This window comes from Siminovitchia fordii DSM 16014 = CIP 108821 (assembly GCF_000374565.1).
Taxonomy (GTDB): Bacteria; Bacillota; Bacilli; order Bacillales; family Bacillaceae_C; genus Siminovitchia; species Siminovitchia fordii.
In genome coordinates, this window is record NZ_KB894688.1 from 57,672 (window position 1) to 173,014 (window position 115,343).

Consider the following 115,343-nt stretch of genomic DNA (forward strand, 5'->3'; position numbering starts at 1 on the left):
ATAAATCCTCAACGGAATATGGAGTATTTTGGGGCAACTTACATTCAGACATTTTTCTTGCCAAGTCAATATATCGGGCGCCCTCAATAGAATCCACAATGAAAAATTTTGATTTATGATATACCTCTGTTTCAGGAGGGGTTTTTACATCCGTTTGCTTGGCATCACCTTTTGTCCACCAACTTAAAACGAAGATTGTACAAACACATGCAGCAACCGACATGACTTTTTTCAAGTTAAGCCCCTCTCTTTTCGGAAATTATCTTAATTCTTTAACCATTATATTGAAAGGTTAACTAAAAAAGAATTGAGAAATCCTTGTAACATTATCTTTGCTTTTTACCCCAAAATCTGTCGCTTTATATTAGATGCATTAGGCAGATATCATGAACTCATTGTTTAAATCTCTAGCAGCTCAACTACCATTTTTATTAACTTTTTAATCGGCTTAACCAATTTAACGATCGTTACTTTTTTACAAGTCCTCATCCCTTCAATTCGACCTTCTCTTCAGCTGCTATGAAAAATGCTTGAAGAAGACTAATACAACCAGAAGAGAGTAAAGGCATGACTACGGCAAAACCAAGCGGATCTGCCGTTGTCATGCCAACTCAATCATTTTTTCATCCTCGGATCTAACGCATCCCGCAATCCGTCCCCCATTAGATTGAATCCCAATACCGTGAGCATAATGGCAATCCCCGGAAAGAATACAGTCCATGGTGCCTGGATAATAAAGTCCTTTGAATCAGCGAGCATTTTTCCCCATTCAGGCGTTGGCGGTTGTGCACCCAATCCCAGGAAACCCAAGGCAGCAGCTTCAATGATGGCTGTTGCAATGGAAAGCGATCCCTGAACGATGATCGGCGCCAAACTATTTGGCAGGACATGATGAAAGAGGATTCTACCATCAGTCATTCCAATCGCTTTTGCTGCAGTAATATATTCTTCCTCCTTAACGCTTAGCACCCTTGAGCGCAGCAGACGGCCAAATGTCGGCACGTTGATAATCGCAATGGCAATCATTGCATTTTGTAAGGACGGGCCAAGAATGGCAACAATTGCAATGGCTAGCAATATACTTGGAAAAGCTAGTAGAATATCAAATATTCTCGAAATTATACCGTCTACCCACCTGCCATAATAGCCAGCAACTATGCCCAACAAAGAACCAACAATCACAGATCCACTGACCGCCAGAAATCCGACACGCAGCGAGATCCGTGCCCCATAAATGACACGGCTTAAAATATCACGACCAAACTCGTCTGTTCCAAACCAATGACTTCTTGAAGGAGGAAGATGCTTATTCGCCAATTCTGTTTCTCTGAATCCATATGGAGCAATCAAGTCTGCGAAAATGGCCAGAAAAATAAAAAATAAGACAATACCAAGACCCAATAAAGCTGCTTTATTTTTTCTAAAGCTCCGCCATGCTTCCTTCCAAGGGGAAATGATTTGTTCCTCTTCATCTATATTTATATTCGTATGGTTTGGAGGTAACTTCGCTGCTGGTTCAATCATGTTTTTCCCCCTATCGGTATTTGATTCGCGGATCGATTGCCGCGTACAATAAATCCACTGTCAAATTGATTAATACGAAAATAGTGGCAACGACTAATATTCCTGATTGAATGACCGGATAATCGCGGAATTGGATTGCATCATAAATATAGCTTCCAATTCCCGGCCATCCAAAAATTGTTTCTGTCAAGATCGCGCCGCCCAATAGCAAGCCTGTCTGCAAACCGATGACCGTCAGTACAGGGATGAATGCGTTTTTTAAAGAATGCTTATAAACAACCCAAAACATGCTCATCCCTTTAGCACGGGCAGTACGGATATAATCGGAACGCATCACTTCCAGCATGCTTGATCTTGTAATCCGGGCGATAATCGCCATTGGAATCGTAGCAAGTGCGATGCTCGGCAAAACAAGATGTTTGATGACTTCAACAAACTGGTCAAATCTTCCCTGCATTAATGTATCGATTAAATATAAATAAGTAATCGGTTCGACCGGATCCCGAATATTATCACGCCCTGTTGTAGGAAGTAAGTCAAGCTGAATCGAGAACACATATTGTTCCATCAGGCCAAGCCAAAAGATCGGCATCGAAACGCCAATCAGAGCAAGCAGCATAGCAATATAGTCGAACCATGAATTTTGAAACCATGCAGAAATAATACCGGCATTGATGCCGAATACAATTGCAATCAGCATGGCGGCAAAAGCAAGCTCCATAGTTGCTGCCAAATACGGCCAAACCTCCTGGCTGATCGGACTTTGGGTCCGGATCGACATTCCTAAATCTCCGGTCAATAGATTTTTGACATAATCAAAAAACTGTATATATAAGGGCTGATCAAGACCCAATTGCTTATTTAATGCCTCAACGGCTTCCTCTGTTGCCTGCTGGCCCAAAATGATCTGTGCAGGATTGCCAGGTATCGCATGAATGAGGGAAAATACAATCAGCACCATCCCCAGCAGGACAGGGATTAACAATGTCAGCCGTCTTATTGTGTATACGAGCATTCGATCACCTTTTTTGTAAGATTTACGTGTGATTGCAGGTCTTTTCACTAGTTTAAGAAAAATGCAAGGCGCGCAACATTAGTTAGGCGACCAGCACAAGACGAATTTGGATGAAGGTGCTGTTAAACCACCGTAGTAAAGCGATTCATTTCAGTTTTATCAAGAGGAAAACCTTGAACTCATGCAGTTTTTTCATGGTTTTCCACCGGTTTAATCGATAAGCTATGGCGCAGGAGCACATGCATCTTGAATAAGCTTCCTTCCAACCTGACACATCTCCTGGCTGACATAGATTCTCGGCAACACCTTGTTTGTTTCGCTTACACTAGCACTTCGCCGTACCAAGACCTCCAGTCCATCAGAATTGGCATATAATGTTACCATTTGGATACAATTTTCATCCAATTTTATACTTTCTTATTCCTCGAAAAAGGGGAGTACGTTCACTCCCCTCGGATATCTCTATTACATTGAAACATCCTCAAACACTTGAACCCCTGTCGGATGCGGAAAGAACCCTTCAATCGTATTTTTTCCAGCTAGTTGCGGAACTGTGTGAGCAAGAGGCACCCATGGTGCATCATCATGAATAATTTCCAATGCCTCTTTATATAGTTCGCTGCGTTTTTCTTCATCTGTTTCCGTTTGTGCTTCAATTAGCAGCTTGTGAACATCTTCATTTGCATACCTTGAATAGTTATTGGATCCGATACTGTCTTTATCCAACAGGGCATATAGGAAGTTGTCTGCATCTCCGTTGTCACCTGTCCATCCGAGCATGAACATAGGAGATTCTCCGTCCCGCACTTTTTCCAAGTATGTTCCCCATTCCATTGTGACAATATTTACTTCAACACCAATCTTTTCAAGGTCGGCTTGGATCGCTTCGGCCACCTTTTGGCCGTTTGGCATATATGGGCGTGGAACAGGCATTGCCCATAAATCCATTTTGAACCCATCTTTGAATCCTGCTTCATCAAGCAGTTCCTTCGCTTTATCTAAATCAAACTCATAATCTTCGATTTCATCGTTATATCCATCGATAGAAGGCGGAATCGGGTTTTTTGCTGGTTCAGCCGTCCCCTCATAGAAATTATCGATGATGGCTTGCTTGTTTATGGCATGGCTAATGGCCTGCCGGACTTTCTTGTTATCGAAAGGCTCTTTTTCAACATTGAACCCTAAATAACCAACGTTCATTGACGGACGCTCAAAAATTTGCAGATTGCTGTCCGCCTTTACTTTTTCGACATCACTTGGATTTAAACCATCTATTAAGTCTACTTCGCCTTTGACAAGCGCATTCAAACGGGCTGAGTTGTCTGTGATGACTTTAAAGATGACTTTATCTAACTTTGGTAGGCCTTCTCTCCAATAGTCTTCATTTTTAACGACTGTGATTGTATCATTCCGTTTCCAGCTTTCAAACTTGAATGGTCCTGTTCCAACAGGGTTTTCGATATATTTTGCGCCAAATTTTTCAATGGCAGCCGGACTGGAAATGGCAAACGGCGTCATGGCCAAGTTTTTTAGAAATGGCGCTTGCGGCCTGAATAGAGTGATCTCTACTTTATGATCATCAACTGCTTTTACTTCTTTAATAACTGCCGCTTCATCACCTTTAAAACCACCAAACTGTGACACAAAATAAGGAAATTCCGCCTCATCTTTCCCATTCATCCACCGTTCGAAGTTTTTAACGACTGCATCTGCATTGAAATCAGTGCCGTCATGGAATTTAATCCCTTCCTCCAATTCGAACGTGTACGTTTTTCCGTCATCAGAAACTTCCCAGTCCTTGGCAAGGCCAGGGAGAATATCCGGAGTCTCTTTTTCATATTTGACAAGTGTCTCAAGGATCTGTTCAGATACAATTAAGGACTCACCATCTGTAATTGTCGCCGGATCCAGCTTGACAGCATCTCCTCCGCGAGCATAGACCATTGTGCCGCCTTCAGCTGCTTCCTCCTTCTTTTCCCCGCTCTCTTCTTTTCCCGTCTCTTGAGATCCAGAACAGCCCAAAAGAGTTAAAGACAGGACGAGCAATAGTGAAAAAACGATGGAAAAACCCTTTTTCATGTTTTTGCCCCCATTCATCATTTTTGCCTATAATATATTTCACGCGAAAAGTCACTCATATAAGTGGCAAGACGCGTAATGGCCTTTTTCAACTTCTTTGAACAATGGCCTTTTGTGCGCACATTGCTTCATTGCCGCCGGACAGCGTGTATGAAATGCACAGCCCGCAGGCGGATTCGCCGGGTTTGGCACATCTCCACGTAAAATGACACGCTCCTTGTGAAAGTCAACATCCGGAACTGGTACGGCTGATAAAAGCGCTTCAGTGTATGGATGCTTTGGATTTTCATATAGTTGCTCGCTGTCTGCCAGTTCCACAATCCTTCCCAAATACATCACTCCGACCCGGTCGCTGATGTGACGGACAACCCCTAAATCATGAGCAATAAATAAATAAGTTAAATCAAACTCTTCTTGTAGGTCTTTCAGCAAATTCAGTACCTGTGATTGGATTGACACGTCTAGGGCGGAGACAGGCTCATCTGCAACAATAAGCTTGGGACGGACAGCCAAAGCTCTTGCAATACCAATCCTTTGGCGTTGACCACCGCTAAATTGATGTGGATACCTCTTTGCGTGATAATCATTGAGACCAACGATTTCCAGGAGCTCACGCACCCTTTTTTTCCGTTCTTTTGAATCCGACATCCCGTGGACGATCAATGGCTCTTCCAATATCTTTTCCACCTTATGTCTGGGATTTAGTGAAGCAAACGGGTCCTGGAAAACCATTTGCATTTCTCTGCGAAGATGGCGCATTTCATTTTTTGAAAGGCTTGTAATGTCTTTTCCTTCAAAGTATATTTTTCCTTCTGTCGGTTCCAAGAGACGGAGCAACGTTTTGCCTGTCGTTGATTTTCCGCATCCGCTCTCGCCGACAAGCCCCAATGTCTCACCTTTCTTAATGAAGAAGGAGACATCATCAACAGCTTTCACCGATCCGATTTGTTTTCCGAATATCCCGCCATGTATAGGGAAGCTTTTCTTTAAACCCTCAACTTCCAATAATCGTTCTGTCATCCGCTGACTTCTCCTTTATTGCTTTCGTACAACCAACATTTCACTTTATGTACATCTGAAAGATTTAATAGATTAGGTGTTTCGGCAAAGCAGCGTTCATCCGCATGGTCACACCGAGGGGCAAAATGGCAGCCAGTTTGGATGGAGCCTGGCTTTGGTACATTGCCTTTAATAGAATAAAGCCGTTCCCTCTTCTGGCGCAAATCCGGTACAGACTGAAGCAATCCAACCGTATAGGGGTGTTTCGGATTTTTAAAAATCGTTTTTATGTCTGATTCTTCCACGATATGACCGGCATACATAACAATGACACGGCTGCACATTTCGGCCACGATACCCAAGTCGTGCGTAATCATAATAATGGCGGTATCCGTGTCTTTATTAAGCGCTTTCATTAAATCCAAAATCTGCGCCTGGATGGTAACATCAAGTGCAGTTGTCGGTTCATCCGCGATGAGTAATTCCGGATTGCAGATCATCGCCATCGCAATCATGACACGTTGCCTCATCCCGCCGGAAAGCTGGTGGGGATAATCATTGATCAACTGCTCCGCACGCGGCAGTCCAACTAACTTCAACATTTCAACAGCCCGCTCTTTAGCTTTCTTCTTCGGTAATTTTCGATGGATCTGAATAGCTTCGAGCAACTGGTCTCCGATTGTAAAAACCGGATTCAGGCTCGTCATCGGCTCTTGAAAAATCATGGCGATTTCATTGCCCCGAATTTCCCGCATTCGTTTTTCCGTCGCCAAAGTGAGGTTTTCCCCTTTAAAAAGGATCTGGCCATCCACATTCCCTGTCTGTGACGGAATAAGGCCCATAATGGACAAGGAAGTGACACTTTTTCCGCATCCTGATTCCCCGACGATGCCTAGGATCTCACCGGATCGAACATGAAAATCGATGCTGTTTACAATCGGTATTTCTCCATCATCTGTAAAAAAAGAGGTTCTCAGCCCTTCAACTTTTAATAATGCATTCTCCACTTCCTCGCTCCCTTCTGATGATGATTTACTATATTTCAAAAATATTATTACATTAATACGGAAAATTGGCAATATATAAAATAAATTGATATATGGATCATTTACTGTAATAGTACTTATTAGAGTATTCGATATTTATTCCATAAGTCCTTTTTATATGGAATTTTTAATGGAAAAATGTGAACATTGTCATACGGGTTTCGTTTTAATACAAGTCTTGATTTTTTTTTCTCACAAAATCACAAAGTAAAAAAAAACGGACAGCCCCATGATTATCACCCTCTTAGTAAACAGGTAAAAAATTAAAACCTGAACGCTTAAAGAAGGCATATCAATGAACTGATCCGTTATTTTAATGAACTTTATCTCCTTGGTTATTAAACAAGAGAAACTGCTTTATTTTTATTATAAAAAGCTAGGAAATTTTGAACGACTTGATCCAAGAAAGCAACTGTGCCTTCGTCAATGAGTTCTCCGGCTTCATTTATTTTTTCATGAACTGATCCGATATATACTTCATTACCTGGCAATAAAGCAGGTGATAAAGATGGATTTGAAAGGATTTCCCTTAAGTGGATCTGGGCACGTACACTACCCAACACTCCCATGGAAGAGCCAATGATAAATGCTGGCTTATCTTTGATCGTGAAATCCCCACCGCGTGATAACCAATCAATTGCATTTTTCAAAGCGCCGGGAATGGAAAAATTATATTCAGGAACTGCAAATAATACAGCATCCGAATCTTTTACATTGTCTTTAAACTCCTTGACATTAGCTGGTACATTACTTTCCAAATCTACTGAAAACATCTCAAGTTCATTAATGAATACAGGTGTGATATCCAGTTGCCCCGCATAACGTTTTTTCATGAATTCAACCAGCTTCAAGTTGAATGAAGTGGAGCTTGTGCTCCCAATAATTGCTTTTACTTTAACTGTCATGATGTCCAGCTCCTTATGTGAATGGTAATGATTATTTTTAAATGCTCAATTTATTATAGAATATATAAATTTAATTTTATAGTACGCACTTTCAAGAGACATAGTATAGAAAAAGATACTATTAGGAGTTGAATAGGATTTCTCACTCAAATTTCCCTTCACTTTCCAATGTTGATATGCTTGGGAATTTCTTCTGAGTATTCGTTACCAATGTTACGAGCTATAAATTTCCCCTAATCGTTACCGGTTGTTGTTTTTCTTCATACTGAACTTTCGCTTTACAAGAGTAAGTAGCATATCCGCGTCCAAACCATAATCCTGCTAAATATCCCTCTTCTTTTTATCAATAACGTCATTTAGGTAGGCCACCTAGAAATTTTTCAAGTTGATATGAAAGAGGATATAGGCTATTAGGTAATAAAATTAGATCTAATAGAAGTACACCCTTTAAAGTGCTATAGTATATATAAAGATACTTAAGAAGGGGATGCAAAAAGGTGGAAACAGAGTTGTGTAAAGTTGACGAGGCTTTAAGCATTTTAGTGGGAAAGTGGAAACCGATTATTTTACTGCACCTGTTCAATAGAGGCACCTTGCGATTCAGTGAATTGAAGAGGTTAATGCCCGACATTACCCAAAAAATGCTGACAAAACAGTTAAGGGAATTGGAAGAAGAAGATATTATCAACAGGGTTGTGTATCCACAAGTACCGCCAAAAGTGGAATATTCAATTTCTGATTATGGCAGAAGCCTTCAGCCTGTTTTGGATGTTATGCATGAATGGGGAAGCACCCACACCCAACATATGCAAGAAAAAAAGAGTTAAAAAAACCCTGGAACAGTCCAATTGGAGCCTTTGTTCCAGGTTTTTTTTCAATATTTGATTACATCGCTCTGCCTTGTTCAGGTTTAGAGCGCTTCTCTACAAAAAGAATACCGAGTTCGTGATGGTCACCTTCATAAAGCGCACATTGTTCAAACCGAATTTCCCCCTTCACGTCAAGCACCTCAAGCTTGCAATAAGCACGGTTTTTCAATAGCGCTTTATACAATTCATCCTTATTGGAAACCATCATATTGTTGCAAGACTTGATAATTTCTCCCGTCTTCAGTTCCAATTTGCTTGCCGGGGTTCCCGGGATGATGCCCAATATCATGATGCCTCTGTTGCGAGGTGTAAAATAATAGCTTGTATGGTTTTCCCTGAAGCGGTGTCTGTACGAAATCAGAAGTCGCCCGAGAATGGCGATGCCCGCAATAATCGGAGGAACAATCACTGGATAAAAGAAACCTGCTGCCGATCCGGCAAGAACGATCACAGCCAAAAGGATGACTTGTTTTCCCAGCCTTTCAACCGCTTGGCTTGGCAAGCTGCTCTGGACCTGGTTTTGGAAGCCGAGTGCAAAAGGGACAAGCATAAGTGAATACGACTCTGTTCCCCAGTGAATCACCGGCCACCAGTCAAACGGAGCCGTCAAAGGACCAGCAGGCAGAAAAAAGAATATTGGAAGCAGCCACACCCGTTTAATTTGAAGTGCTCCTATCGTCAGCCCTCTTTGACTTGTCCGAAGTTTAGGAGAAACATCCTTTAACCCGTTCTTTAACATAAGGATGCCTTCCAGTAAAAGTAGCATCCCTAGTAAAATGGGGATCCCGATTAAAAATTGACTGTTCTCTAATAAAGCATCTGTGTAAGGACTATGTAATTTGAAAAATGTGATAGTAAAAGCAATAAATATCGGAAGACCTACGGTGAACGCAGGTGAAAGCAGCCTGGCATTGCCGATCACACCCATTAGAATGGTAGTCATGGCAATCAATACAAACATTTCGAGGGGAATCGTAAATCCGGATATCAACGTTAAGATAGATAAGATCATCCCTGCCAAAAGTCCGGAAGGCAGCAGATGCCTTAATTCATGGAATTGGTCGTGGACTCTGACGTTAAAATCTGTCCTCTCCCTTTTTATTCTTATAAAACCGGCAAAAAGTACCAGGAGGATAGAAAAATATAAAACAGGATTCAGAAAAAGCCTGCCTACTCCCTTGGCTAATTCCATCAGCCATAATTGAACCATCTTGCAGCCTCCCTCTGGGATAAAATGATTACCTTTTATTCTATCAAAGATTTCACCAAGGAGGAATGTAAAATTACAAAATGCAAGTTTGTCATTCGTACCCGTACAAGGTCTCCCCGATAAAACGACAAGCTAAGTCATTATTCATGTTCGACAGTTCTATACTTTGGGATAAGAAAAACGGCAGGCTTAGCGTGCGTAAGCCTACCGAAGAATCAACTGCTGCAGAAACACAGGCACAAAACGCGCAAATTTGTGACCAACAATCAGCCTGACCAGTCTAATGGATACATATTTTCATTATTCGTAACATAGTGTACGAATCAAAATAACTAAGTTATACCTTACTTCATGGATTTTAATGCCACCTGGAGTTGAAGGTCATTTCGTTCATCCTGAATTTCCTTGATGACTGCCGCTTCCAGTTTTTCGGCGGTTCTCTGGTCAATTTTTCCTGTTACCGGCACTTTTTCAATCAATTGAAATGCCCGGACCGCGCGTTCCGTCTGGCCGTCGAAATACCCGTCCGTCCGTCCGGGACCATAACCGAGCCCTTTCAATAATTCTTGGGCAATTTTTACATTTTCATTATTCATATCACGGGTCAGGTCCTTTTCAAGTGTTAAAGAATGGGCATGGAAAAATGACGGCTGCTCAACCTCTATCGTTGGTTTGATTCCTTTTTCATGAATCCAGTTGCCGTCAGGCGTCAACCATTTGAACATCGTCAGCTTTATATTGCTGCCGTCTTCGAGCGGGATGGCCTGTTGGACCGTTCCTTTGCCAAAAGACTTGGTTCCCACCAAATCGTAACCTTCAACTTCCTTTAACGCACCAGCCAAAATCTCAGATGCAGAAGCACTTCCTTCATCAATCAGTACAGTAATCGGATAAACTTTTTTCTCTTCAAGGTTTGAGAAATAAGGATTCTTTTTCCCGCTTCTCTCTTCAATCTGAACGTATGGTTTTTTATCAGTAACCAATTGCTGTAAAATATCCTCAACACTGGAGAGCATGCCCCCTGGGTTGCCGCGGACATCGATAATGAGGCCTTCCATTCCCTCTTTCTCCAATTTGTTCAGTTCGCCTGAAAACTCACGTGCTGTTCCTTCTGCAAAAGAGGTGATCTCTATATAACCAACTTTTTTGTCTCCATTTTCTTTCATATCGGAAAATACGGTCACAACCGGTACTTCTTCACGGGTGATTTGCACTTCAAACGCCTTGTTTGCCCCTTTGCGCAAAATTTCCAATTTGACAATCGTTCCCTTTTCCCCGCGAATTTTTGTGGTAGCTTCATATAAATCAAGCCCTTCTACCGATTCCCCGTCAATCTTTAAAATTTGATCCCGCGGTTTGAGACCCGCTTTTTCAGCTGGTGTATTTTTAATTGGTGCTACAATGACCAGCTTGCCTTCTTCAATAGTGACCTGGGCTCCTATTCCATCAAATGATGAATCGAGACTATCATTGAAGCGTTCCGCTGTAGCTGCATCCATGTAGACGGAGTACGGATCCTTCAAAGTCCCGATCATCCCCTGGATGGCACCCTGAACAAGCTGCTCGTGATCCACTTTTTTAACATATGATTTTTGAATCAGTTGATAAGCCTGCTCTATTTTTTCAAGATTGTCCGAAACCACAGAGGAATTTTTTGTGCTTTGCTTTTCTTCAATTGGATTATTTTTTTCATTGGATTCTTTCCATTTCATTCCTGCATATGTCCCGCCCGCCCCTAAAAACAAAGAGCAGGCGACAATCATAGCCAGCCATTTTTTGTTCATCGTCTTCCTCCTCAACCGGTTCACCTTACTTCAAAATCTATGCTGAGAAAGGACAAGTTATGAGAGTTTTTCAAGTCGTGCTATGATGGAAAAAACATGTAGAGGCGGTTTGCATCATGATTATCAGAGAACGGGCGAAGGAATTTGTCATGATTGAACAGCATCACCACGCAGAGATTTCGGGTCAATTGATGAGTTGCTGGAAAAGGGATTTGCTTAAAACGCAAGCAGCGTTGAAATCGGTGTTATTTGCCATTTACCAGCATGACTGTGGATGGAAGCTCGCAGACAAGGAGCCGTTATGGGATGACGGAAAGTTATCCCCATACTCGTTCACCAATTTTCCCATACCATTAAAGATACTCATTTATCAGTATGGAATCGACGAGGTCGCCAAGATAGATCCCTACTCCGGATTATTATGCAGCGAGCATTACACTAGGTTCATGTTGCACGATGAAACAGAAGAGGCCAAGACTTTCGTTCAAAGAGAAAAGGAGCGCCAAGAACAGCTGATTGAATCCCTGCCTCGATTCGACCCCGCTTTATTCGAATTCCATTACGGATTGCTACAACTTTTCGATAATCTTTCGTTGTTTATGTGTTTAAATGAACCCGGAATGAACGAACATTCTTTTTTTAGGAACGGCCTCCCACTAGCTCCTGCACTTAATCTAAAAAGGAAGATGAATATCCGGTGGACCAATCAGAGGGCGATTCAAATTGAGGATTTCCCGTTTGCGAAGGCGATCACAGTGACGATAAAGCAAAAAATCGTTCCAAAAGAGGATATTTTTATAAAAGGATTGAATGAGAGCTACAAGAAAGCTCATTTAGATCGATTTTCAATCCAAATAATACCATGATATAAAATGATTTTTTGGATTCTTTCAACGTGGGAATAGCATTTTCTTTATCGAAACCGTGGCTTTCCCCCTAAATCATCTCCTATATATACAATCAGATACAAAAAAAGCCGACGTGCATCGCACGACCGGCTTTTTTAATTACGATAAGAAGCTTATTTTGCTTGGCCTACCGCTTCAACTGCTTTTTCAATCGCTTGGGCAAGATCTGCAGTGATATCTTCAACAGATTCCAACCCTACCGCCAATCTAATTAGTTCTTCTGTTACACCTGTATCTTTTAATTCTTCTGCACTTAACTGTTGATGAGTTGTTGATGCAGGATGAATAATCAAAGATTTCGCGTCACCAACGTTCGCTACGTGTGACCATAGTTGGACATTGTCAATGGTTTTTCTGCCAGCTTCTCTTCCGCCTTTAATCCCGAAATTCACGATTGCTCCAGGTCCTTTTGGAAGATATTTTTTCGCCAATTCATGTGCAGGGTGGTCCTCCAATCCCGGATAGGAAACCCACTCAACCGCATCGTGTTTCTTCAGGAATTCTGCGACAGCTTTAGCATTTTCAATATGCTTTTCAATCCTTACATGCAAAGTCTCAAGTCCTTGCAGGAAAATGAAGGCATTATCAGGGCTCAAGCATGGACCAAAATCACGGAGAAGTTGTACACGAAGTTTTGTTGCAAAAGCTGCACCAGGTACATCGATTCCGTAGCGAATACCATGATAGCTTCTGTCTGGCTCCACAAAATCAGGGTACTTCTCGTTGTTCCAGTCAAATTTTCCGCTATCTACTACGACTCCCCCAATGGCTGTCCCATGTCCACCAATCCATTTCGTTGCAGAATGTACAACAATATCAGCACCATATTCAATCGGTTTGCATAAATATGGTGTGGCAAAAGTATTGTCGACAATCAATGGGATATTATTGTCATGTGCCACTTTGGCGACCGCTTCAACATCCAATACGTGAAGGCTCGGATTTCCAATGATTTCTCCGTAGATTGCTTTTGTTTTTGGAGTGATCGCTTTGCGGAAATTTTCCGGGTCTGTAGGGTCAACAAACTTTACATTGATGCCGTACTTTGGAAGCGAAATGGAGAACAGGTTGTACGTTCCTCCATATAGATCCGTAGCAGCTAAAATTTCGTCACCGGCACGGGCAATGTTCAAAATGGCAAACGCGATGGCGGCCATTCCTGAAGAAAGGGCAACAGCAGCTGTTCCTCCTTCAAGCTCGGCAACCCTTTTTTCAAACACGTCAACTGTCGGATTCATAATTCTTGTATAAATATTTCCCGTCTCTTCCAAGGCAAATAATTTTTGGGCATGTTCAGTATCATTGAATACATAGGATGTTGTTCTGTAAACAGGAACAGCACGTGATCCTGTAGCATCAGGCTCCTGTCCACCATGCAATAAAATTGTTTCCGGCTGATAATTTTTTTCTTGAGTCATTTTTTCTTCCTCCTTAATGATTTTTTAATTCGATCGGAAAAGTTGGTAATAAAACGACGCAAATTCTGTGCCGTTCAGGAAGGGGGAAGAGAAAACTAAAAGCCCTCTTCCGTATAAGAAGAGGGCCGATATGACGATTCCTCCCCTTATCTTCCAAGTCAATATGACTTGTAGGAATTAGCACCTTTTCAGAAAACTGAAGGTTGCCGGGCATCACAGGGCCTAATCCCTCCGCCGCTCTTGATAAGAGTATTACTTGTTGATTCATTTAATTTTATCAGCTCTGTCGAGCTCTTGGATATTACTATATACCACTGCTCTATGAACTGTCAATACAAAAATGAATTATTTTACAATTGTTTGGTTATCTCATTTCAGAAACGATATTTCCAATGGTTTCCTCATCCATCGGACCGATGATTTTGGTATGAATCTTACCATTCGTATCGATCATATAAGTCGTTGGAATGGTAATTACATTATATGTTTTACCAACTTCACCGCTTTCGTCCAAAGGCACCGGAAAAGTGAGACCGTATTCCTCAATGAAATTCTCGACCTTTTTCCTAACATTACCTCCTCTTTCGGCACTGGTTAAATTCACGGCTAAGATTTCCACATTGTGCTGCTCAGCCTTTGTTTTATAGTAATTTTCCATATGGGGCATCTCCGCTTTGCACGGCGGACACCAGGACGCCCAGAAATTCAAAATTACTTTTTTACCTTTATGATCAGATAGCTTTACAGTAGTGCCGTCAAGAGTTTCCAGTTCAAAATCCGGGGGCACGTCTCCTTTTTTCAGGCCGCTATTTTCTGTGACCAAGGTTTCCGATTCCGTTAAAAATTCCTCTTGGGCCACTTCCATTTCCTTCTTCTCTTGTACATCCTGAAAGATATTTACAACCACGATCCCCACAAGAAATACAAGGAGTGACAAACCGAATAATTTTTTGTTCATTGTTTTTTTCGACTTCCTTTCCATGCAGCCCAGCCAAGAATCAATGTACCGAACGTGTAAGTCGCCATTGGCACGGAAAGAATGTTTCCTGCCAATGAGTAAATCAGACCTTGAAAACAGGTGAATAACACAAGGATTTGAATGCTCCAAACTTTATCGGAAAAGTTTCTTCTCAACAACATTAAAAAGACGACACTTCCGATTAATTGGAATCCTGACAGCAGTATATGCCATTTATTTAATAAATAGTAGACAAGCTCATATACTGTAATGATCACTATCCACACTTCCATTAGGAGGTCCTTTTCCTGACTATCGAGTTTTTTTTCGGCAAAAAACAAATAAAGGAAAGCGATTGTGATTCCGAGCCAATACCCCTTGATCCCACCGTTAAAATAAACAACAGCAAACGGGTTACTATAGACAGTTTTAAATTGGAACAGGATAACACTAAGCTTCCATGTCAACAGAAAGATAAAAAAAGCGTTGCTGAAAATATCAGCCGCCATATTTTTCCGCTGCAGCCTTGTATACACATAAGCACAAATAAGAGCGGCAGAAATGGCCGCCCATGAAGCAGGAAAAGACAGTGAACCGATCGAGTACCATTTCATTATGATCCCCCGCTCTTTAATATATTTTATAGAATGGGAGAAAGCAGGCGGGAGATCGACTCTTTGAAACGGATGATTTTCGGTCTCCTCAAATATTGTCCGTAAGTTAACTCGCGGGATAATGAAGCATCTTTATCAAAAATATTGACAAGCTCCTGTACAAGTTCCTGATCATATAAAAAGGCATTCACTTCAAAATTCAGGCGGAAGCTTCGGACATCGATATTTGCCGTTCCTACACTTGCAATTTTCCCATCAGCAATCATCGTTTTAGCATGTATAAAGCCATTTTCATAAATAAATACTTTTGCTCCAGTCTTAAGCAGTTCCCCGACATACGAATACGTCGCCCAATAAACGAAGGCATGGTCGGGTTTATTGGGGATCATCAGCCTGACATCTACACCGGATAGAACGGCAATTTTCAAAGCATCCAGAACACTTGAATCGGGTATGAAGTAAGGAGTTTGTATAAAAATATAGTCTTTTGCAGAGTTAATTAACTTGATATACCCGTATTTGATCTGTTCCCATTCTGAGTCGGGGCCGCTCGAAACGATTTGTACATCTGTATCGCCGATCGGTCCGATTTCCGGGAACAGTCTGTCTTCATAACTGATTTTGTTCGATGAAGCTTGGTTCCAATCAAGGATGAATCTTGTTTGCATCGCAAAAACAGCTTTTCCGCAAATTTTTAAATGGGTGTCCCGCCAATAGCCAAATTTTTTGTTCAAACCGAGATATTCGTCACCAATATTGAATCCACCAATATATCCGACAGCCCCATCAATGATTGCAAGCTTTCTGTGATTACGGTAATTTACCTGTAAGTTTAAGTGAGGAAGGACAGCTGGAAAAAAAGCACTGACCCTCCCTCCCGCAGCAATCAATGGGCGGAAAAATTGCCTGGGAAGCCGTCTCGACCCCATTGCATCATAAAGGACCCGTACCTCCACACCCTGCTTGGCCTTTTCAACTAGGAGCGATAGCAGCTCGTTGCCGAGCCTGTCGTTGCGCATAATGTAATAAACGAGATGTACATGATCTTTCGCATCGCGGATATCGTCCATTAGCGAGTGGAATTTTTCATTTCCATCTGTAAAAATATCCACTTTATTATCCTGTGTCAGGACGGCGCTGTCATTGACAAGGAGCATGTAGATCAAATCCTTGTACTGCGCCGTTTTATTGTCATGGAAAGGAAAGTCTCCGCTTCTCAGCATTGTTATTTGGGTATCGGTAATTTCCATGATCCCTATTTTCTTTTTATCTTTCCATTCAAATATTTTTTTCCTGCTCAAATTCTGGCCGAAGATCAAATAAAGTACAAAACCTACTACCGGAATAAAAAATAAGACAAGAAGCCATGCCCATGTTGCACCGGCGTCCCTTCTTTCCAAAAAGACAACAAAGCCGGCAAGCACAATATTTAAAATGAGAAAAATACTTAATAAAGCCGTACTGATTGCAGCAATTGTCATCGTTTCGTTTCAACCTCTCAGCTCATTTAGATACACAGACAAAAACTCTCATCCATTTTACCATATAACTCCAACTGAACATATAAACTGTCATTCAATTCATTTTGTGTTCATTTTTTAGTATATCTTCAGATCCTTCAAAATTACAAGATACTGAATTTTTTACATTTGGATATATGAAACCAAAACCGAAATGTTTCGTACAACAATTATAAGAGTTTTTAATGAGCCGGCTTATAAGATCATAAACTCGTATGTATTTACATATTTGACCTTTAATGATTTTTTTGCTCTTCTATTTATTTATGTTGAGGGTGAGTATATGAAGAGAATATGTGTTTGTTTATTTATAGTACTTCTTTGTTCGGGATGTCTTGAGGAAAACCGTCAAAAGCAGCAGCCTGTTGAGGACGAAACGGCTGCTGAGCAGCCCCCGGAAAAAGAACCTGATCCGGTCATGCAGGAAGCGATCGACAGCTATAAAGGGATTGAAGATCCTGTTTTACGGAAACGAGTCCTGGAAGAATTGGGACTTGAAAAATACGCAGCTGACAAAACAAGACCGACAGCCGAAGACATGGAAAAGCTGGTCGTTTTCAGAGCTGACAACAGATGGAACATCACCTCCCTGAAGGGGCTTGAAGTTGCTTTCAATCTGAAAATGCTGAGTCTTGATGGCACGGGCATCAGCGATTTACAGCCAATCTCTCAACTGCCTTCCCTGGAAAAACTGTACCTGTCCGGAAATGAGATCAAAGATATCAGCCATTTATCAGGCTTGACATCGCTGCAGGCACTGACTTTATGCGGAAATGACATCGTAGACTTTTCTCCATTAAAAGAACTGGAAGGACTGCGAATATTGGGATTGGGCGCCAGCGGTTTAAATGATATTTCTTTTTTGTCCCATTTAAAAGCACTGGAAACCTTAAATTTAAGAGAAAATCATATTGCTGATATTTCTCCTCTATCCAAATTGACAGCTTTATCTAAATTAGATCTGTCCCATAATAAAATTGAAACAGTCGATGCCTTGGCAAATCACAAGTCTTTGACAACTCTCATTTTATCCAACAATGCCATTAGAGAAATCGATCCATTAGCGAATATAACTTCCCTGCTTCATCTGGACCTTTCCAATAATCCCATTGATGATTTCAGCCCAGTGGAGGACCTGGAACTACTTGAACTGATAAGATAGAGATTCCCTTGTGCCAATAATAAAAGTGAATACGATAATGGAATGATTGGTATAATTTTTGAAAATCATTCGATGTCAAAAGTAGAATCCCCAAAAAAACGGGAGAACACATAGCCTGAACTGGTCGCTTTACTTATATTGCTCTTACCTTTACCCCTGAAATGGAACGACAAAGGCGCATTCTCGGGCATGCCCATGATATGGAGTGCCATAGAAAGAAGAGCCCCATCCAGTTGGATGCGGCTCTATTTATTTCTAGAGATTTATAGGTTTATATAACCTGCCGGATTTACACGGCTTCCATTCTTAAAGATTTCAAAATGAAGGTGTGTTCCATCTCCGCCTTTTCCTGCTACAACATCTCCTGTGTTACCCATAGCTCCAATTACCTGACCCTTGGATACTTTGGTGCCAACTCCAACAGAGCGGCTGCTCATATGTCCGTAAAGTGTTTTATAGCCATTACCATGGTTAATGATAATAACATTTCCATAGCCACCCCAATTTCCAGGTGAACCAAATGTTGAAACCTCTACAGTTCCACTTGCTGCCGCTACAATCGGCGTACCTTTTCCTGCTGCAATATCGACCCCATTATGCATTGTACCCCAACGGTGACCAAATCCGGATGTAAATATTCCAGAAGCAGGACGTGTAAACATTCCTGAGCTTACTTCAGGCGTTTTACCTACAGGAGCGGAAGGCTTGTGGTATGTAGTAGTTACTTTACTTTTTCCTGGTGAAGACGATTTTGATGCTGTCTTCGTTCCAGATGAAGTAGATCCTGATGAAGTAGTCTCTGATGAATTGGAAGCTTCGTGTACACGTGCTGCCGCTTTAGCTTTCTCTGCTTCTTCTGCCTTTCTGGCTTCTTCTGCAATACGGGACTCCTCAGTACTAATCGCCCCTTGGATTTCTAACTGCTTGGCGTTAAGCTTTGCAATTTCTTTTTCCAGAGATTTCTTTTCATCTGAGATGCTTGCTTGTTCAGCCTTCACATTTTTCATTGCTTCATTTTTTTGTGCTTTTTGAGAATTAAGATCGGCTTTCAGGTCTTCCAACTCTTTAAGCATACCATTCAATTTTTCCAGATTCTTTTCGACCTTTGCCTGCTTTTCCTCTAGTGCATCTTTATCGCGCTGCTGCTCTTCCATGATTTCTTTGTCTGCACTGACAATAGTTGTTACTGCAGAAACTCGGTCAACAAAATCGCTAAAACTTTCAGCCCCCAGCAAAACATCGATGTAATCGACTGATCCGCCATTTTGTTGAATGCTCCTTGCTCTTTCTTTAAGAAGTTCACTTCTTTTTTCTATCTTTTGTTTCAATACTTCTATTTCTTTTTCAAGCTTTGCAATTTCTGCTTTTGTTTTTTCTATTTCCTGCTCTTTTCCTTTTATTTTTGTATTAGTAGTATCTATTTCCGTTTCCAGCTTCTTTACTTCAGCTTGCATATTATTAAGCTGGTTTGTCAAATCAGCCAGTGCACTTTCTTTCTGAGCTAAAGAATTGTTAATATCGGACAGTTCAGAAGCAACCTGAGACTGTTGGTCTTTTAAGTCAGATAGTGATGTAGCGGATGCCCCGCCGGCTAATGAGAATGTTCCTCCAAAACCTATGACGCCTGCTATAGTAATTGATAGTAATGAACGTTTCTTCAAGAACTAGTTCCCCTTTCTCCCTGGCACGAAATTTCTATTTACGTTTCAGATTTTACCGTTTAGGTAAAATGAATTATATACTCATATTTTTAAGAAGCGTTTGACAGATATAAAGCTACCCCATGCACCGATAATGACACCGATCAACAGCATCAGTCCAATTAATTGGTATACAAATGGACTATACGAAAGCGGTTGAATGACCTGATTCGGAATACGCGAAGCCAAAAAGTCGTAGGCATAATAGTAACCTGCCGCCACAACTGCAATCGGAATAATCGCACCGATCAATCCGAGCCACATGCCTTCAAAGAGAAACGGCCAGCGTATGAACCAGTTCGTAGCTCCTACCAGTTTCATAATCTCAATTTCTCTGCGTCTTGCAAAAATAGTGATCTTAATAGTATTTGAGATTAAGAACATTGCTGTAAACAGCAATCCGACAATCAGAACAAGACCGATGTTACGGCTTGTCTTTAGGGTGTTGAATAATTTTTCGACTTTTTTCTCCCCATAGAGCGCTGAGTCAACAAAATCAAAAGAGCTGATTTTTTTTGCAACAATAGGCGTGTCCGTCGGCCTTTTCGTTTTAACAATAAAGACATCATGCAACGGATTTTCCTGCTCATACAGCTTCCAGTCTTTTCCCATTGTTTTGATCAAATGGTCCAGTTCCTGCTCTTTGGATGAAAAAGTAACTGATTCCACCTGATCGATTTCTTCAATTTTTTTCTTGAGTGCATCTTGGTCGTGCTTTTTCGCTGTCAATTCAATATGCGTACGAATTTCGACATCATTCTCAATATCTGTGGCAAATTTATTCATATTCAGCATGATGACGAAAAAAACACCAACGAGCAGCAATGTAACTGTAACTGCGCTTGCAGAGGCAAAGGTCATCCATCCATTGCGGCGCAGACTTTTGAAGCTTTCTCCCAGATGGCGCCGAAACGTCCTAGCTTTCATAACCATATTCCCCCTGCTGTTCATCGCGGACAATGATTCCATTTTCAATGGCAACAACCCGGTGCTTGATCGTATTTACGATTTCGCGGTTATGGGTTGCCATAATGACAGTAGTGCCTTGTGCATTGATTTCTTCCAATAAATTCATAATCTCCCAAGAAGTTTCAGGATCCAAATTCCCTGTGGGCTCATCCGCTATGACGACCTGTGGATTGTTGACAATTGATCTTGCAATCGAAACCCGCTGCTGTTCGCCGCCGGATAGCTCGGATGGGAGCATTCGGACTTTATGTTTCAAGCCGACCAGTGCCAAAACTTCCATGACTCTTCTTTTAATCTCCTTGGGTGGATGTTCTGTAACTTCCATTGCAAATGCAACATTTTCAAAGACTGTAAGAGTAGGAAGCAGTTTAAAATCCTGAAAAACTACTCCGATGTTACGTCGTAAATGTGGTACTTCTCTATTCTTAAGTTTTGACAAGTCCACTCCATTGACAATGATTTTCCCTGAAGTAGGTCCTTCTTCCCGGTACACCATTTTAATAAAGGTTGTCTTCCCAGCACCGCTGGGACCTACTACGTATACAAATTCACCTTGGTTAATCAGGATGTCCAAACCGTTTACAGCAATAATACCGTTCGGATATTTTTTGCTTACATCCTGCATTTCAATCATACAAACCACCTTACTCCTTCTAAATCAATCATTCGCTATGTATTTGCGCAACATTGTAATAAGGTGAAATTCCTCATGACAAGCAAAAGAAAATATATTTCCAATCAAAGCGCGGATTATCCAGATTCCGCAGATTATGAAAAACTCGTCAAATTATATCGAAATTTAAACCCAGACCTATTATAACACTTGGGGCTCATAATTTAAGGTACATTTATATTACATTTGTGTTTCAAAATGTCATATTACGGTAATATTCGAGATGAATACCCATAGTGTGAAAAAACTTCCTTCCCTGTAAAAAATCTCCGAAACAAACAATATTATTAACAAGCAGTTTTTCGAGAAATACGATCAATAAATTTACAGCAGACTGCCAATTTTTTAAAAAACGACAGTTGGGTATAAAGACCCACAAAATAACAACTCACTCTCTTTTCTATTGGCGATTATTATATTATGTGTCTTAATACCTACTTATCCCCAAAAAAAAAGAAAAGCCGATTCATTTTCAGCTTGTCCCTTTTGAAAATAAAATTACTTTTTCTCCGCCAGCCATGCAGCCACTTTGTCTGCATCATCACCTTTGATAATACCTGCTGGCATTCCAGGTCTTCCATTTTCGATTACATCGTGAATTTCATCTTGGCTTAATGAAGCGCCGATTTTGTCAAGTGCAGGACCATTCCGTCCTTCCAGATTTTCACCATGACAACTGGAGCAATTTTGTTGGAAAATTGCTTCTGCATCGTTCGTAGCTGTTTCGCCACCGCCTTCATTTCCTCCGCCAGCGTTATCGTTGTCATTGCCGCCTCCACCGCAGGCAGCAAGCCCGATGGCCAATCCAGCACTCATTACTAAAGTCCACACTTTTTTCTTCAAGGTGTATACATCTCCTTTTTAAAAATGGTGCTCCTTTAGTATACCAATAAACATGTTTTTTTAAACTGATTAGACCATCAAGCTTCCCATATATATGGAAAAGAAGTGACAATTATTGGAGTGTATTATAGACGTGAACGCAAAAACGCGTTAATGAATACATCAATGTCGCCATCGGTCACCGCCTGAACGTTTCCGACCTCTGTATTTGTACGGTGATCCTTCACCATAGAATATGGATGGAATACGTAGGACCGGATCTGGCTTCCCCATCCGATTTCTTTCTGTTCTCCTCTGATGTCAGCCATCTCTTTTTCTTTTTCTTCAATTTCACGCTGATAAAGCTTGGCCTTAAGCATCTTCATCGCACTCTCGCGGTTTTTGATCTGTGACCGTTCATTTTGGCACGTCACAACAATTCCTGTGGGCAAGTGTGTAATACGCACAGCTGAATCTGTTGTGTTTACGTGCTGTCCCCCGGCACCGCTGGAGCGGTACGTATCAATTTTCAAATCTTCGGTTCGAACCTCAATTTCAATGTCTTCATTGAACTCAGGCATGACCTCACAAGATACGAATGAAGTGTGACGTCTGCCGGAAGAGTCGAAAGGAGAAATCCGCACAAGGCGATGGACCCCTTTTTCAGATTTCAAATACCCGTAAGCATTGTGTCCTTTAATCAGGAGGGTCACACTTTTGATTCCGGCCTCATCTCCTGGAAGGTAATCGAGAGTCTCAACTTTGAAATCATGCTTTTCCGCCCACCTTGTGTACATGCGGAGAAGGATCGATCCCCAATCTTGGGACTCCGTTCCTCCAGCACCAGGGTGAAGCTCCAAAACAGCATTATTCTTATCATAAGGTTCGCTCAATAGAAGCTGTAATTCAAACTGATCTAGATTTCCTTTGAATTCTTTCAAGTTATTCCCAAGCTCAGCCTCAAGGTCTGAATCCCCCTCTTCCTTGACAAGCTCATGTGTGACCTCAAGGTCCTCCTGGCTTTCAAGAAGCTCTTTGTATTGTCCAACCAAATCCTTCAATGCGTTGGCTTCATTAATCACGTTCTGAGCAGCCGACTGGTCATCCCAAAAGGTTGGATCGGCCATTTGTTCTTCCAGTTCAGCAATTCTCGTCTCTTTTTCCTCTAAGTCAAAGAGACCCCCTAAAGTCAGCTAATCTCTTAGCCGTATTTTCCAATTCACTTCTAATTTCAAAAAGTTCCATACTACCACCTCAGATGTTTTGTTTTTAATTCATGCAGTTGGCCGATTGATTAACCAAGACGGCCGTGGCAATGTTTGTATTTTTTACCGGAACCGCAAGGGCACGGATCATTACGTCCGACTGTTTCTTTTCGGCGGGCAGGCTTCCTTTTCACTTTGCCGCCTTCTTCTTTCGGGTTGACAGCCTGCCCTTTGGCTACTTCTTCACGTTGCAAGTTATTGCGGATTTCCGCTTTCATGATATATTTTGCAGCGTCTTCCTCTATGGAAGCCACCATATTTTCAAACATGTTAAAGCCTTCGTTTTGATACTCCCGGAGCGGATCAATTTGTCCGTATGCACGCAGATGAATTCCTTGACGCAACTGATCCATTGCATCGATGTGATCGATCCATTTCGTATCTACGGCTCTTAGGAGGATAACTTTTTCGAATTCACGCATTTGTTCAGTTGTCAGCTGCTCTTCTTTTTCATCATAGCGGACTTTTACCTTATTAAAGATAATCTCCGACATTTCTTCAGGCTCCCTGCGTTTCAAATCATCGACTGTAATATCCCCTTCCGGAAGCAGGTTCGCATTGACATAATCAATGATTCCCTGCAGATTCCATTCTTCTTCCTCCTCATGGCGAGGTGTATGGGCATCAACAGCACGCTGGATGACGGTTTGAATCATCTTTTCCACGATATCGCGTAGATCTTCCGAACTCATGACCTCATCACGCTGTTTGTAGATGATTTCCCGCTGCTGCCTTAAGACATCATCATATTGAAGCAATTGTTTACGGGCGTCAAAGTTATTTCCTTCAACACGCTTTTGTGCGGATTCGACAGACTTGGATACCAATCGGCTTTGAATCGGTTCCGAGTCATCCATTCCGAATTTTTCCATCATTGATTTAAGATTGTCTGTTCCGAAACGACGCATCAACTCATCTTCCATGGAGAGATAAAATTGAGTAACCCCCGGATCACCCTGACGGCCGGAACGACCCCTGAGCTGATTGTCGATCCTTCTGGATTCATGGCGTTCTGTCCCGATGACGGCCAAACCGCCTAATTCCAGAACGCCTTCTCCCAACTTAATATCCGTTCCCCTTCCGGCCATGTTGGTTGCAATGGTCACTGCACCTTTATTCCCGGCTTCTGCAATAATTTCCGCTTCGCGCTCATGATTTTTAGCGTTTAATACATTATGCGGAATTTTTCTTTTCTTAAGCAGGGAACTGATCAATTCGGAAGTTTCAATTGCTACCGTACCGACAAGAACAGGCTGCCCCTTTTTATGGCGCTCTGCGATATCATCCACGACCGCCTGGAATTTCCCCTTCATTGAAGCATAGATCAGATCCGGACGATCATCTCTGATAATAGGTTTATTCGTAGGAATCGCAATGACGCGCATATTGTAAATGTTGCGGAATTCTTCTTCTTCCGTTTTTGCAGTACCCGTCATCCCGGCGAGTTTTTCATACATCCGGAAATAGTTTTGGAAAGTGATTGTTGCCATTGTCATGGACTCATTTTGAATTTCGACGCTTTCTTTTGCTTCAATGGCTTGGTGAAGACCATCGCTGAAACGGCGGCCTTTCATAAGACGGCCGGTGAATTGGTCAACGATAACGATCTGGCCATCTTCCACTACGTAATCGATATCCTTATGCATGCTCACATGGGCTTTTAATGCCTGGTTAATATGATGGTTGAGCGTCACATGTGAAATATCAAAGAGATTATCTATATGGAAAGCCCGCTCTGCTTTGTTTATCCCTTCTTCCGTCAGTTGGACGCCTTTCGTCTTTTCATCGTACGTATAGTCTTCTTCTTTTTTCAATGTATTTACAAATGCATTTGCCTGAAGGTAAAGCTGAGTCGATTTTTGAGCTTGGCCGGAAATGATGAGCGGCGTCCGGGCTTCGTCGATTAAAATCGAGTCCACCTCGTCAATAACGGCAAAGTGAAGCGGCCTCTGGACACGTTCTTCCTTATAGAGCACCATGTTGTCACGCAGATAATCGAAACCGAATTCATTATTCGTTCCGTAAGTAATATCCGCTTCATACGCTTCTTTTTTCTCCTCCTTGGTCATGCTGTTGAGATTAAGTCCAACAGTCAGTCCAAGAAATTCGTATAATCGGCCCATCTCCTCGGCATCACGGCTGGCAAGGTATTCGTTCACAGTAACGACGTGAACGCCTTTACCAGTCAACGCATTCAAATAAACAGGAAGGGTCGCAGTCAACGTTTTACCTTCACCTGTTTTCATCTCGGCAATGTTTCCTTCATGTAGTGCAATTCCACCCATCAATTGGACAGGATATGGATAAAGGCCGAGTACACGGCGAGCCGCTTCCCTGACTACAGCGAACGCCTCGACAAGCAGGCTGTCAAGGGGTTCTCCTCCAGCATATCGACTCTTAAACCGCTCGGTTTGTTCTCTAAGTTCTTCGTCCGATTTTTGCTCCATCTGGGAGCCTAGCTTTTTGATCTCCGCTGCCATTTTATCAAGACGACGTAATTCACGTGTGTTTGAGTCAAATAATTTAGTTATGAAAGCCATCATTTTATATATACTCTCCCTTTATTGATCAAATACGGGCGACATTTTACTTGTATGTTTTTCATGTGCGTTAGCTCGCATCATCTTTATATTTTAACATTAATTTTTACTTAAAGACAATAACATGGGAGAAGCGGCCTAAGCTTTTGGGGGAAAATGGGTATAATGACGTCTGGGTACGTTTGGTAGGTGATTCGCAGATCTTTGAATTGAATGAAAGGTGGTATGGTCATGGGTATTGCTGAGGAATTCCTATTAAATTCGCTGGATCCTGTCTTTTATGAAAAATATGGCTGATACTTATCGATGGGCTTACATGAGCCGGAACTATAGGGTTATACTACGAGGTGTAAAAGTTCCTTTGGAGATTGCATGAGCCGCACACTTATTTGAACGTATTCGCTTGGGGAATGCACGAACGCCATAAGGATTCCCATCAATTAGATACCCATCAAAAAAGCACGCGAACCTTTAAAAGGCGGCGTGCTTTCTTAATTTATTCATTCAGCTTGTTTCAATTAGCCCATATTTTCCATCTTTGCGTCGGTAAACAATATTTGTTCCGTTTGTTTCGGCATCAGTATAGATGAAAAAGTTATGACCGAGCATGTTCATTTGTAGAACAGCCTCCTCACTGTCCATCGGTTTCAGGTCGAAACGTTTAGTACGGACAATTTTCAATTCTTCTTCATCCTCATTTGTTTCCTTAGCCGCTCCGTTCACTCCATTCGCAAACAATTGTTGTAAATCACCTTTTTCACGGAATTTACGATTTACTTTTGTTTTATGTTTGCGGATTTGACGTTCAAGCTTATCGACAATCAAATCTATGGCAGCATACATGTCATCGTTTACTTCCTCGGCTCTTAGAACGAGCTGCGGAAGCGGAATTGTTACTTCAACCTTTGATTTTTTATCAGGGTTTACTTTTAAATTAACATGCACATTTGCATCAGGAGTTTCGATGAAATATCTCTCTAGTTTGCTCACTTTCTTTTCTACGTGATCTCTAATTGCCTCAGTTACCTCGATGTTCTCACCGCGGATTTGATACCTTAGCATATAAACTCCTCCTTTAAAGGCTATGTATATATACTTCTATATCGTATCGCGGAATCCTGCAAAAAAAAGCGAAAGATTTTGTCGAAATCTTGAGAAAGGGAGCGATTCATGTACTCACTGTTATGGAGAAATAAAGATTCTGGCAGAGAGCGGGATATCATTATTGTCTTTTATCATAAAATACCCCGTCATTCTGCACCTTCGTATATGGATTCGTGTATCGCGCCGCAGATGTCTTTTTCAGTTCAATCGCATTAAGATCCCGTATGATATTCTTATTGAGATCTTCAAGCAAAAATGCCAATTCTTTATTTAGCTTCAGAAGATCCTTGCCGGCAGCTTGTTCCTGAGCTGAGAAAGGAGGGTTGATTGCAGGAAGCAATTCCTCTCTTTGAGCAAGGAGATCCTCTATGCGATCAATGGTTTCTTCACGTTTGGTCTCATCCATGTTCTTAATCCCTTCAATCAACATCTTTGTAATAGAGAGGCATTCCTGTACGGTGCTCATCGGTTCACACTTTCCTGTGGAGAATGCTGAAGCTGCCTGTTTAACTGAATCACCTGTTTCCAGGCGTCCCTAAATTCGGTCATAATTTCTTCGACTTCTTCAAGAATGGAAATATCCTGCTTAAAATTCGCTTCCATCAAACGCCTATTTGAATACTCGTATAAGGAGCGCATATTTTTCGAGATTTCGACATCCATATTTAGAGTCAACATCAATTCGCTTACAATATTTTGCGCCTTTTGGATGTTCGTGTTCCTATTTTCTATTTCTTTATTTTCTATTGCATGCTTGGCTAAATTGATAAATTTAAGACATCCATTATACAGCATCAGTGTTAATTCTCCCGGGGAAGCAGTTGTGACTGAATTGTTTTGATATGCTTCATACGGATTCCTGCTTGCCATATCTCCACTCCTAACTAAAAAGTCATAAAACAATTTTATACCTACATTCCTCCAAATTGTTGCATCAGGTAAAGGGCTTGATCATTTGCCCTCTGGATAGCTTTTTCCATAGCAGTAAATTGCCTCCAAAGACGTTCTTCCTGAATTTTCAACCTGGCTTCAAAGCTGTCGATATTTTTATCAACAGAAATCAATTCCCTTCCTAGAGTAAACTGCTGGTTCGTCATTGAAGGGCGGCCAGCTCGATCCTGGAGCTTCGTGATTGACTGGTTCACCGAATCATAGAGCTTATGAACGATACCACGATCCGAGTCGTTTGTTCCAGTACCCCTGAATAGATTTTCTACAGCGTCAGGATCTTTTTCAATGGCTTCTTTTAGCTTAGCCTCATCGATTACCAATTTCCCACCTTCAAGATAATCAGCTGTTGTCGTAATGCCGATGGCAGATAGTTGATTAAACATGCCGTTTGTTTCAACGGAGCTGTACATATCCAAGCGCATTTGTGACAAAACACCGGATAAAATGGGATCACCTTTCAACAGTCCACTTCTGGCTACTTCCTCCCATTTCTCTATCTGCTTGTCAGACAATTCTTCCCGTTCGTCATCAGTAAGCGGATGGTAATTTCTGTTCCGCTCTTCATTCAGCTTTTTATTGATATCACCAATCAGCGAGTTATATTGATCGACGAAACCTTTGATCGTATTCATTACACCTTCTGAATCGTTGGAGACGTTGACAGAGATTGGGTCAGTAAATGTTTGTTTTAGTGTAAAAGTGACACCATTAATACTGAATGTGTTGGAGGCTCGCTCCGTCTCAAGTCCATTGATCGTGAATTTGGCATTTTGACCGCCCTGTTCAACACTGTTTTCGAAGTTTAATATTTTGTTCATTATCCCCCCGGAAAAAAATATTTCATTTTTCTCATCAACAGTGTTAAAATCCCCTGTTTCTTTTCTGGTCATTGTAATCTGTTTTGTATGTTCATCATAAAACATGGTGACACCAGCAGAGGATTCATTTACCTTTCGGATAACATGATTCAAAGAATCATTTCCGGTAACAAAAATTCTCTCATTGACTTTTCCCTTTGAGGTATAGGATCCCACTTCAAAATGAGTGAAATTTTGGCTAAAAGTTGTTGATATTTTTGTTCCTTCCGGAATTTCTTCAGGAGGAAGCTCAAACAAAATGTTCCCATTTGCAAGATCTACCCTGCCAAGCACATCATCGCCATTTTTCAGAACTCCAAAGCCGTTTTCATTCGTCCCATCCCATACATAACTAACCGCGTCATCACCTTCACCCACTGTTACTGAAAGGCTGGCTAAGGCACCTCTGCCGAGACTGATCCGATTCTGATCTTTACTGAGGGTATAATTGACGGTTTTTTCTTGAATGGCATAATCCAGTTTTACAGAACTGCCTTCCTGGATTTTTTCACTATCGTTAAACGTCAGTTTACCATCTTTAAGTAAGATTTCCCCTTCTTGGGGGTCTCCTTCAGTTATGACAGTATATGATTTCCCGTCTACACTAAACGTGCCTGGAACGATTTCCTTTCCATTCAGATTTAAATCTATTTGACCATTTTTGACCTGAGCTGTTTTTGTTTCTACAACACCTGTTTCCCATTTAACATCGGGTGAGTCTTTCAATTGGCTCCAAAAACTTTCCTTTGAATCAATATTAACTGGATCACTTACCCTATAAGCAGCCGATGCCAATTGTTCAACCTTTTCGAGTGAATACGAAGCCTGCGCAGCTCCACTAGTCACTGTAGCCGATACTTTTGTCTCATCTGTGGAAGACACCATTCTTGTCCGATAATTACTAGTGAGCTTCAATTGCGCCAACCGGTCACGGAATCCGAGCAACATGGTGTTGATGCTGCGGTAGTCGTCCCGTTTCCATTCAAGAATCTGTTTCTGTTGTTTCATTTTATCAAGGGGTATTCGTTTTACCTTCATCATGTCCTTGATGATCTGGTCAATGTCCATACCGCTTGCCAAACCGCCTATACGCATGTGTTACGTCACTTCCTTTATTTTTTCTATATTTTTTTATCTACAAGAATTCCGATAGCATCCGCTATTGCCGCAAACATATCAAGAAGTTTTTTGGGCGGGATTTCCCTTACAACTTCCTCAGTATCTTCATTTACGACTTTTACGTAATATTTATTTAATTGGTCATGATACTCAAATTTTAAATATTGCTTCGATGTTTTTAAGTGGCTGTTCGCAAACGCTACCGCTCTTTCAAGCAATGCTGTCGCGTCTTTTTCCGAAAGCTCGTATGATCGTTCTTTCGATGTATTTGACTCCCGGTAAGACTCACCGATACCGATTACAGAGCGTGCAGGCATCACAGCACCATTTACTGGAAGCCCTCCTCCGATCGATCCAATCATCCTCTTTCTCTCCTTCGGCAAAAAATAGATTCTTACAAGTATTATCGGTTTAAATCTGAATTCCTTAATAAAAAATCTCTTGAAACCTGTGAGAAATGCCCATTTTGCTTTTCCACCCTTGATTCCAATGCCCTTTTTCCGGGGCAATGCATAGGATAGGTTGAACATTTTTAATAAAAGATGAGGGGGACCTGAATTGAATCATTATTATCAAACAGATCCATATGGATATCATGAATATCCAATGTTGTCAATGCAGCGTGGAGATGAAAGAATCTGGGGAAGTCCATGGGGATGGGGATATTGGGGACCCTTCTTCAGACCGTGGGGATTCGGCTTTGGCTTTCCTTTCTTCCCATTTTTCTGGTAACAGATAATTTAAAACCGGACAGAGATTTGTTGTCCGGTTTCGTCAATTTCCCAGGAAATGCTCGATTTTTGTCTTATCTTCATCCATTCATTTATTAAAAATGTACTATAATATAATCACAATATATTGGGATGTGAAGAATGATGAATCGGATTGCCCTATCTTGGAGCGGCGGAAAAGATAGCTGCATGGCCCTTCATGAATTGACAGGACAAGGTGAAGAAGTTGCATGTCTTGTAACGACTGTTCCGCAAGAAACCGGAAAAACTTTTGCCCATAACGAGGATATAAAAAATATTCAAGCACAGGCAGATTCAATTGGAATTCCACTAGAATTAGTCCGATGCAGATACGATACATATTCCGAGGATTTCTTGGAGAAATTAAAAAGGTTAAAGGTGGAATATAGACTGGACTCCATTGCATTTGGTGACATGTATCTGGAGGGCCATAGGGAATGGGGACAAAAGCTTGCGTATGAAGCAGGCTTGAAAGCAATCTATCCCTTATGGTCAAAGAAAACGGAAATGCTGAAGGCTTTGAGCAAATTCGTAAATTCCGGCTATAAGGCCGAAGTTATCAAGGTCCGGGAAGATTTACTTCCGGCAGATTGGGTTGGCCGTCCATTGGATGAAACTTTTATAGAGGATATATGTAAAAAAGCTGTCTGCCCTATGGGTGAATCTGGCGAATATCATACATTCGTATACGACGGCCCATTATTTAAGAAAATGATTATACTTAACCCTTCCAAATAATGAATCCGTTTATTTAAGGTCGAGCGGGGAAAAAGAAACATACAAAATTAAAGGAGTGATAACTTATGAACAAAAACAAAGCTATGTTAACGGGCTTGGCTCTTGGAGCTGCGTATTTGATGAGAAATGAAAAGTCCCGAAACAAATTGATGACTCAGTTTAAAAGTCTAGGAACCGCAAAGAAATCTAAATAACGATGATGGATAGGTGGGTTTAATACCCGCCTTTTTATTTAATAGAAAGTCAGTCCTTCTAACATTCATATCCAAAATGTCGGGTAGCACCGGTCGCCACGCAAGTTATTAATGATCAACGCAAAGAAAACCACAATAAGAGAGCCGATTAATACAGGTGAGAATAAAAAGCTCCAGTCATAATCCCCCATCATTACAACAAGAGGATTAGCACCTGCTGGAGGGTGTGTTGTTTTTGTCAGCATCAATGCGGCAATAGCCAGACCAACGGCCAAACCAATAGCCCAGGATTCATTGCCTAGTAAGTGATAAATAGCCAAACCGACAGATGTCGAAATCAGATGGCCGCCTATGATATTTCTTGGCTGTGACAACGGGGCGTTCCAAACTCCAAATGCCAGAACACAGCTTGCACCAAATGGTGCCATTAACCACTCCGTTGAAGTCGCACCTGTCAATATGGCTAAAACAAAAATGGTTAAAAATCCACCGAACAACCCCGTTATGGTATCCTTTACATTTATCTTTAAAGGGTTTACACCTGCCCCACGCATTTTAGAGACATATGGAAAAAGTTCCAAATGTGTTCCCATCCGACCTGTGACTCTTCGACCTTCCATTTTTTCTCTCCTTCTCTCCAAAGATATAGCAAAAAATTAATTTATAAGTTTATGTAGACTCTTATGGCTTTTTTGTTTCTTTTGAACGTGGAAAAGGCGATATGATAATGTGATCGCACCGATGCCCAAACCAATTATTAATCCTAGCCAGTATCCAAATGGACCCATGTTTCCTAAAACGGCCAACACATGTCCCGCAGGCAGTCCGATAACCCAATATGAACCTATAGACATAATGAGTGTCACATTTACATCTTTATATCCGCGGAGCGCACCTTGAATGGGCGATTGAAATGCATCGGAAAGTTGAAAGAAAACGGCATACAGTAAAAATTGGGCCGTCAAATTTACCACTTGCTGTTCATTACTGTACAACTCTGCCACCGGGATTCTAAAGATAAATAAAAACGTACCTGATAGCAATGTCATCAATACTGCGACACCCAATCCGAGCAAGGTGTAGGAACGGGCATCCTTAAACCGCCGGGCTCCCGTCTCAAATCCAACCAAAATTGTCAAAGCCGTCGAAATACTCAGCGGAAGCATATATAATAGATAGGCAAAATTGAGAGCAGCCTGATGAGCAGCAATGACAATCGTTCCAAACTGACTCATCAATAAGGTTACAGCCGAAAAAATACTAATTTCCAAAAATATTGTTACTCCGACCGGAACCCCTATAATAAGAATCTCCTTCCACTTTCCAAAGGAAAACTTTTCAAATGATTTGAAAATCCCGTAAGACATAAAAGGCTTTGATTTATGAGTAGTCAATATGGTCAGTAATGTAGACAGCCAGTAAGTAAGAGCAGTTGCTGCTCCTGCCCCTATTCCGCCCAATTCATAAAACCCGAATTTTCCATATATCAGAACATAATTGAGATTGATATTTACGGGCAGTGCGAGGAGCGTAATCAGCATGGTCACGTTTGTTTTTCCCAAAGCATCCATAAACCCGCGCAGACCGCAATAAATAAAATAAGGTATAAACCCTGCAGCCAGGCTTAATAGATAATATTTGGTTACATACCGAGCATCTTTTTCCAGATTCATTAGGTCCAGTAAAGGATTTAAAAAAAGCATACCCAATATATAAATAATCAAAGACAAAACGATTCCAATATAAATTGTTTGAACAACATATGAAGGAACTTTCGCTGTTTCCTTCCTCCCCAATAAATGGGCAATAATGGGAGTAACAGATAAAAGAATCCCGCCTACCCCCATCTGGATTGGAACCCATAGGGATGAACCGACAGCCACGCCGGCCAAGTGTGTGGCTGAGTAATTACCGGTCATCATGACATCAAAGAAGCTCATGGAGAAAGTCGCAACATTGGCAATCAGAATCGGGCCCAATAGGATAAAGAACTGGTTCAATTTTTCTCTTAAACTAACCGTCTGCTCTATAGCGGCTCTCCCCTTTGTAAAAACTCTTGAAAAGAGAAGTGAGACCCTCACTTCTCTCATCATGAACCTTATTCGTTTGAAAACCAGCCTACAGGTTCTACTGCAAGGTTAACATTGATTTGCTTGATCTCTTGGAAATCTTCCAATCCGTAAGTCCCAAGACTGCGTCCAATTCCACTCTGTTTGTAGCCGCCCCATGGTGCTTCCACGTACGTTGGGTGGTAAGAATTCACCCAAGTGATCCCTGCACGTACTTTTTTGATAACACGCATCGCTTTTGCTCCGTCGTTAGAGAAGACACCACCGGCAAGTCCATAATCTGTATCATTTGCAAGTTTAATAGCTTCTGCTTCGTCTTTGAACTTTTGGATTGTTACAACTGGTCCAAAAATCTCTTCCTTGACAATTTTCATATCAGAAGTGACATCTGTGAATACAGTCGGCTCAATGAAGAATCCCTTGCCCAAACCGTTCTCAGTCAAACGGCGGCCTCCGCAGGCAAGTGTAGCCCCTTCCTCTTTTCCTATTTCAATGTATTTCAAGATCGTATTCATTTGGCTCTCACTATTGATGGCCCCCACCTGGGAAGTCTCGTCCAATCCAGGTCCGACTTTAATTTGTTTGGCTCGTTCAACATAGCGTTCTACAAATTTATCATAAATGCTTTCTTCAACTAGAATTCGGCTTCCGGATGAACATACTTGGCCGGCTCCAAAGAAAATTCCGAACAAGGCATAATCAACCGCTGTTTCAAAATCCGCATCAGCAAAAATAATATTTGGAGACTTCCCTCCCAATTCCAGGGAGATTTTCTTCAAGTTGCCTGCAGCAGCTTTCATGATTTCTCGTCCAACTTCCGTGCTACCAGTAAAAGAAACAAGATCGACGTCTTTACTTTCCGCGATTGTCTGTCCGACAACTGATCCTCGTCCCATGACAAGGTTGACTACTCCCTTCGGCACACCGACTTCTTCAATGATTTCAACCAATTTCATGGCTGTGATCGGGGTCGCTTCAGCCGGTTTGTAAACGATTGTGTTACCTGCAGCCAACGCCGGAGCAATTTTCCATACACTCATCAAAAGAGGGAAATTCCATGGGACAATAAGTCCGGTCACTCCAACAGGTTCCTTGACCACCATGGCTTGGACATCTTCAGGCACTTGATATGTCTCACCTTCGGGTGCCAAAATCAATCCTGCATAATAACGGAAGCAAGTAGCAGCGTCGGCAATATCAAACTCCGCTTCTGCTTTCAGTTTTCCGTTATCCATGACCTCAAGTGTGACAAGCTCCTCAAAATTCTCATCTATTTTATCTGCAATTTTATTTAAATAAGAGGCACGTTCGTGAGTTGTCAGATCGGACCAGACGCCGCTTTCAAATGCTGCCCTCGCTACCGCTATCGCTTCCTCGGTTTCTTCTTTTGTAGCTCTTGGAGCTGTAGCAATAACCTCTTGATTTGCAGGATTGATAACCTCGTTAAGATCTGGGTTTACAGAATCTTTCCACTCACCGTTAATATAATTTTTTAATTCGATTACTTCGACTTTTACTGTCATTGTTATCCACCTCGTATGTTGTTATATTTTTAAAACAAGTTTTTCTTCCTTCGCTCTCGAACAGCATGTTAGAATACTATTTCTTTCAGCTCTTTCTTTATCGCTGAAAAAGATATCGCGATGGTCTACCTCCCCTGATACTACGTCCACTTCACATTGTCCGCATCCCCCGGCCTTACATGAATAGGGTGCCTCTATACCTGCTGCTAACAGTGCTTCGAGTAAAGTTTGCTCTTCAGATACTTCAATCAACTGGTTGTCTACCTCGACGACAAACGGATTCTTTGGTCCTGTGTCATTAGCAAATAATTCAAAGTGAATAGATTTTTCCGGGTAACCGTACGACAGAGCAGCTTCTTTATATTCAGCAACCATTGAAACTGGCCCGCAGAAATAAACATGGCTTCCAATTCGATGATCTTTCATTGTTTCAGGTGTCATTCGAACAGGCTGCTCACTTCTTGAGAAGTAGAAAGTACATTTACCTCGATAATTTTCATTTAAATAATCATAAAAGGCACATTGTTCCTTTGTTCTTGCTGCATAATGCAGCTCGAATGTTTTACCTTGGGCTTCCAAATCAGCCATCATCGTCAAAAATGGAGTAATCCCGATTCCCGCAGCGTAAAACACATGATGCTTAGCGTGAAACCCTAATGTAAAATGGTTTTTCGGCAAACTCGTTTTGACGATATCACCTACTTTTATATTGTGATGCCAATAAACGGAACCGCCTCTTGAATTAGCATCACGATTGATGGAAATGGAGTAGTGAGTCCGATCAGTTGGATTGCTTACAAGAGAATAGTCCCTTTCGATGATTCCATCCCCTGCATCGACATACGTAGTAATATGTGCACCGCCGGTAAAGGCAGGAAGTAATTTTTGATCTGCAGGATAAAGGTAAAATCGCTTGACGCTCTCAGTTACCTGTTCGATCTTTTCTACAACCATTTCAATGTTTCCATAAACTCTCAACACTTTGTCTCAGTCCTTTCTTACGCTTGATAGTTGGGGTTAAATGGATATCCGATGTAGCCTTTACGGACTTTTGAGAAAAATGGCCCTACTTCCATATGAGCGCTGCAGTGCGGGCACTGGACTTCATCATCGTAGGTAGTTTCGCTTGTGTTGTAGCATTTAATGCAATACACGTAACGTTTTGTAGGGCCGTATATGATTACCTGAATTTCATTTTCTGTAAAGCCTGCTTCCACAGCTTCGGTGAAAACCGTAACGGCATGATCCCAATCTGATGCAATATACAACTGGGTGCCCATTTTTTGACTGTAAAGGAGAACACGCAAATCCTGAAGATTGATAGAATCTTTTATTTCAAGTGTTGCAATATCTCCCTGGACATCTGTGTCCAATGCCTGTTTGATGTCTTCTACAGCTTTTTGATCAAAAATGATGAGGTGCTTTCTTCTTTTACTATTAATAGAAAGTTCATCTTTAATTGTTTCTGATTGATCATACAATACTGGATTACTATACAAAGTGCTCCTCCCTTTCTACTTGGTTTTATGGTTGTACCTTCATACTCTCAATCAAGTTTTTCAGGTATTCGACTGACTGAGGCAAAAATGGTGCCATGCCTTTGTATTCCGCCATTTCATCTGGAATATCCGCAAGGTTGAAATATGTGATTTCCAGCCATTCAGGTCTTTTCACAAGATCTTCAAGAGGTAGAAATTGAGTATCAAGGACAAACAAAATTGCATTGCTTCGCGGCATGCGTATGAACCATTGCTCTTCTACCCGGAGATGGACAAGTTTTCCTGCATTTTCGCTTGTCACGTTATCTCTTTGCGGGCCCCAGATGTCAAATGTTTCATAATTTACATCCCAGCGGTCAGCCATCAGGTTCCAATTGACCCTTGTCCTTGGTGCACCCGGTTCTATCGTCAACAAAAACTTTCTTATTCTGTCGGTCAGATGCACTCCATCCCGACTTTTAAATGGCACCGGCGCATGTATTTCATTAAAACTCATACCAAGATTCCAGTTTGGAGAGAACAATGCAGCAAAGGATTCTTGTGCCACTTCAAGATAAAAGTTATCATCTCTATTGACCATTAACATATAGTCATGATGGAAATGGCGGCCAATCATATCATAAGGTTCACGTGTAATACTGGACTCATCTCCGAAAGTAAACTTTTCAGTTTCTCCAAGGATATGGTTGGTAAAAGTCCAGTGATCTCCGTCTTTTTCAACACTGAAGTGCTCCGGATATTTGTCTATAGCTAAACCAATAATTAATTCAACAAACTCCCATTGCATTTCCATCGTATGTGGGAATGACTGATAGCGGACATCAGGCTGCTTCTCCAACATAGCCCGCTTCCTTCTAATTTGTGCTTCATATTCCGGAGTGATTTTCATAAAATTCACCTTGTCCTCGGGCAGTGCAACCAGGTCGTTGGAATAGCGGTAAGTCTTATCTTTATAATTTACAAATGGGAATGTAAACATATCCAGGTTCGTAGATTTATACAACTGATTTTCCTCCTTTTAACTTCCTGTCTCTTTTAACGTTTCATTTAACAAGGTTTGCTTCATATCAGGAAAAAATTCCACTTCACTTTTAAGCCCCAATATTCGTGAAGCTAATGCCAAATACTCGACCTTTTTGTCTTGGTCAACTATTTCTGAGGCTATTTCTTTCAACATAAGAATGGGTTGGCGGGTCAACTGGCTGGAAATCATCTTTGCAAATTTATGAATGATCTGCCTATCCCTATCCGTTAGATCCGGAAGCTTATTTTCAATTTTCCTTATGGCTTCAGCCTCTATTTGTGAAGCGTTTTCCAGCAATTCCCGTATAAGGACAGTGACCGGAAGAGTTTGTTTCCAGCAATTAAATTCAGCCAATTCCTTTTTAATCATCAGCCTAACCTTATGCGATTCTTCCATTCTACGTCGATTGTTGGAATCGATCACTCCATTTAGATGGTCCATATCATATAAGAGAACGTTATCAAATTCAGCTACATTAGGGTCCACATTTCTGGGTACCCCCAGATCAATCAGATAAATAGGGTGATTTCTCTTTGACACGGGCTCCATCATATCTGATGAACGCAGCAGATAGTCTTTTTTGTCAACGGAACAGATAAGGATATCGATCCTATTTATTAATCCAAAGCTCTCCTGTAACGAGCACGCGCTTCCATTAAATAGGACAGCCAATTCTGCCGCCTTGTCAAAGCTACGGTTTGCAAAAAGCAATTTGCAACCCTCCGCCTTTAGATGCCTGGCAGCTAATTTCCCCATTGTTCCCGCACCAATAATCAATGCTTGTTTTTGATCTATGCAGGTAATCTTCTGTTTGAGAAGTTGAATCGCTGCATAACTTACCGAAACTGCCTGCTCTCCAATTCCTGTCATTGTATGAGCACGTTTGCCGGCGGTGATTGCCTGCTTGAATAGGCGATTGAGTACTTTCCCGGTACAACCGTTCTCTTGACTCTTGAAAAAAGCTTCCTTTACCTGCCCTAATATTTGCGTTTCACCTACCACTAAGGAATCCAGGCCACATACTACTGAAAACAAATGGATGACAGCTTCATCGTTCACTTTTACATACAAGCTCTTCGCAGCATGCTTTGAGTTTATTCTTACCTCTTGAAGGAGAAGATTTGTTATCATTCCTTCCGCCAAGGTTGGACAAGCTGTTTCAACATAAATCTCTGTCCTGTTACAAGTACTAAGCACTACGCATTCGGAAATGTCGAAGCCCGAGGTCAATTTTATTTCGAGATATTTTTTCTCTTCATGGTTGAAATGAAGCTGCTCCCTTACGTCCAAAGAAGCGCTTTTATGATTTAAACCAACAAGCAAGACTGCCAATATATCCTTCCTTTCAGTTGATTTTCTTTTAGAAGCAGGCAAGTTAGGAAAGAATGGAATACACGGATACAAATTGCAAATACTGTGCCAACTTTTGAATAAGAAGTAAATGCCCAACTTATCAGACCTGATCCTTTATAGGACTGGAATTTCAATTTCATTTTTTAAATTTCAATTCAAAAACGAAATTTTATGATTAAACAGCACTTTTTCCTTTTGTTGCAAATACATTTCTATCAGCTACCCGATCTACGGAAAAAGAAAAGATGTGTTTTGCTGAAATATAGTAGCAAATTCCAGCTGCAAAGTAGGCCGGTATTCCTGCGGAGATATAATAGAACAAGCCGCTTGATGTATCCATCACAGGATTATATAAGCCCCAATAAACGATAGTACCAACGATAAAGCTGACAATTGCAGAAGGGTTCACACCACGCCAGTAATAATAATTCCCATTTGTATCGTATAAATCTTTAATAGAAAGCTTCTGCTTTTTTACAAAGAAAAAGTCGGAAATGACGATTCCACCAAATATGGCCATGATATAGGCAATAACTGTAATAAAGGATCCGAAGGCTTGGTAAAAAGATGCACTTAACAATAACAATATGGTTGGTATGGCTGTTCCCATGGCAAGCTTCCATGATTTCTTTGGAAAAACAGTTTTAAAGCTGATTGCTTGTGAATACATAAGAAAAGTTCCTGCAGTAATATTACCTATTGTAAGTAATATGAGTCCGATGGCTCCGGCCCAAGTACCAGCAATGGCAAACATCCAGTCGGTTGGTTCTACAGATGCAACCACTATTGCTGCAAGGGCTCCCAGAATAACGGCGATGTTGACGATAACCCCATAGCTAAAAAATCCTGCTCTGAAAGCTGTCTTTTCATTTTTAGCCAGTCGGGCGTACTGCCCCAGATATGGAAGCCAAGAGAATCCTAGCCCTACATTTATCTCTAAAGCCGTTACGAAGGAGCGGGCATGATCTCCAGGATAAGGTTCAGTTGGAGTCAAGCCGAAAATTTTATTTAAGCCTATTCCAAATATCAATATTAAAAATAGCCCTAAAGTAACTAACAAAATGGCGGGAACACCAATCAGATTAAACTTCCGCATAACTAGCGGACCTTGGAATGTAATCAAAAATACAATAGCAAATATGATGATCGCAAAGAACGGAGCTCCAGTTGTACTGCTTGTAAAAAACCCTGGAAGGCCTAGGACGGAAGCAATTTTAACCAGCGCCTCTCCTGCCATGAAAAATGCTACTGACATATAGCCGATCGTAAGGATCATAAAAATGAAATAAAATATGTTTGACCCCAAATATCCAAGAGCACTCCGAAATCCGATAAACGTATCGACCCCAAACCTGGCAAATAGAAGAATGATCGGTGCGATTAAAAAGAACGGTAATGCATTTCCAAATAAAACTGCCGCCAACGACTCTTTTGCATTAAGCAGCATACCGGTATGGCTGCCCGTAAGGATACAAATACAGGAAATACCTATTCCCACCTGAATGAGCACTAAGTCCCAAAAACCAAATACACGGTCATTTTTTTGTGCAGGCAGAAAACCGAATGCCACATCTTTTGAGATAGCAGAATTATTATCTTTACTCATTTTAACCTCCAATTATTATTGATTATGGTGATAGCGGTGTACACGTAAGCCGTCTTGGCTCAGAATACGTCCCCAAAAGGATAAAAAACATTTAGAAGATAACGGTTAATAAAAAGACAGAAAATCCTCCTACTATGATCAGTTCCGGTGCAGCGTCAACTGTCTTCATTTTTTTTACATTAGATTCTTCTTTTTCGTAATCTTCGATCCTGCCGTGAAGATCTGTGAATAAATTCTTGACAAATTCATCTGTAGACCTCATATTTTTCTCAATCATACTTTCCTTTTCCAAGTCAATTCCCTCCTAAATTTTTATAAATACTAATATTGCAATTTACGTGCCAAATAGAAAGCCTTTTCATATATAGAATTCGGGACAGTTCGAGTTGCATTTATGAATTTTTCATTTAAAATTGAAATCATTGCTCTTCTAGAGCAAAGTACCTATAAAGGAAGTGGAATGGTTATTATGAATAGTCCTTCTCTAAATTCAAACAGCCCTTTTGTAAACGCTTTACAGTCTACTCTTCTAAGTATTTACGATGAAGTAATAATCACTGATACTAAGGGAAGAATTGCAGTAAGTTTCGGAAAAATAGAGAAATTATGGGGCGATCGAACTAGTTTAATTGGAATGAACTTATTTGAGCTTGAGAAACAAACTTTTTATGAAGAATCAACATTAGAACAAACTATTAATAAAAATAAGAGAACTATCATCAAAACGTCCTGGAATAATAAAAGAGTTCTGATCACATGTTATCCGGAGGTCCAGGATAAAAAGTATTTAACATGGGGCCTAAAACTCCTTTCAAGAAATGATAATATTTTGATGGAAAATAAAGTGGAAAAGGAGATTGATTTTTCAAAGGCATTAACTAAAGATACTTCGAGGTTATTTATCGTAAAAAGTCAAAAGATGATGAACGTTTTAAGTACAGTTGAGATGGTTTCCAAAGTTTCCTCTTCAGTTCTTTTATTGGGAGAATCCGGGGTTGGCAAAGAAGTAATTGCGCGGGCCATCCATGAATTGGGACCAAGGAAAAAACAGCCTTTCATTCCAGTGAACTGTGGGGCGATCCCTGAAAATTTGCTGGAAAGCGAATTATTCGGTTATGTAGAAGGAGCTTTCAGCGGAGCTAAAAAAGAAGGCATGCCAGGCAAATTCGAACTTGCCAATCATGGTGTGCTTTTTCTTGATGAGATTGGGGAAATGCCTCTCAATCTTCAAGTGAAGCTGCTGAGAGTCCTTCAAGAAAGAGAAATTACACCGTTGGGAAGCTTTAAATCAATCAAACTCGATATCCAGGTCATTACGGCTACGAACAAAGACCTGAAAACACTCGTTGATAAAGGACAATTCAGAGAGGATCTTTATTACCGATTAAATGTTATACCTATAGAGATTCCTTCATTGAGAGAGAGACTCGAGGAACTGCCATATTTGATCAGCTTTTTTCTGCATAAATATAATCATTTGTATGACCGCACAGTTCAAATCGAGCAGGATGCCATCGATTTAATGTCTATATACGAATGGCCCGGAAATATTAGACAGCTTGAAAATACGATAGAAAGAATTGTAGTTACGAGCACAGATACAACTGTGGATGCATCCGCTGTTCAAGAATATATGCCGCTTGAGCAGGAAACAGCAAAAGCACCTCCTGTTTTTGAACAATTGATGCCTCTCCAAGATGCGGTTGACCTTGTAGAAGAGCAATTGATCAATATGGCCATGGAAAAATATAAATCTATCAAACTTGCTGCAAAAGCACTGAATGTCAGTCAGCCGACCATGAGCAGAAAATACAAAAAGATTCTAACGAACTTATCAAAACAGAATATCTCACCTTCCGAAAAAAGAAAAATCCTTGAAGACCAACTGAATAACCGATTGCGGTCAGTTGCCATAGCCACAGCAGCTATCATAGAACCTGAAGAAGTAAGCCATTTAAGGAACAAATCAGCTACAAAAGACCCAATATTACAAAAACTGCAAACTCAGCTGACAATGATTAGAAAACAGGAAGGCGGTATCAAATGGGCTTTTATCTTTGATATCATTGACAATCAAACGTTTAGAACTTTAGTTGCAGACAAAGATTTCGTGATGGTACCCGGGGAAAAATACGCGGGATCACCGGAATTTGCGGAAGTGGCCCGCAACGCGATTAAAGGAAGGGTTGAAGTCACCCCCATTTACAGGGATATTTACGGCGAGTGGAAAACAAGCCTCGCTCCTGTAATAGACGATTCCGGCCAGGTGATCGCTTTAATCGGATATGACTATAGCAAAGAATATATCGAGTCGGAATTACATAAAATGGGAAAAGTGCTGAAAATTAATCTATAGTAAGGGCAGGAGAGTAGAAGCTTGCCTTTTTTATTAGCCCCCTATAAAATCAATCTTTATCCCCATTTTTACAAGAAAATGGAGTCTTAAAATGGGGTCTGACCCCATTTTACTTTCTCCCATACACTTACCCGTACAGACATCATCTTTGCCTCAATCAATTGTCCAATCCCCCTCTTCACTTATATTCCGGACATGTGAAAAAAGTTTTATCCAATATCAGACACCTCTAAAAGAACGAGCAAATGTAAGATTTAATGAGCAAAACATCAATGACATTCGCTTTCATTGTCGTTGTTTTCGTTTTCATTTTAGTTTTCTGAATTTGTTTATTAAGAGGTTAAAAATGATAATGAAATTACAATGATGATGAAAGAGGGTAGGTTAAATGAAGACTTTCATTAATAGCCTAGTCAACAAGTACGAAGGCTTCGTACGAATCAGAACAGCAAGAGTCTTAAACAAACGTAGCTAAGGAAGATACACCTCTAGTACTGCATATATAGATATTTATGGAGTCAAGCTATTTAATGCCTGGCTTTTTTACAGTAATAAGGCGGTGACAGGCACCACCTTTGCTTATTCGAACAGTCAGTTTCAATCCACTATTTAAAATGTTTGGTTTCTTGTAAGTATCCTACACCCCAACAGTTCACATTTGTAAATTAATCTATATTGGGAGTTATTAGTTGTATAGAAACAATCCATCTCAAATAAAAACAAGTTCTCGCTAACTTCATCATGGTATTGATAGTCCACTAATATATCCAAATCGAATGACTCAATTAGTAAATTGTATACATCTTCTATCTCTTTAATAACACTTTCAAGACTTCCCATGAATTCATTACCAATCCTGATTACAATCGTAGTTTTATGGTTTTCATACTCTTTGGCTAAAGAAGTTAATGTTTGAATCCAATTGTCTTCCGCATTGTTGAAGTCGGGTTTTAATAGAACTTTTTTATTATGTAATGCATCTAACTCATATTTAATTCCTTTTTCTCTTAATTCAAGTGCAAAGCGCATATTATCTATTTCAGCAGGCACATTATTGATCAAGTCGTTTATTGTTAAAGACCTTCTTCTACGGTTGGCCATTACTTCTGCATATAATCTTTCATGTTTATACGCGCTTAATTTTACATCATAATGATCTTTAATAAAGTGAAATGCTTGTAAAATATCATTTTTAATTAAACGAGGCTTCTTTATGATCTTCATTATATCTTCAATAAATAATTCTGGTAATTGAGGTGTATCTGTATTTCGATCCGTAAAATTTACTTTGGAAATTCTCCTTAATATTTGTTCTTTTACAATACCTACATAATTATTATTCCCTATGCATATTGGGATTTTCCCCAATGCCAATGCCTCTAGGATTACTCGGCCTACACCAACCACTACCTCATAATTTTTTATAATTTTATTTATGTTATCTGACCCATTCACTGCATGGATCATCTTTTTTGAAAGCTTATCATTTATCTGTTCTACTCTTTTTACAATATAAGAATACTGAGACCCGCTACCGATAATTCCGATTTGTACATCTACTCTCGACGATAATTGTTCAACACATTCAATAAAAAAGTCTAGACTCGGTAATTTATCGTCATCAAGTCTGCTAATATACGCAATTCTTAAAGTACCATCATTTTCTAGAACACTAATATCCGCTGCTCCAATCTCGACACAGTTTGGAACAACATTAAACTGTTTATTTGGAATTAATTTATTTGCCATATGAAAGTCACGCGATTCAGGACTTATAAAGATATAAGAATCTATAAATTCTTCTAACCCTTTTACACTAGGCGTTAAATATGCACCATGAATTGTGGTTACGACAGGGATGTCTCTTAATAACTTTATTAATGCAGCAACCTCCTGTGATTGAAAGGGGTGGACATGAATGATATCAATATTATGGTGATCAATTATTTCTAAGATCTTCCCAGCATTTTCAAAAAGTACTTGATCCTTTGGAGCGTTAATCTCGTAAAAAGGAATAGATAACCGATTTAGAATTTTGACTGCCGGACCAAAGGAACTTGCGATATAAACACTATGCCCCCTATCCATTAACGCTTTAGATAAGGTAATAATATGTGATTCAGCTCCGCCCAGTTCCATATAATCGTATAATTGCAATATATTTAATTTCATACAGTCACATCATTTCATATGTTTATCTATGTAAACATCAGATAGTAATTGAACAGCTTTTTCTTCCCATTCCTTATCAATTTTCATTAAAGATAAGGAAATTTCTTCTGCTAAACTAAATTGCTCCTGTTTTGCTAAAGAATGAATAATAAATGTAATCAGATTGAAATCGAACAATTCCTCGATTTTATATGTTTCATTTTTACTTATTACATCAACAGCTAATTGAAAAGAAAAGTCAAATTCACCAATATCTAAATAGAGGGAAGATAGCAAACCTAGCAGTTTTAGATGATTATTTCTTTCAGCAACCAACGAATCTGCTAGATTTAGTGCCTCAAACAAGTTCCCGGATAATTTATATAAAAATATCTTTAACAGGTCTTCGTTATCTTCTTCCTCTAGTAAGGATTCCAAGTATATTGTAAATAATTTATTATTATTTTTATTAAAATGTAACTGGATGAATTCTAGCGCCCTTGCGAAGTCTCCTTGCATTATATATGCTAAGGCCAATTTCTCGTGATCTATCTGATCAACTTTGGTTTGATTATCAAATAGCATGACTGAAGCCTTGTACTTTCTTAGAAAACTGTAAAAACCTAACAGTTCATTTTTTATTAAAGAATTTTGTTCATAATTTTTATATTCTCGGATGGACTCTTGTACAAATTCCTGAGTTTCATTTATTGGAAAGGATTCGTCTTCTATATATTGAGAAATTGGATTTAATAATTTACTCCAATCAAACACTTTAGCCGTTTCTATTGCATTTTTACATTCCATGTTATAGTCAGTTTCACTCATTGTGATATATTTATCAATATACGATAAAAACTCTTCTTTATTATTAGCTATTTTCAATCCTGGAAAACCGATTATGTCTGGCATCATTGTTGATACGACAGGAGTTCCTGAACTTAGGTATTCATACAATTTCAAGGGGGTAACTGATGCAGTCAAATTATTTACCTTAAACGGTATAATAGCTATTTTTGAGTGGAATAAATAACTGGGTAATTCGCTATATTCCTTAAACCCTAAAAAGCTGATGTTATCATAAGGTGGTAACTTACAAATCTCACTACCTACAAAAACAAACAAGTAGTTTGGTCTAAGTTTTGCTATATAATCAATTAAATCAATATCAACCCATTCCGCAACGGCTCCCATAAAAAACACAATCGGCTTCTCTTCACCTAGTATATCATTTGGTTTTCTAGTATTTATTTCATTAAGGTTGGTATAATCAGAGGTCCAAACCCCGTTAGGCAAATAGTAGACAGTTTTATTTAAATAAGACATCTTAGTATATAATCTTTTTGACGAAGCTATAACTAGGTCGGCGATACTTGCAATTTTTCTTTCATAATAAATGAGTTCTTCTGTAAAATTAAAGTCTACATCCTCCAAAAATGAACCCCAGTCATCTAAACAATCATAAATTAACTTCCCATTCTCTGGAATATAGTCTAAATACTTGCTCCACTCAGGAAAGGAAACGATATATGCAGGGTTTTCTTTTGAATAAACTTCTCCAATCTTATTCAATAATTCATTTATTTTACAACTGACTTCTACATCAACATTTTTCTCGTCTAATACATGAACCCCTTCATCATTCTTGTGAAAGATTCTATGTAATAACGATTCCTTATCATTTATTTCGCTTAACATTTGCTGAGATACTTTATGTCGTTCCAATACCCCAATGTATAAGACTTCATAGCCACTCTCAACAAAGTATTTTGCAAAGTGTTGCGGCCTTTGTTTAAGGCCCTTATACGTGACACCAGATAAGATAATGATTGGTTTCATTTTATTTACTCCTTATATTTGAAAAAGGTAACCTAATCATAGGTTACCTTTTTCATATTTAAATTAACGAAGTAATTGAAGAACTCCTTGTGGCTGTTGGTTCGCTTGAGCCAACATTGCTTGAGAAGCTTGAGAAAGGATATTGTTCTTCGTGAACTCCATCATTTCTTTTGCCATGTCAACGTCTCTGATACGGGATTCAGCAGCTGTTAAGTTTTCTGCGGATGTACCAAGGTTGTTGATTGTGTGTTCTAAGCGGTTTTGCATAGCACCTAGATTTGAACGCTCAGTAGCAACTGTTTTGATGGCAGTATTCAGTGTTTCAATAGCATCGTTTGCATCTGTTTGAGTGTCAACTTTAATTCCAGTACCAGTTTTGCTATCTCCTGATCCTACTCCAAGAGTTGCTGCATCCATTTTTGAGATGTTCAACGTAACGTTTTGGTCTTTATTTGCTCCAATGTGGAATGTTAAGGCTTGACCACCAGAAGCAGAAGTGAAAGTCCCGTCTAGAAGAGTCTTTCCATTGAATTCAGTAGTCTCAGAGATACGTGTAATTTCACGTGCCAGTTGATCAATTTCATCTTGGATTGCTGCGCGGTCCGTTGGATCATCATTTGTGTCATTTGAAGCCTGAACAGCCAATTCACGCATACGTTGAAGGATGGCATGAGTTTCATTCAATGCGCCTTCAGCAGTTTGGATTAAAGAAATTCCGTCTTGCGCATTTTTCGCAGCCATGTCCAAACCTTTGATTTGAGCACGCATTTTTTCAGAGATAGCTAGTCCAGCAGCGTCATCTCCTGCACGGTTGATACGAAGTCCTGAAGATAGTTTCTCCATGTTTTTGGTTGCAGCATTTGTTCCGGCATTTAATTGACGGTGAGTGTTAAGTGCCGCAATGTTGTGATTGATTCTCATTTCATTTTCCTCCTTGAATGTGCCGCTCACATCCTTGTGAACGGTATTGCTATATATTGTTGGCAAGATATCCGGTCGGCCGCCCGGAACCTCGCCTTCAATAGTTATATCGGCAGGAGGGTATTTTGTTTAATAGATTTTTAATCTTTTTTCGTATTTTTCATTATGCTGGAAAGATCGGAAACTTCCTTTAGAGCAGCTGTGTTTTCGTTTTGGATTTCTAGCCACAATTCTTTACGGTGGACTTCAACGTTTTTGGGGGCATTGATTCCAATTTTTACTTGGTCACCCTGGATGGCAGTAACAGAGATTTCAATATCTGTACCGATTTGGATAGCCTCGCCTTTTTTCCTTGATAATATCAGCATCTCGTCACCCTTCCACTTTCTGTCCGAACAGGAGATGTCTCGTTTTATAGTTTCCTTCATTCAAAATGACCTGCTTGGCCTTATTGTTTTTTGAATTAACCACAATCGGAGCCTGGAGATTGGCAGTTGTGTGTTCGAAGGGATCTTGCACGGTCAAAATAGCAAAAACTACCGCATGTTCCGGCTTCTCTAACTCCAACTGCTCAACCGTCGATTCGTTCAATTGAAAATCATAATCCGGAAAAAATGAAAAAGGGTCAGCAACAACAAAGCCTATTTCGGGTGTTCTGACTGACTGCAAAACGATCAAAACACTTTTATCCAACGGCAGCAAGACAAATTTCTTCTCCTCCGGGAATCCCGGTATCCCGCTTTCAAACTTCAAAATATTTTCTGAACTGATTTCTTGCGTCCCGTGGTATTTCGTTTCAATATTCATCTTTCTTCTCCTTTCACACTTCCAAATTAACAAAATCCATCTTCAATGACGGTTCACGTTCCATATAAATATCCACTTTACCTGGCTCATATTCAATCACAGGCTTTTGAGGCTCCATTTGAATCATAGGCTCACGCCTCGTCCACTGTATGTCCAAAACAGAAGATTCATAATGCAATTTTACACTGAAAGGTGAAGGGATAAATCCGATATTAAACGAAGCTTCAGGTCTTTCCGAATTCCTCTTCGCAATGCCTGGAATTGGATTTCCACCATATTCAATCCGCATGAGCTCGTCCCCTTCTTCCGCTCTTCTCATTGCCCCCTCCATTGCCTTAGATCGCCCTTCTTGGGCAAACTCCTCCACGAGCCTTGAAATGGACTTTAGATTCATGTCTTCCCATGCCTTCGTCTGGTCAATCGTCAGCTTCGATGGCCTCCGCTCAATGTGCATTTCAGCAGGAAGCTGCTGAATCTCTACGATCGGTTTAGGCTGTTCAATGGTCTGCGTGGCTGGATTAGTCCTCATGCCTATTTGCCCTTTAACGGACTCTATTCGAATTTGCGGCATTAATCTCACTTTGCATACCCCCTTTAAGCAACAAAAAAGCTATCCCGCAGAATAGCTTTTATCTCAGAAAATCGATCAATGTCGGCTGGACGATCCGGGAACTGACACTAAGCGATGCACGAAGAAGGCTCTCTTCCATAATAAACTCTGTGATCACTTTTTCGTATTCCACATCTTCATTATCAGACATCATTTTCTTGGAAATTTCCTCTTGTTGGTCCACCCGCTGTTCCATTAAATCAATCCGGTTGGACTTTGCACCGAGCGAAGCACGTTCCTTCAACATTTCATCAATCCGCTCATCCAAAACGGATAAATGGCTGCCAACATCACCTTCAGACTCAATGTCATTAATCAAATTTTGTATAGACTCGAAGAATCCCTCAGAAAAAACAGTTTCCGGCTTCATGTTAACAGGAATGAGAACGCCCTTTCCGAGTTCAATTTTCACATCATCCGTACTTGTAGGAAAGACTGGAGGATCAGCTGCCAAATCAACAGGCCGCTCATTTGTCTTCGTTCCATTAAAAATATATTTCCCGCCGACTTCAGTGTTGGCAATGTTCTCCAACTGGTGCATAATCTCATTTATCTCTTTAGTAATAGCATCCAGTTGTCCTTCTTCATATGTTCCATTAGATGCCTTGACCGCTAAGTCACGGATGCGGTGCATCGCTTTTGTAGCCTGATCCAATGCAGCATCAGTATTATCAATCCAGTTGTGGGCTTCCGAAAAATTCCGTTTGAACTGTTCCGTTTGAAGGACATTGTTCCGATAAGCGATTCCTTTCATTGCTGAAACCGGATCATCAGACGGACGTGTGATTTTTTTTCCCGTGTTCATCTGCTCCTGCAGCTGTCCGAGCCTTCCATATGTATTGCTCAAATGTCTAAGTGAATTATTAGCAATCATTGATTGTGTGACACGCATATCCCTTTACCTCCTATCTTCCAACAACGCCCATTCCATTAATGATTTTATCGAGCATTTCATCAACAACTGTTATATTTCTTGCAGCCGCATTATAGGCATGCTGAAATTTGATCATATTCATGATTTCTTCATCCAATGAAACAGTACTCACGGAAAGCCGCTTTTCATCAACTGACCCCTGAAGTGTTGCCGCATTTGCCTTTTGTCTATTGGCATATTGTGCGTCCACTCCGAGCTTCCCGATGATTTTCTGATAATCTGTAATCACGTCTTTAAACGAATCAGCCATTTCCAAAGCTTGCTCACTTTCGCCGACAGCCCCGGATTTTGAAGCTGCCAAGGCGTCAGTATTCTCTAATAGCATTTTTAATCCCTTAGCTCCGTCACCTTCTGTAAAAAAGAGTCCGCCATCGCTGCCATCTTTCGTTTTTCCGGCTTGATGAGCTTCATTGATGCTCTTTGCAAATTGATTTGCCAATTCGTCCAGTTGTTTCATAATTTTCAAATAAGAATCATGGTCATCGCTTCCATAACCATAGTTTTCAATCAAACTTTTCAATCTGCCTTGAGGCAATTGATCAATAGATACCACGTTATCACCAAATGATAGTCCTGTGACGATTTCTGGATCTCCATCCGTGGTAATATCCAGCTCTTTATAACCTGATTGGTTCACTACTTCAATGTCCCCAACCATGATTTTATAAATGCCTTCCATTGCCCCTGTTGGATTTGTATGGCTGTCCTCTTTGATCACCTGAATATCCATAAATTTGGAAAGCTCATCCACAAGCAAATCCCGTTCATCATACAAATTATTTGGAACAAAACCGAGCGGCTCCACTTCGGCAATCCTTTTATTCAAAGCATCGATATTTTTCAAAATCGAGTTGATCGCTTCTTTATCGGTGTTCATTTGAAGACCCAAATCTTCCCTATATGTCTGGATATTCTCGTATATATAATTGAATGTATCCGCAACCGCATGTCCGCGTTGCAGCACGACTTCGCGTGCACCGTCATTTTCGGGATGAGTACTCAAATCTTGAAGAGACTGCCAGAACTCACCGAGCACTTTGGAGATGCCGGTGCTGTCTTTTCCTGTCTCATTCAAAAGATCCTCCAGCCTGGACAGCGCTTCAGAGGTTGTTCCGTAATAGCCCAACTTAGCACTCTCCTTACGGAATTGTCCGTCCAAAAAAGATTCACGGACTCGATGTACTTCCCCCGCTGTGACTCCAGTTCCAATCTGCCCGGGAATTCGTGGTCTGTTCATCGAAGCCGACGGGTACGCCTCAGTAGCCTGCATATTGATCCGCTGGCGAGTATATCCCGGTGTATTTGCGTTTGCAACGTTGTTTCCAGTCGTATAAAGTCCGGCTTGCTGGGAGTGCAACGCCCTTTTCGCCGTTTCTAAACCATGGAAGGTAGATGACATGTTATTTCCTCCGTATTACTAAAATCATTTTTTCTAATCAAACCTTTGAATCGAAAAAAGACTTGCCCGGTTTTGTTTGTTGTTTATTGACATCAGGCTTGCCGTATGTTGCCGATTCTATTTCCGGCTGTATCAGGTCAAGGTTCATATTGACGAACTGCAGGGATTGATAGATAAGCTGCTTGTTCAGTTCATTCTGCTCCTGGAGTTTATCGATCACAGAAACCAGTTGTTCCTGCAGTGCCTGAAGCGTTTCAGCCGCTTCAGGAGTAGCGGCTGCAATGCAGTCCGTAATCGTGATTTGGCTTTCTCCGTTCTTTTTTAAAAACACCTTTGCAGCTGTTTGCCGCTCGTTTTCCATCATAGTGATGGCAGATGCAAGTTTTTGTTCTTCACGCATGATCTCCTGGAGGCTGTCCACATCTCCTTTTTTCAGGACTTCCGTTTTCTTGAGCGCATTTTTCAACAGGTTCCCATGAAGTTGATACTGTTTGGTCAGATTGGCAATTAACGTCTCTGCAGACATGGGCAGCCTCCTTTCGGTTTATTGATTGAAGTAATATTTGGCTATACTGTGCGCAACTTTTTTGGGGTCGATTTTATAATTGCCCTGTTCGATCTGATTTTTTAAATGCTCTATGCGGACTGTTCGCTCTGCATCATATTTGGATGATTGCTGCAGCTCTTTGGCCTGCTTGGAAATTTCTATTTGATCCGCCTCAATCCGTTCAGTGCGGGTTTGCTTTTCTACATGATTCATCTGCTTTGAATACGGATTCGTATCAGGTCTGTTGAAAGAATTGATTTTCATCAAATAACCTCCTTGCTTTCAACGTATCGTACCTATTATATCGGTTTATCTGAATAATTGTTTAGATATTCTTCTCTGAAAAATTCAACCTCTTGCCAACGTAAAAGAACTTATACTTTTGGCACCGGATTCCACCAAAGCTTTCGCCGCATGCTGAAGAGTCGACCCTGTTGTATAAATATCGTCTATAAGAAGAATTCTTTTATCTAAAACAGGTTCAGTAACTTTAAATACCTGTTTCAAATGAATTCTTTCTTCACGGGATTTCTTCGATTGTTTTTCTCCATGAACTCTTACAAGCGCATCAACTGTTTCAAACCCGGCTTCAACAGCTAGGCCAGTAGCTTGATTAAAGCCCCGCTCCAGGAGCCGTTCCTTGCTTAATGGAATCGGCACTAATAAATCAAATGATGCTTCTGAAAGGGTGTTTCGTACTTCTTCCGAAAATACCTTCGCCAGTACATAATCGCCGCGATATTTATATCGTGCCATCAGCTCTTTTAAAAAATCATTGTATTGATATATGGAAGCATTATTCTCAAGATTGCCTGCCCACTTTGCATCTACCTCCCAGCGAAAACAATCATGACAAATGTCTTCATGAATATATTCGGAAGCCAGTTCAGCAAGAGGCCGAGAACACTTTCGGCAAGTTAGACCCGTGATTACCGCAAGCTTCCCTTTACACGTCTCGCATAACTTCTGATCCGAAGCACCGAAAAGAAACTTTCTCCACGTCATCTGCTCCTGGATGACTGCATCACAGTACAGACAATGATTATTCATCAAGCAGCCCCGCCCTCCATGCTTCTTTGTTCATCTCGTCAATATGAAGCATAGCCTGGATCATCGCCTTCGTCCGACTGTAATGAAAAAATGTAATATCCCCAGAGGGGTGCTCCGAACTTCTGCCTACCCTGCCGGCGATTTGGACTAGTGCAGCCTCTGTAAAAATATCATCTTCCGCACCAAGTACTGCAACGTCTATATTTGGAAATGTGACGCCTCTTTCCAAAATCGTTGTTGTAAGAAGAATCGGTGTTTCACCCGATCTCATCATTTTTACTTTCTCTTTTCTTAACGGGTCTTCTGCGTGAACGGATTGGATCGCCGGATGCAGTTTCTGAAAAATAGAAAGAGATTTTTCCATCAGCTTGATATGCGGGACAAAAATAAGCGCCTGTTTTCCCAACTTTAGCCGCTTTTCTGTCCATTCCACTACAGGGTATGGAAGCTGGCCATTCGCCAGCTGCTTCTGCCAATTTCCACACCATACAAATCGTGGAAGCGGAAGCGGCTTTCGGTGAAATCGAGCAGGGATTTTAATGAATTGTCGCTTCCCAAACCGGCATTCATACTGCCACTTCCTGCTTGGAGTAGCCGTCAAATGGATCAGCGAAGCTCTCAGCTTCACCGATTTTTCCACTGCCCATTGCAGGCTTTCGTCAAATGTATATGGGAAAGCATCGACTTCATCGACAATCATCATATCAAAAGCGCGGTGAAAACGGAGAAGTTGATGGGTAGTTGAAATAGTGATAGGAGAAAATAGATGACGGTCTTCACTGCTGCCGTAAAGTGCGGAGATTTCGGTAGAGGGAAACACTTTCTGGAGGCGGGGCACCAATTCCAACACAACATCCGTCCTGGGAGTCGCGATGCAGATTCGATGGCGAAGCTTTAATGCTTCATCTATGCCGTCAAACAAAACTTCCGTCTTGCCAGCTCCGCAAACAGCCCAAACCAGCAGCTCGTCTTTGTTCCGCACAGCAGAAATTACAGCCGTAGAAGCGGCTTCCTGTCCCTTGGACAAACGGCCCTCCCATTGCAAATGGCTGCCTGCTTTCCACTCCAATGAAGGACCGGTCCAATAGTAAAAGCTCGTGCATTCCGAAACTCTCCCCATCATGAGGCAGTTTCTGCAATAGACACAGTCCCGCCCGCATGATGCACACGGAAATTTCGAAAAAAGCCGGCTGATCCGATTATTACAACGTTGGCACAGCCACCTTTTGTTGACACGTCTCAATCCAGGCGTTTCTGCAATATATTTATTTTGGATATGCCAATAGATGTCTTCTTTGGAAAATGGGATTTCATTCAAAAGGAGTCTTCGTCCGAGTAAAAAACGCTGAAGTTCAGGAGAAAATTCAAATTGGGGACTAGATAGGGGGATTTTATTATTCAATTTATCACCTCTTATACATATTGACCCAAAACAGTTCGCGCATTTAAGGAAGCCTAGCCTAGTGCTTCCATTACAGACCGCGCAAGGCCGAAATGCCTCTCAGCATTCCGGCCTCCAAATCACCTTACTTCGACCCAGCCATTTTTGATGGCCGTGATAACTGCCTGAGTACGGTCATTAACATTCATTTTTTGTAAAATGTTACTCACGTGGTTTTTGACTGTTTTTTCACTGATATAAAGGGTTTCGCCGATCGCGCGATTGCTCTTTCCGTCAGCAAGCAACTGCAAGACTTCACATTCACGGCTTGTCAGCAGATGCAGAGGTACTCTCACTTCTGGCTGCTGGTAGCCAGCCCCTTTATTTTGCTGGTTGGCGAGTCGTCTGTATTCTCTGACCAATTTGTGAGTGACTTTCGGGTGGATGTAAGAACCACCGTCTGCTACAACCTTGATTGCACCGATGAGTTCATCCGAATCCATTTCTTTTAGCATATAACCTGCAGCACCAGTCTTCATTGCATGCGTAACATATGCTTCTTCATCATGGATGGAGAGGATGATCGCTTTTGATTCGGGATAAGTCTCCATCAGCTGCCTTGTTGCTTCGATTCCATTCGTATTCTTCATATTGATATCTAGCAGGACAACATCCGGGGAATACTCCTCAACAATCCCAACCGCATCACAGCCGTCTGCGCCTTCCGCAACGACAGAGAATGTCTTTTCGAATTCGAGGATTCTTTTTACACCTTCACGAAATAATTCGTGATCGTCAATAATGGCTATTTTTGTTTGCATTCGTTATTCCCCCTTATTTATTTTTAAAATAACGTCAAGCTAATCAAAGGACAGGTATCTTGATTGAAATGATTGTTCCAGCCCCTTGTTTGGAATGGACTGTGAACAGGCCGTCCAATATTTCGACACGCTCTCTCATTCCTATCATGCCGTAGCGACCGCTCTTACTCACACTGGGATCAAAGCCGACACCGTCATCCTTTACTAGGACATATACTTTCTCAGGCTGCATTTCCACCTTGACTTGGATGGTCTTTGCCTGGGCATGTTTCAATGCATTATGTACAGCTTCCTGGATGAGGCGAAACAGAGCCACTTCATATTTTGATGGAAGTCTAAAGTCCTTCCCTAAATAAACGAACTCGATGTTCGTTGTTTTGTGGTAATCCTCAACTGTCGCCAAATATTTCTTTAATGTCGGAATCAGTCCGAGATCATCAAGAGCCATTGGCCTCAAGTCGTAAATGATACGCCTGACTTCATAGAGGGTCGTACGGATCATTTCCTTCAGACTGCGAATCTCCTCAAGTGACTGCTCCGGCCCTTCTTCTTTGTGCATTCTTTCGGCCAAGTCGGATCGGATCAAGACGCTTGCGAGCAATTGCGCAGGCCCATCATGGATTTCACGTGAAAGCCTCTTTCTTTCCTCTTCTTGAGCTTCGATGATGCGCAAACCAAAATCTTGCTTCATTTTCGCATCTTCGAGGGCTTCTCCCATTTCTTTGATATCGCTGACCAAATAATTGGATACAATTGAAATTTGCGAGACCAGCATCTCTGCTCGTTCAATCGTTTGCTGCAGAATTAGCAGGCGTCTTTCCAAATCATCCCTTCGCTCTCTAAGTTGTTTTTCCAGCTGCCGGTTTATCATTAATTTTGTTTGAAGATCATGGGCTTGTTCATATGCTGTGCGCACCTGTTCTTCGTTGAATTCCTTGAAATGCAGGCTTATAGTGGATAAGCGCTGCCTCGAAAGTCTGGATTGCACTTCCAGCTTATCGCCTTCATCAATGACTTTATTGACTTCTTCCTTGATTTTTTCCAGCTCTTTTAACATACTGTCATGGTCACGACGGCATTGTTCGCCAATCTGGAAAATTTCGTGTTTGCTGCGATCCACTGTGCTGATCATCTGTTCAACGATATTATCCAGTTCTTTTATATTCACTTTCTTAAGTGCCATTTTCCTCGAGGGCTCCCCCTTTCGGATCGGTATACTGGAAATAGGCGATAAGACATACCTACCATTCTACTAAACGTATTATATCATGTATAATTTTATTAAACACACTATTTTAGTTGGGAAAATAATGAGCATTTCGAAAGGGGCAGAGTCATGCTTCCACAATATTTTACAGTTAAAGCAGAAGGGACCCATGAAATCAACATTCAAAAATCAAGGTTTATCGCACATGTTAAGAGGGCCGAAACTGAGGAAGAGGCACAGGGCTTTATACAGGAAATCAAAAAGGAACACTGGAATGCCACCCACAATTGCTCTGCCTACATGATCGGTGAACATGATCAGATTCAAAAGGCAAATGATGATGGCGAACCGAGCGGTACCGCAGGAGTTCCGATGCTTGAAGTGCTGAAGAAAAGAAATTTGAAAGATACAGTAGTTGTCGTCACTAGATATTTCGGGGGCATTAAGTTAGGGGCCGGAGGACTCATCCGCGCCTACGGCAGAGCAGTTTCTGAAGGGATTGATTCCATCGGCATCGTCCAGCGGACCCTCATGACCGTCATGCATGTGAAAGCCGACTATACGTGGCTTGGAAAACTGGAAAACGAAATCCGTTCGTCCGATTACCAACTGAAAGTCATACACTATTCTGATCTTGTTGAGATGGAGGTTTATGTAAAAGAGGACAAAATTAATGAATTCCTGGAATGGATGACAGAGCTGACAAATGGACAGGCCGATATTGCCGAGGGTGAACAGCTATATATGGAATCAGACATAAAGTAAGTCCCGATTGTAAAGATAGGAGTAAAGACTCCTATCTTTATTTATTAGGGAAAATCTCTTTTTTACATATTGTTTTTTACATTTTTTTCCACTAATAATTTTTTTGCCAACATCAGGGCACCTACTATCCCTGAATCATCACCAAGGCCAGGTGGAACAACATAATTTTCCAGAGGTGGCAATGTGAGGAAACCTTTTGACAACCGCTCCATTTCACGATGGATACGTGGAAGTATATGCGGCTGCTTCATAACTCCGCCGCCCACGATCATTTTCTGGGGAGATAGAATGAATACATATTGCAACAAAGCCTGTGCCAAATAATGAGCTTCCATTTCCCAAGCGGGGTGACTTTCCGACAACCGAGCCCCTTCTTTGCCCCACCGTTTTGCGATTGCCGGGCCAGCCGCCAGACCTTCCAAGCAATCCAGATGATAAGGGCAAATACCTTCAAATTCATCTTGGGGATGCCTGCGAAGTAAAATATGTCCCATTTCCGGGTGTGAAAGTCCATGAAGTACCTTTCCATCAACAACAGCACCGGCGCCGATTCCTGTTCCAACGGTCATGTACAAACAACTGCCAAGCCCTTTTCCGGCACCAAATAGAAATTCACCCCAAACAGCTGCATTGACATCCGTATCGAATGCGATCGGTACATTTACGGCCTTTCTCATCGTTTCGATAAACGGGAAGTTGACCCAACCGGGTTTCGGGGTTGATGTAATATATCCATATGTATCGCTTTGATCATTCAAATCAAGCGGACCGAATGAACCAATTCCAAGAGCATCTATTTGGTATTTTCGGAAAAAATCAATCACCTGTGGAATCGTCTTTTCGGGAAATTCCGTTAATATTTGTATGCGCTCAATCATTTCCCCAGCTTCGGTTCCCACAGAGCAGACAAACTTGGTTCCTCCGGCTTCAATCGCTCCCAACATGTAACATTCACTTCTTTCAAGAGGTCATTTACCTTTCATTCTATCATCATATTTCTCTATTATGAACATACACCTAGTTATGATAAAGACGATTTGGGGGGACGGCTATGGAAATCCGAGTACGTTCAGGAGATACGCTTGGTTACTACAGCCAGTTATTTCATTTACATTTAATTTTGATTCTTGATTCCAACGCGCATCTTACCAATACAAACGCCCTTGAAGTTGGGCAGCCGATCCATATTCCAGGTTATCAAAAGGAGACTTATACGATTAGGCCCGGTGATACCTTTTGGAAAATTTCCCGAAGGCGAAATATAGACGTTGGCGCCCTTCTGATGTTAAATCAGGACATGAATCCGAATAAACTGTCTATTGGACAGAAAATTAATGTGCCAGTAAAAGTCATGTCAAGGGTGATCAATGGCAATGAAACGTACGATGTCCAGAAAATGACGCGCGACATGAAAAGACTGCTCACCATTTACCCATTTATGAAAAGGCGGGAAGCTGGAAAAAGCGTACTCGGACACCCCCTATATGAATTACAAATCGGAAGGCCGGGAAGGAAAGTGCAGATCAATGCCTCTTTCCATGCCAATGAATGGATTACCACACCAATTTTCATGCGTTTTTTAAATGATTACATGCTTGCTCTTACAAACGGATGGAGTATCAAAGGGACACCCGCATTAACCATGTATACGGCGAGCCGGCTGTCTGCCATCCCCATGGTGAATCCTGACGGTGTCAACCTTGTCCTAAACGGTCCTCCGCCTGAAAGGGAAGCCGAGCTTGTCCGGCTGAATAAGGGGAGCCGGGACTTTTCGGGTTGGAAGGCGAATATTCGCGGGGTTGATTTGAATAAGCAATTCCCTGCCAACTGGGAGATAGAAAAAGAAAGGAAGCCAAAGGAGCCCGGCCCCCGTGACTTTCCGGGCTATACACCGATTTCCGAGCCAGAAACTAAAATCATGGCAAAGTTAGCCAAAACAGAAAAATATGACCGGCTCCTTGCCCTTCACACGCAAGGCCAGGAAATTTATTGGGGATATGAAGGCCTGGAACCGCCCGAATCTTATATACTTGCAAGAGACTTTGCCAGACTAAGCGGTTATGAAGCTGTTCGCTATATTGACAGCTATACCGGCTATAAGGACTGGTTCATCCAGGATTTCAGAAAGCCCGGCTTTACCGTTGAACTGGGTAAAGGTCAAAATCCGCTTCCACTCTCCCAATTTGAAAACATTTACTCCCAAATGCTAGGGCTTTTTGTAAGGTCGCTGGTTTAAAACTCTGATCAATCCTAAAGCGATGAGAGCACCCAGTGAGTCCAATCCTACATCCAATGCAGAAGCCGTCCTGTCCGGAACGAACGATTGGTGAATTTCATCCGTTGCCGCATACACGGTTGTAATGAACCAGGCCAGCAGAAACTTCCTTTTTTCAAAGCTATTGAAAATTAGTACCGCCAACAGGCCGAAAGCCCCCAGATGTACCAGCTTGCGGAATACAACATTTACAAGGGCAGCTTGATCGGGAGATAGTAACAGCAGCTTTTCTATTAAAAATTGCGTGTTCCCGCCTGTTGAAGATGGAGAATGTGTGGCGATAAAAATAGCCGCAGCCCATGCAATTGCTGCGATCATCCATATGTGACGTCTTCTCATGATTATTACCTCTTTTTGCTAAATGAGTAAAGGCGGGACAATTTGCACATGCAGTCCCGCCTAACAATGTTATTTAGTATATATTTTTGTAAAACACTTTATTTTACATCCACTCCAGTGCCTATTGACTAGCAGACCACACGTCTTAACACTCCAGTCTGAACGAAAACAGGCACTCACTAATTAGACTTTAAATATTCAGATGTTCTTTCAGAACACCTTGGACTCTTTCCCTCTCCTCTTGGGGAACAAGGTAGTACCAGATACCATCAATCTTGGAGCCTTGTCCTTCAATTTGATATTGATCAATTTTATGACGCGCTCCCTTATAATTCTTTTGAATGTCCATCATTTCATCTAAAGAGAGATTTGTTTCAACATTTTTTCCTAATGCATCCAGGACATCGTCATATTTCCAGATCGCCGAGATGTTGGCACCTTTGTTGATCACACCTTGGATGACTTGGCGCTGGCGCATCTGGCGGCCGAAATCTCCTCGGGGATCATCGTAACGCATCCGAGCGTACGCCAAAGCATCACTACCATTCAGGGAAATTTGCCCTTCCGGGAAGTGTTTTTTACCGACGGAAAAATCGATATCATTTTTCACATCAACACCACCAACCGCATCTACTATTTCCTTGAAGCCTTCCATATTCATCTTAATATAGTAATCGATAGGTATATCAAGGAATTTTTCCACCGTATTCATAGACATTTCAACGCCGCCAAATGCATAAGCGTGGTTAATCTTATCATCGATGCCTTTGCCCACTATTTCGACTCTTGTGTCCCTTGGAATGCTGAGCATATCAATCGATTCTTTCTTCGGATTGACAGTCATCACTATGATGGAATCAGAACGGCCACGGTCGCCTGAGCGTTCATCCACTCCAAGCATTAGCACAGAAAAAGGCTCTTTTTTACTGAGAGACAAATTTGCCGGCCTGGCAACTTCCGGAGTTCGTTCAAGCGGGCTATGGATGTTTTTGGCAGTTTTATTAATATTATGATAGATCGAGAAACCAAATCCGGCTACCGCAACAACGAGTAACAGTATAATAAAAAGTACAATTCTTAGAGCTCTTGATTTCTTTTTCGGTTTATATCGTGCCATAAATTTTTCCCCTCTTAATGGTTCGTTTTTATAAAATAAATCTATTTATCTGCCATCATTAATTATAAATGACAATTCCCACAAATCAATAACAATTCCAAGCAGGTTGATTCACTTTGTCATTTCTCTATGCTACTATATCATGTACAGTAGACGCAATAGGGAGACGAGTACATGATTAGAGTATTATTTGTCTGTTTGGGTAATATCTGCCGTTCGCCAATGGCGGAAGCCATTATGAGGGACTTGGTTGAGAAGGAAGGCTTGAGCGAGAAAATTTCGGTTGATTCCGCAGGAACAGGTTCGTGGCACATCGGTGAGCCTCCCCATCAAGGCACGCTGAAAAAGCTGGCGGAATATAACATCAGTACCAAGGGCCTTATTGCCAGGCAATTTTCAAAAAAAGATTTCGATGAATATGACTACATAGTGGGGATGGACGAATCCAACATCCGAAATATTTCCAGGATGACAGGGCTGCCTGCCGACCCCAAAGTCATCCGCCTCCTAGACTTGACGGATGCAAAAAAGGATGTACCAGATCCTTATTACACAGGGGATTTTCAGGAAACGTACGATTTGGTAAGCGAAGGCTGCAAGATTTTATTGGAAAAAATAAAAAAAGAAATGTAGCATGGGGAATTTCAAGATCATCCACGAAGGTCCTCTTTTACAGGGTCTGTGGGACAAACGGGAACTGGATTTTCCCCAAAAAGAAAGAGAGCGGGCCCTGGCCCGCTCTCTTGTACTATCCGTGTTACAATCTATTGTTTCTATTTTCCTTGGAATAGGAATTGTAATTTTCCCCCTGTATTTCAGCTCTTCTTTCTTCCAATTTTTCGTCAAGTTTGCTCCTGCTATCGATATTGGGGTCCCCCTGCGAGTTCATTTCACTGTCATTTGCAAGTAATTTATTCTCGCCTGGCTGCCCTTCATTCATCCTGGCATCAAGGGTAGAGGCTCCTCCAAAATCAGACTCCTCATTAATATTACTGTTATTCTCATTCATCCGGGAGTCAAGATTAGGTGTATTCGCGTTATTACCGGCTATATTATTATCATCTCGATACTTCGCATACACTTTCTCGGCGCTGGAAATGTCAGCCTCTTCACGGCGCACCGTCTCTTTTATGGTTTCGGTATCTTCCACTTTCTTTTTCCCGACAATAAGTTCTTCATTTACAACCGGCTTTTTCGTGACTTCCACTTGTTCTTCCCTAAGTGGAATACGGATACTTTCCCCGTCTTCCTCAAATGCTGCGGAAGCTTCATCCACCGCTTTTGTTTCATCAATCGGACGGCGTTCAATATACACCTCTTCACGGCTCACCGGAATATCAATGGATTGTTCTTCTTCCACAACATTTTTACGGACTCTGACTTCGCCCCTCTCTACCTGCTCCTTATCAACTTTCAGCTTTTCCTCATGCAGTTTCAAGCGGGCTTCCTCGTCCGTGTTGATTTCGCCAGACTGAGAACCTGTGTCCATCTCGCTGTGAGGTACAATGTTTGCTTCAGTATGAATTTCAGCATCGACATTACGTACATTCACCGGATCGTCATCCATACGATCTATAGTAGAGTCGTACATGCGGCCGTAATCCTTGTCCACATAAAGTAAAATACCGCCATTATCTATTTCATTGTAGTAATCATCCATTTCAGGACCATCAAGTCCCGCGTGGTGCAATGCCTCCCTCACTGGCTCTTCACCTGTGATAAATCCTACAAAGCGGTCAAACCAGTTGCCGCCTGTAGATTTTATATCAATATTCGTTCTGCCGCGTACCATTGAAATATTATCCTCATCTTTTGCAACTGCATATATATCACTTGCATCATAACCTTGCTTTTCCAATTCCTCAACCTTCCGGATGGCTTCTTCTTCAGAGTGAAAAATTCCGATGATTTTTTTATCCATTAGTGTTTTCCTCCTTAGGTTGGCTTTAGTGATTCGTTTCAATATATACCCGGCTTTTGGAGAGGAAAACACGATTATTATAAAAAGAAAAAGGCCGGATAATTCTGCACTTGTCAAACATCCTTTAATCGGAATGGAGTTTCTCACTTGTATCCTTCTTCGGGCTGTTTATAAGTATAGATACAGGATATGCCTCTATTTTTTCAGAATCAAAAGCCCTTTACCTTTTCCATATTATCTTTCCCTAAATAGATAGTTTATGTTGGCTTAAATCAGGAAAAACAATAAAAAACGCGCATAAAAAGGAGCGTTGGCCATGAATATATTGATTGCGGGAGCCACCGAGAATTTGGGCAGGTGTTTAGTCGATTATTTAGCCCAACATTCGGAACATGACATTTATGCTCTGATGCATGAAGAAGAATCTAAACAGACCATGGGATCTTTCAACCATGATAGAATCACCATCACGACTGCAGCTGTAGAGGAACTGTGTTCTTTACTGAAAGAAATAGACGTCGTCATTTATGCAGGTGGGTGTGATGTGAAAACGAATGACGTAAAAATGAATGACTCCGTTCTTCGGGATACAAAGGCGATGATCAATGCTTCGCGTAATGATGTCAAACGTTTTATCCTTCTAAGCGCAATGGGGGCAGATGACCCGCAGGGCCCCATAGAAGATTATTTATATAAAAAGAGGAAAGCGGAGGATTATTTAAAAAATACCGGGATGGAGTTTTCGATTATAAGAACCGGCGAGCTTTCGTCCGAAAAACCGTCCGGAAAAGTGAAGCTCAAGGAAAACATCAATTGGATTGAAGATCCGATCATTTCATGTATGGATGTTGCCAAAGTAATTGCAGCCTCCCTTGACTCGGACCATATTACAAATAAGACAGTTGAACTGATATCGGGGGACACTTCAGTGGAAGATGCCATCGAAAATATATAAGGCGGGTTAAGCCTTCTAAACTAGGCTACCCGCCTTTTTTCATCCCAATTTTATTTCTTTCCTTGCACGCCCTGACCGGATAAGCCACAAATGGACAAAAAACTCAACAAACGTCAGCAGCAGAGCAGTGACAACCGCTCCCATGAGTGTAACTTGAGCTGTAAAAAAGAAATAACTTAAAATATAAATGATCAATGTAGAAGCGACAAAGTCCGTGATCGTACTGAACCAAAACGTGCCCTTCGACAATAATGCCCATTCAAGCAAATGCCCCGCGACTGCCAATGTGACACCAATAACAATAGGCTGGTAAACGTGGGAGAAATTTACGTTCGTCAGCATACCCCCTGCGAAAGTCAAAACAATAGGGCAAATGATCAGTTTCATAATGAGATTCAACATTAAAAAAGGCCTCCTTTATTGAAAAGGATGCCAAGACTTCTTCATTTTTATTCCTTTTGTCATTCTTTCTTGAGTGTTACCGCAATAATCTCAGGCCGGTTAAAAATCCTATATGGAATGATGCTGTTACCAAGTCCCCTGCTGACAACCATTGTCGTCATGCCTTTCGTATGGACTCCCGCCGTATATTTTGGGAACCACCCCTGACCAGGAGCCATAAGTCCGCCGAGTCCCGGTATCCGCACTTGTCCGCCATGGGCATGTCCCGTAAAAATCAGGTCGACATCCCGGTCCACATAAACATCAAACACTTCAGGCCGGTGGGAAAGCATCAGGCAATAATTCTGCTCTGATATCCCATTCAAAGCATGATCTATAAATTCCGCGGTCGTTTCTTCATCAGGCTTGACCGGATCCATCAGCGGATCTTTAACTCCTGCAATCACAATTTGTTCCCCGTTCCTCTCAAGGATGTTCGTTTCATTGTTCAAAACCTTAACTCCCAACGATTGAAGGCCCCGTGTGATTTCGTCGACACGGTTTACAGAAATTTCGTGGTTGCCAGTGACATAGTACACGTCCGCAAAATCGACCAATTTTCTTACAATATTGAGGCTTTTTTCAAGATCATACCTGTTGCTGTCAATAAGGTCCCCTGTGATAAAAATCAAATCCGGATTCAGCTCTTTTACCTTCTCAGCCAATTTGAATTGTTCCTTGCCGAATTCCGCATCATGCAAATCAGATAATTGAACAATGACCAGTCCGTCAAAGGGTTTCGGAATCCGGTCAGATACTATTTCATGTGAAGATACTTGAAGCCAATGATTATTTACATAAAAAAATATCCAAATAAGGGCAATAACAAGAACAAGTCTAAATAATTTATTTTTCATCTTTGAAGTACGGATTTACTATTTTCATAGAATTTCATTCCTTTCGTTCCATTGCATATTGTATCATTTTTCATGGACAAAAACGCCTTTACAAGATTTTTATGTTTACGGAGTACCGTTTCATTACAAAAAAAATATCAGCCAATAATTGACTGATATTTTCATTAAGGCTGCTGAACTTTTTTATTGTAATATTCGACACTGTATTGTGCGCCTTCTCCAACCATTTTGGCATCCTCAATATCATAGGGATCAGGACGGCCGGCTTTTTCTAACATTTCCGGTTTTTCGTAACCTCCCCAATGACCTAGAGTTTTTTCCTTTACTTTTTTTATCATATCCATCATTTTGTCACGGTTTTGCTTCGTAGATAAAAGAGCTCCTGCCAAACCAAATCCAACAAGTAAATAGGGCACTTTTCCGGTTTTCCCCACAAGAGGTTCCTCCTTTATTCCTTTCCCTATATTTACCCGAGTCATAAGAGATAAAACACTTTTAACTCATTTTTATACCCGTGTTCTTCGCGGCGCTAATCAGTTCTTTAATGTCATCCAGCTTTCCATCTGCAAGGGACTGGACAATTTTGCTTCCGACTATGACGCCGTCGCAGTGCTTACCAAGCTCTTGCACCTGTCCCGGCGTAGAAACGCCGAATCCCGCCAATACAGGAGCAGAAGACAAAGCTTTCAACTCTTCCAAATACCCTGCAACGCCTTCTTCATATTCAGACCTGGCGCCCGTCGTACCTTTTACTGTCACCGCATATAGAAATCCTTCCGTCCGTTTGGCAATTTGCTCCAATCTGCTTCTCGGACTTGTCGGAGCGGCTAGCCGGATTAAAGCAATGTCATGCTTGGATAACGCCGGAACGGCCATATCCTCCTCCTCGAGCGGAAGATCCGGAATAATAACGCCGTCTACACCCGCTGCATTACACTCTTCAGCAAATCGCTCAACTCCATAGACAAAAATCAGATTGAAGTAAGTCATCAGAACAATTGGTATGGAGCGAGAGTCTCTGGACCCTTTCAATGTATCCAGTACGGCTTCCAATGTTGTTCCGTTGGCCAATGCCCTGATTCCCGCTTCCTGTATCGTCGGGCCGTCTGCGACAGGATCTGAAAATGGAATTCCCAGTTCAACGACCGTCGCTCCGCTATTTTCTAAAAATGAAATTTGATCAGCTAATTTTTCAAGACCTCCGTCGCCTGCCATAATATAAGGGACAAAAGCTTTGCTTCCCTGATCCAAAACTCCCCGGATCACCTCATCGATCTTTTTCTTACCCATTCAATCCACCTCCCAACGCTGCTCTAACAGTTTCAACATCCTTGTCCCCTCTTCCGGACAAACAAATGACCAATGCTTCTTCCTGCCCCATACCTTTGGCCAATTTAATGGCATAAGCTACAGCATGCGAGCTTTCCAAGGCCGGAATAATTCCTTCCGTCTTCGATAAAAGCTGAAAAGCTTCAAGTGCTTCCTTGTCTGTTGCAGACGTATATGTTACCCTGCCGGAGTCTTTTAAATAGGCATGTTCCGGACCTACCCCAGGATAGTCCAATCCTGCCGAAATGGAATGTGCGCCCTGAATCTGCCCGGCTTCATCTTGAAGCAAATATGTCAAAGTTCCGTGTAAAACGCCGGCTTTTCCGTCCGTCAGCGTTGCTGAATGCTTTCCTGTTTCAATTCCGGATCCAGCCGCTTCCACCCCATAGATCTTCACTTCTTTTTCTTCTACAAACGGATAGAACATCCCCATCGCATTGCTCCCGCCGCCGACACAGGCGACAACTGCATCTGGAAGCTTCCCTTCTTGTTCCAGTATCTGCTTTTTCGTTTCTTTCCCGATCACACTTTGAAAATCGCGGACAATTTGCGGGAACGGATGAGGACCTACGACTGATCCCAAAATGTAATGAGTATCCTCCACATTTGCGACCCAATAGCGCAGTGCCTCGTTAACGGCATCTTTCAATGTTCCATTTCCTTGGGAGACACTTCTGACCTCAGCACCAAGCAGCTCCATACGGAACACATTTAACTGCTGGCGCCTGATATCTTCTTCTCCCATGAACACGATGCATTCCAAACCGAGCAATGCACAGACAGTCGCCGTGGCCACTCCGTGCTGTCCAGCACCTGTTTCCGCAACAACTTTCTTTTTGCCCATGCGAAGCGTCAGCAACGCTTGCCCGATCGTATTGTTAATCTTATGGGCTCCAGTGTGGTTCAAATCTTCGCGTTTCAAATATATTTTTGCCCCGCCGATCCGGTCCGTTAAGTTTTCCGCAAAATATAACGGCGTCTCCCTGCCAATATATTGTTTTAAATAGTAATCCATCTGCTCGGCGAATTCCGGATCGACAACCGCCTTATTATATTCCTTTTCCAATTCCAATACTGCTGTCATTAACGTTTCTGGAACGAAACGTCCTCCAAACTGGCCATACCGGCCTTTTTCATCTGGTATCACATTGGTAGCCATAGCCTTTCCTCTCCCTTGTTAAGCTTGTTTTGCCGTTCTGATAAAATCGATTATTTTCCTATGATCTTTCTCCCCGTCCGTTTCAACACCACTTGACACGTCAACTGCAACAGGCTGAACCTGTCTGATCGCTTCCGCCACATTGGCTTGATTGAGCCCACCTGCCAAAATCATTTTTTCCCTTGGAAGGTCTTGCTCCTGCAGAAGGCTCCAATCAAATGGCTTTCCGCTTCCTCCTCTGTAGCGTATCCCCGGACTGTCCACCAGGTAAAAATCACATTCGTATTCAGACAACTTTTTCATGTCTGCCAATTCTTTGACCGAAAAGGCCTTGATTACTGGAAATGAAAGCTTTTTACAAAATTTAGGGGGTTCATCTCCGTGAAGCTGGATGTAATCAAGTCCAGCCGTTTCTGAGATCCGATGAATATTGTCAATTGTTTCATTGACAAATACTCCAACTGAAGATACGTGATTCGGCAGCTGAGCTATGATTTCTTGTGCAGTTGAAAGGGGGATCCTTCTCGAACTTTCGGCAAAAACGAATCCGAGCATGTCAGCCCCCGCTTCACATGCCGTCCGAGCTGCCTCCACGGTTGTGATACCGCATATTTTCACTTTCACTCACCGCACCGCCTTGTGCAGGGGAATACGGATATCATTCATCGTTGCTTCAATATTCGCCGACCGCATGAGGGTTTCCCCGACCAGCACCGCTTTGGCTCCTACACCTTCTGCAAATGCCACGTCTTCCCGCGTACGGATTCCGCTTTCGCTGACAATAGCAATATTTTCATCCTTTATTAAAGCGGCCACCCGCTCAGTCGTCGCAAGATCGACGTTGAAAGTCTTCAGGTCGCGATTATTGATTCCTATGATGTCCGCCCCGATCCGAAGAGCCGTCTCCGCTTCTTTTTCATTGTGGACTTCAAACAACACATCAAGCCCAAGCGACTTTGCATAGCCGTACAAATCCCTGAGTTGCTCCTCTTTTAGTGCTGCTGCAATCAGTAAAATGATACTCGCCCCATGATCGACCGCCGTATCGATTTGAATGCGGTCGATCATGAAGTCCTTACAAAGCAGCGGCAATTCGGGAATAGCTGAAGCAACCGAAGACAAATCCGCCATCGACCCGTTGAAAAACTGCCGGTCAGTCAATACTGAAATCGCCGTGGCTCCAGCCTTTTCGTATTGCTTTGCTTGTGCAACTGGATCCACTTTTTGATTGATCTCTCCTTTGGATGGCGAAGCGCGCTTTACTTCCGCAATCACACTCATCGTGTCAGATTTTTGGATACTGTCATATAATGACCTTCTTTTCACCGGCTTTTGCTGTTTGAACGCGTAAATAGCTTTCAGATCTTTTACCTCGATCTCCTTTTGTGCAATGATCCGATCCAATATAGTCATGTTAAACCACTCCCCGTTCTAAACGATTGCTTTTTTTTATTAAAAATTCCAATTTTGACAAAGCTGCCCCCGAATCGATGCTCTCTTTCGCGTATTGAATCCCTTCCTGGATCGTGTCTGCCTTGCCGTTTGCGAATATTCCCACACCTGCGTTAAGCAAAACCGTATCACGGAATGGACCGTTATCTCCGTTCAATATACTCATCATGATGCGGGCATTTCTTTCAGCATCTCCACCCGCGATTTCTTCCAGTGAATAAGTTGGAAGTCCAGCTTCCTCAGGAGTCAAGGTAACGGAATGGAGCCCTCCTTCATCCAAAATAACCAGATGATTTTCTCCCGCCAGCGACAATTCATCCATATGGCCTGCTCCGTTTACAACGACGGCTCGTTTTCTACCAAGTCTTTGCAGAACACTTCCCATCAGCTGCAATTTATCACGGCGGTAAATTCCCATCAATTGAGTGTCGAGTTCAATCGGATTCGTCAATGGCCCGATCAAATTGAAAATAGTCGGAACCCGTAAATCTTTTCTCACTTTCATGACTTGCTTCATCCCCGGATGAACATATGGTGCGAATAAAAAGGCGATATTATTTTCTTCAAGCAGCTCTTCCGTCTGCTCTGGTGTGCACTCCAGAGACACTCCCAATTGCTCTAATACATCTGCGCTGCCTGTTTGGCTGGAGACACTTCTGTTTCCATGTTTCGCAATTTTGATACCGGCACCTGCAATGACAAACGCGGACGCAGTACTGATATTGAAGCTTTTTGAACCATCGCCGCCTGTACCACAGTTATCCATGACGCTTCCCCGAACCGATTTAATAGGGACTGACTTTTCACGTATGGCTTGAACCAACCCCGCAATTTCATCAGCCGTTTCCCCTTTTAACGCAAGGAGTCCCAGCAATGCGCCCGCTTCACTGTCCGAAGCTTCCCCCGTAAAAAGAAACTCGGCTGCTTCCTTCATTTCTTCTATGCTCAAATTTTCACCGGCCATCAGTTTTTGCAATTGAAGTTTCATTATGAATAAACCCCTTTCGATTTTATTCTTTTAAAACAAAAAAGCCCTCTATAAACACACAAAAGTGCATTTATAGAGGGCGATACAGTCGCGGTGCCACCTCTTATTGAAGATCATTATCTATCTCCATCTCATTCGGGTACAGCGACGTATTTTCGCGCGATACCCTATCCCTGTAACGGAGGAAACCGTCTATCCCTACTTGATTCGGGAAAACTCTCATGAGCCCATTCCACAAGGTAGTACGTGCCGGATTCCCACCATCACCGGCTCTCTGTTCCGTAACCTGCCAAGTGTACTCTTCTCATTCATCGATTTTGATTTATGTTATTTTCAGGTTGTGTCTCGCTTATCTATGTTGCGTCTAACTTCATCGTGCAGGGGTTTGAGCCACTGAAGCACAGGTTGTCGCAATGGCCTGCTCCCATTGAATAGCAATTTTGGCTAGCGCGCTCCAAGGCAACTCATTAGGGGAATGATATTACCTTTTCGAAGAGCTGTATGAAGTTTGAACAGGGTATGAAAGCAGCCGCTTTCTTATGATAAGTCAAAGGCACTCCAATCTGTACGTCCATATACAAGAGCTTACGCTTTTTTAAAAATGCAAAAAGGGCCCCTCATCCAAAGGACGAGGGAACCCGTGGTACCACCTTTATTAGCCAAATACGGCTCACTTTGCCAGCAGCAAGCGCATGCGCTTATTGCCCGTCTCTTTTAACGTCGAGACTCACGTCATAACCTACTGTCCGCGTTCAGCAAAGTTCGGTCTGAAGGCTCGGAAGCCCATTCACTGTTTACACACACCAGTTCACACCAACCACTGGCTCTCTTGAGTGTTGAAAAACAGCTACTCTTCTTCGTCACAGCCGTCAATATCAGTTAATATTTTGATTATTTATGATGATAACTTGTTGATTAATGGAAGTCAAGAACTTTTTGCATTCAATTTATAATTCCGAGGTCTGGATATCTTCCTGCTTCGGATACCTCACACGTCCGATGATTCCTGTTACAATAAGCACTACAAGAACCGGAGCAAGCCAACCAAGACCCTCAGCATACATCGGGAGATTGTTCTTGTAAAAATCAATCACCGGTGACAGCCAACCAAAATAAGTTATCTCAAACAAATCGCAGAATGTTTTTAAACCATCGACAATACTAACAAGGAAAGTGACAGCTATCACTGATACATATACCAGCCTGGCATGGTTAAACAGCGGCGACAAGAAAGTGAGAAGCATCAATACTATTGCCAGCGGATACAAGAACATTAACACTGGAATGGAATAATTGATAATGTTCGCCAATCCGAAATTTGCAATGGTGAATGACAACAGAGAAAAGAATAGGACAAACACTTTATAGCTGATTTTTGGAAAAAGTGTATTGAAATATTCCCCGCATGCCGTAATCAGCCCGATGCTCGTTGTCAGGCATGCCAAGATGATGATTGCCGCAAGCATGACAGCTCCAAACGTACCGAAATAATACGACGATGCACTGCTCAAAACAGGGCCGCCAGTATCAAACAGGCCGAACTTTTCAGTGCTTGTGGCACCTAAATAAGCAATTCCCACATAAATGATACTTAGAAAAATAGTCGCAACAATACCTGACTTCATCGTTGCCGACAGAATAGCTTTTTTAGAGGTGATACCCATCCCCCTTATTGCATTGATAACGATGATGCCGAAAACGAGCGACGCAAGAGCATCCATCGTATTGTAGCCTTCGGTGAACCCTTTCATGAACGCACCGCTGCTATAGGCATCCAGAGGCGCTTCGAATGATCCCATTGGTTTGACAATGACTGTAATAAGTAAAACGGCAAGAAGAACAATGATTCCCGGTGACAGGATTTTTCCGACACGGTCTACAATTTTTGATGGGTTCAAAGAAAGCCAGACAGTGATGCCGAAAAATACAAGGGTAAAAATGAATAACCCTGTTTTTGCAAAATCATCGCCTACAAACGGAGCAATACCGATATCATAAGCTACTGCACCTGTACGTGGAGTAGCAAAAAAAGGGCCAATTGTCAGATAAAGAAGCGATGTAAAAATGACTGCATATACCGGATGGACACGGCTCGCCAATTCCTGAAGATTGCGGCTTCCCGAAAATCCCATAGCCAAGATTCCAAGGAAAGGCAGACCTGTCCCTGTAATTAGAAACCCTATAACGGCTGGCCAAAGATTGGTTCCAGCGTTTTGACCGAGTGAAGCGGGGAAAATGAGGTTCCCTGCGCCGAAAAACAAAGCGAATAGCATCACACCAATGACAAAGTATGATGAAAATGAAAGTTTTTCCTTCATAATATTTTATTCCCTCCAAGATGTAAGAAAAGTAAGAAAATATGTCGAAAAATAAATATTTTAATAGACTTTACTATAGTAACTCTTTTACGGAAGGTATGCAACGAACGGAATATTTTTCAAGATTCATTATTTGACAATAAGTTTTACCATGGATCAAATTAGTCGTAATTTAAGATATATAAATGAATCACTCTTTCATAAGGACGCTCAAAATGGATTAAAACTTATTTTAAAATCAATTCTCCTGATGAAGGCAGAAAATCGATACAGGAAAATTAAACAGGATAGGACCATTATCGAATCAATTCACTGCTTTGGAGGTACCCTATCACAAGCATCGGGTGTTTACGGTTCAGCAAGGGAAAAGAGATGTTAGAAAAGCCTACCGAGGCAGATGGGGATCCAAGATTGTTGACAGAAGAGGAAAGAGCATTCCATCTGAATTCCATAACAACACAACAAAAACTGACCGCTATTGGTCAGCTTTTCTTAAGTTTATTCATCTTTTAAATCTCGCGGACCATATGAAGAATGTTTATCATCCTCGAGCTCTTCCCGTTTTTCTATCAATTCATCAGAAATATCGTCGACTGGCATAACAAGTTGGTCTCGCTGGGCCTGCTTGACTTTATTTTTATAAAAAGCTTTGTCTTTGTCATTACGTTCCTCCAAAGCTTTTGCCCTGTCTATTTTATTTTTTGCCGGTTTAGATTCCATATTCGATCCCTCCACTCTCTTTATTCTTCTTTTTCCGTTTTGAGGGATGTTAAACCAAATTTAACTTATAGAAGTCGACGGTGTTTTTATAAAATGTTTGATAGACCTCTTCCTGCCTGTAATTTTTAATTGAAGCAATAGCGGCAACTGTATCATGTATCATGCCAGGATGTGTCATTTTTTGGGAAAACTGACCTTTAAAACGCCACGGCCCGTCCGTTTCCACCATCATTTGTTCAAGTGGGTATTGCTTGACCAACTCCTGAATTTCCTGTTCGTAAATGACATCAGGTGTGATGGAAATGAACCAGCCGTTCTCAATCATTCGCCGTACTGTCTTTGAATCACCTTTAAACCAATGAAAATGCGCTTTTTCCACCCCATGCTTCTCCATTAATTCACAGGCAATCGGTGCGTCATCATATACCGCGTGTAAAATGACCGGCTTGTTCCAATTCTTGGCCCTTAAGATGAATTGGTCAAGCAATTCGATATAACCCTCAATGGCAAAATTGTCCCCTTTTTCGGATCGCAAATAATAAGGGAGTCCGACTTCTCCAACGGCAACCATCTGTTCCTTGTGTTTTTCCATCCAAGAAAACAAGTCCTGAATCTCTGAATCAGAGGGCAATTTCTGTTCCGGATGAAAACCGAATGCCGGATGAACCTGGCAATATTTTTCTGCCAACAGCAAGTTGCGCAGACACGATTCCAGATGATAGGAAACCGAGATTACATCTGTACATCCAGCGGAATCAAGTCCTGCAAGGATTGCGTCCACTTCATTCGGACTGTATAAGTCCAAATGAATGTGGGAATCAATGATTTCTTTCATCCTGCTCACCTTCCCCCACACCGTTTATAATCCATTTGCTGACTTCCTGCTTCAAATCTAAGAACTGACTTGAAAAAAACAGGTCCTTTTTCCGCGGCCTGCCAAAAGGGATTTTGAATTCCTTGATCACAGTCGCTGGTTTCGTTGACAGGATTGCAATTCGGTCAGATAGAAATAAAGCTTCTTCGATATTATGTGTCACGAAGAGAATCGTCTTTTTATACTTCATCCAAATAGATTGAAGCCATTCCTGCATATCCTGTCTCGTAAAGTCATCCAGGGCAGAAAACGGCTCATCGAGCAAAATAAGAGATTGAGGGCTTAATAACGCTCTGACAAAAGCTGCCCGCTGTTTCATGCCGCCCGATAAAGCATCCGGCAATTCATTTTCATAGCCGGCCAGACCGGCTTTTTCAATCATATCCAACGCCCGCTCTTTATCTGTTTTTCCAGTCAACTCCTGTCCCAAAAGGACATTTTGTAAGATGGTCCGCCACGGAAAAAGTGAGTGCTGCTGCGGCATATAGCTGATATGCCCGCGCTCCCCCGTAATTTCCTGTCCATCCAACTGAACGCTGCCTTCCGCGGGGGTCAGAAGTCCTCCAATAATGTGAAAAAGAGTACTTTTTCCGCTTCCGGAAGGACCAAGAATTGTGACGAATTCTCCTTCCTCAACTGTAAGCTGTATGTTCTTCAATATTTCTTTTCCTGCGAAGTTTTTAGACAGATGCCCAATTTCCAGGTGACTCATCTATTCAACCTTCTTTCTTCTCCATTTGACCACTTTGGCTTCAGCGATTGTAATGATGGCAAAAAACAGCAGACTCAAAATCATGATGATAAAAATCGCTACGAATACCCGGTCCGTCCTGAAAGATGAAGAGGCCAGCGTCATGTATACGCCGATTCCACTTTTTGCTCCAAGCCATTCAGAAATCACTGCTCCCATCACACTGTAGGTCGCTGAAATCTTTAAACCTGAGAAAACAGAGGTAAGGGCGTAAGGCCATTCCAGTTTTGAAAACAGTTGAAATTTGGAAGCTCCTGCCATAAGCATGTAATGCTTCATATCAGCCGGAACATTTCGGAACCCGTCCATCGCTGCCACTGTCACCGGAAAAAAGCAGACAAGCGTAATGACGATGATTTTTGGAAGAAGGCCGAAGCCGAACCAAATGACCAAAAGCGGAGCCAACACAATGATCGGGACGTTTTGCGACAATATCAAAAGCGGATAAACCGATTCTTGGACACCCGGCAGCAAATGCAAAATGACTGCAGTAACCAGGCCGACAGTACAGCCTATCACAAAACCACCGGCCGCAAGTGCAATAGTCGACTTCAAATGAGGCAGCAAGCCCTCAACACCTGCCGCTGCTTCCACAATGATGGAGGACGGTGCTGGGAGAAGCCATTCGGGAATATCAAGCATTTTTACCGCCAATTCCCATATACATAATAAAAGGAGGAGGACCGCTGCCGGCCTCCATCCTTTTTTTGCGATCCAACCCATTATTCGTATTTCTCCGTCAATTGGCTCATTGTAATACCTTCCGGCTGATATAATATTTTCACTTGGGAAATAACATTGCTGCTCCCTATTTCAACCATACGGTCATTCATTTTCCTGATGACCTCCATCAATTCGGAAAACTCGCCTTCCATCGTCGTCTCCAATGGATGCACTTCATGCTTGACACCTGCATCCTGTATCACTTTAATCGCTTCATCCACATATGGAATGACACTTTCGCCATTTTTTGTTTTTGGTATGATTTGTATGCTGATTAGTGCATTGGCCATTTTGCAGCCCCTCCTATTCGGGTAAAAATTCGTTCGTGAATGCTTTGTCTACATCCATTTCTTTTTCAAGCAATTTTTTATCTAGCATCCAGTCCATATAATTTTGCCACACCTCAGCTTTTTGCTCTCCCCAGCGCGGAGCATCATCCTGATAGCGCGGCGATAACCATTCCTGGCTTTTTTTCACAAGGTCAGCGTCCAGATCAGGGACGGCTTTGATTAAAATATCAGCGGCTTCTCCCGGCTGATCAATAGCAAATTCGTATCCTTTCGTTACAGCAGCCATGAAGGCTTTGACAGTTTCCGGATCTTTTTCAATCATTTTTTCACTCGTAGAGATGACAGGGGTGTAATAATCAAGCTTGTCCGAGTAGTCTGTCAAGTAGACCATATTGATTTTTTCGCCACGAAGCTCCGCCTCCACTCCGGTCCACGCATAATAGATCCAGGCGAAATCAATGTCTCTTTTTACGGCTGTAAAAAAGTCGGAATCACCCATGTTCACGATGTCGACCTTCTCAACATCAGCCCCTTCAGTCTCCATCAAGGATGTCAGAACCGCTTTTTCCAGCGGAGCCCCCCATCCTCCATATGTTTTTCCTTCGAAGTCCTTTGGCGACTTGATATTTTTTTCAGATGGTGAGGCGAAACCTGATGTGTTATGTTGAATGACCGCTCCAATAGAGACAATCGGCACATCCTGAACACGCGCTTCCGTTATGCTCTCCTGGTAACTGATTCCGAATTGAGATTTACCAGAAGCCACAAGCTGGTCAGCGCCGGCTTCCCCTGGAAGAATGATTTCCACATCCAATCCTTCATCTTTAAAAAAACCTTTCTCCTGTGCAACATACAATCCTGTATGGTTCGTGTTCGGTGACCAATCCAGAACAACAGACACCTTTTCAAGATTATTCTCTTTTTCTGCGGATTCGCCCTTTTCATCGGCTTGTCCACCGCACCCCGCCACCAATAATAATAGGCAAGAAATACTCGCCAACCATTTTTTCATTGAAACCCCTCCCTGATGTCATATAACCAATGCCGAAATAAGAACATAAGCGTAAGGGATTGATCTTTACGAAGCTGAAGCTGAACAGATCAATAACACGATATCTGAATCATCCACAACATGGTACTCTATCATTCCCTAAAACCATGAGAAAAGGCGCCTGGGGAAAAATGAACCCCCGGCGCCAAGGCATACAAATTTGACGTTCCCTTCGCTGGTATTAACCAGATCAGGTTCAAAGGGTCAGCATTTTCCCGAATGCTTTCTCAACCGGCATCACCGGTTCCCCTACTTAATCAATATTCTATCGCTTCCCTATTATAGCAGATAACAAAGAAAACTGCTCCCAAAAAAGGAGCAGCTTTCCTAATCTTGTTATGAATAATCAAATTGGTGGTAAAATAGGTGGTGACTGCGGAGTGATTCCGCCTCCGATGATCGGAGCAATGTAAAATACCCAAGCAATACTTGCAGTTACAAACAGTTTTTTCATTTTTCATCACCTTTCTGCTATTTTTTTATAATAATATAGTGCTTTATCCGTATTTCTAGTTGAATAAAATTTAGCCAAGGATAGAGCATATTTATTATAATCCTCTATAAAAAAGAATTTTTCCAGATATGGGAGTACATCGCTTTCAAGAAACTCCATAGCTTTTTCCTTTTGATCTTTTAACAAATATCGATAATAGCGAAATATCAATTCCTGCTTTTTCATGGAATTAATTTTGGTCTCTCTCAATATCTTGGAAATGTTACTTAGCGCTTCCTCTTTCTTTCCTTGAGAAATAAGTAATTCAGTGTAACTACACAAACTCATCAAATATTCCTTTTTTGTATGGGCATGCTCCATTGATAAGATAAAGTACTGGGCAGCCTTTTCAACCTCACAGATTTTTTCAAGCAACAGAGCATAATTATTATACATAGCAGAAAGTAACTCTTCTGCATTAATTAAATTCATATTTCTAAAGATGAAACGATATTGTTCGTCGGCATTTTCATACAAACCAAGATCAGTGTATGCAACTCCCAATAAAAATTGAGTATGCAGTATACGCAGGTAATTAAATGATCTGGAGAACCCTTCAAGAGCCTTGCTTCCATATGCAATACAGCTACTGCTATCTTCTAAGCTAGCATAATTATGTGCAATAAAATAGTATAGCTCCGCCTTCCAAACTGATGGCAGCAAGTCGTTGGCTTCAATCTTCAACAGTATGTCCAATGACGGCTTATAATTACCTTTGAACATAAGAAGTATCGCATTCAAATATTCGTAGATTTCTTTCTCCTGCGCCGCAAGTGAATTGACAATGTACCTGATGGTCTCCTGTTCCTTCTCGGCACTCTCAAAGTCGTTGATTAGCAAAAAGTATCGATATAGGTATAGATGATAACTTCCTATGTAATTGGAGAAAGTAATGTATTCCCGCTGTTCTTCCACACGATGATAGCACTCTTCCGCACGCTTCTTATCGTAAGAAAGGACGGCATCCAATAAATCAGAGAGGTCGGCAGCAATTGATTCAGAAGCTTTTTGAATCGAGTCTAACGAAATGTCCAAACGTTCGAGTAGGAGCAGGATAGTTTCCTGGTTCACTTCTTTGTTGTAATTCTCAAACTTGCTCAAATGTGTAACTGAACATATCCCGTTACACAGCTCGGCTTGTGTCATATTTCGTAACTGGCGATGATATTTGATCATTGCGCCGATATTCATTTTCTCCAAATTCATCTTTTCATCCTCTAGTCATGCTACTTGTATAGATAAATAGTAGCACAATTTGGATAATAAATCTATTTTTTCATGAACTTGTAATCTTTCATTCTGAAAATACAGCTTTTAATGCCTCATTTATACTCGGAAACTGATAGCTATATCGATGGTTCATGGCTTTTTCCGGAATTACACGCTGACCGCCTAAAAGCATGCTGCTCATTTCTCCTAAAGTCAATTTTAAAACAATTTCAGGTACAGGCAGCCAATGTGGCCTTCTCAAAACAGTACCGAGTTCTCTCCCAAAGTCTTTCATCTTTACAGGGTTGGGCGTGGTGACATTGAGCGGACCTTCGATGTCCGCAGTGTCTATGGCAAACTTGAGCATCTTGGCGGCATCTTCCACATGAATCCATGAGACCCATTGTCTCCCTGATCCTATGTTGCCTCCGATGCAGAATTTATAGGGCAGCGCCATGAGCGGAAGTGCACCTTTTTTTCCGAGGATGATCCCGAACCGGGCAAAGACTGTTCTGATACCAAGGCGGCTTGCTTCGGCTGCTTTCTCTTCCCACTTCTGTACAGTGTCTGCTAGAAAGTCACTGGCGGCGCTAGAGTTTTTTTCGGCAAAAGTGTCGTTATCTGACATACCGTAATATCCAACAGCGGAAGCGTTGACAAGGACTCTGGGTTTACTCTCCAATTTTTCAACCAGTTGAATGATCTCCCCTGTTGCCTCCATTCTGCTTTTGATAATTCTCTCCTTTTTTTGCTTTGTCCAGCGCAGTCCGTTAATTGATTCTCCGGCCAAATTAACAATGGCATCTATGCTGTCCATTTCTTTTTCTGGCCTGCTCCCCTGCTTTAACCAGCCAACAGCCTTCAACTGATCCGTCTGGTGAATTTTTTCAGGATTTCTAGACAGGACAGTCACTTGGTTGCCTTCGGCCAACAATATCTCCTGCAAAACCTGCCCGACAAAGCCACTTCCGCCAGCAATGACAACATGCACTTGGGCTACACTCCCTTATCACGAAAATACTTCTTCCAATTTTTTATTCCGGTATGTGAACATCTTCTTTATTTTTCTTTTAACCAGTGGATGAAAGGCGTCTCCTGCCATACCAAACGGCAGAGCATACTCTAAATGATCGCGGATCTCCGTCATTCCCGCTTTTTCATTAAACAGATGCTTATGCCGCCAATAGACAAAAGGACCTTTGCGCTGTTCATCTATGAATTGCTTAAATTTTGTAATCCCTGTTATCTCACTTTCCCACCTAATACGGAATCCTGGGAAAGGGCAAAGACCGTAAGTGATCTTCTGGCCGATCATCATCTGAGAGGGAAGCTCCTGAGTAAAATGGAGTTTAAACTCCGGAGGTGTAAGGATAGCCAAATTATTTGGATTTGAAAAAAAACACCAAACCTCTTCCATTGGTACACTTACGTCCAGGCTGTTTTCCATATTATATATCTTCAATCCTGCACCCCCCTTTCCCTCTTTTATAAAGACACATGTACGTTAAGTAGAGACTCCTGACATTTAATTCAGGTTGATAACAGCATAAAACAAACAAGGGACAACTTGCTGACGACTTAACGCAACACCACGGCATCATCATATCGAATAAAGCTTGGGGAAATAATAATAGGAAAAGCAAAATAAGCCATTATAAAAAGCCGATCATCTGTTGGATCGGCTTTCCCAACTTATGATAAGCTGATTGATTTTAAGTCTTCCTTCTTTTTTTTAGTAACCGTGAACCCCAGTTTATCTAGTGAAGGGATGATGTCTTTGCAATAGTCCTTGTGTGCAATGAGAAACGTTCGGTCCGCCTCGATTCTTTCCTTTACACTAGAAAGCATGGAGAACAACGCAGCTGTTTTTTCGTACGTTTCATCTTTCGGCATCTCCTTCAAGAGCGCGGTCGCTTCCTCTGTGACTGGCAAAATCCATATTTCGCATGGATGCTGGATTTCAAGCAATTGATGGAAGACATCCATTTTTTCCAACGGAGTCCTTAATGTAAAATCGGTCAGTTCATAAACGCAAGTTACAGAATAATCGATATCGGGAAAAGGTGAAGGATCTCCTTTTACAAAAGATTTGATTTTTAAATTGGTTTCTCCAAGCTTATTGTCATTAGAGTGAGAATAAATCGTACTCACTGTTACGCCCCCTCTCCAGATTTAGCACTTGTTTTTTCTTTAAAAAGATAAATACCCTTCTTTCCAGAATCATAAACTTGAACGACTTTGTATCTTTAAATGTTCCGAAGACCGGGTACTATGCTAAAGCAGAGATGAGGGATGCTTCATATAAAAAAAAGTGCGGCAAATCTGCGCAGCAGTTTGTTCAAGGAGTTCGGGGGCTGATTCCATTGCCTTATCAAGTGTCATCGGTTTAGTCACAATACTGTGTATACTAATCACGCCATATCGATAAAGGCTTTCAATACCTTTCCCGATGGATCCGGCGATGATGATGGTCGGGACACCCAATTTTTTTGCTGCCAGCGCCGCCCTCATTGGAGTCTTGCCAAAGGCAGTTTGGAAGTCAACCTGTCCTTCACCAGTGATCAAAAGATCGGCACCCACCAGCTTTTCTTTCAACTTTGTATAATCCATCACGACATCGGCACCCTTCTCGATTACAGAAGGGAAAAATGCCTGGAATGCCCCGCCAATTCCTCCAGCGGCTCCGGCTCCCGGCAAATTGTGCAGCTTTACACCTGTAACTTCTTTTATCTTGTTCGCCCAGTGCTTCAGATTTTTATCCAGAACTCGGACGATGTCTGGTGTGGCTCCCTTCTGGGGTCCGAAAACAAAAGAAGCACCGTTTTTACCAACGAGCGGGTTTTCAACATCCGACGCAATGACAAAATTACTTTCGTTTATACGGGAATCAAAATCTCTCAACGAGATTTTATCCACCCGGGACAGTTCACCTCCGCCGAAGCCGATTTCATGTTTTTCTTCATCTAAAATCTTCATGCCGAGCGCCTGCAGCATTCCTGCTCCGCCATCATTTGTCGCAGACCCTCCAAGCGCTAAAATGAAGCTCCTATAGCCTTCGGCAAGGGCACTTTTAATCAATTCTCCAGTACCATATGTAGTTGTAACAAGAGGATTCCTTTCCTTTTCGGGAACCAAGTCCAAGCCGGAAGTTTCTGCTATTTCTATGACACATGTTTTTCCATCGCCCAACACACCGTAAAAGGCTTCTACCGGACTTCCGAGAGGTCCCGTCACTGTAACAGCATTCTTCTTTCCACCCGTGGCTGCCACAAGCGTATCCACTGTACCTTCACCACCGTCAGCTAAAGGAACAATGAGTGTTTCAGCGCCAGGAATGGATTTTTTCACCCCTAGCTCAATGGCCATTGCAGCCTCAAAAGCGGAAACACTGCCTTTAAAAGAATCTGGTGCAATCACTATTTTTATTTTCAGCCATCTCCTTTTAACTATTTTAAATCTTGCTATAAAGCTCAATGAAGTTTCTGCTTAAAGTGTCAAATGGAAAAGCCTGTTAGAACCTTTCCTCATCCTAATAAACAGAGACGATACCTCAAAAATTCCCGATCGTTTTATTTTCATCTGTTTATCTCATTGATTTTTTTCTTCAGTCTGTCTAACTACTAATGAACGACTCCAATCTCACCGGATCTCGCTTCCAACAGCTTCCCTTACTCGACTGCCTCATTAATAGTTGCGAAGCCAATTTGCGGAGCAAACGACTACACTTGATTAATAACTTCTTTTTTTCCCTTTTTCAACGCTACATACAAAACTATACACTGTTCAAACGACTGTGTATCCATATGAAAGAGCTCGCTAATCTTATTTAAGCGATAGATTAGAGTATTGCGGTGTACATACAGGTTGCGGGCCGCCCTGCTGATATTCATACTGCTTTCACAGTAAGCTATGAAAGTTTTTCAAGCATGTCTGCCTCCGTATGCCTCCAAATAAACTCTATATCATCAGCAAATACATCAAGGAAGGAGAGATTGATTCCTTCAAGAAATATTTCCGGCAAGATGGTCCAGCTGTCAAACGAATAAACCGTATTTTCCGGCTCTTTCTCCAATCCGACTAACAATGTTTTATATGCCTGATGATAAGAGCGTGAAGTTCCCTCAAAACCCATGCAGCTTTTCCAATATGAAATGGAAACTTTACATTGATGGTTTTGCTGCTCAGGAAGGGTATCAATTTTTCCGCAGCATATTCACAAAGGTTCTTTAGTCGTGGGAGGTCATTAACTTTCATTTCCTTCATAACAACCCATTGATCCTGAGTAATAGGACAGACAATATCATTCATTCCATTTTTAAACAAATAGCAGATGAGATTATTCAGCTTAAGAAGAGACAACTTGGAATTTGTTTAGTCTCCGTATGGACCCTTTACAAGCGATGGAAGATGGACCAAGATACAAACCCTGGGTTTATCAAATTGGACGCCGAGCAATTCATAGTAGCTCACAAGTTTTCTCTCATTCTCCCACTCTTTATAGCGGATCAGATGTTGAACAAATAACTCCGTAGCTTTCATTTGTACGAAAAATGACTCTGTGCGAAAATTTTCTTGAGCATCATTTTCACATGATTCCGGACGAACCTGACATATTTTTAACTTCGGACGGGTCGCCGATGATTCCTAGTACTCCGATGACCTGATTGAAAACGAATAGGAACAGCCACTCCCGGCAGGACATTTTCAAGCTCAGCAGCTTCTTCCTTCGTAAAAGCAACCTCTCTCCCCTCTTTGATTACCTGGATGGACACTCGATGGAGGGTGCCGACACGTTCTTTGCGGTCGCATCCGATAATCAACCCTCGGCATTCGTAATACTCATCGAAACTCCTAATAAAGCTGAAGTTTGTTCAACAACCGTTTGTGCAACTTGCTCAAGAACTTTCACGCTCTTCCCTCCGAATAACACCAAGTTTCCTTTTCCGCAAGCTAATTATATCAAAACTTTCTGTATTTTAGTATTCTAAATTTTGTGCAATTTGTTTATTGATTGAGAGTAGAAGTCTTCTATAATGACAATAAAATCAAGCAAGGAGGGAACCTTTTGAAGAATCATGTCATTATTGTGGGCGGGGGTGTAATGGGCTCAAGCACTGCCTATCACCTTTGTAAAATCGGCTACGAAGGCAACATTACAGTATTCGAAAAGGACCCGGTCTACGAATACTCCTCCACTCCGCGCAGTGCCGGAGGAATCAGGCAGCTTTTCACCACCGCCATTAATATAAAACTGAGCCGATACAGCCTTCAACAATATAAAAAATTTCCAGAAACGATGAAAATCAACGGAGAACCGGCGGAAATCGACTTTAGACAGCGCGGGTACCTTTTTTTAGCTACAAAAGAAATGCTTCCTGCCATAGAAAAACAAAAAAAGCTGCAAAACGAAATGGGGGTCCCTTCACAGCTGCTCACTCCACATGAATTGCTGTCCATCATTCCGGAGTTGAATATTGAAGATTTGGCCGGGGGACTTTACTGCTCGGAAGACGGCTATTTGGACCCTTATTCCGTCATGCAGGCTTATAAGTACCAGGCGAGGGAAAGCGGTGTGGATTATATTTCGGAAGAAGTCGATACCATTCTACACGAACAGGATCAAGTGACAGGGGTCATAACAACCAACGGCAACCAATATGATGCTGATATCGTCATCAACTGTGCAGGTGCTTGGGGCCCGGAATTAAGTGAAAAAATCGGGCTCCCCGTTCCTGTCATCGCATTAAAACGGCAGGTGTTCCTATTTGATACATCCGTGGCCCTTCAAAATCCTCTCCCCCTTACAGTAGATACGACTGGGGTCTATTTCCGGCATGAAGGCGACCGCGTAATCACCGGTTTTTCTGAAAAAGTAGACCCGGGATATGACTTCAATTGGAGGCGTTCTTATTTCAACGAACTATGGCCGATCCTGGCTCATAGAGTGCCCAACTTTGAAAGCCTCAAATTGGAATCAGGTTGGGCAGGATTGTATGATCACAATACGGAAGACCAAAATGCCATCATCGGCAGGCATCCCAAAATGAAAGGGTATTACATGGCGCTTGGTTTCAGTGGGCACGGAATGCAGCAGGCTCCCGGAGTTGGACTGGGATTGGCAGAGCTGATTGTGAAAGGCCATTATGAAACTCTCGATTTGACGCCTCTCCGATTTGAGCGTTTTGCCGAGAATGATTTAATCCTCGAACAGGCGATTGTATAAAAAGCGCAAATGCGCAGTCTTAGGTGACAAGTACAAGACAGCTTTGAAGAGGAAGCTCTTCACCCACCACAGCAATTTAGTTTGATCTATACTCCGATGGTGCCCGGAGCTGAGCATCTAAGATCTTCATTTGAATATAATTTTCTAATTGTATGCTTTCTTCTCCTAAAAAAAACCGGGACACAACTCCCGGTTTTTCTTATTGGATATCGCAAGCCTCAGCCAGAACTTCCACAATATGAAGGGCCCTGGCATGTTCGAGATTGCTTCTTTCAATACCTAGCTTCATTTGCAACAGACATCCTGGGTTTGTTGTGACAATCGTTTGGGCGTTGGTTTCCTTCGCCTTCACCATTTTTTCATCCAATATTTTCATAGATTCATCAAAATGGATAAGGTTATAGATTCCTCCTGAAGCACAGCATCGGTCGCTTCCTTCCATTTCCATATAAGTGGCTCCAGGAACCGAGCGGAGAAGTTTCCTCGGCTGCTCCGAGACTCCTTGGACATTTCTTAAATGGCAGGAATCCTGGTAAGTGATGATTCCATCCCATTCTTTTTTATACGGCAACGGGCCTAATTCAACAAGGACTTCTGTTATATCTCTCGTTTTTTCTACAAACGATTGCGCTCGTGCCTGCCACTCTTCATCATCTTTGAATAAGTGGTTATACTCACGAAGCATCGCACCGCACCCACCGGCATTATTGATAAAATAATCGGCTCCGGATGATTCGAATGCCTTGATATTCTCTTTTGCCAGCTTTTTCGCTTCCTCCATGCTCCCTTGATGGGCGTGAAGTGCTCCGCAGCAATTTTGTCCATTCGGGATGATCACTTCGCATCCAACGCTTTGAAGCAATTCGATTGTCAGCCGATTAATTTTAGACATCATAGCATCCATGATACAGCCGGGAAAAAATGCTACTTGCATTTTTTGGGGACTGCGGGAAGGAAAGACATCCCCGAATTTATACCGCTTCAAAGGCGACTCCACAGGAGGAAGAACTTTTTCAAATTGCCCCATCGGTTCCGAAACTTTATTGACGAGTTTAAGTTTTTGAGCCACCTTGTTGACGCCTGTTTTTTGGTAAAGCCAGGTCGCATTGCCAAAAAAACGAAGGCGGTTTTGATGTGGAAAAAGATTATTCAATACCTGGTTACGAACTTTCACGCCACTGGGAGGCTTTTTCTGCTCCTCTTTTTGCTGCAGTGCAATCACTTCCTTAGCGGCTTCATAAATTTGGCCGTAGGGTACATTGACCGGGCACGCCACTTCACATGCGCGGCAGCCGAGGCATAAATCAATCGGTTCGGCGAGATCCTGCTGCAAATCTATTTTTCCTTCTGCAGCCATTTTCACAAGATTTATCCGCCCGCGGGGTGATTGCGCTTCATTGCCCATCGACTCATACGTCGGACACGCTGGAAGGCAGTATCCGCATTGAACGCACATATTTGCAGCTTCATAGGATAGTTCGTGAAGCAAAGAGACGTATTTATGATCTTGGGTACATGTGGCTTTACTCATATTAGCGCCACCTTTGTCTGGCCTGGCTGAGGAAATATTTTACCGGGGTTCAAGATTCCGTTCGGATCCCATGCATCTTTGATTTTTTTCATCATCATAAGACCAGCCTGGCCTAATTCCATTTCCATATAAGGAGCTTTCAGCGTGCCGATTCCATGCTCACCGGAAAGGGTACCGCCAAGTTCCACAGCCGCCTCAAAAATTTCACTTACCGCGTCTTCCACCCGCTTCATTTCTTCCAAATTACGTTTATCCGTTATGATGTTCGGATGAAGATTTCCGTCTCCGGCATGCCCAAACACAACAAGATTCAACTGATATTTATCCCGAATGGCATGAAGCCGTTCCATCATTTTCGGAATTTCACTTCGCGGAACAGTGGCATCCTCGGAAATTTTGGTCGGCCCCATTTGAGTAATAGCAGGAGAAACCATTTTTCTCGCTTTCCAAATGCCCGCCCTTGAAGCCTCATCCTGTGCTACTTTCACTTCTGTTGCATGTTGTTTCAGGCAGATTTGTTCACACTTTTTAATCTCTTCTTCAATAGCAGTTTCGTGGCCGTCAATTTCAACGATGATGATTGCCTCTGCCTCAACAGGCAGGCCGCTTGGAGTATAGTTTTCCACAGCACGGATGCACGCATTATCCATCAATTCCATCGCGCTCGGTAAAATTCCTGCTGACAAAATATTCGTGATCGCATGTCCCGAATCTATTAATCTGTCAAAGGAAGCAAGTAATGTTTTCCTTGCCTGCGGCTTTGGGATCAATCTCAAAGTCGCTTCTGTCACGATACCAAGTGTGCCTTCAGATCCTACAATCAGGCGTGTCAAATCGTAGCCGGTCACATTTTTGACCGTCTTGCCGCCTGTCCGAATCATTTCTCCTGTCGGTGTAACTACTTCCAGACCAATCACATACTCTTTTGTCGTACCGTATTTCAATCCTTTAGGACCACTGGAATTTTCAAGCAAGTTCCCCCCAATTGTCGATACATGAGAGCTGCTCGGATCGGGCGGGTAAAACAACCCTACAGCTTCCGCCTTCTGATGGATATCGCCAGTAATGACGCTCGGCGAAACAATAGCCAATAAGTTTTCGCGGTCAATGACAAGCTTCTTTTTAAATTGCGACATATCCAGAATGATGCCACCTTTGACAGCCAATGATCCCCCGCTTAAAGACGTAGCCGCTCCCCTGGGATAAACGGGAATTTTATGTTTATTGGCAAGTTTGATCAATGAGGCAATCTCTTCTTTATTTTCAGGCTGAATGACCAGGTCCGGAAGGTACTCCCCGAATGAAGCATCATAGCTATATGAATAGCGATCAGCCAGATTCTTTAAAATCCGCTCTTTTGGAAAAATGGATTCGACAAGCTTAAATAATCGTTCGGTTTCCATATGGATCACTCCAACTATATTAAGTGAATTCTTCACCTTTTAAATATGCAATTACTATACCAACGTTAAAATCAAGCCTCATGTGTTTATTTTATGATACATCGAAACAAAATGAACTTTATTGTTTCAAAATGATTCATTCCGTTTCAATTTTCCACTTTTTCATTTTCCTCCAAAATGTAGTCCGGCTCATCCCCAGTTCAGAGGCTGCTTTTCCTCTATGAAAATGATGTTTTTCAAGGGCGTTAAGAATTCTTTCCCGTTCTGAAATAAAAGTCCTTTCTGCTTTAGCTTCAGTCCTTTTGGGAAGATGCTTTTCAATATCAAAAACATCGATCCTTTGATCCTTGCAAAGGACTGTCAGCCGTTCGCAAAAATTTTGGAGCTGCCGGACATTTCCTTCCCACTCCTCTTCCATCAACCTTTCTTTCGCTTCATCTGTCAGAGGGCTGTTTTTTATAAAAGCTTCTGCAAGAACCGGTATATCCTCGCGATGTTCGCGGAGGGGAGGCAAATGAAGATCCAATACGCTTAAACGGTAAAATAAGTCAGCCCTGAAATCATTGTTTTTAACCATGTTCATCAAGTTCTTATTGGTTGCAGCGATGATTCTTACGTCTACAGGGATGACTTTATCGTCTCCAATCCGCATGATTTCTCTTTCCTGTAATACGCGGAGCAGACGGCTTTGAAGATTAGGAGAAATTTCTCCAATTTCATCCAAAAAGAGCGTCCCTCTATGCGCAAGCTCAAAAAAGCCCTGCTTTCCTCCCTTCATGGCACCCGTAAAAGCACCCTCAGCATATCCGAAAAGTTCACTTTCCAGCAGACTTTCCGGGAGAGCCGCACAATTAATGGCAACAAAGGGATTATTCCTGCGATCACTGTAATTGTGGATGCTTTGGGCGAACATTTCCTTTCCTGTCCCGGTCTCTCCTACAATCAAGATATTCGAATCCGCCTCACTGTACAGCTTTGCCGTTTCAATCGTCTGACCAATCAATTCGCTTTTAAATAGGATATCGTTAAAACTGTACTTCGCTACAAGCCCACGCGAATGAATCTTCTTCCGAATTTTACCTTCCATTTCCTGAATACCGGTGACATCTTGGAAAGCGATCATATCCCCTGTTTTTTTACCTTTTAAGAAGATCCCTGCTTTTTTTACAGATAATTGGATAGAGTTATAGTTCACAATCTCTTCCTGGAAATCATTGCCACTTAGCAGAAGTCCAAGTAATTTCCCTTTGATTAGAACAGATTCGATGGGAGCGCCGATTAAATGCTCATTGAATATGGACAGAATTTGTTGCGCTGAAGAATTAAATACGGAAATATTCTTTTTCAAATCAACAGCAATAACACCTTCATAAGCATGGTCAAGAATTGTTTGGTAACGTTTCGACTTCTCCTGTTCCTTTCTGCTGACGACAGCCAGGCGTTTCGCTTCGACCAGCGCTTGGCGAAAGGACTCTTTCCCTGTTTCAATCAGCATCGTTTTCAGGCCAATACGCTCGGCATACTTGTTTGTATTCATGCCGCTCAATACAATTTCACACCCATCACTTGCCGCCAGATCTACGGTTCTGTCCGAAGCCGTTATATCTTCTAAAATATATTTTTGTATGGGCAAATCAATGATCGATTCCAAATTCTCTACACCGTAAATCATATTGGCTGCTCCAATGACAGCCACCTTTTTCCTTCCAAACCGCTCCTTGCAATCAACTAGACTTCTGATCAGGTCGATCCCTTGGACAGGTATATCAACAATAGGAGTGGATTCATTATGTTCTTTCAAAAGTTTTGTGACGAGCCCTCTTGAAATGATCACGTCGGCCTCCACTTCTACTTCATGAATTTTATCAGTAGGAATGACGACTTCCTCTAACCGAAATTCCATGTCTTCTTTCGGTGCATCCTTTTTTTCCTGGAGGGTAAAGTCCTCGAATCTTTTCATGGCATCTTTTATATAACCTTTGCGCGGTACAACTAGTTTAATGTTAATCAAAGGAATCTCCCCCAAATTTCTGTTATCTTAAGTGTAAACTGAGGGGGCAATGGCTTCCAGTCCAGTTTTTCCTTAGATCTTAAAAAATCAAAAAACGTTCGATCCATCTTTTGACAGAGCAAACGTTTTTATATGGATGACCCATTAAAATACTTTACTTAAAAACTCCCGCGTGCGCTCCTCCTTTGCATGTCCGAAGATTTCTTCAGGTGTTCCTTCTTCCACAATTACTCCTTTATCTAAGTAAACTACCTTGTCCGCCACCTCCCGAGCAAAACCCATTTCGTGCGTTACCACAACCATCGTCATTCCTTCTTCGGCCAGGCTCTTCATGACTCCCAAAACTTCTCCTACAAGTTCAGGGTCCAATGCTGACGTAGGTTCATCAAAAAGCATGACTTTCGGTTTCATTGTGAGCGCCCGAGCAATAGCAACCCTTTGTTTTTGACCGCCGGATAAGGTCCCAGGATAATCGTCTGCTTTATCCAACAATCCAACTTTTTTCAAATATTCCTCTGCTAATTCAGTTGCTTCCGTTTTATTCATACCTTTTACATGAACGGGAGCTTCAATGGTATTCTCCAAGACAGTCATATGAGGAAAAAGATTAAAATGTTGAAAAACCATCCCTACCTGCTCGCGCACCTTATTTAAGTTATCTTTTTTTGTATGAATTAATTTACTTTCCAGATATATTTCTCCGCTGTCCTTCATTTCCAAAAAGTTGAGACAGCGTAAAAAAGTACTCTTACCAGAGCCACTTGCACCAATCAACACTACAACCTCGCGCTCTTTGACCTCAAGGTCAACACCACGTAAGACATGTAAAGAACCAAAACTTTTATGTAGTTGATTCACGCGTATTATAGCATCTGTTTCCTTCAAGAAATTGCCCCCCTTTCACTTTTTGAAAGTCTATGTTCCAGCCTATTGACAAGGAAAGTTAAAATTAATACTAAAACTAAGTAATAGATTCCTACAATAATATAGTTTTCCATAGCCAACCCAGTAGACGAGGTTAACCGCTGTGCCCGGTTAAACAAATCTTGGAATCCAATAAATGCAACTAAGGAGGAGTCCTTAAGCGCAATAATTAATTGGTTCCCAAGAGGCGGTAGAGCCCTTCTAAATGCTTGTGGCAAAACAACACGTCTCATCGCCAGCCATGACGGCATTCCCAAACTTCGAGCTGCTTCAGTCTGCCCTTTATCAATAGATTGAATAGATCCTCTAAAAATTTCTGCTACATACGCCCCATTGTGAACACCAAGTGCAATCCCACCTGCCCACAGCCTCCCTAGGTCTACTATTTCTACCAAGCCGAAATACAATATGAAGATTTGTACAATTAAAGGGGTTCCGCGAATAATGTATATGTATATATCCGCAATAATGCTAAGTATTTTTATGTTGGACACCTTTAGAAAGGCGAAAAACAAGCCAATGACAAGCCCTATAATTAAACCTACTAATGTAATTTGAACTGTTGCCAAGACGGCATCCATATAACCGGGAATTGTCTGAATGAATAGATCCCAAAAACTCAATAGCTCTTCCTCCCAGCATTTTTTAGGCGAGTGTGTGTTTTTAAATAACACACACCCGCATTTTTTCACTTATTCTAAAATATTTTCTCCAAACCACTTTTTACTAATTTCATCATATGTGCCATTTTCAACAACTACTGTTAATGCCCGATTAATTTCATCTAACAATTGTTGATTTCCTTTTTTAACCCCTGCACCAATATTTTCGTCAAACAATCTATCACCAACAGGTTTGATTTTCATACCATCTTCAATTTGCAAATGCCCCACAAATTTATCGACAATGGCGGCATCCAATCGACCGGTTCCTGCAGCTAAATCCTGCAGTGCAATGATGTCACTGCTATACGTAGCTAGTGTATCTTCTGAAATATACTTCAGGGCTGTTTCTTCATGTGTACTGGATGCGATAACTCCTATAGTTTTTCCTTTTAAATCGTCTGTAGACTTGATATTATCATTATCTTCATGAACATAGACTACACCACCGGAGCGATAGTATGGATCTGAGAAATCAATGGCTTCAGAACGTTCTTCTGTAATAGTCATGCTGCCCATTATCGCGTCTAAGCGCCCGCTGTTGACTTCCTCGATCAGTGCCCCAAAATCCTGAGTGGCAACAGGATTAGGCTCCAATCCCATTTCCTTGGCAAGCGCCTCACCCAACTCAACTTCAAAGCCAGTTAAATTGCCATCAATATCCTCAAAGTTAAACGGCTTATATGTTCCACTGAATCCGAATGTGAATTTTCCATCTTCAATTGTTTCGACCGTCGCTTCTTTAGTACTTGTCTCTTTTGCACCTTTCTCATCAGCTTCCTTACCGGAACTACAAGCGGCCAAGATGAACGACAGGCATATTCCTATAATGAACATTAATCTCTTCATGTGAATAACTTCCCCTTTCAAATGTCTCTATAAGATTCCTTTGAATGCGGTTCCAAAAATGTCCCTTTATGCCCCCTCCTCTAGACTTAAAGTTATAATCTGTAAAAAACTCTTAAAAAGTTTATATGTAATGAACTTTAAGCTATGTTATCCGAATATTTCTTAAAAAATCTTTCAATTCGTTTTGAACCTTCTATCAGTTGATCCATGGAGCAAGCATACGAAATTCTAATATATCCTTCCCCGAATGCGGAAAATGCATTGCCTGGTACGACAGCCACTTTTTCATCCTCCAACAGTTTCAAGGCAAACTCCATAGAAGTCATTCCAGTAGTTTTAATAGAAGGGAATAAATAAAATGCTCCTTCGGGTTCATATACACTCAAACCGGCCTCTGCTAATCTTCTAAACATATAATCTTTTCTTCTCTTATACTCAGCTACCATTTTCTGTACATCACCGCTCTCTTTCATTAAAGCTTCCAAAGCAGCATACTGACTAATAGAACTGGCGCAGGTCGTATTATAAAGATGGACTTTCGACATTTCTAAAATGACATCTGAAGGGCCCATGGCAATTCCAATTCTCCAACCAGTCATGGCATGAGATTTAGAAAGTCCATTAATAACAATTGTTTTATCTCTCATTTTTGGTATGGATGCAATAGAACAATGCTTATTCTCATATAACAATTCACTGTAAATTTCATCGGACAAAATGAAAATATTCTTGTCATTTAAAAGTTCTGCAATTTCCATCATCTCTTGTGCACTCAAGGTACGACCTGTTGGATTAGAAGGAAAGGACAGAATAATACAACGTGTTTTTTCCGTTAATTTCTCTTTAATCATTTCAGCGTTAACTTTAAATTCGTTCTTAGTTGTATCTATATATACCGGTACCGCCCCTAGGAGCCTTACAATAGGTTCATAACCGGGAAAGATGGGCATTGGAATAATGACTTCGGAATCTTCTTCCAAAATGGTTCGTAAAGATGTATCTATTGCCTGACTTGCTCCTGCAGTAATCAAAATCTCATCTTCTGGCCGATAGTTAAAGCCATATCTTCGATTCATATATTTGCTAACGGCTTCTCTTAATTCAAACATGCCGGTCGTATGGGTATAAGCAGTCTTATTATTATCAATAGCTCTTTTTCCAGCCTCTTTAATATAACTAGGTGTTGGAAAATCCGGCTGCCCCAAAGTCATATTGATTACACTGGAATCATTTTCGGCAAGACTCGCAATCCTTCTTATACCGGAGATCTGAATGGAACTTAAACGCGGATTCATAAATTCTTTCATAGGCCCTCCCCGTTTCTTATTTGATTAAAATTTGATTAAAAATTTTTTATATTTCCTATTGTTGAACCTCCGACCCCGGTTAAGCATAAACCTATTATTTTTTCTCACCAGTTCCCTATTTTGCTGCCTGCGCTGCAGACAAAATATTTGGATCTGTCTGGATCTCAATTACAAATGGCTTGTCACATTGAAGAGCTCGCTTGAATACAGGCAGAAACTCTTCATTTTTTCTAACAGTTTCCCCTTCACATCCGAACTGCTTGGCAACAGCCGCAAAATTAGGGTTAGTGAGGGGTGTTGCCATGATACGGTTCGGGAAATGCTTTTCCTGATGGGCTCGGATTGTTCCGTACATATTATTGTTGATTACAATTGCTATCACTGGGAGGTTCGCACGGACAGCGGTCTCCAATTCCACCATTGTCATCATGAACCCGCCATCCCCTGAAAAAGAAATGACTGTTTTATCGGGGCAGGCAGCTTTGGCGCCAATTGCTGCCGGCAACCCGTACCCCATTGCACCTGAAGTCGGTCCGATGTATTCTTTTTCATTCGTGAAGCGGAAATATTTTGCGAGCCATCCGTAAAAGTTGCCTGCATCACTTGTCAGAATGCTATTTTCTGGCACCTCAACAACGATATCAGCCATCACGGCATTCAGTTCCGCAAACTCCGAGGATGCGAATGAAACCGGCGGCGTTGATGAATCCAAATAAGCTTTATGGCAAGTCTGAACTGCCTTTTCTCGGCTTTCTTCTTGGACAGGCTTAGCCAGTTCAAAGGCTTTTTGCAAAAATCTCTTCGCATCAGAAACGACCCCAAATGCTGCCGGGTAAGCTTTTCCGATAGAATCCGGCGAAATATCCACTTGGATCAATTCAGTCTTTTCATTCAATAACGTATAGTCCTGTGTCGTCACCTGAGAGAAGCGTGTACCGATGGCGAAAACAAGGTCTGCAGCATCTATGTATTTGATCAATTCCGAATCAGAACCGAATCCGAGCCAACCAGCATAATTCGGATGATCATTTGACAACACATTGAAACGCCTGAATGCAGAGGCAACAGGAACCTTAACCATTTCAGCGAACCTAGCTAATTCCTCCTGAGCGTTAGCAGCCATCACACCGCCGCCTGCGATGATAATCGGCTGTTTGGCACTGCTTAATTTTGCCAATACCTTTTCAACAGCTGCATCACTGGCTTCCGGCTGTTCGACCTCTGCGACAGTGCCTTCATGATAATCAATAACATCCTCAAGCATATCATGAGGCAGAGAAACAACAACCGGGCCAGGTCTCCCGGAACGTGCTATGTAAAATGCTCGATGGAGAACTTCCGAAATTCGCTCCGCCGAATCGATTTCGACCGCCCACTTACACAGATGGCTGAAATAAGCAGCAAAGTCCACTTCCTGGAATGCCTCTTTTCCTTTGAATGGTCTCTCAACCTGCCCGATCAGCGCGACTAGCGGCGTTGAGTCCTGCATAGCGGTGTGAAGTCCGATTGATAGATTCGTAGCACCCGGTCCCCGGGTCGCCATGCATACCCCCACCTTTCCGGAAGCTTTTGCATAAGCTTCAGCCATGAAAGAAGCGCCGCCCTCATGGCGGGTGGAAATCAAATCAATCGTTGAATGCTCATACAACCCGTCAATGACTCCCAGATAGCTTTCGCCTGGTACGCAAAAAGCTTTTTCCACCCCTTCCTTCTCTAGAACTTCTACAACGATATGTCCGCCAGATAGCTTTTTCATGTGTTCTAATTTCCTCCGGTTTATAAAAATGATAGTTCATTCAAAACAAAGTCTAATGACTCTATAATGCTCTTACGTAAATTGTCTATTGTGTCTTCCACCTGCGGTTTATTTATGATGAGTTGGGACAACAGCAAATCCAATAATCAATTTTGTTAATTAATCTAGGAAATCAGGCTGTTCAGCCACAATACGGTCCCAAAGAGGCTGGAACATGCCTTTGGCGGCTTCTGAGTTACCTTCCTGCTGATAAGTAATTTCTGCGTATTTCTCTTTGATTTCTATAGGGTTTCCAATAGAATGTGCATATACATGTTCTCTGCAGGCTCTTTCCATTAAAATAAACCACCATGCTGCTTCTTCAACGCTTTGACCGACAGACAATAGGCCGTGATTTCTAAGTATGACAGCTTTATTAAGTCCCAACGCATCAGCAATTCGATCACCTTCGTTTTTCTCCAAAACGACTCCTGTATAATCGTCGAAAATACTGTGGTCTTTGTAGAAAGCACAGGAATCTTGAGTAAGCGGCTTAAGCAGCTTTCCGGTAGTTGACCATATTTGACCGTATGTCGTGTGGGCATGAGCCGCAGCAATGACATCTGGTCTTGCCCTATGCACAGCTGAATGGATAACCAAAGCCGCAGCATTTACATCATAATTCCCTTCCACTACTTCACCTTTATCACTCGCTAAAACTAAATCGGATACTTTGATCTGGCTAAAATGTACACGATATGGATTCACCCAAAAATGATCAGGATATTCCGGATCTCTAACAGTAATGTGGCCTGCCTCCCCATGATCAAAGCCAAATTTGGAAAACAACCTGAAAGCGGCGGCCAGACGTTCTTTTCTATATCGTCTCTCTTTTTCAATAGTATTCGTTGCGACAGTAGCTCCCATCTTAATAACTCCTCCTGCTCAGTAAAAAATTCCAAACTTTAGAATGCTAACCTACTTTCTAGACTCTATTAAGAGGCATATTCCTTAGGTTTTTAATGTACCTTTACTGTAGACAACTTCTCCCCCGATAATGGTCATCTCAATCTCGGTCCCTTTAATTTCTTCCGGTGTGAAATGCAAAAAACCTTCTGGCAGGATAACCATATCTGCCAGCTTTCCCTCTTCCAGAGATCCTTTTAAATCTTCCTCAAACGAAGCATATGCAGCATTGATTGTATACATGCTCAAAGCTTCTCTGAGACTGACTCTTTGATCAGGTATAAACACACGGTTGTTAATGGTCATTCTGTCCATTGCTACAGCTATTCCTAACAGGGGGGAACTTGGAATAATTGGACAATCCGAGCTTCCTGCAGGTTTCAAGCCAGCATCAATAAAATTTTTATTGGCAAAAACATTTTGTACAGCCGGCTCGTTCAAATTTTCCATGTATACATCTCCTGCAAAGTATACAAGGGGTGGCTGTGGAACCGGTATGGCCCCTAATTTATTCATGCGGGCCAAAATGGTCTCATCCGAAACAGTTGAATGCTCTATCCGGTGGCGAAGATTGGGCTTTGGATCATCTTCATATAGTTTTTCATATACATCCAACACTTGATTGATCGTACGGTCCCCTATTGCATGAACTGCAATTTGTTTGTTCTGGCTGTGGGCGATCTTTGCCCTTTCTAGTAAGTCTTCATAGGAGTATAGAAGCATCCCTTTTTCTCCCGGAGAATTTTTAAAGTCTTGGGACACCGCGGCTGTTTTTCCACTAAGGGTTCCATCACCAAAAAATTTCATAGAACCCATTTTTATATGATCGTCCCATTCATAAGAAGAATAGGCTTCCAGAAACTCCTCAAACACTTCTTGCAGAACCATGACGTACATGCGTACATTCAATGTTCCTTCTTTTTTCATTTCCTTCAGGACATCGAATTCTTTAAAGGCATCAGAGAAAAAGCCCAGCCCCGCTTCGTGAACGCTTGTAATACCATCCTTTATATATTCATCGTTGGCCAGCTTAACTGCATTTTTCATCTGTTTTTTTGTGTAGGGAGGCATGACATTTTCAACGAGCGACTTTCCTTGTTCCACAAGTACGCCCGTTACGTTCCCTGAATCATCTCTTTCAATAATCCCGTTAATTACAGTTGTTTCATTCGTTATGCCTGCCAGCTCCAATGCCTTTTCATTCACGACCGCAGCATGATGGCAGTACCTCATGATATAAACAGGATTCGGGATTCCTTCAAAGTCACCTTTATGGAGGTTTCTATTTTCCTTAAAGCCAGCTTCATCATATCCCCAGCCGATAATCCATTCATCAGGCCGGCTCGCTTCAGCCCTTTTCTTTATTGCAGAAACGACTTCTTCAATAGAAGCCTTTCTGCAATTGACATTTGCCAAGTTAAAGCCTAAGTTGATCATATGCTGGTGGGCATCTATGAACCCTGGCGTAACTGTTTTCCCCTCAAGGTCGATGATCTTTGTTTGAGAGGTGCTGTATTGTAAAATATCATCATTGGAACCGGTGGCTAAAATTTTTCCATCTTTCACTGCTACAGCTTCCGCCAGTTGAAAGTTCTGGTCCATAGTAATAACTGTCCCATGATGCAAAATCAGATCAGCGTTCAATGTTCGGTACACTCCTTCAATATCTATTTCATCAGGTTAGGGAGCCACAAGGACAATTGTGGTACGTAAGTAATAATTGCCAAAGCAACAAGCATAGTGAGAAACAATGGGACAATCCCTTTTGCAACAGTATCAAACGGCACTTTCCCCACCGCCGATGCTACAAACAGGTTAACTCCCACTGGCGGAGTGATAAATCCGATGGCCAAGTTCACCACCATGATAACGCCAAAATGAATCGGGTCTACGCCAATCTGCACTGCGACAGGCAATAAAATAGGTGTAAGGATTACAATAGCAGCAATCGTATCGATAAAAGCTCCAACTACCAACAAGAAAAGGTTGATTAATAGTAATACAATAATCGGGTTGTCAGATGCTCCCATAATGCCTTCCGCAATCTTGGAAGGAATCCGCTCAATCGTCAGCAAATAGGCAAAAGCGATGGACAAGCCGACCATGTATAAAGTGGCACCGGTAATTTTAACAGTTTCTACTATGCTGTCATAAATATCTTTCAATTTCAGTTCACGGTATATGAACACCCCTACAAAAAGTCCGTAGACAATGGCTACAGCAGCTGCTTCAGTTGGAGTAAAAATTCCCGCATAAATTCCGCCCAGTACAATAATCGGTGTAAGCAATGCCCAAATGGCCTTGTAAAAAGTTTCCCATACCCGTTTCAATTGCATCTTTTCTTTTTCATTATCTATTTTTTTCAGTGAGATAATGATAAAGGAAGCGATCATAAGGAGAACACCTATTAAAATACCTGGGAACACACCGGCCATAAACAGATCGCTGATTGAAAGACTTCCAGTAACCCCCAACAATACAAACGGAATACTAGGCGGAATGACAACACCGATGGAACCCGCTGTCGCTGTTAAGGCCGGTGAAAAGCCGTCACCGTATTGTTTAACCTGCATAGCAGGAATCATGAAGGAACCAATCGCCGCGACAGTTGCCGGACCTGATCCCGAGATAGCTGCAAAAAACATACAGGCAAGGACCGTTACCATTGCCAATCCGCCTGTCATAAAACCTACGAGAGAGCCGGCAAAGTCCAAAAGTCTTTTGGATATCCCTCCTTTTCCCATGAGAACCCCTGCAAGAGTAAAAAACGGGATAGCCATCAGCGGAAATGAATCCAAGGATGTAAACGATTTTTGTGCAATCGTACCGAGACTAATATTATCCGCAGTAAAAATAATGGTAATCAGAGTTGCTACACCGATGGAAATACCAATCGGTACACTTAAAAAGATTAAAAGAAACAAAGTTCCAAATAAAACCGCTATCGTCAAGGGGATCCTCCTCGCTTGTCATAACCCGTAAGGATTATTGGTTTAAATCGTGTGGTGGTGTGCTTTCTAAGTGTTCTGGGTCTTTGAAAATTCGGATCGCCTGCTGAATTAAGCGGATGCCCATTAATACTCCGCCGACAGGGACTGCCAAATATACGATCCACATATCAGCCCCAAGAGACGGGCTAACTTGGTTTGTTGTCTGAACTTGTAAAACAAAGTTTGTTCCTTCAAACGCTAAAAACGCGGCAAATCCGAACCATATAATAAGAACAATCAGCTCTATGATTTGTTTGATACGCGCGGAGAAGCGATCCTTGATAATCTCAACCCGTATATGGGCATTTTTTGTTACGGCATAACTGGCAGCGATCCACGCTATCCATATTAATAGATAGCGTGCCAGCTCCTCGCTCCAGCCGATTGAAAAGTTCAATACATACCTGGCAAATACTTGCCCCACTACTAAAATAACCAGTACTATCATGCTGGCCACTAATATCCATTCTTCAAGCTTCTCATTTAAAATCTTGTTGAGTTTCATTGATCAAACTCCCTCTTCTTTTGAGAAAACATAACAATACTTTATTTATTCGTTCGCTGCTTTTGCCATTTCGATGAGATCCTCTCCAATGTCACCGGAGTACTTATCATAGATTGGCTGTAATGCATCAACGAATGCCTTTTTCTGCTCAGCCGTTAATTCGTTGATTTCCAATTCTTTTTCCAGTTCTTTTAGCTTCTCTTCATCCTGCTTTTGAGTTGTTTCACGCTGTGTTTTGTTATAAACATCCGCCATGGATTCTTTCAGGATCTCTTGCAGATCTTCCGGCATGCCTTCAAAATATTCTTTATTAATTACCGAAACAAGCGGGGCAAATGTATGGCTGCTCAATGTCATATATTTTTGAACTTCATAGAACTTCATGGAAGAAACGAGTGATATCGGATTATCCATTCCATCATAAACCCCTTGTTGTAGAGCTGAGTAAAGTTCACCAAATGCAAGTGGAGATGAATTCGCCCCCAGCGTATTAAACATATCCTCATATACTTTATTTTCCATAACCCTCATTTTTAGGCCTTTCATATCCTCAGGTTTTTCAATCGGATGCTTGCTATTTAAAAGATGCCTGAATCCATTCTCACCATATCCAAGGTTGACCAAGCCAATTTCATCTACTTTTTCGTTTAAAGCATTACCCAAATCCCCATCCATCGCTTTGTACGCCGCTTCTCTAGAGTCAAACAAGAACGGCAAGTCAAAAATAGAAAACTCAGGTGCAAATGTAGCCATGGTAGGAGTCGCAACAACTGTCATTTCTATGTTATTCAATTGAACAGCTTCTACTGCTTCTCTATCAGATGCATAAAGCTGACCGTTTGGATACAGCTCCACTTTAATTTTTCCATCAGACTTTGCTTCGATATCTTCCTTAAATGCCAATCCGGCAATGTGAGAGGCGTGATCTTCAGGTACAGAATAGGCGACCCGGATTGTATATTCATCTCCAGAACCACTCTTTGCTTTGTCTCCACTTGCCTTGTCAGATCCAGATGAACAAGCAGCCATCATGGACAGCAAAATCAATAGTGTCAGGACCAGCATAAAAGGCTTCTTCTTTAAAATTTTCAATGTTTTCCCTCCAACTAATCAGTTTTTATAGAATAATCAGTAACCGCGATCAGGATCTACCTGGAACTTCATTTCTTTTTCTTTCTGATAGGCATAGAAATTTGATTCAAAAATATCGATGCAGCGCCCAAAAAAACGGACCGATTTCCCTGATAAATGTGGTGTAATAAGAATATTGTCAACATCCCAAAGAGGACTGTTCTCCGGAAGAGGCTCTATATCAAATACATCCAGAGCCGCACCTCTAATTTCTCCTTTAGTAAGGCTACAAATTAAAGCGTTTTCATCAACTAGCGGCCCGCGACCGATGTTGATCAGATAAGCATCATTTTTCATTAGTTTTAATTCTTTATCACTGATAAAATTTCGTGTCTGCTCGGTTTCAGGAAGCAGTAGCACGATGAAATCACACTGCTGGAGCATCTCTTCTTTGCTGTCCCACGTATATACCGCATCAAAAGAAGGCACAGGACGGCCTGATGTATTGAATCCAAGCACCTTCATGTCAAAAGCTTTCGCTTTTTTGGCCACTTCCTGCCCGATCATGCCGGTTCCAAAAATCCCCATTGTCTTGCCGTTCACTTCGTCCACTAATTCTTCTCTTTCATAGCGGTGTAATTTTTGATTACGGACAAAACGCGGTATATCGCGCGTTATGTATAATACAATACTCATGACATATTCGGACATCGGCTTACCGTATAATCCTTTTACATTCGTCAGCAAAATTCCTCGGTCATGGACCTCAGATAATGGGATGTGTTCCACCCCTGTCTGAAATACCTGGATCCACTTCAAAGCCGGCATGCGGTCGAGTAAATCAGCATTAATATTCTCTAATCCATAGGTGATTAAAATTTCAATCTTATCTAATGGTGCATCTTGTTTTTTCAAATTGGGATCAACATAGACCGGCATACCAGTGATTTTCTTTATTCGTGCAATTTGTTCTTCAGGCATATCAAAGACTGTGATCAGCAGCATAGGCAACACCCTTTCCCCCGGTAAGTTATTCATTCAGTACCTTCAAGCAATAATTCTTTATTAAGCAAGGCAATATACCAAACGTATATGGTTTATAAACACGCTCCGTTTTTTTGTGGGCATCTTTACCCCATGCACCAAAGTTTAAAGCTGGGATATTCAGCTTTCTTATTTTTTCAATGGGTACAGGATATAAGGTATCCATCCCGGGGTAGTTTTTCTTAAGTATTTCGATTTCTTCATCTGTATCATCAAGGCATAAATAGCTGCTGTCAGTAAGAGATGGGAAAAATTTATGGATAGTGAATGTGTCGCCAGTCTCGGATGCTGCTTCTTCAATAAGCAAATTCAGCTTTTCCAGCAAATCCTTTTCCTTTTTCGTCTGACCCTTCACGAAGTTTCTCGGGACGTAAGGTGTAGCAAAGAATAGAACAATCACCGGCGACTGATCGTCATCAAGTACCAACAATTCCTCTACCATCAGGCGGCCTACTTCCCTTGGATCCATATGTGCTGCATGTTGTTCCAGGATCCTTCCTAAACGTTCATTCACTTCTTCCCCGTGCAGTCCGTAAACTTTTTCAAAAAGTGCTGAATAGGTCGTCACTCTTGTCTTCCATGGCAGCTGTTTGAACTCCATTCCTGACCTTTCACAATGTTTCTTGTACTCAGAGTTTAATTTGTTGATAACATCGTTAAAGGAGTCTTCGGCTATTAAGGACAATTGGTCCAATACTCTGTCAGGCGTAATTTGATGGACGTAATAATTAAAATACACAAAACTTGAAATTGGGGTTTGAACGTTATATGTCGGTTTTAAATCTTTTTGCTTTAGTGTAACAGGAGGCTGTGTCACTTCGCCTTCCGCTTCATCTGCCAAGTCTGCATTCAAATCTATTCTTCTAGTTAATACGGATGCTATTAAATTCGGATCCATACCTTCGAACGCCTGTCCAACATGGGTTTCTTTTCCCCTGATATAAAAAGCCGGCAATAGCTTCCCAACTGATCCAAGATAGATATACCTAGTTACGTCTCCTTTGTATAAAGGACCGACGAAATCAGTATTAATAGCACACTCGAAAACCAAATTTTCTTCTGACTGCATGCGCTCCAGCTCAGGAAGGGTATCGATAATCCCTCCATGCGTTGTTTCCTCGATTGGATTGGTCATAAATAAAATATTTCCTTTAAAAGCATGCCTGTTCTCAGACAAATATTTCAGTACAACCAGATGGGCCGCTGTTCCACTTTTCATATCAACCGCCCCCCGCCCGAAAAGCCAATCACCTGACTCGAGATCAGCCCTTACCTCCGGAAGCAGATCCGATTCTTTCAACTTGTCCATTAACTCATAAGGACGATTTGCCCATTCCTTCAAGCTTCCAAAGTCGTCGATAGTAACAGTATCAGAGTGTGCATGCAGTAAGATCGTTCTATTGGATGCTTTTTCACTTTTCAACAAAGCAAATACGCTCTTTCGCCCTAACGGGTCATTGTCCACCGTTTTGGTCCATACCTGATGAGGATTTTCTTCAAAATAAGAGTAGCCCCTTAATATACTTTCTATTTTTTCAGCAATTTCTACTTCTCCGGGTGTTCCATTTACACTCCTGACATTGACCAGTTCAACAGTCAGATCCTCCATTTCCCGTAATATTTCATCCTGATTCCAGCTCACCAAACTCACCTCTTATACTTAATAGCAACCAATTTCTCTTCCAAATAACCTTCGATACCATGATGGCCGCCTTCTTTTCCCATCCCGCTTTCTTTCACTCCGCCAAACGGGCTTTGAACAACAAATGGAAGAGGATCGTTGACTCCGACCATTCCGTATTCCAATTTTTCAGAAAGGCGGATGACACGGGACATATCATTTGAATATAAATAGGCTGCCAGTCCATACTCTTCGTGGTTTACGACATCAAGCAGTTCTTCCTCTGAAGAAAAAGAAATGATCGGTGCAACTGGGCCGAAAGTTTCTTCAGTAAAGATATCCATTTCCTGTGTCACATTTGTCAAGATTGTTGGATTGATAAAGTTTCCTTTTTCCAGACCTTCCGCTAATTGGAAATCATTCACAATAACATTGGCTCCTTTGTTCACTGCATCATCAATTTGGGATTTGATCTTCTCTACTGCATTACCATCAATGACAGGTCCTACTGATGTATCAGGGTTAAGACCGTTCCCAACCTTAAGGTCTTTTACGATATTGACTACCTTTTCGGTAAATTGTTTAGCGACACTTTCAGCCACAAAAATCCGGTTTGTGGAGGTACACATTTGACCTGAACATCTGAATTTTGTCGCCAACAGGTCTTCCGCTGCCTGATCCAAATCTGCGTCTTCAAATACAATAAACGGAGCATGCCCTCCAAGCTCCATGGATATACGCTTAACTGTTTTTGCCGCTTTTTCCATGAGCATTTTTCCAACTTTTGTAGAACCGGTGAAAGTGATTTTCTTTACATCTTTACTGTTCATCAATTCTTCGGTTACAACAGAAGATGGGGCCATAACAAGGTTGAAAACACCCTTTGGAATCCCTACTTGTTCAAAAATCTTGGTCATTTCAAACGCTGATTGCGGCGCTTTACTTGACGGCTTAAGAACAAGGGTACATCCAGCTGCAAAAGCAGGAGCAACCTTTCTGGCAATCATAGAAAGCGGAAAGTTCCACGGTGTAATCGCGCCTACGACGCCGATTGGTTGTTTAATCACCATAATCCGCTTATCAGGTGCGCTTGCAGGAATGGTTTCTCCGTATACTCTGCGTGCTTCCTCGGCATACCATCTGAAATAATCAATAGCAGATTGGACTTCTCCACGAGCATCGCGAATCGGTTTTCCCATCTCTTTCGTTATAACTTCGGCAAGCTTCTCTTTCTTCTCAAGCATGCGGTTATAAATATCAAACAGCAGATCGGCTCTTTCAATTGCAGCTTTTTCAGACCATCCGAGGAATGAATGCTTTGCAGCCTTTATCGCTTCTACTACATCGCTTGCATCTCCAGAATAAATTTGATACTCCGTTTTACCTGTTGCAGGATTTACTACATCAATCGTATTGTCGGTTTTTTTCCATTCTCCATTAATAAACAATTGAATCACCCCTCATATATACCTTGTTCTTTTAACATTTTTATCTCATCTCTTAACAGACCCATATGCTCCTTCATTACAGATACAGCCAAATCCTTGTCTTTCATTTCAATTGCTTCAACCAATAAGGCATGTTGCTTTTGTGCATCGTGCACGCTATCTGGTGTATAAGTAGTAATATTAAAGAGCTCTCTTTCTGTCAGATCGAAAAAAGAATTGATCAGAACATATAGCGCCTTGTTTTGGGTCGATTTAGCCAATTTCAGATGAAAGTCTGCATCATATTCAATATATTTATAGACTGAGTGCTTATTCTTTTCCATTTGTCTGTATATTTTTTTTAGTTCTTCTATACAGTCGGGCTCTGCGTGCTCGACGGCCTTTTCAATAATTAAGATCTCCAGTTTTTCACGGACATCCAAGTTGTCTTCAAGTGTCACTTCATTGGACCAAAGTACTCTTTGCAACGACTCAGTCACTATGTCTTCACTAGGCTTTGTAACATAAACGCCCTTACCTGGCTTAATAGCAACTAGTCCTTTAACACGCAATTCAGTTAGGGCTTCTCTCACTACATTTCGACTGACATGGTAGTGTGCAGCCAATTCTCGTTCCGATGGAAGCTTGCTATCTTCCTTGAATTCATTTGTCATTATTTTCTTTTCAAGTTCTCTTACGATGTCACTGTATAATAAATTGTCCATTTGCTTCTCCTTTAAAAGCCAAAGCATAAACAGGTAGAATTGGTAGGATCAAAAAACTCAACTTTATGCTTTTTTGCTTAACACTTTATTTACAGCCCAACTGGGTTCCTCTCCTCTAAGAACCTGATCTACTTGCATCGCTGCATGCAATGACATTCTATCTGCCCCTTCTTTTGATAAGGCTGCAGAGTGTGGTGTTAAAATTACGTTTTCGAGCTTAAAAAGTGGATTATTTTTGTCAGGCGGTTCTTGTTCAAAAACATCGATTCCAGCTCCTGCAAATTCTCCTTGTTCTAGAGCGTCTATTAAATCACTTTCATTTACGACACCGCCCCTTGCTGCATTAATGAAGTATGCGGATGGTTTCATTATTTTAAAATGGCTATTGCGAATTATCCCTCTTGTCCCCTCAGTCAATGGAAGATGGAGGCTGATGAAATCCGAGTTTATAAATATTTGATCCAAATCACCGACTTTATCTATTCCTGGAATTGATGTTGATATGTATGGGTCGTATCCGATTACTTTCATGTCAAAGCCATGGAATGCTTTTTTTGCCACTAAACGTCCTATTCTTCCGAGTCCAATAATTCCTAGGGTTTTATTTTCCAAATCGACACTGAAACGCTCACTACGGTAAGCAAAATTCCCTTTTCGAAGTTCCCTATCCATAGATCGCAGATTTTTGGATAGAGCCAGCATAAATGCCATAACATGCTCTGCCACCACATTTGCATTTGCCTCAGGAGTGTTCGTTACGTAAATGCCTCTTTCTGTTGCAGTCTCGACGTCAATGTTATCCAACCCTACTCCATACTTGGCTATCACTTTAAGTTTCTTTCCTGCTTTGATGACATTTTCATCAATCATCGCATTAGATCTGGTGAGAATCGCGTCACATTCTTTGACCCCTTTTATAAGTGTCTCCTGTGAAAGGTCGGACCCAATCTTGTATTCATAGCCTTTTTCCGTTAAGTATTTTTTTCCCTCTTCTTCAATATCTTGTGGTATGTAAACAAGAAACCCCATAATACGCTCCTCTCTGACTATTAAGCTATTATTTTTAGAATAGAAGAGAAATGAGAAATAAACTTGTTCAACTGGTAGGACCAGTACTACAAGTAATAATAAACTGAATACGTATTTTTTGTCAACGCTTACATTCTGAATTATTTTAAGAGATACAATTTAACTAATTATCCGTAATAAAAAAAGGCCCTTCGCCGCTTGGACAAAAAGCCATAAATTCCTCCACAATCGCCACCGCTGTCCTCGTCCTTCCAGCGGTAGTCTCCCTAAGCAGCTCCTACCGGATTTCTGTTCAAAGTATCTATCGATAGGCAGGCACTTCCGCTTTTTTATTTAGTAATTATCAATTTGCGCCCGCTGAATTTTTCCACTGTAATCCACGTAAACTGATTTCCATTCAGTGAATACATCAAGTGAAGCAACGCCAGAATCACGGTGACCGTTACCTGTTCCTTTCGTTCCTCCAAATGGGAGGTGGATTTCGGCACCTGTTGTACCAGCATTCACATAGACAATGCCTGTATCAAAATCACGCATAGCGCGAAAAACTTTGTTTACATCAGCTGTAAAAATGGAGCTGGAGAGCCCAAATTTCACACTGTTGTTCACTTCGATCGCTTCATCCAGATCTTTTACCGGAATAAAAGATACGACCGGTCCGAAAATTTCTTCCTGCCCAATCCGCATATCCGATTTGACATCTGTAAAAAGAGTCGGCTGATAGAAATTTCCTTTATCCAATCCGTTTTCTGTAGCGATGTCCCCGCCTGCCAGAAGCTTCGCTCCCTCTTCCTTGCCGATTTTCACGTATTCATGTATTTTTTCCAAAGCGGAACGATTAATTACAGGTCCTACATCAACTGATTCATCCAAGCCGTCACCAAGTTTCAGTGTTTTCATTTTTTCGAGGACTTTCTGTTCCAATGCCGCTTTGACAGATTCCTGGACGATGACACGGCTGCAAGCAGTGCATCTTTGTCCGGACGTGCCGAAGGCGCTCCATACAATTCCATCTGCCGCCAGATCCAGATCCGCATCCTCTAATACAGTCACGGCATTTTTTCCGCCCATTTCAAGTGAAGTCCGCTTTAGCAGTTCACCCGCACGGCCGTTGATTTTTGCGCCGACTTCATTAGAGCCTGTAAAGGAAACAAGGTCGATCTCCGGGTGCTCCACAATCGCATTTCCTACAACACTTCCGGAGCCGTATACAAGATTGACAAGCCCTTTCGGAAGCCCGGCTTCTTCATAGATTTTTACAAATTCCGCTGCCAAAAATGGCGTTTCGGATGCCGGCTTCCAAACGACGGCATTACCTGCAACCAATGCAGGAAGAGACTTCCAGGATGCGATGGCGATCGGGAAATTCCAAGGCGTAATCAAGCCTGCGACACCCACAGGTACACGGACACTCATGGCAAACTTGTCCCTTAACTCGGACGGCACCGTTTCGCCGAACATACGCCGGCCTTCTCCTGCCATGTAAAAAGCCATATCGATTGCTTCCTGCACCTCTCCCCGTGCTTCGGCAATGACTTTTCCCATTTCTTTTGTCAGGACTTGTGCCAATTGCTCCTTACGTTCTTTAAGCAAATTCGCCACATCATATAAAACATCTGCACGTTCAGGAGCCGGGACAAGGGCCCATTTCTTTTGCGCTCCTTTAGCTGCCTGAACCGCCCGGTCCACATCTTTGACAGTTGAACTCGTCACCTCGCCAAGTACCTCACCGTTTACTGGATTCGTATTTTTAATGAATTCGCCTGATTCGGAAGGAACCCATTCTCCATTAATATAGTTTACATATCGTTCCATTCGCTGACTCCTCCTCCATTGATTATCTGTGAATCAAATTTGCCGTTCATCCATTAATTATATTAATCTAAGCGCTTGCATACTATTACTTTAAAAATTTAACTTTTATCATTCTATGGTCAACGGTGTACGAAAATAATGGGGTAACACACAAGATTTTTTAAAAACGAATAAGAAGAATAATGAGCCTTTACCTTAGCTTTTCACCGAATATTAAAGCGGGACAAAGACAAAATACATACTGGAGGTGAGTTGGATGGCTAAAAGAACACAAACTAACATTGAAGGCATGAACCCTGAAAAGAAGCAGGATTTCGGAGCGAAGATTGATTCAACTGAGCCATTAACCGCAGCGCAAAGACTCAACAATAAAAAGAGGAAGAAGAATCAGTAAAAAATCTTGGAAGCGAGCTTTTCTCGCTTCCAAGATTTTTATCGTTTACAGACATTTTTTATTCAACGAACTGTATGTTTATAAAATTTCTCCATTGATTTTCCCTTTATGTAAGAGTATAGTAAAGTTAGATATACAAATTCCATTCATTTTTCTTTTATTTAAGTAAAATATCAATAGAGGTGTTGCTTTTTGTTTGCTGATGATCGATTTCGCGATTACCAGCCTGCAAGCCTCCGCAAAGATTTCATTTCCGGAATCACTGTCGGTATCGTAGCCATTCCTCTTGGGATGGCTTTTGCCATGGCTTCAGGTGTCAAGCCTGAATATGGTATCTACACAACCATTATTGCCGGATTGATTGTATCTTTGCTCGGCGGCTCGCGCTATCAAATCGCGGGTCCTACGGGAGCTTTCATTCCGATTTTGCTTGCCGTAGTGCTTCAATACGGTTACGAGGATCTGTTGATTGCCGGATTGATGGCAGGAATTATGCTTGTGGCGATGAGCTTTTTTAAACTCGGAAGTCTTGTTCATTTCATTCCGAGGTCTGTTACAATCGGTTTTACAACAGGTATTGCTGTCATCATTTTCACTGGACAGCTTGGCAACTTTTTCGGTTTGAATTTGGAAAACCATGAGTATTTTCACCAGAATATGGAGGAGTTTTTTAGCCATTTGAGTGAAACGAACGGGTACAGCATCTTGACCGCTGCCATCGGGCTTCTTGCTATCATTTTTGTGCCAAGATTGTTCCCGCGAATTCCCGTGCTGCTTGTAGGGTTGATCATTCCTACCATATTTGCGTCCCTTCTTTTTCCGGGGCAGGTAGAAACAGTCGGAACAGCGTATGGGGGTATTCCGCAATCTCTTCCCAAGTTTCAGTTTCCTGAAATCACATTAGAAAAAATAGGAATGTTGTTCACTCCAGCATTGATCATCGCTGCACTTGGAGCCATTGAATCACTGCTGTCTGCGGTTGTCGCAGATGGAATGACAGGGGACAGGCACAAATCCAATCGTGAATTATTTGGGCAGGGGATTGCGAATATTATCACACCTTTGTTCGGCGGAATCCCCGCCACCGGAGCAATCGCACGTACAGCGACAAACATTAAATCCGGTGCAGCGAGCCCGCTGTCCGGAGTGATTCATAGTGTATTCGTCCTACTGACGCTGCTTCTATTTGCACCTTATGCTTCCTATATTCCACTGGCAGCCATGGCCCCGCTTCTCATGCTTGTCGCTTGGAATATGAGCGGGTACAGATCATTTAAACAAATATTTCAATTAAGGACGAGCGATTCCTTAGTTCTTGCCGTTACATTTCTTCTGACTGTGTTCATCAACTTGACGGTTGCTGTGCAAGCCGGCCTTTTGCTCGCGGTTCTGTCTTTTGTAAAAAAGAAAAGCGAACAACTTCAAATTGACGACCCAGTCGACATCCAAAGACAGCGACAAGAATCATTGGATCTGACGGCACACTTTCAAATTAAAAAATTCACCATTAGGGGACCGTTATTTTTCGGAACCGCACAGAGCTTCGAACATTCTCTGATGGCCTCCATTAGGAGGATGCCAAGGGTCATCCTGCTTGATATGCAGTATGTGACGATGATTGATGCAACAGGAGAAGATAAACTGGACCTGATTATTGACAATATAAAAAAAGCAGGGAGTACTGTCCTTGTTTCAGGTTTGCCTGATTGGGGACTCGATTTATTCAAAAAAAGCGGCTTACACGAAAAGATTGGTGCTTCATCCTTTTTTCCGGATGAAGAAAGCGCAAAGGAATCATTCTACCGAAGAAAAGAAGCGGCGGATTGATTCCCTTTTTTTCATATTTCTTTGACTAAGATGTCAACTCGGACTGGGGGTATATTTATTACTTTCTGGATTCCATGCATCAATTGCTTCTTGCGGCTTTTTCCTTGATTTGTAGGGTCAGAAAAAAATCACAAATATACTCAAACTGAGAAGCAATTTTTCTTTTGAATGACTTTTGGACTTTTGATTTCTTTTAATACAATTATTCTGACGCGGCTGTTGATCCAAAGATACCCTTGCTTCACCGGGGCGGTTCGTGACAATCACGGTCGTGATCGTAATCTTGATCGACACTACGTATGGGTGCCGTCACTCTTGAAATTACAGGCGAATATCATTTAAAAAGAAAAACGCCTAGAAAAAAGGATCAAACAGTCTATGTCGATTGCTCCTTTTCATATATGTACAGCCCTCCATTTTCAAATCTTCTTTTCCGCGGACCCTTATACCCCTGCCTTTTAAGCTCTTTTGCAAGGACATAAAGGAAAAATCCATGCGATACTACTAAAGAATTCTTCTTTTCTTTTTTACTGATAAGATCCAGAAACTCCCGCGCCCTTTCCCTCGATTCTTTTCGTGTTTCCGGTTGCGAAGATTGGGAAACGAGCCATGCCAACCTTCCAACCAAATTCCAAATTGGAAAAGGCAGCTTCCGCCTTGTTTTTAAAAAAGCAGTAAGGGGGACCTCTCGAAGTAACGGTGTTTCAACAATTTGGCAGGATGCTATTTTTTCCGCAGTATGGACAGCACGAGGAAAATCACTTGAATAGCAAAGATCCCATTTTATTTCTGTTCTTTGTTTATCCGTATGGAAAATTTCTGCTTCGTCATACTGACGGATCCAATCCTCGAACTGGCTTGATGTCATATTAAATTGAGGATTTTCACAGTTCACCTTGAAATGTCTGACCAATCCGATGCGCATAACTCCACCTCACTCTATATTTTATTATAAAGTTGTACATAACGGGTAGAGATAAGAAAGGGGAGTTGAATGATGTTTAAAAATCGGAAGTACAATTTGACAGGTAAAAAGTGGCTCATCATTGGAGATAGCATCACCGACAAGCGACATCATCCCACAACGAAAAAATATCATGATTATATAAGTGAAAAAACCGGATGTAAAGTATTGGATTATGGAGTATCAGGAACCGGATTCACGGTTAAGGAAAGTTTTTTGGAGAGACTTCAAAGAACACCGCTAGATGTCGATTACATCACAGTGTTTGGCGGGACAAATGACTTTCGTCTTGGCAACAAGCCATTGGGAATGTGCCAAGACCGAAACAACGAATCATTCTACGGTTCTCTGCATTTGTTTTTTCAAGCATTGATCAAAAAATATCCAACGAAGCAGTTGAGCGCCGTTACGCCTCTCCCCAGATGGAGAAAAAACGAGGGCGATTGGAACAGCAAAGGTGAGACACTGAAACAATATGCTGAAGCGATCCAAGAAGTGACAGGATTTTATGGAATTCCCTGCAAGGACATGTTCTCTGAGGGTGGCATTTATGCGAAAAATCCCGTTTTCATTTCCACTTTTATGCCGGATGGTCTACATCCAAACAGCCAAGGGCATCAGTATTTTCATAATAAAATTTTAACTTTCTTGGAGGGGTTGTAGGGGGTGCTCCCATTACAACTCATGCCCGTATACCCAAACGTATCATAAAAATTTATAAATTTAGTGGGGATTTTTCGAAGTTCGAGAGGATTTTCATAATCTCAAGAGTATCCTTCGAAAGTGAAGAGTATTTCCAAAATCTCAAGAGTATTCCTTGAAAGTGAAGAGTATTTCCAAAAACTCAAGAGTATCCTTCGAAAGTGAAGAGTATTTTCAAAATTTCAAGAGTATTCCTCGAAAGTGAAGAGTATTTCCAAAATCTCAAGAATATCCCTGAAAAGTGAAGAGTATTTCGTAAAATCTTAAGAGTATTTCTCGAAAGTGAAGAGTATTTTATAAATCTCAAGAGTATTCCTTGAAAGTGAAGAGTATTTCCAAAATCTCAAGAGTATCCTTCGAAAGTGAAGAGTATTTTCAAAATCTTAAGAGTATCCTTCGAAAGTGAAGAGTATTTTATAAATCTCAAGAGTATTCCTTGAAAGTGAAGAGTATTTCGTAAAATCTTAAGAATATTTCTCGAAAGTGAAGAGTATTTTATAAATCTCAAGAGTATTCCTTGAAAGTGAAGAGTATTTTATAAATCTCAAGAGTATTCCTTGAAAGTGAAGAGTATTTCCAAAATCTCAAGAGTATTCCTTGAAAGTGAAGAGTATTTCCAAAATCTCAAGAGTATCCTTCGAAAGTGAAGAGTATTTCCAAAATCTCAAGAGTATTCCTTGAAAGTGAAGAGTATTTCCAAAATCTCAAGAGTATCCCTGAAAAGTGAAGAGTATTTTATAAATCTCAAGAGTATTCCTTGAAAGTGAAGAGTATTTTCAAAATTTCAAGAGTATTCCTCGAAAGTGAAGAGTATTTCCAAAATCTCATGAGTATCCCCTGATTCTCAAGAGTATCCTCCGATTCCCAAGGGTATTTTCACTATCACAAGAGTATTTTCCCATTCCCAAGAGTATCCCCTGTTCTCATGAGTATTTTCCTAATGGTGAGCAGGTTGGTACTCAAGATAAAATACACTGAAAAACCGGGAAAGCATCCACTCTCCCGGTTTTGTTCCATTACTCATCCTTTTTCACAGCAATAAATGGCCACCAATTTGCTTTCCCCAATATGTTGATCAACACTGGAACAAACAGCGGCAAAATCACTAATGCATAGAATAATAACCCAGACAATACTAAGGTGGCAATCTGGAGCATCGAGAGAACCCCCGAAGGCAGCATGGCCGCAAAAGTTCCCGCCAATATGACGGCTGCGCTCATGATGACGGTGCCCATGTTTTTCATGGCAAGGATGATGCCTGTTTTGACATCCAATTCCTTATACTCCGAAAAGCGGTCCATTAAGAAAATGGAATAGTCAACCCCAAGGGCAATCAAGATGACGAAGCCGAAAAATGGAGTCACCCAGTTGATTCCCGGATAGCCAAGAATATTGACAAAAATCACTTCAGTCATGGCGATGGAAGAATAGTAGGTTAAAAGAAGCGATGCAATAATATAAACCGGCATGACAAGTGAACGCAGTAAAACAACCAATATCAAGACGATTCCAACCATCATGAAAGTGACCGTTTTCGTATAATCCGAGTCGGACATGGACTCCAGATCCCGATTCATGCTTGTAACGCCGCCGATTCCGACGTTTGCCTGCTCAAGCTTCGTATTTTTCGTTGCTTTGGCAATCGTGTCTTCAATGCTTGAAATCATCTCCATTGATTGTTTTGCATATGGATTGGAATCAAGCACGATATCCATTGTCGTCATTTTTCCATCATCAGACATGTAAACATCGTACACTCTCTGAAAATCTTTGTCTGTCAGCAGTTGGTCCGGTATATAAATGCCTGATTGCTGCAAATCTGTATCTTCCGCTATGTCGTTCAGATGCTTTTTCGCTTCCCCGAACCCGTCTTCAATTTTTGCGAGTCCATCACTGCTTTGGGATAAACCGTCTCCCAATTGATCGAGCTGGTCACCCACCTGTCCGAATCCGGATTGGAGTTTTTCTTGACCGCTTGCAATTTCTTCCATTCCAGAAGCAATGGCGGGGATTTTTTCAACAACCTGATGCTGGCCTGACGTCGCCTCACCCAAGCCTGATTCCAAATCACCCAAACCTTTTTCCACTTCTTTCAGGCCGGACGAAAATTGACCCAAGCCTTCAACAGCTTCGGAAAGATGCCCATTGGCTGCCTCCAGACCTGATTGGACTTTTCCCAACTCACCATTCAAGGCAGATACCGTTCCTCCTGCAATCGCTACTTGCTTCGTTGCATTTTCAATCCGTGACTGGATATCTGCTAAATTTGGATCCCCGGCAATTTCAGGATGGTTCTGGACCAGTTTGCCAAGCGGTTCTCCAAGACCCCCGAGCTGCTGCTGAGCTTCCTCCAGACTTACCGGTACTTTTCCGTATTCGATAATCAGTTGTTCAAGACCTGCCTGCGCTTCTTTGTATCCTTTCAGCAATTCTCTTGTGCCTGACTGTAGTTCGGATGCCTGGCTGCTTGCCTGGGCTACCCCTTTTTTAAGTTCGCCCGCACCGGAAGCACCCTGGCGTATTCCTTTTTCAATTTCACCTAATGCGTTTTGCAATTGGCCGACACCTGATTGAAGCTCCTTTGTACCGGCTGTCAAATCGCCGATGCCCGCAGTCGCTTTATCCAATTCAGGCTTGGAATCCTTGATGGAGGTAGCCGCTTCATTAAGCCCACTCTGGATCTTGGAAATGCCTTCCGTTCCTTCTCCGATTCCTTTTCCAAGCTCATCCGCCTGTTTTTTTACATAAATTTCTTCGATTTTATCGCCTGTCGGCCGCATGACACTGCGGACTTTTTCT

The 115,343-nt window shown here is 41.7% G+C and carries 110 protein-coding genes, 2 riboswitches and 2 other annotated features (2 of these 114 cut by a window edge); of the genes, 15 read left to right on the plus strand and 95 right to left on the minus strand.

Annotated elements, in window-relative coordinates:
• The 7 genes from C509_RS0107650 to C509_RS0107685 all read right to left on the minus strand — a co-directional run.
• Positions 1-235, minus strand: partial view of a hypothetical protein gene (locus tag C509_RS0107650; RefSeq protein WP_018706330.1) — the 5' portion only. 74 nt of this gene lie to the left of the window's left edge; 235 of the gene's 309 nt are visible here — the first part of the coding sequence; its start codon is at positions 233-235; its stop codon lies beyond the left edge, outside the window.
• 380 nt (positions 236-615) lie between these two features.
• Complete coding sequence (locus C509_RS0107655) at positions 616-1,524, minus strand: ABC transporter permease (RefSeq protein ID WP_018706331.1); 909 nt, start codon at positions 1,522-1,524, stop codon at positions 616-618.
• A 10-nt stretch (positions 1,525-1,534) separates the two neighbouring features.
• Entirely contained in the window at positions 1,535-2,539 is a 1,005-nt protein-coding gene (locus C509_RS0107660; protein WP_018706332.1) for an ABC transporter permease, read from the minus strand.
• A 465-nt stretch (positions 2,540-3,004) separates the two neighbouring features.
• Complete coding sequence (locus tag C509_RS0107670) at positions 3,005-4,618, minus strand: ABC transporter substrate-binding protein (protein WP_018706333.1); 1,614 nt, start codon at positions 4,616-4,618, stop codon at positions 3,005-3,007.
• A gap of 51 nt (positions 4,619-4,669) precedes the next feature.
• Positions 4,670-5,638, minus strand: coding sequence for an ABC transporter ATP-binding protein (locus tag C509_RS0107675; protein ID WP_018706334.1), 969 nt, complete (start codon positions 5,636-5,638; stop codon positions 4,670-4,672).
• The gene (locus C509_RS0107680) at positions 5,635-6,624 is read right to left on the minus strand and encodes an ABC transporter ATP-binding protein (RefSeq protein ID WP_018706335.1); all 990 of its coding nucleotides are present in this window, start codon (positions 6,622-6,624) and stop codon (positions 5,635-5,637) included. The genes C509_RS0107675 and C509_RS0107680 overlap by 4 nt, the downstream gene beginning before the upstream one ends.
• A gap of 377 nt (positions 6,625-7,001) precedes the next feature.
• Positions 7,002-7,568 carry an NADPH-dependent FMN reductase gene (locus C509_RS0107685; protein ID WP_018706336.1) on the minus strand — a complete coding sequence of 189 codons (567 nt, stop codon included), beginning with the start codon at positions 7,566-7,568 and terminating at the stop codon, positions 7,002-7,004.
• 497 nt (positions 7,569-8,065) lie between these two features.
• Here C509_RS0107685 and C509_RS0107690 point away from each other — a divergent pair, with 497 nt between their 5' ends.
• Entirely contained in the window at positions 8,066-8,395 is a 330-nt protein-coding gene (locus tag C509_RS0107690) for a winged helix-turn-helix transcriptional regulator (RefSeq protein ID WP_018706337.1), read from the plus strand.
• 58 nt (positions 8,396-8,453) lie between these two features.
• On the opposite strand, the gene C509_RS0107695 is transcribed toward C509_RS0107690, so the two are convergent.
• Positions 8,454-9,647, minus strand: a complete 1,194-nt coding sequence (locus C509_RS0107695) for a S1C family serine protease (protein ID WP_018706338.1) — start codon at positions 9,645-9,647, stop codon at positions 8,454-8,456.
• 344 nt (positions 9,648-9,991) lie between these two features.
• Positions 9,992-11,431: a S41 family peptidase gene (locus C509_RS0107705; RefSeq protein WP_018706340.1), complete on the minus strand. Its 1,440-nt coding sequence runs from the start codon at positions 11,429-11,431 to the stop codon at positions 9,992-9,994.
• 116 nt (positions 11,432-11,547) lie between these two features.
• Here C509_RS0107705 and C509_RS0107710 point away from each other — a divergent pair, with 116 nt between their 5' ends.
• The gene (locus C509_RS0107710; protein ID WP_018706341.1) at positions 11,548-12,297 is read left to right on the plus strand and encodes a DUF3891 family protein; all 750 of its coding nucleotides are present in this window, start codon (positions 11,548-11,550) and stop codon (positions 12,295-12,297) included.
• 155 nt (positions 12,298-12,452) lie between these two features.
• On the opposite strand, the gene C509_RS0107715 is transcribed toward C509_RS0107710, so the two are convergent.
• From C509_RS0107715 to cls, 4 genes are all read right to left on the minus strand, one after another.
• Positions 12,453-13,757 carry an O-acetylhomoserine aminocarboxypropyltransferase/cysteine synthase family protein gene (locus tag C509_RS0107715; protein ID WP_018706342.1) on the minus strand — a complete coding sequence of 435 codons (1,305 nt, stop codon included), beginning with the start codon at positions 13,755-13,757 and terminating at the stop codon, positions 12,453-12,455.
• Positions 13,758-13,900: 143 nt separating this feature from the next.
• A riboswitch (SAM riboswitch) is annotated at positions 13,901-14,007 on the minus strand.
• A gap of 114 nt (positions 14,008-14,121) precedes the next feature.
• Positions 14,122-14,715, minus strand: coding sequence for a redoxin domain-containing protein (locus C509_RS0107720; protein WP_018706343.1), 594 nt, complete (start codon positions 14,713-14,715; stop codon positions 14,122-14,124).
• On the minus strand, positions 14,712-15,329 hold the full coding sequence (locus tag C509_RS0107725; RefSeq protein WP_018706344.1) for a hypothetical protein: 618 nt from the start codon (positions 15,327-15,329) through the stop codon (positions 14,712-14,714). Before C509_RS0107725 ends, C509_RS0107720 begins: the two co-directional genes overlap by 4 nt.
• A 26-nt stretch (positions 15,330-15,355) precedes the next feature.
• The gene (gene cls, locus C509_RS0107730; RefSeq protein WP_018706345.1) at positions 15,356-16,810 is read right to left on the minus strand and encodes a cardiolipin synthase; all 1,455 of its coding nucleotides are present in this window, start codon (positions 16,808-16,810) and stop codon (positions 15,356-15,358) included.
• A 322-nt stretch (positions 16,811-17,132) separates the two neighbouring features.
• On the opposite strand from cls, the gene C509_RS23615 reads away from it, so the two are divergent.
• Positions 17,133-18,011 (plus strand): leucine-rich repeat domain-containing protein, encoded by an 879-nt coding sequence (locus tag C509_RS23615; protein ID WP_018706346.1) that lies wholly within the window; start codon positions 17,133-17,135, stop codon positions 18,009-18,011.
• A gap of 263 nt (positions 18,012-18,274) precedes the next feature.
• On the opposite strand, the gene C509_RS0107740 is transcribed toward C509_RS23615, so the two are convergent.
• From C509_RS0107740 to C509_RS25490, 11 genes are all read right to left on the minus strand, one after another.
• Positions 18,275-19,672 carry a murein hydrolase activator EnvC family protein gene (locus tag C509_RS0107740; protein WP_018706347.1) on the minus strand — a complete coding sequence of 466 codons (1,398 nt, stop codon included), beginning with the start codon at positions 19,670-19,672 and terminating at the stop codon, positions 18,275-18,277.
• Between the two features lie 81 nt (positions 19,673-19,753).
• Positions 19,754-20,638, minus strand: a complete 885-nt coding sequence (ftsX, locus tag C509_RS0107745) for a permease-like cell division protein FtsX (protein ID WP_018706348.1) — start codon at positions 20,636-20,638, stop codon at positions 19,754-19,756.
• Entirely contained in the window at positions 20,628-21,314 is a 687-nt protein-coding gene (gene ftsE, locus C509_RS0107750) for a cell division ATP-binding protein FtsE (RefSeq protein ID WP_018706349.1), read from the minus strand. The genes ftsX and ftsE overlap by 11 nt, the downstream gene beginning before the upstream one ends.
• A gap of 537 nt (positions 21,315-21,851) precedes the next feature.
• Positions 21,852-22,196 carry a cytochrome c551 gene (gene cccB / locus C509_RS0107760; RefSeq protein WP_018706351.1) on the minus strand — a complete coding sequence of 115 codons (345 nt, stop codon included), beginning with the start codon at positions 22,194-22,196 and terminating at the stop codon, positions 21,852-21,854.
• Positions 22,197-22,321: 125 nt separating this feature from the next.
• Positions 22,322-23,420 (minus strand): peptide chain release factor 2 gene (gene prfB, locus C509_RS0107765; protein ID WP_154654370.1). Its coding sequence is split into 2 segments (ribosomal slippage): positions 22,322-23,347 and positions 23,349-23,420, totalling 1,098 coding nucleotides; the frame shifts between segments, so codons are not numbered across the junction.
• Between the two features lie 49 nt (positions 23,421-23,469).
• Positions 23,470-25,983, minus strand: a complete 2,514-nt coding sequence (gene secA, locus C509_RS0107770; protein ID WP_018706353.1) for a preprotein translocase subunit SecA — start codon at positions 25,981-25,983, stop codon at positions 23,470-23,472.
• A 501-nt stretch (positions 25,984-26,484) separates the two neighbouring features.
• A complete protein-coding gene (hpf, locus tag C509_RS0107775; protein ID WP_018706354.1) occupies positions 26,485-27,042 on the minus strand; it encodes a ribosome hibernation-promoting factor, HPF/YfiA family in 558 nt (185 codons plus the stop codon).
• 160 nt (positions 27,043-27,202) lie between these two features.
• Positions 27,203-27,550, minus strand: coding sequence for a flagellar protein FliT (gene fliT, locus C509_RS0107780; protein WP_018706355.1), 348 nt, complete (start codon positions 27,548-27,550; stop codon positions 27,203-27,205).
• Positions 27,547-27,954 (minus strand): flagellar export chaperone FliS, encoded by a 408-nt coding sequence (fliS, locus tag C509_RS0107785; protein ID WP_018706356.1) that lies wholly within the window; start codon positions 27,952-27,954, stop codon positions 27,547-27,549. Before fliS ends, fliT begins: the two co-directional genes overlap by 4 nt.
• A 41-nt stretch (positions 27,955-27,995) precedes the next feature.
• Positions 27,996-29,987: a flagellar filament capping protein FliD gene (gene fliD, locus C509_RS0107790; RefSeq protein WP_018706357.1), complete on the minus strand. Its 1,992-nt coding sequence runs from the start codon at positions 29,985-29,987 to the stop codon at positions 27,996-27,998.
• 26 nt (positions 29,988-30,013) lie between these two features.
• A complete protein-coding gene (locus C509_RS25490; protein ID WP_018706358.1) occupies positions 30,014-30,373 on the minus strand; it encodes a flagellar protein FlaG in 360 nt (119 codons plus the stop codon).
• Positions 30,374-30,569: 196 nt separating this feature from the next.
• Between C509_RS25490 and C509_RS26065 the strand changes: the two genes are divergently transcribed.
• From C509_RS26065 to C509_RS27205, 3 genes are all read left to right on the plus strand, one after another.
• The gene (locus C509_RS26065) at positions 30,570-30,743 is read left to right on the plus strand and encodes a hypothetical protein (RefSeq protein ID WP_154654371.1); all 174 of its coding nucleotides are present in this window, start codon (positions 30,570-30,572) and stop codon (positions 30,741-30,743) included.
• Between the two features lie 140 nt (positions 30,744-30,883).
• Positions 30,884-31,501: a Dph6-related ATP pyrophosphatase gene (locus C509_RS23625; protein WP_018706360.1), complete on the plus strand. Its 618-nt coding sequence runs from the start codon at positions 30,884-30,886 to the stop codon at positions 31,499-31,501.
• A gap of 65 nt (positions 31,502-31,566) precedes the next feature.
• The gene (locus tag C509_RS27205) at positions 31,567-31,695 is read left to right on the plus strand and encodes a hypothetical protein (protein WP_018706361.1); all 129 of its coding nucleotides are present in this window, start codon (positions 31,567-31,569) and stop codon (positions 31,693-31,695) included.
• Positions 31,696-31,760: 65 nt separating this feature from the next.
• On the opposite strand, the gene C509_RS0107815 is transcribed toward C509_RS27205, so the two are convergent.
• From C509_RS0107815 to C509_RS0107855, 9 genes are all read right to left on the minus strand, one after another.
• A complete protein-coding gene (locus C509_RS0107815; RefSeq protein ID WP_018706362.1) occupies positions 31,761-32,315 on the minus strand; it encodes an HPP family protein in 555 nt (184 codons plus the stop codon).
• A gap of 36 nt (positions 32,316-32,351) precedes the next feature.
• A complete protein-coding gene (locus C509_RS0107820) occupies positions 32,352-33,725 on the minus strand; it encodes an MATE family efflux transporter (protein WP_026319760.1) in 1,374 nt (457 codons plus the stop codon).
• A 68-nt stretch (positions 33,726-33,793) separates the two neighbouring features.
• Positions 33,794-35,287, minus strand: a complete 1,494-nt coding sequence (locus C509_RS0107825; RefSeq protein WP_018706364.1) for an aldehyde dehydrogenase family protein — start codon at positions 35,285-35,287, stop codon at positions 33,794-33,796.
• A 21-nt stretch (positions 35,288-35,308) separates the two neighbouring features.
• Positions 35,309-36,268, minus strand: a complete 960-nt coding sequence (locus C509_RS0107830; protein ID WP_245542449.1) for a PDR/VanB family oxidoreductase — start codon at positions 36,266-36,268, stop codon at positions 35,309-35,311.
• A gap of 17 nt (positions 36,269-36,285) precedes the next feature.
• Positions 36,286-36,786, minus strand: coding sequence for a dimethylamine monooxygenase subunit DmmA family protein (locus C509_RS0107835; RefSeq protein ID WP_018706366.1), 501 nt, complete (start codon positions 36,784-36,786; stop codon positions 36,286-36,288).
• A gap of 25 nt (positions 36,787-36,811) precedes the next feature.
• Positions 36,812-37,789, minus strand: coding sequence for a heme-dependent oxidative N-demethylase family protein (locus C509_RS0107840; protein ID WP_018706367.1), 978 nt, complete (start codon positions 37,787-37,789; stop codon positions 36,812-36,814).
• 15 nt (positions 37,790-37,804) lie between these two features.
• Positions 37,805-39,142 carry a glutamyl-tRNA reductase gene (hemA, locus tag C509_RS23630; RefSeq protein WP_018706368.1) on the minus strand — a complete coding sequence of 446 codons (1,338 nt, stop codon included), beginning with the start codon at positions 39,140-39,142 and terminating at the stop codon, positions 37,805-37,807.
• A gap of 196 nt (positions 39,143-39,338) precedes the next feature.
• Entirely contained in the window at positions 39,339-40,769 is a 1,431-nt protein-coding gene (locus tag C509_RS0107850; protein ID WP_018706369.1) for a purine-cytosine permease family protein, read from the minus strand.
• A 91-nt stretch (positions 40,770-40,860) separates the two neighbouring features.
• Positions 40,861-41,061 (minus strand): hypothetical protein, encoded by a 201-nt coding sequence (locus tag C509_RS0107855; protein WP_018706370.1) that lies wholly within the window; start codon positions 41,059-41,061, stop codon positions 40,861-40,863.
• A gap of 102 nt (positions 41,062-41,163) precedes the next feature.
• Between C509_RS0107855 and C509_RS23635 the strand changes: the two genes are divergently transcribed.
• Complete coding sequence (locus C509_RS23635) at positions 41,164-43,125, plus strand: sigma 54-interacting transcriptional regulator (RefSeq protein WP_018706371.1); 1,962 nt, start codon at positions 41,164-41,166, stop codon at positions 43,123-43,125.
• Between the two features lie 609 nt (positions 43,126-43,734).
• Here the strand turns inward: C509_RS23635 and C509_RS0107865 are convergent.
• The 14 genes from C509_RS0107865 to C509_RS0107930 form a co-directional block, all read right to left on the minus strand.
• Positions 43,735-45,297, minus strand: a complete 1,563-nt coding sequence (locus C509_RS0107865) for a glycosyltransferase (protein ID WP_018706372.1) — start codon at positions 45,295-45,297, stop codon at positions 43,735-43,737.
• A 9-nt stretch (positions 45,298-45,306) separates the two neighbouring features.
• Positions 45,307-47,115, minus strand: a complete 1,809-nt coding sequence (locus C509_RS25120; RefSeq protein ID WP_018706373.1) for a glycosyltransferase — start codon at positions 47,113-47,115, stop codon at positions 45,307-45,309.
• Positions 47,116-47,178: 63 nt separating this feature from the next.
• Positions 47,179-48,036 carry a flagellin gene (locus tag C509_RS0107875; RefSeq protein WP_018706374.1) on the minus strand — a complete coding sequence of 286 codons (858 nt, stop codon included), beginning with the start codon at positions 48,034-48,036 and terminating at the stop codon, positions 47,179-47,181.
• Positions 48,037-48,176: 140 nt separating this feature from the next.
• Positions 48,177-48,404, minus strand: a complete 228-nt coding sequence (gene csrA / locus C509_RS0107880) for a carbon storage regulator CsrA (protein WP_018706375.1) — start codon at positions 48,402-48,404, stop codon at positions 48,177-48,179.
• A gap of 4 nt (positions 48,405-48,408) precedes the next feature.
• The gene (gene fliW / locus C509_RS0107885) at positions 48,409-48,843 is read right to left on the minus strand and encodes a flagellar assembly protein FliW (RefSeq protein ID WP_018706376.1); all 435 of its coding nucleotides are present in this window, start codon (positions 48,841-48,843) and stop codon (positions 48,409-48,411) included.
• Between the two features lie 13 nt (positions 48,844-48,856).
• On the minus strand, positions 48,857-49,414 hold the full coding sequence (locus tag C509_RS0107890; protein WP_033369876.1) for a DUF6470 family protein: 558 nt from the start codon (positions 49,412-49,414) through the stop codon (positions 48,857-48,859).
• 58 nt (positions 49,415-49,472) lie between these two features.
• The gene (gene flgL / locus C509_RS0107895) at positions 49,473-50,345 is read right to left on the minus strand and encodes a flagellar hook-associated protein FlgL (protein WP_018706378.1); all 873 of its coding nucleotides are present in this window, start codon (positions 50,343-50,345) and stop codon (positions 49,473-49,475) included.
• 13 nt (positions 50,346-50,358) lie between these two features.
• A complete protein-coding gene (flgK, locus tag C509_RS0107900) occupies positions 50,359-51,786 on the minus strand; it encodes a flagellar hook-associated protein FlgK (RefSeq protein ID WP_018706379.1) in 1,428 nt (475 codons plus the stop codon).
• 37 nt (positions 51,787-51,823) lie between these two features.
• On the minus strand, positions 51,824-52,312 hold the full coding sequence (locus C509_RS0107905; protein ID WP_018706380.1) for a flagellar protein FlgN: 489 nt from the start codon (positions 52,310-52,312) through the stop codon (positions 51,824-51,826).
• Positions 52,313-52,330: 18 nt separating this feature from the next.
• Entirely contained in the window at positions 52,331-52,597 is a 267-nt protein-coding gene (flgM, locus tag C509_RS0107910) for a flagellar biosynthesis anti-sigma factor FlgM (RefSeq protein WP_018706381.1), read from the minus strand.
• Positions 52,598-52,681: 84 nt separating this feature from the next.
• On the minus strand, positions 52,682-53,383 hold the full coding sequence (locus C509_RS0107915) for a ComFC family protein (RefSeq protein WP_026319762.1): 702 nt from the start codon (positions 53,381-53,383) through the stop codon (positions 52,682-52,684).
• Complete coding sequence (locus C509_RS0107920) at positions 53,376-54,410, minus strand: ATP-dependent helicase ComFA (protein ID WP_245542450.1); 1,035 nt, start codon at positions 54,408-54,410, stop codon at positions 53,376-53,378. Before C509_RS0107920 ends, C509_RS0107915 begins: the two co-directional genes overlap by 8 nt.
• Positions 54,411-54,904: 494 nt before the next feature.
• Complete coding sequence (locus tag C509_RS0107925; protein ID WP_018706384.1) at positions 54,905-55,585, minus strand: response regulator; 681 nt, start codon at positions 55,583-55,585, stop codon at positions 54,905-54,907.
• A 43-nt stretch (positions 55,586-55,628) separates the two neighbouring features.
• Entirely contained in the window at positions 55,629-56,768 is a 1,140-nt protein-coding gene (locus C509_RS0107930) for a sensor histidine kinase (protein ID WP_018706385.1), read from the minus strand.
• Positions 56,769-56,921: 153 nt separating this feature from the next.
• On the opposite strand from C509_RS0107930, the gene C509_RS0107935 reads away from it, so the two are divergent.
• The gene (locus C509_RS0107935) at positions 56,922-57,557 is read left to right on the plus strand and encodes a YigZ family protein (protein WP_018706386.1); all 636 of its coding nucleotides are present in this window, start codon (positions 56,922-56,924) and stop codon (positions 57,555-57,557) included.
• A 62-nt stretch (positions 57,558-57,619) separates the two neighbouring features.
• Here C509_RS0107935 and C509_RS0107940 read toward each other — a convergent pair whose 3' ends face one another.
• Positions 57,620-58,501 (minus strand): ROK family protein, encoded by an 882-nt coding sequence (locus tag C509_RS0107940; protein ID WP_018706387.1) that lies wholly within the window; start codon positions 58,499-58,501, stop codon positions 57,620-57,622.
• A 107-nt stretch (positions 58,502-58,608) separates the two neighbouring features.
• Here C509_RS0107940 and C509_RS0107945 point away from each other — a divergent pair, with 107 nt between their 5' ends.
• A complete protein-coding gene (locus C509_RS0107945; protein ID WP_018706388.1) occupies positions 58,609-59,793 on the plus strand; it encodes a M14 family metallopeptidase in 1,185 nt (394 codons plus the stop codon).
• Here C509_RS0107945 and C509_RS0107950 read toward each other — a convergent pair.
• Together C509_RS0107950 and tagU are read right to left on the minus strand one after the other, a co-directional pair.
• The gene (locus tag C509_RS0107950) at positions 59,764-60,171 is read right to left on the minus strand and encodes a VanZ family protein (RefSeq protein ID WP_018706389.1); all 408 of its coding nucleotides are present in this window, start codon (positions 60,169-60,171) and stop codon (positions 59,764-59,766) included. The genes C509_RS0107945 and C509_RS0107950 overlap by 30 nt on opposite strands.
• Before the next feature lie 190 nt (positions 60,172-60,361).
• On the minus strand, positions 60,362-61,288 hold the full coding sequence (gene tagU / locus C509_RS0107955) for a polyisoprenyl-teichoic acid--peptidoglycan teichoic acid transferase TagU (protein ID WP_018706390.1): 927 nt from the start codon (positions 61,286-61,288) through the stop codon (positions 60,362-60,364).
• A gap of 174 nt (positions 61,289-61,462) precedes the next feature.
• On the opposite strand from tagU, the gene C509_RS0107960 reads away from it, so the two are divergent.
• Positions 61,463-61,921: a low molecular weight protein-tyrosine-phosphatase gene (locus C509_RS0107960; protein ID WP_018706391.1), complete on the plus strand. Its 459-nt coding sequence runs from the start codon at positions 61,463-61,465 to the stop codon at positions 61,919-61,921.
• Between the two features lie 124 nt (positions 61,922-62,045).
• Here C509_RS0107960 and C509_RS23645 read toward each other — a convergent pair whose 3' ends face one another.
• Entirely contained in the window at positions 62,046-63,209 is a 1,164-nt protein-coding gene (locus C509_RS23645) for a YsnF/AvaK domain-containing protein (protein ID WP_018706392.1), read from the minus strand.
• Between the two features lie 316 nt (positions 63,210-63,525).
• On the opposite strand from C509_RS23645, the gene C509_RS0107975 reads away from it, so the two are divergent.
• A complete protein-coding gene (locus C509_RS0107975) occupies positions 63,526-64,164 on the plus strand; it encodes an NAD(P)H-binding protein (protein ID WP_018706394.1) in 639 nt (212 codons plus the stop codon).
• Between the two features lie 39 nt (positions 64,165-64,203).
• Here C509_RS0107975 and C509_RS0107980 read toward each other — a convergent pair whose 3' ends face one another.
• The 23 genes from C509_RS0107980 to C509_RS25505 all read right to left on the minus strand — a co-directional run bounded on the left by C509_RS0107980 (position 64,204) and on the right by C509_RS25505 (position 83,639).
• Positions 64,204-64,566, minus strand: a complete 363-nt coding sequence (locus C509_RS0107980; RefSeq protein ID WP_018706395.1) for a DUF2512 family protein — start codon at positions 64,564-64,566, stop codon at positions 64,204-64,206.
• Positions 64,567-64,625: 59 nt separating this feature from the next.
• Positions 64,626-65,462, minus strand: coding sequence for a metallophosphoesterase (locus tag C509_RS0107985; RefSeq protein ID WP_018706396.1), 837 nt, complete (start codon positions 65,460-65,462; stop codon positions 64,626-64,628).
• A gap of 164 nt (positions 65,463-65,626) precedes the next feature.
• Positions 65,627-65,896 (minus strand): hypothetical protein, encoded by a 270-nt coding sequence (locus C509_RS0107990; protein WP_018706397.1) that lies wholly within the window; start codon positions 65,894-65,896, stop codon positions 65,627-65,629.
• 61 nt (positions 65,897-65,957) lie between these two features.
• Positions 65,958-66,752 carry a tryptophan synthase subunit alpha gene (gene trpA, locus C509_RS0107995; protein WP_018706398.1) on the minus strand — a complete coding sequence of 265 codons (795 nt, stop codon included), beginning with the start codon at positions 66,750-66,752 and terminating at the stop codon, positions 65,958-65,960.
• Positions 66,745-67,950: a tryptophan synthase subunit beta gene (gene trpB / locus C509_RS0108000; protein WP_018706399.1), complete on the minus strand. Its 1,206-nt coding sequence runs from the start codon at positions 67,948-67,950 to the stop codon at positions 66,745-66,747. Before trpB ends, trpA begins: the two co-directional genes overlap by 8 nt.
• 18 nt (positions 67,951-67,968) lie before the next feature.
• The gene (locus tag C509_RS26985; RefSeq protein WP_018706400.1) at positions 67,969-68,574 is read right to left on the minus strand and encodes a phosphoribosylanthranilate isomerase; all 606 of its coding nucleotides are present in this window, start codon (positions 68,572-68,574) and stop codon (positions 67,969-67,971) included.
• A complete protein-coding gene (trpC, locus tag C509_RS26990) occupies positions 68,575-69,363 on the minus strand; it encodes an indole-3-glycerol phosphate synthase TrpC (RefSeq protein ID WP_018706401.1) in 789 nt (262 codons plus the stop codon).
• Between the two features lies 1 nt (position 69,364).
• Positions 69,365-70,390, minus strand: coding sequence for an anthranilate phosphoribosyltransferase (gene trpD, locus C509_RS0108015; protein ID WP_018706402.1), 1,026 nt, complete (start codon positions 70,388-70,390; stop codon positions 69,365-69,367).
• A gap of 72 nt (positions 70,391-70,462) precedes the next feature.
• Positions 70,463-70,711: a binding site (T-box leader), on the minus strand.
• A gap of 300 nt (positions 70,712-71,011) precedes the next feature.
• Positions 71,012-71,263 (minus strand) — a binding site (T-box leader).
• 74 nt (positions 71,264-71,337) lie between these two features.
• Entirely contained in the window at positions 71,338-72,708 is a 1,371-nt protein-coding gene (gene brnQ, locus C509_RS0108020; RefSeq protein WP_018706403.1) for a branched-chain amino acid transport system II carrier protein, read from the minus strand.
• A gap of 498 nt (positions 72,709-73,206) precedes the next feature.
• A complete protein-coding gene (locus C509_RS23650; RefSeq protein WP_018706405.1) occupies positions 73,207-73,428 on the minus strand; it encodes a hypothetical protein in 222 nt (73 codons plus the stop codon).
• 49 nt (positions 73,429-73,477) lie between these two features.
• Positions 73,478-74,263 carry a TatD family hydrolase gene (locus C509_RS0108035; RefSeq protein WP_018706406.1) on the minus strand — a complete coding sequence of 262 codons (786 nt, stop codon included), beginning with the start codon at positions 74,261-74,263 and terminating at the stop codon, positions 73,478-73,480.
• Entirely contained in the window at positions 74,247-75,014 is a 768-nt protein-coding gene (locus C509_RS0108040) for an ABC transporter ATP-binding protein (RefSeq protein WP_018706407.1), read from the minus strand. The genes C509_RS0108035 and C509_RS0108040 overlap by 17 nt, the downstream gene beginning before the upstream one ends.
• Positions 75,015-75,776 carry an ABC transporter permease gene (locus C509_RS0108045; RefSeq protein ID WP_018706408.1) on the minus strand — a complete coding sequence of 254 codons (762 nt, stop codon included), beginning with the start codon at positions 75,774-75,776 and terminating at the stop codon, positions 75,015-75,017. It lies immediately after the preceding gene.
• Positions 75,776-76,066, minus strand: coding sequence for an MTH1187 family thiamine-binding protein (locus C509_RS0108050; RefSeq protein WP_018706409.1), 291 nt, complete (start codon positions 76,064-76,066; stop codon positions 75,776-75,778). Before C509_RS0108050 ends, C509_RS0108045 begins: the two co-directional genes overlap by 1 nt.
• Before the next feature lie 13 nt (positions 76,067-76,079).
• Positions 76,080-77,078, minus strand: a complete 999-nt coding sequence (locus tag C509_RS0108055; protein WP_018706410.1) for an ABC transporter substrate-binding protein — start codon at positions 77,076-77,078, stop codon at positions 76,080-76,082.
• A gap of 189 nt (positions 77,079-77,267) precedes the next feature.
• Positions 77,268-77,378, minus strand: a riboswitch (TPP riboswitch).
• 199 nt (positions 77,379-77,577) lie between these two features.
• Complete coding sequence (locus C509_RS0108065; protein WP_018706412.1) at positions 77,578-78,816, minus strand: helix-turn-helix domain-containing protein; 1,239 nt, start codon at positions 78,814-78,816, stop codon at positions 77,578-77,580.
• A gap of 88 nt (positions 78,817-78,904) precedes the next feature.
• Entirely contained in the window at positions 78,905-79,810 is a 906-nt protein-coding gene (locus C509_RS0108070; RefSeq protein ID WP_018706413.1) for a TIGR01777 family oxidoreductase, read from the minus strand.
• Between the two features lie 18 nt (positions 79,811-79,828).
• Positions 79,829-80,281: an SRPBCC family protein gene (locus C509_RS0108075; protein WP_018706414.1), complete on the minus strand. Its 453-nt coding sequence runs from the start codon at positions 80,279-80,281 to the stop codon at positions 79,829-79,831.
• A 230-nt stretch (positions 80,282-80,511) separates the two neighbouring features.
• A complete protein-coding gene (locus tag C509_RS0108080) occupies positions 80,512-80,970 on the minus strand; it encodes a hypothetical protein (RefSeq protein ID WP_018706415.1) in 459 nt (152 codons plus the stop codon).
• A gap of 123 nt (positions 80,971-81,093) precedes the next feature.
• Positions 81,094-82,245, minus strand: a complete 1,152-nt coding sequence (locus tag C509_RS0108085) for a glycerate kinase family protein (protein ID WP_033369882.1) — start codon at positions 82,243-82,245, stop codon at positions 81,094-81,096.
• A 293-nt stretch (positions 82,246-82,538) separates the two neighbouring features.
• Complete coding sequence (locus tag C509_RS27470; protein WP_083934554.1) at positions 82,539-82,709, minus strand: helix-turn-helix domain-containing protein; 171 nt, start codon at positions 82,707-82,709, stop codon at positions 82,539-82,541.
• Between the two features lie 17 nt (positions 82,710-82,726).
• Entirely contained in the window at positions 82,727-82,951 is a 225-nt protein-coding gene (locus tag C509_RS0108090) for a hypothetical protein (protein WP_018706417.1), read from the minus strand.
• A gap of 484 nt (positions 82,952-83,435) precedes the next feature.
• Entirely contained in the window at positions 83,436-83,639 is a 204-nt protein-coding gene (locus C509_RS25505; protein ID WP_169509192.1) for a sugar diacid recognition domain-containing protein, read from the minus strand.
• 245 nt (positions 83,640-83,884) lie between these two features.
• Here C509_RS25505 and C509_RS0108110 point away from each other — a divergent pair, with 245 nt between their 5' ends.
• Positions 83,885-85,042 (plus strand): NAD(P)/FAD-dependent oxidoreductase, encoded by a 1,158-nt coding sequence (locus C509_RS0108110; protein ID WP_018706421.1) that lies wholly within the window; start codon positions 83,885-83,887, stop codon positions 85,040-85,042.
• 199 nt (positions 85,043-85,241) lie between these two features.
• Here C509_RS0108110 and C509_RS0108115 read toward each other — a convergent pair whose 3' ends face one another.
• The 19 genes from C509_RS0108115 to C509_RS0108205 all read right to left on the minus strand — a co-directional run bounded on the left by C509_RS0108115 (position 85,242) and on the right by C509_RS0108205 (position 108,657).
• Positions 85,242-86,573 carry a (Fe-S)-binding protein gene (locus C509_RS0108115; RefSeq protein WP_018706422.1) on the minus strand — a complete coding sequence of 444 codons (1,332 nt, stop codon included), beginning with the start codon at positions 86,571-86,573 and terminating at the stop codon, positions 85,242-85,244.
• A complete protein-coding gene (locus C509_RS0108120; RefSeq protein ID WP_018706423.1) occupies positions 86,570-87,976 on the minus strand; it encodes an FAD-binding oxidoreductase in 1,407 nt (468 codons plus the stop codon). Before C509_RS0108120 ends, C509_RS0108115 begins: the two co-directional genes overlap by 4 nt.
• A gap of 136 nt (positions 87,977-88,112) precedes the next feature.
• Entirely contained in the window at positions 88,113-89,987 is a 1,875-nt protein-coding gene (locus C509_RS0108125; RefSeq protein ID WP_018706424.1) for a sigma 54-interacting transcriptional regulator, read from the minus strand.
• A gap of 144 nt (positions 89,988-90,131) precedes the next feature.
• On the minus strand, positions 90,132-90,854 hold the full coding sequence (locus tag C509_RS0108130; RefSeq protein WP_026319767.1) for an amino acid ABC transporter ATP-binding protein: 723 nt from the start codon (positions 90,852-90,854) through the stop codon (positions 90,132-90,134).
• Positions 90,855-90,868: 14 nt separating this feature from the next.
• Complete coding sequence (locus C509_RS0108135; RefSeq protein ID WP_051088679.1) at positions 90,869-91,492, minus strand: amino acid ABC transporter permease; 624 nt, start codon at positions 91,490-91,492, stop codon at positions 90,869-90,871.
• A gap of 111 nt (positions 91,493-91,603) precedes the next feature.
• Entirely contained in the window at positions 91,604-92,422 is an 819-nt protein-coding gene (locus tag C509_RS0108140) for a transporter substrate-binding domain-containing protein (protein WP_018706427.1), read from the minus strand.
• 137 nt (positions 92,423-92,559) lie between these two features.
• Positions 92,560-93,729, minus strand: a complete 1,170-nt coding sequence (locus C509_RS0108145; RefSeq protein WP_018706428.1) for an aminotransferase A — start codon at positions 93,727-93,729, stop codon at positions 92,560-92,562.
• A 115-nt stretch (positions 93,730-93,844) separates the two neighbouring features.
• Complete coding sequence (locus C509_RS0108150) at positions 93,845-95,485, minus strand: thiamine pyrophosphate-dependent enzyme (RefSeq protein ID WP_018706429.1); 1,641 nt, start codon at positions 95,483-95,485, stop codon at positions 93,845-93,847.
• Positions 95,486-95,644: 159 nt separating this feature from the next.
• Positions 95,645-96,391, minus strand: a complete 747-nt coding sequence (locus tag C509_RS0108155) for a class II aldolase/adducin family protein (protein ID WP_018706430.1) — start codon at positions 96,389-96,391, stop codon at positions 95,645-95,647.
• A gap of 84 nt (positions 96,392-96,475) precedes the next feature.
• Complete coding sequence (locus tag C509_RS0108160; protein ID WP_018706431.1) at positions 96,476-98,074, minus strand: amidohydrolase; 1,599 nt, start codon at positions 98,072-98,074, stop codon at positions 96,476-96,478.
• A 23-nt stretch (positions 98,075-98,097) separates the two neighbouring features.
• Positions 98,098-99,381, minus strand: a complete 1,284-nt coding sequence (locus C509_RS0108165) for a TRAP transporter large permease (RefSeq protein ID WP_018706432.1) — start codon at positions 99,379-99,381, stop codon at positions 98,098-98,100.
• A 34-nt stretch (positions 99,382-99,415) separates the two neighbouring features.
• Positions 99,416-99,925: a TRAP transporter small permease gene (locus C509_RS0108170; protein ID WP_018706433.1), complete on the minus strand. Its 510-nt coding sequence runs from the start codon at positions 99,923-99,925 to the stop codon at positions 99,416-99,418.
• A 45-nt stretch (positions 99,926-99,970) separates the two neighbouring features.
• Positions 99,971-101,017 carry a DctP family TRAP transporter solute-binding subunit gene (locus C509_RS0108175; RefSeq protein ID WP_018706434.1) on the minus strand — a complete coding sequence of 349 codons (1,047 nt, stop codon included), beginning with the start codon at positions 101,015-101,017 and terminating at the stop codon, positions 99,971-99,973.
• A gap of 36 nt (positions 101,018-101,053) precedes the next feature.
• Positions 101,054-102,034, minus strand: a complete 981-nt coding sequence (locus C509_RS23655) for a D-2-hydroxyacid dehydrogenase (protein WP_018706435.1) — start codon at positions 102,032-102,034, stop codon at positions 101,054-101,056.
• Positions 102,027-103,682, minus strand: coding sequence for a M20/M25/M40 family metallo-hydrolase (locus tag C509_RS0108185; protein ID WP_018706436.1), 1,656 nt, complete (start codon positions 103,680-103,682; stop codon positions 102,027-102,029). The genes C509_RS23655 and C509_RS0108185 overlap by 8 nt, the downstream gene beginning before the upstream one ends.
• A gap of 5 nt (positions 103,683-103,687) precedes the next feature.
• The gene (locus tag C509_RS0108190) at positions 103,688-105,118 is read right to left on the minus strand and encodes an NAD-dependent succinate-semialdehyde dehydrogenase (RefSeq protein ID WP_306419633.1); all 1,431 of its coding nucleotides are present in this window, start codon (positions 105,116-105,118) and stop codon (positions 103,688-103,690) included.
• Positions 105,115-105,813: a FadR/GntR family transcriptional regulator gene (locus C509_RS0108195; RefSeq protein ID WP_018706438.1), complete on the minus strand. Its 699-nt coding sequence runs from the start codon at positions 105,811-105,813 to the stop codon at positions 105,115-105,117. The genes C509_RS0108190 and C509_RS0108195 overlap by 4 nt, the downstream gene beginning before the upstream one ends.
• Positions 105,814-105,876: 63 nt before the next feature.
• The gene (locus C509_RS0108200; RefSeq protein WP_018706439.1) at positions 105,877-106,842 is read right to left on the minus strand and encodes a hydroxyacid dehydrogenase; all 966 of its coding nucleotides are present in this window, start codon (positions 106,840-106,842) and stop codon (positions 105,877-105,879) included.
• 333 nt (positions 106,843-107,175) lie between these two features.
• Positions 107,176-108,657 carry an aldehyde dehydrogenase family protein gene (locus C509_RS0108205; protein WP_018706440.1) on the minus strand — a complete coding sequence of 494 codons (1,482 nt, stop codon included), beginning with the start codon at positions 108,655-108,657 and terminating at the stop codon, positions 107,176-107,178.
• Positions 108,658-108,913: 256 nt separating this feature from the next.
• On the opposite strand from C509_RS0108205, the gene sspO reads away from it, so the two are divergent.
• Together sspO and C509_RS0108215 are read left to right on the plus strand one after the other, a co-directional pair.
• Complete coding sequence (gene sspO / locus C509_RS25510) at positions 108,914-109,051, plus strand: small acid-soluble spore protein O (RefSeq protein WP_018706441.1); 138 nt, start codon at positions 108,914-108,916, stop codon at positions 109,049-109,051.
• Between the two features lie 192 nt (positions 109,052-109,243).
• On the plus strand, positions 109,244-110,878 hold the full coding sequence (locus tag C509_RS0108215; protein ID WP_018706442.1) for a SulP family inorganic anion transporter: 1,635 nt from the start codon (positions 109,244-109,246) through the stop codon (positions 110,876-110,878).
• Between the two features lie 376 nt (positions 110,879-111,254).
• On the opposite strand, the gene C509_RS0108220 is transcribed toward C509_RS0108215, so the two are convergent.
• Positions 111,255-111,803 (minus strand): histidine phosphatase family protein, encoded by a 549-nt coding sequence (locus C509_RS0108220; protein ID WP_018706443.1) that lies wholly within the window; start codon positions 111,801-111,803, stop codon positions 111,255-111,257.
• Positions 111,804-111,875: 72 nt separating this feature from the next.
• Here C509_RS0108220 and C509_RS0108225 point away from each other — a divergent pair, with 72 nt between their 5' ends.
• Positions 111,876-112,505: an SGNH/GDSL hydrolase family protein gene (locus tag C509_RS0108225; RefSeq protein ID WP_018706444.1), complete on the plus strand. Its 630-nt coding sequence runs from the start codon at positions 111,876-111,878 to the stop codon at positions 112,503-112,505.
• 1,055 nt (positions 112,506-113,560) lie between these two features.
• On the opposite strand, the gene C509_RS0108230 is transcribed toward C509_RS0108225, so the two are convergent.
• Positions 113,561-115,343, minus strand: partial view of an MMPL family transporter gene (locus tag C509_RS0108230; RefSeq protein ID WP_018706445.1) — the 3' portion only. The gene runs 1,349 nt beyond the window's last position; the window shows 1,783 of its 3,132 coding nt (coding positions 1,350-3,132); its start codon lies beyond the right edge, outside the window; its stop codon occupies positions 113,561-113,563.

What these genes read in the sequence shown, in the direction of transcription:
- C509_RS0107945 (WP_018706388.1), top strand. Translation starts at nt 58,609, where the DNA reads ATGGAAATCCGAGTACGTTCAGGAGATACGCTTGGTTACTACAGCCAG.
- C509_RS25490 (WP_018706358.1), bottom strand. Translation starts at nt 30,373, where the DNA reads ATGATTGGATCGATCGGAGGAGGGCTTCCAGTAAATGGTGCTGTGATG.
- C509_RS0108055 (WP_018706410.1), bottom strand. Translation starts at nt 77,078, where the DNA reads ATGAAAAAATGGTTGGCGAGTATTTCTTGCCTATTATTATTGGTGGCG.
- C509_RS0107890 (WP_033369876.1), bottom strand. Translation starts at nt 49,414, where the DNA reads ATGCCGCAAATTCGAATAGAGTCCGTTAAAGGGCAAATAGGCATGAGG.
- C509_RS0107710 (WP_018706341.1), top strand. Translation starts at nt 11,548, where the DNA reads ATGATTATCAGAGAACGGGCGAAGGAATTTGTCATGATTGAACAGCAT.
- C509_RS0107815 (WP_018706362.1), bottom strand. Translation starts at nt 32,315, where the DNA reads ATGGAAGGTCGAAGAGTCACAGGTCGGATGGGAACACATTTGGAACTT.
- flgL (WP_018706378.1), bottom strand. Translation starts at nt 50,345, where the DNA reads ATGCGTGTCACACAATCAATGATTGCTAATAATTCACTTAGACATTTG.
- C509_RS0107660 (WP_018706332.1), bottom strand. Translation starts at nt 2,539, where the DNA reads ATGCTCGTATACACAATAAGACGGCTGACATTGTTAATCCCTGTCCTG.
- C509_RS0107875 (WP_018706374.1), bottom strand. Translation starts at nt 48,036, where the DNA reads ATGAGAATCAATCACAACATTGCGGCACTTAACACTCACCGTCAATTA.
- C509_RS0107925 (WP_018706384.1), bottom strand. Translation starts at nt 55,585, where the DNA reads ATGCAAACAAAAATAGCCATTATTGACGATCACGAATTATTTCGTGAA.
- C509_RS23655 (WP_018706435.1), bottom strand. Translation starts at nt 102,034, where the DNA reads ATGAATAACTTACCGGGGGAAAGGGTGTTGCCTATGCTGCTGATCACA.
- C509_RS0108040 (WP_018706407.1), bottom strand. Translation starts at nt 75,014, where the DNA reads ATGAGTCACCTGGAAATTGGGCATCTGTCTAAAAACTTCGCAGGAAAA.
- C509_RS0107675 (WP_018706334.1), bottom strand. Translation starts at nt 5,638, where the DNA reads ATGACAGAACGATTATTGGAAGTTGAGGGTTTAAAGAAAAGCTTCCCT.
- C509_RS0108220 (WP_018706443.1), bottom strand. Translation starts at nt 111,803, where the DNA reads ATGCGCATCGGATTGGTCAGACATTTCAAGGTGAACTGTGAAAATCCT.
- C509_RS0107825 (WP_018706364.1), bottom strand. Translation starts at nt 35,287, where the DNA reads ATGACAGTAAAAGTCGAAGTAATCGAATTAAAAAATTATATTAACGGT.
- csrA (WP_018706375.1), bottom strand. Translation starts at nt 48,404, where the DNA reads ATGCTGATATTATCAAGGAAAAAAGGCGAGGCTATCCAAATCGGTACA.
- C509_RS0108200 (WP_018706439.1), bottom strand. Translation starts at nt 106,842, where the DNA reads ATGGGGTTTCTTGTTTACATACCACAAGATATTGAAGAAGAGGGAAAA.
- C509_RS0107725 (WP_018706344.1), bottom strand. Translation starts at nt 15,329, where the DNA reads ATGAAATGGTACTCGATCGGTTCACTGTCTTTTCCTGCTTCATGGGCG.
- C509_RS0107670 (WP_018706333.1), bottom strand. Translation starts at nt 4,618, where the DNA reads ATGAAAAAGGGTTTTTCCATCGTTTTTTCACTATTGCTCGTCCTGTCT.
- C509_RS0107705 (WP_018706340.1), bottom strand. Translation starts at nt 11,431, where the DNA reads ATGAACAAAAAATGGCTGGCTATGATTGTCGCCTGCTCTTTGTTTTTA.
- ftsX (WP_018706348.1), bottom strand. Translation starts at nt 20,638, where the DNA reads ATGAAAGCTAGGACGTTTCGGCGCCATCTGGGAGAAAGCTTCAAAAGT.
- trpB (WP_018706399.1), bottom strand. Translation starts at nt 67,950, where the DNA reads ATGGCTACCAATGTGATACCAGATGAAAAAGGCCGGTATGGCCAGTTT.
- C509_RS0108050 (WP_018706409.1), bottom strand. Translation starts at nt 76,066, where the DNA reads ATGGCCAATGCACTAATCAGCATACAAATCATACCAAAAACAAAAAAT.
- C509_RS0107850 (WP_018706369.1), bottom strand. Translation starts at nt 40,769, where the DNA reads ATGAGTAAAGATAATAATTCTGCTATCTCAAAAGATGTGGCATTCGGT.
- trpC (WP_018706401.1), bottom strand. Translation starts at nt 69,363, where the DNA reads ATGACTATATTGGATCGGATCATTGCACAAAAGGAGATCGAGGTAAAA.
- C509_RS0108225 (WP_018706444.1), top strand. Translation starts at nt 111,876, where the DNA reads ATGTTTAAAAATCGGAAGTACAATTTGACAGGTAAAAAGTGGCTCATC.
- C509_RS23645 (WP_018706392.1), bottom strand. Translation starts at nt 63,209, where the DNA reads ATGGATAAAAAAATCATCGGAATTTTTCACTCTGAAGAAGAAGCCATC.
- C509_RS0107930 (WP_018706385.1), bottom strand. Translation starts at nt 56,768, where the DNA reads ATGGCACTTAAGAAAGTGAATATAAAAGAACTGGATAATATCGTTGAA.
- flgM (WP_018706381.1), bottom strand. Translation starts at nt 52,597, where the DNA reads ATGAAAATCAATTCTTTCAACAGACCTGATACGAATCCGTATTCAAAG.
- C509_RS0107975 (WP_018706394.1), top strand. Translation starts at nt 63,526, where the DNA reads ATGAATATATTGATTGCGGGAGCCACCGAGAATTTGGGCAGGTGTTTA.
- C509_RS27205 (WP_018706361.1), top strand. Translation starts at nt 31,567, where the DNA reads ATGAACAAAAACAAAGCTATGTTAACGGGCTTGGCTCTTGGAGCTGCG.
- C509_RS0108170 (WP_018706433.1), bottom strand. Translation starts at nt 99,925, where the DNA reads ATGAAACTCAACAAGATTTTAAATGAGAAGCTTGAAGAATGGATATTA.
- C509_RS0107905 (WP_018706380.1), bottom strand. Translation starts at nt 52,312, where the DNA reads ATGTCTGCAGAGACGTTAATTGCCAATCTGACCAAACAGTATCAACTT.
- C509_RS0108140 (WP_018706427.1), bottom strand. Translation starts at nt 92,422, where the DNA reads ATGAAGAGATTAATGTTCATTATAGGAATATGCCTGTCGTTCATCTTG.
- C509_RS27470 (WP_083934554.1), bottom strand. Translation starts at nt 82,709, where the DNA reads ATGAATATCAGCAGGGCGGCCCGCAACCTGTATGTACACCGCAATACT.
- fliW (WP_018706376.1), bottom strand. Translation starts at nt 48,843, where the DNA reads ATGAATATTGAAACGAAATACCACGGGACGCAAGAAATCAGTTCAGAA.
- C509_RS23650 (WP_018706405.1), bottom strand. Translation starts at nt 73,428, where the DNA reads ATGGAATCTAAACCGGCAAAAAATAAAATAGACAGGGCAAAAGCTTTG.
- C509_RS0108120 (WP_018706423.1), bottom strand. Translation starts at nt 87,976, where the DNA reads ATGGAAACCGAACGATTATTTAAGCTTGTCGAATCCATTTTTCCAAAA.
- C509_RS0107655 (WP_018706331.1), bottom strand. Translation starts at nt 1,524, where the DNA reads ATGATTGAACCAGCAGCGAAGTTACCTCCAAACCATACGAATATAAAT.
- C509_RS0108035 (WP_018706406.1), bottom strand. Translation starts at nt 74,263, where the DNA reads ATGAAAGAAATCATTGATTCCCACATTCATTTGGACTTATACAGTCCG.
- C509_RS0108135 (WP_051088679.1), bottom strand. Translation starts at nt 91,492, where the DNA reads ATGGATGCCGTCTTGGCAACAGTTCAAATTACATTAGTAGGTTTAATT.
- C509_RS0108090 (WP_018706417.1), bottom strand. Translation starts at nt 82,951, where the DNA reads ATGGGTTTTGAGGGAACTTCACGCTCTTATCATCAGGCATATAAAACA.
- C509_RS0108150 (WP_018706429.1), bottom strand. Translation starts at nt 95,485, where the DNA reads ATGAAAAAGCTATCTGGCGGACATATCGTTGTAGAAGTTCTAGAGAAG.
- brnQ (WP_018706403.1), bottom strand. Translation starts at nt 72,708, where the DNA reads ATGAAGGAAAAACTTTCATTTTCATCATACTTTGTCATTGGTGTGATG.
- C509_RS23625 (WP_018706360.1), top strand. Translation starts at nt 30,884, where the DNA reads ATGATGAATCGGATTGCCCTATCTTGGAGCGGCGGAAAAGATAGCTGC.
- C509_RS23635 (WP_018706371.1), top strand. Translation starts at nt 41,164, where the DNA reads ATGAATTTTTCATTTAAAATTGAAATCATTGCTCTTCTAGAGCAAAGT.
- secA (WP_018706353.1), bottom strand. Translation starts at nt 25,983, where the DNA reads ATGATGGCTTTCATAACTAAATTATTTGACTCAAACACACGTGAATTA.
- trpA (WP_018706398.1), bottom strand. Translation starts at nt 66,752, where the DNA reads ATGGGTAAGAAAAAGATCGATGAGGTGATCCGGGGAGTTTTGGATCAG.
- C509_RS0107695 (WP_018706338.1), bottom strand. Translation starts at nt 9,647, where the DNA reads ATGGTTCAATTATGGCTGATGGAATTAGCCAAGGGAGTAGGCAGGCTT.
- C509_RS0107865 (WP_018706372.1), bottom strand. Translation starts at nt 45,297, where the DNA reads ATGAAATTAAATATATTGCAATTATACGATTATATGGAACTGGGCGGA.
- tagU (WP_018706390.1), bottom strand. Translation starts at nt 61,288, where the DNA reads ATGGCACGATATAAACCGAAAAAGAAATCAAGAGCTCTAAGAATTGTA.
- C509_RS0108065 (WP_018706412.1), bottom strand. Translation starts at nt 78,816, where the DNA reads ATGAATTTGGAGAAAATGAATATCGGCGCAATGATCAAATATCATCGC.
- flgK (WP_018706379.1), bottom strand. Translation starts at nt 51,786, where the DNA reads ATGTCATCTACCTTCCATGGTTTAGAAACGGCGAAAAGGGCGTTGCAC.
- cls (WP_018706345.1), bottom strand. Translation starts at nt 16,810, where the DNA reads ATGACAATTGCTGCAATCAGTACGGCTTTATTAAGTATTTTTCTCATT.
- fliD (WP_018706357.1), bottom strand. Translation starts at nt 29,987, where the DNA reads ATGCGTATAGGCGGTTTGGCAAGCGGTATGGACATTGACCAGATCATC.
- fliT (WP_018706355.1), bottom strand. Translation starts at nt 27,550, where the DNA reads ATGAGCACCGTACAGGAATGCCTCTCTATTACAAAGATGTTGATTGAA.
- C509_RS0107720 (WP_018706343.1), bottom strand. Translation starts at nt 14,715, where the DNA reads ATGAACAAAAAATTATTCGGTTTGTCACTCCTTGTATTTCTTGTGGGG.
- C509_RS0108155 (WP_018706430.1), bottom strand. Translation starts at nt 96,391, where the DNA reads ATGGGAGCTACTGTCGCAACGAATACTATTGAAAAAGAGAGACGATAT.
- C509_RS0108115 (WP_018706422.1), bottom strand. Translation starts at nt 86,573, where the DNA reads ATGAGTAAAGCCACATGTACCCAAGATCATAAATACGTCTCTTTGCTT.
- C509_RS0108145 (WP_018706428.1), bottom strand. Translation starts at nt 93,729, where the DNA reads ATGAAAGAATTTATGAATCCGCGTTTAAGTTCCATTCAGATCTCCGGT.
- ftsE (WP_018706349.1), bottom strand. Translation starts at nt 21,314, where the DNA reads ATGATTGAAATGCAGGATGTAAGCAAAAAATATCCGAACGGTATTATT.
- C509_RS0108195 (WP_018706438.1), bottom strand. Translation starts at nt 105,813, where the DNA reads ATGGACAATTTATTATACAGTGACATCGTAAGAGAACTTGAAAAGAAA.
- C509_RS0108045 (WP_018706408.1), bottom strand. Translation starts at nt 75,776, where the DNA reads ATGGGTTGGATCGCAAAAAAAGGATGGAGGCCGGCAGCGGTCCTCCTC.
- C509_RS25120 (WP_018706373.1), bottom strand. Translation starts at nt 47,115, where the DNA reads ATGAAACCAATCATTATCTTATCTGGTGTCACGTATAAGGGCCTTAAA.
- C509_RS0107980 (WP_018706395.1), bottom strand. Translation starts at nt 64,566, where the DNA reads ATGTTGAATCTCATTATGAAACTGATCATTTGCCCTATTGTTTTGACT.
- C509_RS23615 (WP_018706346.1), top strand. Translation starts at nt 17,133, where the DNA reads ATGAAGAGAATATGTGTTTGTTTATTTATAGTACTTCTTTGTTCGGGA.
- trpD (WP_018706402.1), bottom strand. Translation starts at nt 70,390, where the DNA reads ATGAAACTTCAATTGCAAAAACTGATGGCCGGTGAAAATTTGAGCATA.
- hpf (WP_018706354.1), bottom strand. Translation starts at nt 27,042, where the DNA reads ATGCTAAGGTATCAAATCCGCGGTGAGAACATCGAGGTAACTGAGGCA.
- C509_RS0107985 (WP_018706396.1), bottom strand. Translation starts at nt 65,462, where the DNA reads ATGAAAAATAAATTATTTAGACTTGTTCTTGTTATTGCCCTTATTTGG.
- sspO (WP_018706441.1), top strand. Translation starts at nt 108,914, where the DNA reads ATGGCTAAAAGAACACAAACTAACATTGAAGGCATGAACCCTGAAAAG.
- C509_RS0107960 (WP_018706391.1), top strand. Translation starts at nt 61,463, where the DNA reads ATGATTAGAGTATTATTTGTCTGTTTGGGTAATATCTGCCGTTCGCCA.
- C509_RS0107940 (WP_018706387.1), bottom strand. Translation starts at nt 58,501, where the DNA reads ATGTTGGGAGCGATTGAAGCCGGAGGAACCAAGTTTGTCTGCTCTGTG.
- C509_RS0107685 (WP_018706336.1), bottom strand. Translation starts at nt 7,568, where the DNA reads ATGACAGTTAAAGTAAAAGCAATTATTGGGAGCACAAGCTCCACTTCA.
- C509_RS0107935 (WP_018706386.1), top strand. Translation starts at nt 56,922, where the DNA reads ATGCTTCCACAATATTTTACAGTTAAAGCAGAAGGGACCCATGAAATC.
- C509_RS0107950 (WP_018706389.1), bottom strand. Translation starts at nt 60,171, where the DNA reads ATGAGAAGACGTCACATATGGATGATCGCAGCAATTGCATGGGCTGCG.
- C509_RS0108205 (WP_018706440.1), bottom strand. Translation starts at nt 108,657, where the DNA reads ATGGAACGATATGTAAACTATATTAATGGAGAATGGGTTCCTTCCGAA.
- C509_RS0107915 (WP_026319762.1), bottom strand. Translation starts at nt 53,383, where the DNA reads ATGAATAATCATTGTCTGTACTGTGATGCAGTCATCCAGGAGCAGATG.
- fliS (WP_018706356.1), bottom strand. Translation starts at nt 27,954, where the DNA reads ATGGCAAGCAGGAATCCGTATGAAGCATATCAAAACAATTCAGTCACA.
- C509_RS0107715 (WP_018706342.1), bottom strand. Translation starts at nt 13,757, where the DNA reads ATGACTCAAGAAAAAAATTATCAGCCGGAAACAATTTTATTGCATGGT.